This is a genomic window from Arthrobacter sp. RAF14 (assembly GCF_052114185.1).
Taxonomy (GTDB): Bacteria; Actinomycetota; Actinomycetes; order Actinomycetales; family Micrococcaceae; genus Arthrobacter_E.
In genome coordinates this window covers 225571-340913 of record NZ_JBFREG010000002.1, presented here as the reverse complement: position 1 = coordinate 340913, position 115343 = coordinate 225571, and the positions used below count along the sequence as shown (strand labels likewise).

Sequence of the window (115343 nt, the reverse complement as noted above, 5' to 3'; positions counted from 1 at the left end):
CATCAACCGGATCGAGCGTCAGCTCGGCAAGCTGGCGCAGCAGGAGGAGAAGCTGCACGCCCAGATGGCCACGGCTTCCGAGAAGGGCGACTTCGACGCCCTCGGCGGGTTGAACTCTCAGCTCAACGAGGTGCTGGAGGAGAAGGAGACCCTGGAGATGGAGTGGCTCGAAGCCGCCGAGGTGCTGGGGGAGTAACGCTCTTTCATCCCATCCACGATCGATTGCTCCGTAGGTGTCGTTTTGGAGCTCCAAAACGACACCTACGGAGCAATCGATGGTCAAGGGGTGGGCCGGGGTTGGACCTGAGGGAACGGATCGGGGCCGGGGTTGACCGGGCGCGAGAGAGGTCCCGGGGAGCGGCGGTGAAGACCCGGGACGCTGCCTAGGCTGAGGGACACGTCCGGCCGGAAGCGGGCCGGATCCGAGTTCCGGGGAGGGCCGTGCCGTTCCATGATCTGCTGCACATGGCCGCGGTGGTGCTCACCGCCGTCGCGGTCGGGGTGCATTCGGGCTGGCGTGACCGGCCGCGGCTTCCCCGACTGACCGGCTGTGTCCTCATGCTCGTCGCAATGGTGGACGTGGCCTATCTGGGGCTGTTGAGCGTCGTGGTCTGGGTGCCGGTGCTCGTGCTGTCGGCCATCGCGCTGTCGGCGCAGAGCCGGCGGGAGCCGTCAAGCTGCGTCGCACGCCTGCACGACAGCCTCGGGCTCATCGTCATGGCCGTGCTGCTTCCTTTCATGCATCCGGCGACGGGGCACGGCATTCCCGCCACGACGGCGCACACGGGCCACGCGTCCTCGGGAGGGCTGCTGGGCGTCCTGACCGGAGTGCTGGTGCTGTGCCATGTCGCGGGTTCCGTGTGGGGTGTCGCGCGGAACGCCGAGCCCGCGGTGCGCGGTCAGTATTTCCTCATGGGCGGCGCCACGGCCCTCATGTCCGCCGCGGTCCTCGGCTGAGCCGGGCGGCTCAGCCTCAGCGTTCCTGCTCCGCCAGATCGGGCGTCCCGGACACCGGGTCCTCCAGCGTCCGACCGCCACCGCGCTGAGCCGCCGCACCGGCGAACACCACGAGTGCGATCCCGAGCATCTGCATCACCGTGGGCATCTGGCTGAGGATGAGCAGACCGATCAGGATGCCGAACGCCGGCTCGATCGCGAGGAGCGTGCCGAACGCCGTGTGGTTCATGCGGCGCAGGGCGAGCATCTCCAGGCCGAACGAGATGACCGGCGTGATGAGCGCGATCCCCGCGATGACCAGGAGCAGCACCCAGTCGATGTCGCCGGAGAGCACCTGCGGCAGCCCGACGGCGGTGGTCGCGACGGCGGCGACCGGGATGGTGAGCGCCAGGCCGCTGATGCCGGAGAACCGGTCGCCGACCAGCTGAGTGAGCACGTTGTACAGTCCCCAGCAGGCCCCCGCCAGCAGGGCGAACCCGACGCCCAGCAGGTCCACGCCCCCGTGCCAGGGCTCGGTGAGCAGGACGACGCCGAGCAGCGCGATCACGGGCCAGATGAGCGCCTTGCGCTGTTTGCCGGCCAGCCCGGCAACCGTGAGCGGGCCGAGGAACTCGATCGCCACCGCGGTTCCCAGGGGGATCCGTTCCACGGCCGCGAGGAAGAACGTCGTCATGAAGCCGGTGACGACGCCCAGTGCCACGAGTTTCGGGACATCCTGCCGGGTGATCGAGCGGAAGGAGGGGCGCGCGATGAGCAGCAGGAAGACGGCCCCGAAACACATGCGCAGCCAGGCGGTGCCGCCCGGTCCGATGTGCTCGATGACCCCGACCGACAGCGCGTTCGAGACCTGGATCATGAGCATGGCGGCGATCGCCATGGACCAGGCGGGGATCCGCACGGTGCCGTTCCGGGTGGTCATGATGCTCCGTTCGTGGGGGTGGTGTTCGCAGGGGAGATGTTCGTGGTGGTGCCGGGGGAATGGTGGAGTGCGGTCGACAGGGAAGGGCGGGCGGTCATTCAGCCCTCCTCCGCTTCCCTGATCCGGGCGGTGCCGACTCCGGGTTCGTGGACCGTGAGGAGGAACCGGGCCGGGACCGGGTGGGAGTTCCGGTAGGAGTGGTCCGAATCCCCGAAGAAGGTCAGGGCGTCACCCGGGCCGAGGTCGTAAGTCTGTCCGTCCACGGCCACGGTGATCCCGCCTTCCTGCACCTGCAGGAGCTCACGGGTGCCTTCCGTATGGGCTTCGCTCACGTGATGCTCGCCCGGCGCGAGGGTCCAGTCCCAGAGCTCCACCACGTCAGGAGGCTGCGTCCCGGCGACCAGGACACCCCGGCCTCCGGCCTCACCGGTCCAGAGCACCGCGCCGTCGCCGTGCCGGGTCACCTTCGCCGCGCGGGTCGCGGGTGGTTCCACGAGTGCGGGGAGCCCGACGCCGAGCGCGTCACTGAGCCGCAGCAGGGTGCCGACGCTGGGGTTCACGGAGCCGTGCTCGACGTTGACCACCATCCGCCGGCTCACCCCCGCGGCGTCGGCGAGCTGGTCGAGCGTCCAGGAGAGTGCTTTGCGTTCCTGTCGCACCCGGGCGCCGATCGCCTGGGCCAGTGATTCCGCCGCTTCATCCATGAGTGCAGCATAGTGCACCAAACGTGCACTATGGAAGACGCCCTTGTTTTCGCATACCCCCTAGGGGTATGTTGAACAGGAGATACCCCCAGGGGGTATGATCACTGTGAAAGGGGAACCACATGAGCAGCACCGCCACCGAGGTCGAACTCGACATCACCGGCATGACCTGCGCCTCCTGCGCCAACCGGATCGAGCGCAAGCTCAACAAGGTGGACGGCGTCCAGGCCACGGTCAACTACGCCACGGAGAAGGCGCGCGTCACCGCGCCCGGGGGCTTCGACGTCGCGCTGCTCATCGGCACCGTGGAACAAGCCGGTTACGGCGCCACCGTCCACGAGGAGGAAGCGCCCCGGGACGACGCCGAGCTGAACTCCCTGCGCCGCCGCCTGTGGGTGTCCATGGCCCTCGCCGTTCCGGTGATCGTGCTCTCCATGGTCCCGGCGTTCCAGTTCACCGGCTGGCAGTGGGTCTCGCTGGTGCTGGCCACCCCGGTGATCCTCTGGGGCGCCTGGTCGTTCCACCGGGCTGCCTGGACCAATCTCCGGCACGGCGCCGCCACCATGGACACCCTGGTTTCAGTCGGCACGCTGGCGGCCTACCTCTGGTCCCTCTACGCCCTCTTCTTCGGCCACGCCGGCATGCTCGGCATGCGGCACGAGTTCTCGTTCGCCATCCAGCGCAGCGACGGGGCCGGCAACATCTACCTCGAAGTCGCCGCAGGGGTCACCCTGTTCATCCTGGCCGGGCGCTACTTCGAGAAGCGCTCCAAGCGCCAGGCCGGCGCCGCTCTGCGGGCCCTGCTGGAGCTCGGGGCCAAGGAGGTGACCGTCCTGCGCGACGGCGGCGAGCACCGCATCCCCGTGGCGGACCTCCGGGTGGGGGATGAGTTCGTCGTGCGGCCGGGCGAGAAGATCGCCACGGACGGCGCCGTGGTGGACGGGCTCTCCGCCGTGGACGCCTCGATGATCACCGGTGAATCCGTCCCGGTGGACGTCGGGCCGGGCGACGCCGTCGTGGGTGCTACCGTGAACACCTCCGGACGTCTGGTGGTCCGTGCCTCCCGGGTCGGCGGCGACACCCAGCTCGCGCAGATGGCCCGGCTCGTGGAGGACGCCCAGTCGGGGAAGGCCGAGGTCCAGCGCCTGGCGGACCGGATCTCCGGCGTCTTCGTCCCGATCGTCATCGGCATCGCCCTGCTCACCCTGGCCGCCTGGCTCCTGCTGGGACAGCCCGCCGCCGCAGCATTCACCGCCACCGTGGCCGTGCTCATCATCGCCTGCCCCTGTGCCCTCGGTCTGGCGACCCCGACGGCACTCCTGGTCGGCACCGGGCGCGGCGCGCAGCTCGGCATCCTCATCAAGGGCCCGGAGGTCCTCGAGAGCACGCGCCGCGTCGACACCGTGGTGCTGGACAAGACCGGCACCGTCACGAGCGGGAAGATGGAGCTGGACCAGGTGCTGACCGCCGGGGGCGGCTCGGCCGGGCCCGCGGAGGCGCTGCGTCTGGCCGGAGCTCTGGAGCACGCGAGCGAACACCCCATCGCCCGGGCGATCGCCCGCGGAGCCGAGGCCGAGGGTGCGCTGCCCCCCGTGACGGGATTCCGCAATGAGCAAGGACTCGGCGTCCGCGGGACGGTCGAGGGCGTGGACGTCCTGGTGGGCCGCGAAGCGTTCCTGACCGCCGAGGGCCTGACTCTGCCGGAGGACCTCCGCCGCGCCAAGGCCGAGGCGGAGGCGCAGGGGCGGACCGCCGTCGTCGTCGGCTGGGACGGCGCGGTGCGTGCGGTCCTGACCGTCGCCGACCGGCTCAAGCCGAGCAGCGCCGAGGCCATCCATCGACTCAAGGAGCTGGGTCTGGAACCCGTCCTGCTGACCGGTGACAACGATGCGGTGGCGCGCCGGATCGCCGCCGAGGTGAGGATCGAGCGCGTGGTCGCCGAGGTGCTCCCGCAGGACAAGGTGGATGTGGTCCGCGGATTGCAGGCCGAAGGGCGCGTGGTCGCGATGGTCGGCGACGGGGTGAACGACGCCGCGGCGCTCGCGGCCGCCGATCTGGGCCTGGCCATGGGCACGGGGGCGGATGCGGCCATCGAGGCGTCCGACCTCACCCTGGTGCGCGGCGACCTGCTCGGAGCGGTCGACGCGATCCGGCTCTCCCGGGCGACCCTGCGGACCATCAAGGCCAATCTGTTCTGGGCCTTCGCCTACAACGTGGCGGCGATCCCGCTGGCGGCGCTCGGCCTGTTGAATCCGATGATCGCGGGGGCGGCCATGGCCTTCTCCAGTGTCTTCGTGGTGGGGAACAGCCTGCGCCTGCGGCGGTTCCGGGGCTCCGTGGCCTGAGCCTGAGCGCTGTGGCACGAACGACCTGTGCCGTGGAAGACCCGTCCGGTGTCCGGGCGGGTCTTCCGTCGTTCCGGGGGAACGGCCGGCCCTATCGGTGTGACATGGAACACGCTATAGTACCGAATGTTCGGTAAGTAATACTGCGCGCCCCTGAGCTGAAGGAGTGAAGCATGCAGGACCTGACTCCGCGTCCCGAGGAACTGGACCCCATCGAGACCGCCTCCGTCGACGAGCTGCGGGTGCTGCAGCTGGACCGTCTGAAATGGACACTCCGGCACGCCTACGAGAACGTGCCGCACTACCGGAAGGCGTTCGACGAAGCCGGGGTCCACCCGGAGGACCTGACTTCCCTGGAAGACCTGTCCCGCTTCCCGTTCACCGCCAAAGCCGATCTCCGGGAGAACTACCCGTTCGGGATGCTGGCCGTGCCCCGCGAGCAGGTGGCCCGTGTGCACGCCTCTTCGGGGACCACCGGACGTCCCACCGTGGTGGGCTACACGAAGGACGATCTGGCCATGTGGGCCACCGTCATGGCGCGCAGCATCCGGGCGGCGGGCGGCCGCCCCGGGGACATGCTGCACAACGCCTACGGCTACGGCCTGTTCACCGGCGGATTGGGCGCACACGCGGGCGCCGAGCACCTGGGCTGCACCGTCGTGCCCGTCTCGGGCGGGATGACCGAGCGCCAGGTGCAGCTCATCCAGGATTTCCAGCCGGACATCATCATGGTCACACCGTCCTACATGCTCGCGATCATCGAGGAGATGGAGCGTCAGGGCATCGACCCACGCTCCACGTCCCTCAAGGTGGGCATCTTCGGGGCGGAGCCGTGGACCAATGACATGCGCCACGAGATGGAGCAACGCCTGGACATGCACGCCGTGGACATCTACGGCCTGTCCGAGGTGATCGGTCCGGGCGTGGCGAGTGAGTGCGTCGAGACCAAGGACGGGCTGACCGTCTGGGAGGACCACTTCTATCCCGAGATCGTGGACCCGATCACCCTGGAGCCGGTGCCGGAAGGCCAGGAGGGCGAGCTCGTGTTCACGTCCCTGACCAAGCAGGCCATGCCGATCATCAGGTACCGCACCCGCGACCTGACCCGTCTCCTGCCGGGGACCGCGCGGACCATGCGCCGCATCGAGAAGATCACCGGCCGCACGGACGACATGATCATCCTGCGCGGCGTGAACCTCTTCCCCACGCAGATCGAGGAGCTGATCCTCCATACTCCGGAGCTCTCGCCGCACTTCCAGTGCCACCTCTCGCGGCAGGGCATGCTGGACGAGCTGACGGTCCGGGTCGAACAGCGCGACGGCGTCACCCCCGCGGCCGCGCACGCTGCGGCGATGACATTGAAGCGGCTGGTCAAGAGCAAGATCGGCGTCACGGTGGCCGTGGATGTCGTGATTCCGGGGAGCATGGAGCGTTCCAACGGCAAGATGCGCCGGATCGTGGACAGCCGCCCGAAGAGGTAGCGTGCGCGGCTGGTAGTTTCAGGGCATGGAGATCATCACTCGTGTCGGCCTGGGGGACGGGTCGCTTGCTTTTCCTCATCCGCCGACGGTCTGCCTTCGCGCGGACGGGTCCGCGCTGGGGATCGTCACCATGCAGAACGATGGTGTCTTCGGGATGGCGCTCGTCCAGGTGACGACGGCCGGTGAGGTGACAAGCATTCCGTTTCCGGAGGGCGCTTTCGGCGCCCAGCCGGTGATCGTCGACCGCGGTGCGGACGGCGTCGTCGTGCTCGTGGATGACGTGACGGCGGTGCTGACCGGCGGCGGTCTCAATTCGGCTGAGACGGTGGGGATCGCGGGCCGGGAGGACACGCTGAGGCCGAGCATGGCCGTCAGTTCACTGTGGGAGGCATTGCGCGCCCGGCGGCGGACGGCTCCTGGAACGTGATCCTGGCCGATCCTGTGGCGTTCCAGAATGCCCGGACCATCGCCACGCTCCGCATCGTGGACGGCGTTCCGGCGTGGGATGAGGCGGTGATGCTGCACGGCAAGGAGTTCCCGATGGCGGGCGGACGGACTTCGACCGCGCTGGGAGGGGCGAAGGCGCCGATCGTCGGTGACGTGATCGAGGTCGCCGGAACCCGCTACGCCGCGGCCCAGGGGAGCGACACCATGAGCCTGCTCAAGTACGGCTCCGACTTCTTCACGCTGGCCGAGCTCGACGGTGATGGCCACGTCGTGCGGCGGCTGTACGAGGAGAGCGGGTGGAAGAAGATGCCGGGCAAACACGGCATCCGCGCCCGCTTCACTTCGGACGGCACGGCCGCCATCCTCACGCCCGTCTTCCGCACCGGCGACTGGAAAGGGCGGCAGCGGCTCGTGGACCTCCGCGACGGATCATCGGCAGTGGTTCCTGCGGTCCGCGGTGCGGCGGGGTTCGCGTTGGTGGACCTGCGGGGTGCCGTCGCCCTGCTGGCCTCGGGGAGCGAAGTGCTCCTGGTCCGGGGGCTCGTGGAGCCGGCACACCGCGGTTGAGATCGCAGTTTCTCGGGCCTGGAAGCCGGGAAGGCCGAGAAAGTGCAAGGTCAACGCCAGCCGGCGTCCCGGGAGCGCTAGGGGGTGTGATGTCCGGCCGCGCTCCGGCGGCGGGAGGTCCTCCTCCACAGCACGACGACGGCGAATCCCACGCAGGCGAGCAGGAAGCCGCTGACGAAACCGAGTGGCCCCCAGGACACGGCGAACAGCCCCATGCTCACGACGTAGGCGAGCCAATTGAACTTCCGCGATGCGGTCATACTCGTCATGCTACGACCGAGTCGCTGATCGCGGCACCCCTTGCGGAACAGGAATCCCGGGTTGAGATGGCACTTTCTCGGGGTTGAACGCCCGGAAACCCGAGAAAGTGCAAGGTCGACGGCGACGCGTAGCCAGAGCCACCGCCGCCGGCCGCCATCCGGCCGGTCGGCAGGTGCCTACCGCGCCCGGATCCCGTCCAGGAGCAGCGACAGCACCTGGTCCGCCAGCCGGCCTGCGCCGTCGCTCAGGGCGGCGCCGTCGTTCTGCCCCGCGCCGTCGCTCAGTGCTGCGTCGTCGTTCTGCCCCGCGCCGTCGTCCACTGCTCCACTGCCGTCGCGCTCGGGGCGGTACCACTCGCGCACCGAGTTGATCATGCCGAACACCAGGCGGGCTGTGGTCTTCGCGTCCACATCGGCCCGCAGGCTGCCCTCGTCCACGGCTTCCTGGACCACCTCGGCCACGGCCCGGTTGTAAGCCCGTCGCTGCTCCAGGGCCCAGCGTTCCGTGGCGGTGTTGCCGTGCACGTTCAGCAGCAGGGTCACATAGGGGAGCCGGTCCGTCAGGATCTCGATGTTGCGCTGGATCAGGAAACGCAGGCGGTCGATCGCCGGACCACCGCGGGCTTCCGCCTCGCCGATCGTGGCCATGAGCGGTTCGAGCGCCCTTTCCAAGCCGAGCCGGAGGAGCTGTTCCTTGCTCTCGATGTGATGGTAGATCGAGGATTTGGAGAGCCCGGACGCCTGGGAGAGGTGCTGGAAGCTGGTGCCGTCGTAGCCGCGCTCGGTGAAGACCTGCACCGCCACGTCGAGCAGCCGGTCCAGGGTGTAGGGCTCGCGAGCGGTCGGTTTCCGGTCTGGTTTCCGGACCTCCAGTGTCTCCTGAGCGTGCATCGGATCATCTTCCCACGGCCCCGCCTCAGCGTCCGGCGGGGGTGAGTTCCTTCGCCACGAGGGTCAGGACGTCGTATGTCGCCACGACCTCGCCGTCCTGATTCCGCACCACGGCATCCCAGCGGACCTCCCCGTAGTCGGCGGAGTTCCGTGGCGTGATCTGCTTGACCGTGAGGTCCACAGCGATCGAGTCCCCGGCCTTCACCGGGGTCAGGAACCGCAGGTGGTCCACGCCGAAGTTGGCCAGCACCGGCCCCGGGTTCGGCTCCACGAACAGGCCGGCCGCCAGCGAAACCACCAGATAGCCATGCGCCACGATCCCGCCGAACAGCGGGTTGGCCGCCGCGGCGTCCGGATCCGTGTGGGCGTAGAACCTGTCGCCCGTGAACTCCGCGAAGTGGTCGATGTCCTCCAGCGTCACCGTGCGGGAGGCGGAGCTGATGCCGTCCCCGATCTTCAGTTCCGCCAGGCTCTTCCGGAACGGGTGCACCTCGCCCACCTCACGCCGGGAACCGGTGGTCCATCGTCCGGTGATGGCCGTGATCATGTCCGGTGAACCCTGGATGGCGGTGCGCTGCATGTGGTGCAGGACGCCGCGGATGCCGCCGAGCTCCTCGCCGCCGCCCGCGCGCCCCGGACCGCCGTGGACCAGCACCGGCAGGGGGCTGCCGTGCCCGGTGGACTCGCCGGCGTCGTCGCGGTCGAGCACCAGCACGCGGCCGTGCCAGGGCGCGAGGCCCAGCGTGACCTCGCGGGCGATCGCCGGGTCGTGCGTCACGAGCGACGCCGCCAGGCTGCCCTTGCCGCGCGCCGCCAGGGCGATCGCCTCCTCCGTGGTCCGGTACGTGAGCACCGTGCTCACGGGACCGAAGGGCTCGACCTCGTGGGGTTCGCTCGCGCCGTCGTGCGCCTTCAGGAGCACGGGGGAGAGGAACGCGCCGGCTTCGGCGTCGGCGCCGACGGTCTCCACCCGGTCCGGATCGCCGAAGACGACGTCGGCCCCGCGGCGCAGCTCGTTGATCGCCTTCCGGACCTCGTCGCGCTGCTCCAGGCTGGCCAGGGCGCCCATGCGCACCGACTCGTCAGCCGGATCGCCGACCACGGTCTTCGCCAGCCGGTCACTGATCGCCCGGATCACCGCGTCCGCCTGGGATTCGGGCACGATCGCCCGGCGGATCGCCGTGCACTTCTGGCCTGCCTTGACGGTCATCTCGGCCACGACGCCCTTGACGAAGAGGTCGAACTCCGGGTCCTCGGGTGTGACGTCCAGGCCCAGGATGGAGCAGTTCAGCGAGTCGGCCTCCACGCCGAGCCGCACGCCGCGTTCCAGCACGGCGGGGTGGCGGCGCAGGAGGTCGGCGGTGGACGCGGAGCCCGTGAAATCAATCGAGTCCTGTTCGCCGAGCTGATCCAGCAGATCACCCGCGGAGCCGCTGACCAATTGCAGCGACCCTTCCGGCAGGATGCCGGACTCGATGATGCGGCGGACCACGGCCTCGGTGAGGTAGGCGGTCTGGCTGGCGGGCTTCACGATGCTCGGCAGGCCGGCCAGGAACGCCGGGGCGAGCTTTTCGAGCATGCCCCAGACGGGGAAGTTGAAGGCGTTGATCTGCACGGCGACGCCGGTGCGGGAGGTGTAGAGGTGCTGGCCCACGAAGGTGCCGTTGCGGCTGAGCGGTTCCAGGCCGCCGTCGAGCATCACGGTGTCATTGGGCAGTTCGCGGCGGCCCTTGCTCGCGTAGGAGAAGAGGGTGCCGATCCCGCCGTCGATGTCCACGTAGGAGTCGCGCTTGGTGGCGCCGGTGCGGAAGGAAAGGGCGTAGAACTCGTCCTTGAGCCCGCCGAGGTGCAGAGCCAGTTCCTTGAGCAGCAGAGCCCGTTCGTGGAAGGTGAGCCTCCGCACGGCCGGTCCTCCGACGTCGCGGGCGTGGCGCACCATGGCGGCGTAGTCGAGTCCCGTGGTGGACACCCGGGCCACTTCCTGGCCGGTGACCGCGTCCAGCAGGGGTTTCCCGGCGTCTTCGGCCCGGAACCAGTGTCCGGCGGCGTAGCTCTCCAGCAATGGGCTCATGGGAGGTCCTCTCGTGATCCGGCGATGCTTTCGACGTGCCCTGTTGCGGCCCTTCCGGGACCATTGCGCAGGCGGTGTGTCGTGTGCCACAGTAGTACAGAATGTTCGGTCAGTAAATAGAGCGAACCCTCCAGGAGGTGCCATGTCATCCGCAGTCGCCGAGCCGCAGCTTGAGGCGGAATTCGAAGCCATCGTGGGCCACAAGGACCGGATCGAACCCCGGGACTGGATGCCCGAGGCCTACCGGAAGACCCTGATCCGTCAGGTCGCCCAGCATGCCCATTCGGAGATCATCGGCATGCAGCCGGAGGGGAACTGGATCGGCCGGGCGCCGTCCCTGCGCCGCAAGGCGATCCTGCTGGCCAAGGTCCAGGACGAGGCCGGGCACGGACTCTACCTCTACTCCGCGGCCGAGACCCTCGGCATCTCCCGGAACGAGCTGACCGAGCTCCTGATCTCCGGGAAGCAGAAGTACTCGTCCATCTTCAACTACCCGACCCTCTCCTACACCGATGTGGGGACGATCGGCTGGCTCGTGGACGGGGCGGCGATCTGCAATCAGGTGCCGCTCTGCCGGACCTCGTTCGGTCCGTACGGCCGCGCGATGATCCGCATCTGCAAGGAGGAGTCGTTCCACCAGCGCCAGGGCTTCGAACTCCTCATGACCATGATGCGCGGCACCGAGGAACAGCGGGCCATGGTGCAGGAATCCGTGAACCGCTTCTGGTGGCCGGCGCTGATGATGTTCGGTCCGCCGGACGACTCTTCGCCCAACACGGCGCAGTCCATGGCCTGGGGCATCAAGACCCACACCAATGACGAGCTCCGCCAGAAGTTCGTTGACATGTCCGTCCCGCAGGCCGAAGCCCTGGGTGTGACGTTCCCGGACCCGGAGCTGCGCTGGAACGAGGAGCGGGGGCACTACGACTTCGGCCAGCCCGACTGGGACGAGTTCTGGTCCGTGGTCAAGGGCGACGGCCCCTGCAACGCTCAGCGGCTGGCGCACCGCAAGCGGGCCTGGGACGACGGCGCGTGGGTGCGCGAGGCCGCCCTGGCCTTCGCGGAGAAGGAGACCCAGGCAGGCAAGGAAGCCCAGGCAGCCGAGGAGGCTCAGCGATGAACGAGGAGATCCGCGCCGAATGGCCGCTGTACGAGGTGTTCATCCGCGGCAAGCGCGGCCTGAACCACGTTCACGTCGGCTCCGTGCACGCCCCGGACGGCCGGATGGCCCTGCGCCATGCGCGGGACGTCTACACCCGGCGTAATGAAGGGGTGAGCATCTGGGTGGTCCCGTCCGCGGACATCATCGCCTCCAGCCCGGAGGAGAAGGACCCGCTCTTCGCCCCCAGCGGCGACAAGGCCTACCGCCACCCGACCTTTTACGAGATCCCGGACAACGTCCCTCACATGTGAGGGGAGGAGGACAGCTCATGAGCGAAGTGCACATCCAGCCCGAAGGCGAGCATGACAACGCCTACGCCGGACTCCTGGTCAACGATGCCCACTGGGCTTTCGGGACCGACTTCGAGGACCCCCTCGCCGGCGTCGACACCACCGTTCCGGACGGCGTGGACCCCGCGGAGCTCGCGGCGTACTGCCTGATGCTCGGCGACGACGCCCTCGTCTTCTCCCAGCGTCTCTCCGAGTGGTGCAGCAACGCCCCGGACCTGGAGGAGGACATCGCGCTGGCGAACATCGCCCTGGACCTCCTCGGCCAGGCCCGCCTGCTGCTGGCACGCGCCGCCGCCGCGGACCCGTCGATCGTGCCGGTGCTGCCGGAAGGCTCCCCGGTGCCCGACGAGGACCGGCTCGCCTACTTCCGGGACGATCAGCACTTCCGCAACGTCCGGCTCGCCGAGGTCCCCACCGGGGACTTCGCCGAGATCATCGCCCGGGTGCTGCTCTTCGCCACCTGGCGCCTGGCCCTCTTCGAGCGTCTGAGCCGCAGCCGGGACGCCGTGCTCGCCGCCGTGGCCGCCAAGGGCGTCAAGGAACTCAGCTACCACCGGGACTACGTGGGCCGTTGGTTCCTGGTCCTGGCGCAGGGGACGGACGAATCCCGGAGCCGCCTGCTCGCGGCGCTGAACGGTCTCTGGCCCTTCACGGGCGAACTGTTCACCGCGCACGCCGCGGAGCGGTCCCTCGCGGAGGCCGGCGCCGGCGTCGATCCCGCCGAGGTGCGGGACGAGGTGCTGAACGTCCTGGAGCGGGTGTTCGAGGCGAGCGAGGTCTCCCCGCCGCCGAGTGGATCCCTGGCCGGGGTCCAGGGCCGCCTGGGCCGGGACGGCGTGCACACCGAGGCGCTGAGCAGGATGCTCGCCGAGATGCAGGTGGTGGCCCGCGCCCACCCGGAGGGACGCTGGTGACCGGCATGGACACGCTCGACCGGGCCTGGGCCGCGGCCGCCCGCGTGGTGGACCCCGAACTGCCCATGCTCACGCTGATCGACCTGGGTGTCCTGCGGGACATCGCGGTGGACGACGACGGCGCCGTGGTCGCCGCGATCACCCCCACCTACTCGGGGTGCCCGGCCATGGCCGCGATGCGTGACGATCTGCTGCGCGAGTTCCAGGACGCCGGCTTGCAGGAGGCCCGGGTGCGGGTGGCCCTGGAACCGGCATGGACCACGGACTGGATCACGCCCGAAGGCCGCGCCGCCCTCGCCACCGCCGGGATCTCACCCCCGGGGGCCGCGCCCCGCCGCAGTGGCCCCGTGGCCATCAGCCTCCTGCCGACCCGGCGCGCGGTCCACTGCCCGCAGTGCGGGAGCGCCGACGTCGAACTCAGCTCCGAGTTCGGCTCCACGGCCTGCAAAGCCATGTACCGCTGCCGGACCTGCCTGGAGCCCTTCGACCACGTGAAGGAGATCTGACATGACTCTCACCGCCGACCCGGACACCGGGAGCCGCACGGCCTTCCACACCCTCACGGTCTCCTCGGTCGAGGCCCTGACGGATGACTCGGCCGCCGTCACCTTCGCCGTGCCGGAGGACCTCCGCGAGCTGTTCGCCTTCGACGCCGGCCAGTCGCTGACCCTCCGCCGCATGATCGACGGCGTGGAGCACCGCCGGACCTACTCGATCTGCTCTGCGGCTGGCACGGCGCCGCGGATCGGCGTGCGGGAGATCCCGGACGGGCTGTTCTCCTCCTGGCTGGTGCGCCAGGTCAGGCCCGGCGACACCGTCGAGGTTCAGCCCCCGAGCGGGAGCTTCCGGGCGGATCCGCAGCAGTCCGGCAGGCACCTCTGCATCGCGGCCGGCTCCGGGATCACGCCCATGCTTTCGATCGCGGCCACGATTCTGACGCACCCGGACTCTGAAGTGACCCTGCTGTACGGCAACCGGACCACCAATTCCGTGATGTTCGCCGAGGAGCTCTCGGACCTCAAGGATGAGTACCACCGGCAGCTGGACCTCATCCACGTGCTCTCCCGTGAACCCCGCGACGTGGAACTGTTCTCCGGGCGGCTGGACGCGGAACGGCTCCGGCGTCTCCTGGGCGAGCTGGTGCCCGTGCGGGACATGGACCACGTGTGGCTCTGCGGGCCGTTCGCCATGCTCACGGAGGCCCGCCAGGTGCTCGCGGAACTGGGGGTCCCGAAGGAACGGATCCACTTCGAACTCTTCTACGTGGACGAGCCCCCGCCGCAGCTCCGTCACGCCGACCGCGTGGCCGAGGGTGTCACGAGCGAGGTGACCGTGGTCCTCGACGGCCGCACCACCACCACGGCGATGCAGCGCGACATGTCCGTGCTGGACTCGGCCCAGCTGGTCCGGACCGACCTGCCCTTCGCCTGCAAAGGCGGGGTCTGCGGCACGTGCCGGGCCAAGCTCTGCGGGGGAGAGGTGGACATGGTCCGCAACTACGCCCTGGAACCCGCGGAGATCGAGGCGGGCTTCGTCCTCACCTGCCAGAGCTATCCGGTGAGTGACGAACTCATGGTGGATTTCGACGCCTGAGCCGCTCGACCCCAGAGCCCGCCCCCCTGCAACCATCCGGAACACGACAGGAGCACGATGAACGAGGTCTTCCTTCTCGACGGGGTCCGCACCCCGATCGGCCGTTACGGCGGAGCCCTGGCCGGAGAGCGGCCGGACGATCTGGCCGCGCTGACGGTGCGCACCGCGGTCGAACGCAGCGGCGTGGACCCGGAGGCGATCGACGAGGTCATCCTCGGCGCGGCGAACCAGGCCGGGGAGGACAACCGGAACGTGGCCCGGATGGCGGTGCTGCTGGCCGGGCTGCCGGACAGCGTCCCCGGCTTCACGGTCAACCGGCTGTGTGCCTCCGGGATGACGGCGATCACCACGGCGCGGCAGATGGTCGCCGCGGGGGACGCCGACGTCGTCGTGGCCGGCGGGGTGGAGTCCATGACCCGTGCGCCGTGGGTGACGGGCAAGCCGTCCCGCGCGTGGGCGAAGCCGGGGGAGAGCTGGGACACCTCGATCGGCTGGCGCTTCACCAACCCGCGCTTCGACGCGGACACCACCCTCAGCATGCCGCAGACCGCCGAGCGGGTGGCCGAGCGCTGGGGCCTGAACCGGGAGGAGCTGGACGCGTTCGCCCTCCGCTCCCACGAACGGGCCCTCGCCGCTCAGCGGGATGGCCTCTTCGCCCGGGAGATCGTGCCGGTGGGGGATTTCGCGCAGGACGAGGGTCCCCGGGCCGACACGACCGCGGAGAAGCTCGCGGCGCTGCGGGCCATCCACGGCCCCGGCGGCGTGATCACGGCGGGCAACTCGAGCTCCCTGAATGACGGCGCGGCCGCGGTGGTCCTGGTCAGCGAGCGGTTCGCGCTCGCGCAGGGGCTGACACCGAGGGCCCGCGTGGTGGGCGGCGCCAACGCCGGCGTGGCCCCCGACATCATGGGCATCGGCCCCGTGCCCGCCAGCCGCAAGGCCCTGGACCGCTCCGGCTGGACCGTGGACGAACTGGACGCCGTGGAACTGAACGAGGCCTTCGCCTCCCAGTCCCTCGCCTGCATCCGCGAGCTGGGACTGGACGAGGAGAAGGTCAACGCCTGGGGCGGGGCCATCGCCCTCGGGCATCCGCTGGGCTGCTCCGGCGCGCGGATCGCCCTCACCCTGCTCAGCCGTCTGGAGCACGACGGCGGCCGGCGCGGCCTCGCGACCATGTGCGTCGGCGTCGGACAGGGTTCCGCGCTCCTGCTGGAGCGGGCATGAGCGCCCCGCGGACGGACGGTCCGCTGCTGATCGAGGAGCGCCCGGACCGCATCCTGATCCGTCTCAACCGGCCCGAGGTCCGCAACGCGATCGACCAGTCGATGGTCGACGCACTGCACGAGGCGTGCGCCCTGCTGGAACGCGAACCCCGGGTGGCGCTGCTGATCGGGTCCGGTGGCACGTTCGCCGCCGGCGCGGACATCGCCCAGCTGCGGGAGCGGCGTCTCACGGATGCCCTGGCCGGGATCAACTCCGGGATCTTCGACCGGATCCACCGCCTGCCGATGCCGACCATCGCGCTGCTCGACGGGTATGCGCTCGGAGGAGGCGCCGAACTGGCCTACGCCTGTGACTTCCGGATCGGCACGGCCGCCGTGAAGATCGGCAACCCCGAACCGGGCCTGGGGATTCTGGCCGCGGCGGGTGGGGCGTGGCGCCTGCGTGAGCTGGTGGGTGAGCCTCTGGCCAAGGAGGTCCTCCTGACCGGGCGCATTCTGACCGGCGAGGAGGCTCGTGCGGTCCACCTGCTCAACGAGCTGGCCGAGCCGGAGGACCTGGAGGCCGCCGGGCACCGCCTGGCGGACCGGATAGCCGCGCAGGCCCCGTTGGCGGTGCGGCTGAGCAAGGCGGCCTTCCACGCGCCCCGGGAAGCCCACCCCCTGATCGACAATGTGGCACAGGCGGTGCTCTTCGAGACCCAGGAGAAGCAGGACCGCATGACCGCGTTCCTGAACCGACGCAAGGAGAAGGAATGAACACCGTTCCTGACAAGACCGTGCCTGACACGGTGGGCGTTTACGGGGGCGGACGGATGGGTGGCGGCATCGCCCACGCCTTCGCGCTCGCAGGCGCCGCGGTGACCGTGGTGGAGAACGACGAGTCCTCGGCCGCCTCCGCCCGGGACCGGATCGCGGCGTCCCTCGCGAAGTCGGCGGAGCGAGGCACGGAAGCCTCCGGGAGCGTCACGGTCGTGACCGATCCCGCGGCCCTGGCCGGCTGCCGCCTGGTGGTGGAGGCCGTGCCGGAGGTGGCGGACCTCAAGGAGGCGGTGCTCGCCCGGATCGAGAGCGCGGCCCCCGGGGCGGTCATCGGCAGCAACACCAGTTCCCTGTCCATCACGGCCCTGGCGTCCTCGTTGGAGGACCCGTCCCGGCTGATCGGGCTGCACTTCTTCAACCCGGTGCCGGTGAGCGAACTGGTGGAGGTCGTGGTGGGGGAGGAGACGCCGCCCGCCCTGGTGGAGGAGGCCCGAGGCTGGGTGGCCGGGCTCGGGAAGACCGCCATCACCGTCCGGGACGCCCCCGGTTTCGCGAGCAGCCGCCTCGGGGTGGCCCTCGCTCTGGAGGCCATGCGCATGCTGGAGGAGGGCGTCGCGAGTGCCGAGGACATCGACACCGCCATGACCCTCGGCTACCGGCATCCGGTGGGGCCGCTCAAGACTACGGACATCGTGGGCCTGGACGTGCGGCTGAACATCGCCGAGCACCTGGAACGGGAACTCGGACCGCGCTTCGCCCCGCCGCAGCTGCTCCGGGACAAGGTAGCGGCCGGGGAGCTGGGCCGCAAGAGCGGGAAGGGGTTCTACTCATGGTGACCGTCACGGACAGCCGGGAGCTGGCTCGCGCCTGCGCGGACGCCATGTGGAGCACCGACCAGGCCAGCAAGGGCCTCGGAATGGCCCTGGAGTCGGTGGAGCCCGGCCGGGCCGTGCTGAGCATGACGGTCCGCGACGTCATGGTCAACGGCCACGGGATCTGCCACGGCGGGTTCATCGCGACCCTGGCGGACAGCACCTTCGCGTTCTCCTGCAACACCCACAACGTGGTCACCGTGGCATCCGGCTTCGAAATCGATTTCCTCGAATCCGCCCATCTGGGGGACGAGCTGCGCGCCGAGGGCCGGGAAGTGGTCCTGCGGGGCCGCTCCGGGATCTACGACGTCACCGTGCGCCGTGGGGAGACCGTCATCGCCGTGTTCCGTGGCCGGAGCCGTTCGCTCGGCCGTCCCATCCTCGAGGAGACCTCATGACCACCGGATCCGTGCTCGTCGAGCGGCAGGGCGGCGTCGCCGTCGTGACCCTGAATCTGCCCGGGCGGCGCAACGCCCTCACGCTGGCGCTCAAGACGGAGCTGCGGGACGCCCTGGCCGAGGTGGCCGACGACGGCGGGGTGCGCGCCGTCGTGCTCGCGGCGGAGGGGCCGGCGTTCTCCGTCGGCCAGGACCTGGCCGAGCACGCCGAAGGCCTCCGTGGGGGAGGCGACGCGGCGTTCAGCACGGTCCGCGAGCATTATTCGCCGATCGTGCGGTCGCTGTTGACCATGCCCAAACCGGTCGTCGCGGCCGTGGCGGGGACGTGTGTGGGCGCGGGGCTCGGGCTCGCACTGGCCTGCGACTTCCGGGTGTTCGCCGCCGGGGTGAAGCTGGCGACGGCGTTCAGCGGGATCGGGCTGACGTTCGATTCCGGGCTGTCCTTCACGCTGCCACGCGCCATCGGGGATGCGCGGACCCGTGAGCTCATGCTGTTCCCCCGGGTCTTCACGGCCGAGGAGGCCATCGGCTGGGGCATCGCGGGCGAGACGGTGGACGCGGGATCGGTCCTCGATCACGCCCGGAGCATCGCTGAAGGCCTCGCGGCCGGGCCCACCCTGGCGTTCGCCGAGACGAAGCGGCTCCTGCTCGCCTCCTCCGGAGTGGACCTCGACGCCGCACTGGAGGCCGAGGCCGTAGGCCAGGTCCGGTGCGGCTCGACGCGGGACCACGCCGGTGCCGTGACGGCCTTCCTCGCCCGGGAGCGTCCGGTCTTCACCGGGGAGTGACGTGCAGGGAAGTGATACGCGGCGGAATGATGTGGGGCGGTGCGGATCAGCGGGGGCGCAGACCGTCCAGGGCGATGGCGATGACTTCGCGGCCCAGCTGCTCCGGCTCGATGCTGCCCCCGGGCCGGTACCACTCCGCGACCGAGTTGACCATGCCGAAGATCAGCCGGGTGGCGATCCCGGCGTCGAGGTCCGCGCGAAGCTGCCCGTCGGCCTGTGCCTCCCGCACCAGCGCGGTGACGCGGGCGTCGAAGGCCCGGCGCCGTTCGAGCGCCGCCAGTTCCACCGGGCTGTTGCCGCGCAGCCGCAGCAGCAGCGTCACCTGCGGCTGCTGCCGGGTGAGCGTCAGCACGGCGGCCCGGATGAGCAGATTGAGGGATTCGGCCGCGGATCCGCCCTGGCGCAGCGCCTCCTCCAGATCGGTTTCGAGCCCGTGCAGCGCCTCCTCCAGCGCGAGGCTCAGGAGCTGCTCCTTGGAGTCGAAGTGGTGGTAGAGCGCGGACTTCGACAGTCCCAGGCGCTGGGCCAGATCGGCCACAGACGTGGCGTCGTAGCCTTGTTCGTTGAAGAGCTCGACGGCGATGCGCAGCACCGCGGCCCGGTCATACCCCGGGCGTCCGCGGCGGGGAGCGGCCTCGGCTGTCATAGTGTCTCCTCGAAGGGTGCGTGGCCGTTGCGGGTGCGGCGTGAACGACCGGTCGGTTTGTCCTTGAAATCTAGCAGCCCGGGGGCCGGGCGCCGGGAAGGTGGAGCAGCGTGAGTGCGGACGAGAGGCGTGAGCCGTGGACCATCCACCTGGGCGAACTGGATGAGAAGCTCGGGATCCGGGTGCTGGAGCAGTCCGCGGACCGTGTGGTGACCACCATGCCCGTGGCGGGGAACACCCAGTCCCTGGGTCGTCTGCATGGGGGAGCGAGCGCCGCGCTCGCGGAGGCCACCGGCTCCTGGGCCGGGATGATCCATGCCAGCCTGCGGGGCAAGGTTTGCGTGGGCGTGGATCTGAACATCACCCATCACCGGGGCACACGTGCCGGGGAGATCATCGCCACCGCGACCCCGCTGCACGCCGGCTCACGGATCGCGACGTACCAGGTGCTCATCACGGATGGTGAGGGGCGGCTCCTCGCCACGGCCCGCATCACCAACATGCTGATGGACCCGAAGGACCACTGAGCGGTGTGCCGAGTTCAATTCAGCTTGTGGTGGCACTGCCTCGGTCTTTGGTGAATGAGAAGCGATGAATATTGTCAGTCCTCGCTGGTTGGCTTAGCCCCATGGGAATCTGAGGGAAGGGCGGGCCGTGATGGATCTGGATCCGATGCCGTGGTCGGTGAACGCGCTCGGCCGGCTCGGCACATGCTTGCGTGATGGAGTCGAACCTCCACCAGCCCTGCCGGACTATGGCGACGTGATGCTCTGGTACAACGACTTCGCAACCGCGATCCAGAGCCGGTTGATGGATCTCGATTTCTCCAACGTGCTCGGGAGCCGGGTCCCCCTGATCGTTTCCAGATCTAAAACTGTCGACACTTTGGCAGAGAAGCTCAGGCGTGACCGCACTCTCAAGCTGCCGAAAGTTCAGGACATTGCAGGTGTCCGCCTGGAGTGCACCATGAATCTGCGACAGCAGGACGACGTAGTGCAACTGCTCACCGAGAACCTGACCGGTGATCTGCAAGTCAAGGTGAAGGACCTCCGAGACGGATCCCACAGCGGTTATAGGGCGGTCCATCTGTGGATTCGCTCGGAACAGTACAGGGCTCGGGCCGAGGTCCAGATCCGAACCGCGGTTCAAGCGCATTGGGCGAACGCTTACGAAACCCTCGCCGACATGTTCGGGCGAGAAATCCGGTACGGATCCCTGCCGGATGACCCATCGGTGGCCGACGTCGTGGTGAAGCTTCAAAAGATGTCGACGTCAACGTTGTCTGGGTGGGAACACGCTCGGACGGCGGCGGAGGAGAGGATCGAGAGACACAGCGGGGCTGGTGTGGCCGAACCCGCAGCAGTCGGATCTGACATAGTCGGCATACGACGTGAGCTGTACGATCAGGAATACAAGATCCTTACGGGATTGTTGACCACGACGCTGTTTCTCGATCAGCTCAAGTCGAGAGTGGATCCATCGGAAGGGAGTATCTGATGTCTGGTTTCGTAATCCAGTACAACCGCAGGAGCGGTGAGCTGGAGGACCTCGAAACGTTTGAAGGGCGAGATGGCTCCCGCAATGCCTTGAAGCGGAGGCTGGAGCTTGAAGTCCGGCGGACCGACTCCGACATTGAAATCGTGTCGCTCAATGCCCGCTCTTTGGACGAGATCAAGGTGACGCACTCGCGTTACTTCAACGGGGGCCATCTTCGGGTCGGCTCACCAGCAGGCCGGGCTCCGCGGACAGCCGGGTGAGGCCGTTCCAGGCGAGGTTCACGATGTGAGCCGCCACCTCCTCCTTGCCGGGGGCCGCCGTCGTCCCAGGGCCGGCGTCGGCCGTACGGGCGTCCAGCCACCACTGACCCGTGGAGGCGACCATGCCCACCAGCATCTGTGCGTAGAGCGCGGCGTCCCGTTCGGCGTAGCCGCGCTGGGCGAACTCGGCCGCCAGGATGTGGGTGACCCGGCGTGTGATGGCACCGAGAATGGTGGAGTAGCTGCCGGTCGAGTCCGATGGCGGGGCGTCCCGCACCAGGATGCGGAACCCTTGGGTGTGCTCCTCGATGTAGCCGAGGAGGGCCAGCGCGGCACGCTCCAGGAGGATCCGCGCGGGAGCGGGAGACGCCAGCGCCCCGGTGATGTCCCGCAGCAGCGCCGCGGATTCCTGCTCCACGACGGCGGTGTACAGCTTCTCCTTGGAACCGAAGTGCTCGTAGATCACCGGCTTGGAGACACCGGCCGCCGCCGCGATCTCCTCGATGCTGGTGCCACCCAGACCCTTCTCGGAGAACAGGCCGCGGGCCACCGTGGTCAGCTGGGCGCGCCGCTCGACTGCGGCCATCCGGGTGCGCCGGACACCGGTCCGCCCACTGCTGGTCACCGGCACCCGTTTCTCCCCGAAGTCACCGCTCCATCATGCCTTACCCGTCCGGCCCGGGCGCCTTCGGCCGTGTCCCGCAGAGGCGCGGGGGCCATGCCGCCCGGGCCCCGGGAGGGCCCCGGCTCAGCTCGCACCTCGGCTTTCAGCGTGGCAGAATGGACTTTTGTGTCCGGCCTTGGCCCAGGCCTTTCCGGCACGGTCCGCTCTGGTGTAACGGCAGCACCCAGGCCTTTGGAGCCTTGGAGTATAGGTTCGAATCCTATGGGCGGAACGGCATCCCACGGCGTGAGCCAGGCGGATGACTGACCAGCTCGGGCGCCAGTCCGGGCGCATCCTGACACCGCGAGTCAGATTCGCAGATGAGGAGTTCCATCCGTGAGCAATGCCGAGAACCGCGCCGCTGCAGTCATCGTCCTGGCGGCTGGCGCCGGCACCCGGATGAAGTCCCGCACCCCCAAGATCCTGCACCGCATCGGCGGCAAGTCCATGGTGGGCCACGCCCTCGACGCCGCCTGGGGGATCGACCCCGAACGTTTGGCCGTCCTGGTCCGCCACCAGCGCGACCTCGTGGCCGGTCACATCGCCGAGATCGCTTCGGACGCCCTGATCGTGGACCAGGATGAGGTCCCCGGCACCGGCCGCGCCGTCGAGCAGGGCCTGGCGGCCCTGGACGCCACGGGCGTGGTCGAGGGGACCGTGATCGTCACCTACGGCGACGTCCCTCTGCTCACCTCCGCCATGCTCGGTGAACTCCTCGCCGCCCACCAGGAACAGGACAACGCCGTCACGGTGCTGACCACCGTGCTGGACGACGCCGCCGGGTACGGCCGCATCCTGCGCGCCGAGGACGGCTCCGTGCTGGGCATCCGCGAACACAAGGACGCCACGGAGGAGGAGCGGGCCATCCGGGAGATCAACTCCGGGATCTACGCCTTCGACGCCGCCGTCCTGCGTGACGCCCTCGGCGAGGTGACCACCGACAACGCCCAGGGCGAGAAGTACCTCACGGACGTGCTGGCCATCGCCCGGTCCCGCGGGGGCCGCGTGGCCGCCGTCGTCACCGAGGACCGCTGGCAGGTGGAGGGCGCCAACGATCGCGTCCAGCTCGCCGCGCTCGGCGCCGAACTGAACCGCCGCACCGTGGAGGAATGGATGCGTGCCGGTGTGACCGTCGTGGATCCCAGCACCACCTGGATCGACGGCACGGTCGAGCTCGAGGAGGACGTGACCCTCCTGCCCAACACCCAGCTGCACGGCAGCACGCGGGTGGCGCGCGACGCCGTCGTCGGCCCGGATTCCACTCTCACCGATGTGGTCATCGGCGAAGGCGCCAAGGTGACGCGCACGCACGGCTCCGGCTCCGAGATCAAGGCCGGCGCCTCGGTGGGCCCCTTCACCTACCTCCGCCCGGGCACCGTCCTGGGGGAGCAGGGCAAGATCGGCGCCTTCTACGAGACCAAGAACGTCACCATCGGCGCCCGCTCCAAGCTCTCCCACCTCGGCTACGCCGGGGACTCGGAGATCGGCGAGGACACCAACATCGGCTGCGGCAACATCACGGCGAACTACGACGGCGAGAAGAAGCACCGCACGGTGATCGGCTCGGGCGTCCGGACCGGATCCAACACTGTCTTCGTCGCCCCCGTCACCGTCGGTGACGGAGCCTACTCCGGCGCCGGAGCGGTCATCCGCAAGGACGTCCCGGCCGGTGCCCTCGCCATCAACGTCTCACCTCAGCGCAATGCCCAGGAATGGGTGATCGCCAACCGGCCCGGTAGCATTTCCGCGCAACTTGCGCAGGCGGCCGTGGACGCACAGACTTCCACCCAGAGCGACCCCACAACAGAAGGCGAATAATCATGTCCGCAATCACCGCGCACGGCGAGAAGAAACTGGTCCTGGCGAGCGGACGGGCCCACCCGGAGCTGGCTCAGGAGATCGCCAGCGAACTCGGCACCTCCCTTCTTCCCGTGGACGCCTACGACTTCGCCAACGGGGAGCTGTACGTCCGTCCGGCCGAGAGCGTGCGTGGCACGGACGCCTTCGTGATCCAGTCCCACCCGGCTCCCATGAACAACTGGCTCATGGAGCAGCTGATCCTGATCGATTCGCTCAAGCGCGCCTCCGCCAAGCGCATCACCGTGGTGTCCCCGTTCTACCCGTACGCCCGCCAGGACAAGAAGGGCCGCGGCCGCGAGCCCATCTCCGCCCGTCTGGTCGCCGACCTCTACAAGACCGCCGGCGCCGACCGCATCATGAGCGTGGACCTGCACACCAGCCAGATCCAGGGCTTCTTCGACGGCCCCGTGGATCACCTGATGGCGATCCCGCTCCTGGCCGACTACATCCGCACCAAGGTCGAGGCGGACAACATCACCGTGGTCTCCCCGGACACCGGCCGCGTCCGCGTGGCCGAGCAGTGGGCCGAGCGTCTGGGCGGCGCCCCGCTGGCCTTCGTGCACAAGAGCCGCGACCTCACCGTCCCCAACCAGGCCGTCTCCAAGACCGTGGTGGGCCAGGTGGAGGGCCGCACCTGCGTCCTGATCGACGACATGATCGACACCGGCGGAACCATCTCCGGCGCCGTCCAGGTGCTGAAGAACGCCGGGGCCAAGGACGTCATCATCGCCTGCACCCACGCGGTGCTGTCCGAGCCCGCCTCCCAGCGTCTCGCCGAGTCCGGCGCCCGCGAAGTGGTGGTCACGAACACCCTGCCGATCCCGGCCGAGAAGCGCTTCCCGAACCTCACGGTGCTGTCCATCGCTCCGCTGATCGCCCGCGCCATCCGCGAAGTGTTCGACGACGGCTCGGTCACCAGCCTCTTCGACGGCAAGGCCTGATCCTCACCTCCTCGGCGCCCGGACCCACGGAATCGTTGCGGACCCACGGAAAAATCCGTGGGTGGCCGACGATTCCGTGGGTCCGGGCGTTTTCCGGCTTCATCCGGAGTCCTGCTAAACTGGACCGTCACCTTGGCGAGGGAACCGTTCGTGCGGTTCCGTTATCGACTGGGTCCTGGGCTCCCAGGCCGGCCTCACGGCCGCCGGGTGGCCGGACTTGTCCCGCCGCCCACCAGGCCAGGCCGTCCTTCCCGCGGGAAGGCACGACGCCGGCCGCCGACTGAGAGGAGCCTCAGATGTCTGAGACCAAGCTCGACACCGAACTGCGCACCGAATTCGGCAAGGGTTACGCCCGCCGCGCCCGCGCCGCAGGCAAGATCCCTGCCGTCATCTACGGCCACGGCGCAGAGCCCGTGCACGTCAACCTGCCGGGCCGCGAGACCACCCTGGCCGTCCGCACCCCGAACGCCCTGCTGAACCTCGTGATCGACGGTGCCGAGCACCTGACCATCGTCAAGGACATCCAGCGCGACCCGATCAAGCAGATCATCGAGCACATGGATCTCCTGACGGTCAAGAAGGGTGAGAAGGTGGCCGTGGACGTCCACGTTCACGTCACCGGTGAAGCCGCTCCCGGCGTCGTCGCCAACCAGGAAGCCAGCACCGTCTCCCTCGAGGCCGAGGCCACCCACGTGCCGAACGCCATCGAGTTCGACATCGAGGGCCGCGAGGCCGGCGCACACGTGCACGCCTCCGACCTCGTGCTGCCGAAGGGCTCCGTTCTGCTGAGCGACCCGGAGACCCTGGTGGTCAACCTCTCCGAGGCCACCGTCTCCGAGACCGAGGACGAGGCTGCCGCTGAGGAAGCCGCTCCCGCAGCTGAGTGATCCTTCCGGCTCTGATGCCGGATGATCTTCGCAGCGAAAGGCCGGACCCCCTGGGGTCCGGCCTTTCGTGCGTCCAGGGTGCCGTCGGCACGTAAAATATTCCGGTGAGCGAAACATGGCTGGTGGTCGGGCTGGGCAATCCGGGGACGCAGTATGCGGGCAACCGGCACAATGTGGGCCAGATGGTCCTGGATGAGCTGGCCCAGCGGATGGGGGCGCGGTTCAGCGTCCACAAGAGCCGGGCGCAGCTGGCCGAGGGACGCCTGGGCATCGGCGGCCCGAAGCTTCTGCTGGCCAAGCCGATGAGCTACATGAACCTCTCCGGCGGCGCCACGTCGGCCCTGAGCCGGTTCTTCGGCATCGAGCCGGACCATGTGATCGCCGTGCACGACGAGATCGACATCCCCTTCAACACCGTCAAACTCAAGCTCGGCGGGGGAGAAGGCGGCCATAACGGCCTCCGCGACATCAGCAAGGCCCTCGCCACCAAGGACTATCTGAGGGTCCGGGTGGGGGTGGGCCGGCCGCCGGGTCGCATGGACACCGCGGACTACGTCCTCAAGGATTTCACCCCCACCGAGCGCAAGGATCTTCCCTTCCTTCTGGACGCCGCCGCGGACGCCGTGGAGGAGCTGGTGGGCTCCGGACTGGTGGCCGCGCAGCAGCGGTTCCACGCGCCGTCGTAGACACCAGGAATACGGCTCGCATTCCCTTCTCCTGCCGCGGACACGCTGGTATGGTTCAAAGTAACGAGCAGGGGGCATCGTGGTCAGTCGCAGGTCTTCAGGGGGCGACTGTTCATGAGAGGTGTCAAAGGTGAGTACATTCGGTACTGCCCACACGCCGACTTTGGCGTTGTCCGCAGCTCCCTCCACCTGGAGGAAGGTTCTCGGCGCGGTCGAGCGCAGGAAGTGGTCCGGTGTGGCTCACCGGCGCCTCATCCCCGCCGTGGAGGCCATGCTCCAGGATCCCGATCTGAGGGGCATGCTCCTGGAAGGTCCCGAGGGAAGCGGCAAATCCTCGCTCGGTTACGAGATCGCCCGCTCCCGTCCTGACCTCCATGTGGTGATCCTCTCCGGAACCCACGCGTTGCGCGGCAAACCGCTGGGGATCTTCCTCAAATACCTGGACCGCATCCCGGACAGCGCCGATCCGGTGCCGGCGGAGGTCATCCCGCCGCTGAGCCAGGCCATCGCCGAGGAGGCCCGGGGGCGCACCACGCTGCTGTTCGTGGATGACATCCACCGCATCGACACCGCGTCGCTGTCCGTGATCGTGCACCTGGTGCTGTCCGGCAGAAGCAAGCTCCTGGCCACGGCGCCGCGGACGCGGGACGTGCACTCCAGCCTGGGATGGCTCGTGCGCGATGGCCTGATCGTCCAGCACCGCATGGCGCCTCTGAACCGGAGCGAGTCACGCCAGCTGATTCTTCAGTCGACCGGGCACCCCATCTCCGAGGCCGCCCTGAGCGCGCTCCTCCAGCATCGTGGCCGCTCCGCGCTGACCATGCAGGCTCTCTTCGGCGAGCAGGTGGAGCAGCGCAGGATCGAGTTGCAGTCCGGGCACTGGATCTCCACTCACCCCCTGGCCATCGAGCCGAGGGGTCCCGTCGCCCGGCTCATGGCGGCACGGCTGCAGCGCGAACCGGAAGAACTCCAGAAGGCGCTGGTCAAGATCGCGCTGCTGCACCGGGCGCCCTGGCGTCTGGCCGCGGCCGTGGTGGGTGTCACGACGCTCGTGGAACTCGAGGAGCGCGGGCATCTGATGGTCGAGACCTCGCGCGACCGGCATGTGAGCCTGAAGGACTTCTTCCTGGCCGAGTCCATCCGGGTGGGAAGCCATGAGAAGGCCAGTGGTGAGCTCCTCGCCGAGATCAATCTGGCCGCCGGCGGCTCCCTCATGGAACTCGAGCCCTCCGAGCTCCTGGTCCTCGGCCAGTGGCTCCTGGACTCCGGACAGGAGCTCGACGCCGGCCTCCGCCTCGGCATCGCGGATCACGCGCTCGCGAACTCACGGCCGCTCCTCGCCATCCGGGTGCTGCGGGACTTCCCGGAGGACCATGGCCGGGCGGTGGAGGCGCGGGTCCTCACGGCCACCGCGTACTTCGCCCTGGCCGAGCCGGAGAAGGCCTGGGCGGTGATCGCGCCGGTGGACGTGGAGGCGTTCGCTGCGGCCGCCACGGGACCCGCGGCGCTCGCCGTCGCCGCCATGGTCCAGCAGACGCGGGTCCGCTGCCATCTGGAACTGTTCGGCGATCATCAGGCTGCCAGGGATGAAGTGACCACGCTGGAAGGGCTGATCCGCCGCTTCGAAGAGAAGGACCGCAGCGGCTGGAAGCGGACGGCGGGAGACGGCAAGCACTTGAGCGTCGCCGAACGTCTCCTGCTCGCCGGACTGGAGATCCGTTTCCACCAGGGGGATTTCCGCACGGTGGGCCCCGAACTGGAATCCCTGTGGGCGTCGCCCGACGCCAGCGAGGAGATGCGCCTGGTCTGCGGTGGCTTCCTGGTCATGTGCCACGCGGCGATGGGCCGGGAGGACGACGCGATCCGGTTGTCGGGTGAGGTGGCGGAGCGCCTGCGTCTCGCTCCGCAGGACTACAAGGTCCGGGAGATCCACCTCGAAGGCCGGGTCCTCGCGCTGATCTGGAGTGGCCGTTGGCTCGAGTGCATCGACGAGCTCCAGGAGCTGCTGGAGGCCAGCGGCCAGGATGCCATGTTCCGGGGCGGCGTCATGGAGCTGGGAGTCGGCCTGGCGCACTGCTTCGCCGGCAAGTCCGACCAGTCCATCGAGATCCTGGCGTCCTCGATCGCCCAGTTGGAGGCCGAGCGGGCCAGCGGCTACCTGTGCGTCGCTCTCTCGGCGCTCGCGTTCTCCCATGCCTCGGCGGGCAACGAGGAAGCGGCCCGGGAGATCCTGGCCCGGCTGGGCCGTCTGGAGACCGCCATGAACTGGGCCAACCGGTTCATGACGGAGTTCTTCGTCCGGATGGCCCGGTTGTCCATGAACGACCTGGAAGCCGCCCGGCTGCTGGTGAGTTCGGGTCTGGAAGACCTGGAGGAGGGCCGCGTCACGGCCGCCTCGCTCAGCCTTTTCGGCGCCAAGTACTACAACAACAACCGCGAGATCGAGGCCGTCCGGACGGCGGGCCTGCTCCGGCAGGGGGCCATGGGCCGCATCACGGCCGGCTGGGCGTCCGCGGTTCTGCAGCGCGATCCGCAGCGGGCCCTGGACGCGGCCACCGCAGCCGAGAAGCTGCAATTGCAGGCGGTGGAGTACCGGTGTGCCGCCGTGGCACTCGAACTGGCCAAGGAGAACGCCAGCAGCGTGTCCCTCGCCTCGGCCCGGGCCCATCTGCAATCGGCTGAGAGCGCCGGGCTGGTCAACCGCACGCTGGTGTCCGTCAGCCACGGCGGGCATCTCACCCACCGCGAACTGCAGGTGGCGCGCCTGGCGGAGCAGGGCCTGGGGAACCGGGACATCGCCCGCCGGATCGGCATCTCGGTCCGCACCGTGGAGGGGCACCTCTACCAGGCGTTCGCGAAACTGGGCGTCACCTCACGACAACAACTCGACTCGCTGTCCGCCGCCTTGTCGGACGCCGCCCCTTCAGGACAGCCAGCGCCTGAACATGAGTGACGTGGCGCGGCCCTTCGGCCGGGAACCGGAACTGGCGGAGGTGCTCAGGCTCCTGAACTCCGACGAGGTACCCGCCGTCTTCGTGGCCGCCGCACCGGGCATGGGGGTCACCACTTTGCTGCGCCGGCTTTTCGGCACCCTGTCCGCCACCCGGCCGGTCCTCTCCCTGCACGGCACCCCGGCCCTCACCCTGGTGAACTACGGTGTGCTGGCGGTGCTGCGGGGCATGGACTCGATGGGCGCACTCTCACTCAACCCGACCCCTGCGCTGAAGGTGCTCCGGGCTCATTTCCGGGCCCAGCGGCAGGCCCTCGGCGGGGACGCCGAGGGCCTGCCTCCCGTGGTGATGGTGGACGAGGCGGACTCCCTCGACCCGGCCAGCAGTGACCTGTTCGCCTCCCTGGTCATGGACGGGGACATCACGCTGGTGGCCTCCTACGACGCCCGGCGGCCCCTGGCCGGCCCGCTGAGCGAACTCTGGGGCATGGGGCTGGCTGAAGAGGTGGCGCTGGAACCGCTGGACCGCGAGCGCACCCGCGCCTATGCTCAGGAGGCACTGGGGGCACCGCTGCTTCCGGGCCTCGAATGGAAGCTCTGGCAGGACTCCGGCGGCAGCCCCATGCTCCTGCACCTGCTCCTGTCCGAAGCGCGCAGGAACGGCGGGATCGCGCTGCGCCGTGACGTCTGGGTGGCGACCTCCAAGGAACCGTGGTCCGGGGAAGGACTTCACGCGATCGTCGAGGAGCGGCTGGCCAGTCTGAGCCTGCAATCGCACCACGCACTCAACGCCGTGGCCCTGGGGGGCACGCTCGGCCGGGGAGTCCTGGAGGCGCGGTTCGGGCACGAGGCCGTGCAGACGCTGCTGGACGAGGGTTTCATCCGTTTCGAGGACGGCGGCCGGGAGCGGCTCCGGATGACGAATCCCGTGTACGGCGAAGTGGTCCGGTCGCTGATCCCGCGCAGCCTGAGCCGTGCCATTCTGGAGGATCTGGAGAGCCTTGAAGGTGAGGCGGACGCTCCTCTGGTGCTGCTGCAGCGGACCCGCTGGCTCCTCGATTCAGGACTGCCCGTGTCCCCGGAGCACCTGCTGAAGGCTGCCACGCTGGCCTGCAAGCATTTCGACGCGGGCCTCGCCGAACGGTTCCTCAACGCCGTGCCGGACGCCGGACACCGGGCATGGAAGGAAGCCGTGCACACCCGGCTGGACTTCAACGAGGGGGAGTACGGCCGAGTCCGGGAGCGGCTCGCGGCGCCCTGGGTCCTGGCGGATCCGGAGGCCCAGCTCAGGATGTCCCTGATCGAGGCCGCCACCTTGATCGCGGCCGGGCTGCCGCCGTCGGACATCAGAGGGCAGGCGCGGAGGATCCGTGCGCTCGCCGCCTCAGTCGACGCCGACGACGCCGAGGCCTGCCGCACGGCACTGCTCCGGCGCGCTGAGGTGCTGCAGGCGCTGGCCGCCAACCAGGAGGGACGGCTGGCCGAGCTTGAGGGACTGATCGGATCCCTCCTTGAGGCCACCGGGGATGACGACTCGCCCCACGCCTTGATCGACCGGACCCTGGCGCTGTCCCTCGACGCGGAACGCCTCACGGTGCTGGGGGATTCGGAGGCGGCGCTGCGCCGTGCCGGAGAGGCGTTCGCCATGCGGCACGACGAGAGCTTCGACGTCTACTTCCTTCCGGAGACCGTGATCGTGACGGCGCTCATGGTCGCCCTCGCCGCCGGGAGCCCGCAGGCCGCGCTGGAACTCGTGGCCCTGACCCGGATCGACGCCACGGGTGCGGCGATGGCGTTCGGCGGAGGCACGAGCCTGATCACGGGCGCCATTCGGGGGCTGCAAGGCGAGTATGCGGCCAGCCTGGAACCCCTGCTGGCCGGTCTGGAGAATCTGAAGCTCAACGATCCTCAGCGGCTCCGTGGTTTCTTCGTGGCGCAGGCGTACATGGCGGCGGCCAAGACCGGGAGGTCCGAGCTGGCCCGGGAACTGCGCGAGAGCTATGAGCCCGGCTGCACCTTCTTCTACGGCAAGGTCATGGCGACCCTGCTCATGGCCTGCGGCGACGCCGAACTGGAGCCCGAAGGTCCCGGCAAGGCCGCCATGGTGGAGACGGCGGAGTCCATGGAGCGTGCGGGTTTCCTCGGCCTGGCGGCTCCGGCCTGGTCCATGCTTCTGGGCCTGGGGCATCCCGGGGCCCGGGACCGTCTGGACAGCATGCTGGCCCGGCTCACCGGGCCGTGGGCGGAGGCCATGGTCCGCTTCCTGGAGGCCGCTCAGGTGCCCGACGCCCAGCAGATCCTCGAAGCGGGCCGTTCACTCGACGTGCGTGGGCACAAGGCGCTGGCCCGCTCGCTGTACCGCACCGCGGCGGACACCGCCCGGAAGAACGGCGACGGCGTCACCGCTCACCACGCCCGGCAGGCCCTCAGCACGGCCGGTGACTCCGTCGGCGACCGGGGCATCCCGGAGGAGGAGAACGGCCCGAAACTCACGGGCCGTGAGAAGGAGATCGCGCGGCTGGCGCGGGACGGCCATTCGGATGAGACGATCGCCTCGCTGCTCCACCTGTCCGTCCGGACGGTGGGCGGACACCTGAGCCGTGCTTACCGGAAGCTCGGCGTCTCGTCACGGCGCCAGCTCGCCGACGTCTTCAAGGACTGAGCACCCTTGTCCAGCCGCTCCGGCGGAGCAAGCCGCGTACTCGGGTAGTCCGGCGGGCGGCCTGAGGAAATCAGGTAGGGACACGGGGATGAGCAATACCACCTGAGGGCCGGGCGAGGACTACTCAGGTAGTCGCGGCGGACATCCGGGTCCGGGGCCTCTGTGCCGGTCGGAGATGCAGGTAGCCGCTCCGCGGGCCTGGAACAGGCGGTGGGACTTGACTGAAAGGGCAGTTCAAGAACCACAAAGAGGTCTCAATGTCCCGGTCTTCATCCCCGGTGGCGCATCGTGGCGAGAACCCATCCCGGGTCCGCCCTGTGCGGTCCATCGACAGTAACGGTGGTGCCATCACACTGCCCGGCGCTCCGGCCCGGGCTCCACATGCGGGGTCGGCGGTGGAACAGCCTTCCGAGACCGAGGCTACCCCCCTGCCACCGTCGGCCCCCTCACTCTCACGAGGGCGCACCACCGACCGGGCGAACGCCCACTGGACCACCGACGTCGCCGGCCCGCGCCAAGCGGTCAGCCTGAGTGAAGCGGCCGGCCTGAGTGAAGCGGCCGGGCTCAACGGGGCCCGGGCGAAAGGTCTGGCTCGTCGAGCCGGCCGGGCGACGGCCCATCCCGGCGCCGTCGCCTGGGAGGCCGGTCTCCGGCGGAGGCTGCGGATCAGTGACTGGGCGTGCATCGTGGCCGCCGTCTTCCTCGCCCACTCGCTCCGCTGGGGTCTCGGCGCCTGGGAGCTGGGGGACACCTACTTCTGGGTCAGCCTGGGGATCATCGTGCTCTGGTGCCTGGACCTGGAGTGCGGGCACAGCCGTGACCCCCGGATCCTGGGACTCGGGGCCTCCGAATACAAGGCGCTGGCCCACTCGGCCACCCGGGTCTTCGTGGTCGCCGCCGCGGTGCTGATCGTGGTGCAGGGCGGGGTGCTCCGTGGTTTCTTCCTGACGGCCTTCCCCTGCGGACTGTTCCTTCTTCTCGCTTCCCGCTGGCTGTGGCGCCGCGATCTCAACCGGCACCGGCGCCGCGGGGAGTACCTGCAGGACGTGGTGGTGATCGGGCGGACCAAGGACGTCGAATCCGTGATCCTTCAGCTGCAGGACAACCCCGCGGTCGGGTACCGGGTGGCCGGAGTGGCCCTCAACTCGCTGCCGAGGAAGACCACCTTCAACCGGCCCTGGTACCGCATCCCGGTGATGTCCACGCTGGACGACATCGAACAGCTGGTCCGGCTCTCCGGTGCGAGCATCGTGATCGTGGCGGGCACGCTCCCGGGCGGCTCGCATCGCCTCCGGGAACTCGGCTGGCGGCTCGAAGACCTGTCCACCGAACTCGTCCTGGCCTCACGGCTGACGGACATCGCCGGTCCCCGGGTGCATTACCGCCCCGTGGAGGGCATGCCCCTCATGCACGTGGAACTCCCGCAGTTCACCGGGACGCGCCATCTTCTCAAGCGCCTGGTGGACGTCAGCTTCGGCGTCCTGGCGCTGCTGATCCTCACCCCGGTGTTCCTGATCCTGGCGCTCGTGGTGAAATCCGACTCCCGCGGTCCGGTGTTCTACTCCCAGGAGCGGATCGGCCGCAACGGGACCACATTCCGGATGCACAAGTTCCGGTCCATGGTCGCCGACGCCGAACTCCGCCTGCCCGAGCTGAGCGGCGGAAATCAAGGGGCCGGCCCGCTCTTCAAACTCCACGACGACCCGCGGATCACCCGCAGCGGGCGGTGGATGCGGCGGTACTCGCTGGACGAGCTGCCCCAGCTGTTCAACGTCCTGACCGGCGAGATGAGCCTGGTGGGCCCCCGCCCGCCGCTCCGCCGGGAGGTCGAAGCGTATGAGCAGCCCGCCCACCGCAGGCTCCTCATCAAGCCCGGCATCACCGGGCTCTGGCAGATCAGCGGACGGTCCAATCTGTCCTGGCAGGAATCGGTCCGGCTCGACCTCTACTACGTGGAGAACTGGTCCCTCATGGGCGATCTCATGATCATGTGGCGGACCGCGAAAGCCATGGTCTCAGCGGAAGGTGCGTACTGACATGCCCGTCATCCATCGAATCGGCTACGTCCCCGGGGTCTACGACCTCTTCCACGTGGGACACCTGAACCTGCTCCGGCAGGCACGCCAGCACTGCGAAGTCCTCGTGGCGGGGGTGGTCAGCGACGAACTCGTCCGGGAGCGCAAGGGATTCACCCCCGTGGTCCCCGAGCACGAACGCCTCGACATCGTGGCGTCCCTGGACCTGGTCGATCAGGCGGTCCTCGAAGCGGTCCCGAGCAAGGCCGAACTGTGGGAGAGCATCCGCTTCGACGCCATCTTCAAAGGCGACGACTGGCAGGGCACGCCCGCCGGGAACGCGCTGGAGGCGCTGTTCGCCCCGCTCGGCGTCGAGATCGTCTACCTCCCGTACACCGTGCACACCTCGAGCACCGCGCTCCGCAGAGCCCTCGACCTTCTGGACCGCTCCGCGGCCCCGTCCACCACTCAGCAGCCGATCGCCCAGGTGACGCCATGAGCGCCACCGAGCCACGCGGCGTCGAACACTCCGAACGGAAGGCCTCCGCGATGACCACAGCCCAGCACCAGCCGCCGGCCACACCGGGGACGGTGATCCGCACCCATTCGCGCGTGGACATCATGGGCGTCCACGTCAGCTGCGTCAACATGGGGCGGGCCGTGTCCCTGGTGGAGGAGAGCGTGGACGGCTCGCAGCACGGCTACGTCTGCGTCAGTGACGCCAACGCCCTGCTCCACGCCCGCGACGACGGCTCCCTGCGGACCGTGCTCAACGATTCACTGCTGACGGTCCCGGACGGCATGCCCCTGGTATGGTCCGGACGCTGGGCCGGGTCCCAGGTGATCGACCGGGTTCCCGGGCCCGAACTCATGCCGGCCGTCCTCCGGCTCGCCGCGGCGCGGGGCTGGTCCAACTACTTCCTCGGCGGTGACGAGGAGACCATGCAGGCACTCATCGCTCGCCTGGAGGCGAGCATCCCCGGGCTGCAGGTGGCCGGCTGGCACTGCCCGCCGTTCCGCGCTCTGAGCGAAGACGAGGACGAGGAGATCGTCCGCCGCATCAACGCCTCCGGCGCCACGTTCCTGTGGGTCGGACTGGGCGCCCCCAAGCAGGAGGCCTGGCTGGGCAGCCACAATCACCGCCTCACCGTCCCCGTGGCGTTCGGCGTGGGCGGAGCCTTCGCCATGAACGCCGGGACCGTGGGCCGGGCGCCCCGCTGGATGCAGCGGAGCGGGCTCGAATGGAGTTACCGGCTGCTGCAGGAACCCAAGCGCCTCTGGCCCCGGTACAGCAAGGTGATCCCGCGATTCCTGGCGGGGATCGTGGGGGACCCACCCCACCTGCTGACCGGCTCGTCCAGGGACCCAGGAGCAAGGACACCCTGAGATGAACGCCAGGTCTCGACACAGCGCACCGCATCCGGGGGCAGGGGCCCCGGGAACCGTGAAACTCTGGCGCAGGGCAAGCTGGGGCATCGCCGATCAGGTGCTGAACAGTGCCAGCAACTTCGCCATGGGCATCGTGGTGGCGCGCGCCGTCCCCCTCGCCGACTTCGGCGCCTACGCCCTGGCTTTCGCCGGGTACTCCCTGGCACTGGGGGTCTCCCGCTCGCTCTCCACGGAGCCGTACGCGGTGCGGTATTCCGCCGTCGACGGCGGCCGGGCGCGCAGCGCTGCCGGCAGCAGCACCGGGACGGCGCTGCTGATCGGCGTGGCCCTGGGGGCGCTGGTGGCCGCGGCCACGCCCTTCCTGGACGCCGGCACCCGGCCGCTGGCACTCGCCCTGGCGGTGAGCCTGCCGGGCCTGATGCTCCAGGACGCCTGGCGGCAGGTGTTCTTCAGCGGGGCCCGTGGTTCCAGCGCCTTCCTCAACGATCTCCTCTGGCTGCTCTTCATGATCCCGGGATTCGCGTGGCTCATGATCTCCGCCTCCCACTCCGTCGCCGCTTATGTGCTCGCCTGGGGGCTGGCCGGGACCGCCGCCGCGGTCTGCGGTCTGCTGCAGGCACGGCTCTGGCCCAGGCCCGCGAAGATGCCTGCCTGGGCCAGGGAGCACCGCGGGCTGTGGACCCGGTACCTGGGCGAGAACCTCGCCGTGAACGGGGCCCAGCAGGTGCTCTTCGCAGCCATCGCGGCCGTGGCCGGCATGGCGGCCCTCGGCCAGCTGAAGCTCGCCATGGTGGCGCTGGGACCGGTGTTCGTGCTGGTCCAGGGCGTCGGCGTGGTGGCCGTGCCGGAAGCCGCCCGGGCGCTGCGTGCCGGGCAGCGCAGCGTGAACCGTGTCCGGCACGGCTCCTCCGGCCTGGTCGCCGGGGGCGCGGTCGCCTGGGGCCTGGTGCTCCTGCTCCTCCCGACGGCCTGGACGACGGCGCTGCTCGGCCCGCAATGGCCCGCGGCCGCCGTCCTGGTGCTGCCCCTGGTCCTGGTGCAGGTGGGCAACGGCCTGCGGACCGGTGACGCCGTGATGCTGCGGGCCATGGGACAGGCCCACCGGGGATTCGTGACCCGCGCTCTCACGTCCGGTCTCTCGGCCGTGGCGGGGCTGCTGGGAGCACTGTGGGCCGCCGCCGACGGCGCGGCCTGGGCGATGGCCGTGGCGGCGGCGCTGTCCGCGTGGCTGTGGGCCGTGCAGTACCGGAGAGGGCGCGCCGAAGCGGCGTCCACCGCGTTTCCCGGGGCTGTTCTGATGGGAAAGGGGGCGTGAGATGAACGGCGGATGGTCCGTGGTGTACGCGCTGAGGAAGCTGTTCACCACCCAATATCTTCTGATCCTGCTGATCACCGTGGCGGGAGTGCTCGGAGGGCTGGCCTTCGGCTACAAACAGCCGGTCACCTTCACGGCCCGCACGAGCGTGGTCACCGGGACCTACAGCCTGCCCAGCAACATCGGCATCCAGGGCGTGATCGACAAGACCGGGCCGCTGGCCCTGGAACTTCCGGCGGAGACCCAAGCGATCATCATCGCCAGCCCGGTCATCACCAACGCCGCTTCGGACGCGCTCGGCGTGGACGGGACCGCGGCACGCGACATGGCCGAATCGGTGAAGGCGAGCCCGGCCACGGACAACTCCTTCACCATCACCGCGCAGGGTCCGTCGGCGAAGGAGGCCGCGGACTACGCCAACGCCGTCGCGAGTTCCTATCTGGCCTACCGGGCCGAACTGGGCAAAGCGAGCATGAACAAGCTGGCCGGCCAGTACACCGAACAGGCCGCGGCCGCCGCGAGCGCCGCCAAGGCGCTGGACAAGAGCATCCAGGGAGCCGGAGGCGCCAACACGAGCACCGGGTCCTCCCTGGTGGCACGCCAGCAGGAATTGCTCAAGCAGGCCGAACAGGCGCGGGCCACGTCCGCGTCCCTGACGGCCATGGCCCTGGACTTCAAGGGCGGCGGATCGGTGCTCGAACGTGCCACGGCGGACAAGACCAGCCGTTCTCTGAGCCTGGTGGTCTACGGCCTGCTGGGCCTGGCCGGGGGCCTGGGCCTGGGGATCGTGGCCGCGGCCGTCCGCCGCCAGATCTCACCCCGCATCACCGACCGACTGGACATCGTCCGGACCATTGAAGGAGTCGCCGTGTTCGCCGAACGAAGCGCCGGGGATCCGGCCCTGGGACCACTGCTGTGGCGGACGCTGTCCCGCATCCTGCCGCTCGGCGAAAGCCAGACAGGCAGCGTGGTGGCCGTGCAGGCGCTCACCAGCCCGGCGTCGGGCCTCCGGGCCGCCACCGCGCTGGCCGAGGCCGCCACCCATGCCGGGCACTCACTGCTGCTGTACACCGAATCCGGGGAGGCCGCCGGGAAGCTCAGCGGGACGGAGGCGGTGTCCGCCGCCGGTCTCGAAGAGCTCGACGGCGCCGCGCGGCGCCGGCTCAACGGCCTCTCACTGAGCCAGGCGAGTTACCTGGCCGCCAGTTCGCGGACGCTGCAGGGTGACATGGTCACGATCGTGATCGGGGACCCGTTCGCCTCCTCCGCAGAGGGGCACGCCTCCTTGCCCGAGCATTTCGGCGGCCCGGTGCTTCTTTCGGTGGAGGAGGGCACCGACAGCGCGGACGGTCTCTTCGATGCCGTGGACCAGCTCCGGATGTCCGGCCTGGAGGTCGCGGCCGTGGTCCTGACCAAGGCGCCCCGGCGGTTCGGCTGGTTCCGCGCCCGCCGCAAGGACGGTGCGCCCCGGCGGGCGGCGCTGACCGCGGTGAAGTCCGTCACGGCGCCCTCCGCCGGAGAGGACGGGTCGCCGGAGTCCGCCCAGGAGTCCACCCCGTCCGCCAAGGTCCGGCTGGCCGGACGCGCACCGGCACGGTCACGGTCATGAGCGCCCCTTCCGTCCCGGGCCGCGGGGGTCAGGCCGGGACGCCGAGCGTGGGCCGCACGGCCGTGCGGCCCGGAGGCTCCGGCGCCTCCGGCGGAGTGTCCAGGGCGCCCCGGGACATGGGCCGTGACAGGACCGTGCTCGGCCCCGTCGCCGCCACGGCGGTGGTGGCGATGGTGTGGCTGCTGCTGGAGCTCAGCGTGCAGCCGTGGTCCCGGTCGGATTCTCTCGGCGGGACGGACAGCAGCAGCCTGCTCAAGGGTCTGGTCCTGCTGGCCTGCCTGCTCGGACTGGTGGTGTTCACCCCGCCGCGGACGCATCTGGTGATTCCGCCGGTCTTCAGGATCTACCTCCTGTTCACCGTGACGGTGATCCTGAGTTCCCTGCTGCTGCCGTCGAGCCTGACGATCATGATCCGCGCGGGCCGGTTCATGGCCGGGATCGCCGTGCTGGCGCTGCTGTTCCCCCTGATCAAGGACCGGGCCTACACCTTCGTGCGGATCATGTTCGGGGTCCACGTGGTGCTGGGGCTGAGCGTGGTCGCCGGACTGCTGTTCCTGCCGTCGCAGGCGTGGCTGGACGGGCGGAACTTCGCCCAGGGCGGCCGGCTGATGGGGGCTGTCATGCCGATGATGCCGCCCCGCGTGGGGGAGATCGGCGCGGTGGTCCTGGGACTGGGCATCCTGCTCTGGGCCCTGCGGCTGCTGCCCCTGCCGTTCGCGCTCACCGCCGTCGCGCTGGGGGCCGCCCTGATCATGCTCAGCCGCACCCGCACGGCCCCTCTGGCGGCTCTCACCGGCCTCCTGCTGGCGGCACTCGCCCTGCGCAGGCACCCGGGCACCCGGCGGATCCTGGGGGTCTTCCTGGCCGCGTGTGTGGCGGCGGCGCCCTTCCTGGGCACCATCTCGACCTGGGCCCTCCGCGGCCAGGACACCAGCCAGCTGGAGCGCCTGAGCGGGCGCACGCTGGTCTGGGATTTCATCCTCTCGCAGCCCATGACGGACCTCACCCGATGGTTCGGCCACGGCCTGGGGGAGAAGCGGATCCTCCTGCGCCGCGGCGAAGGGGACATCAATTACATGGCCATCGACAACAGCTGGCTGGACTCCTACTGGGAATCCGGTGTGGTGGGCCTGGTGCTCATCGTGGCGGCGGCACTCGCCGCCCTCCTCTACGCGCTCCGGACCCCGGAGCCTGGTGCCCGCGCCGTCGCCGCCTTTCTGTGCGGTTACGTCCTGGTGGCATCCATCAATGAGAGCGGACTGTGTGACCTGTCATCCATGACGCTCCTGCTCCTGGCCTCCGCGCAGCTCTCGCTGTGCGGGAGGTCCCACACCAAGGGCCTCCCGGCCGGTGACGTGTCCCGGGGTCCCAGGTTCAGCATCCTCTCGGGGAGAAAGTGATCCATCATGAAAAGCATCCTCAGGCGTCTGGCCGTGGGAATCGCTGCGGTGGCCGTGGTCCTGGGCATGACCGCCGCCCCCGCGTGGGCCAAGCAGACCACCCTGTCCGCTCTGTCGACACCGACCTGGCAGACCAATGCCACGGTCCGTGCCCTCGTCTACGCGGGCGGCAAGGTCTTCGTGGGTGGTGAGTTCACCACCGTCCGTCCGCCCGGCGCGGCCGCCGGGGTCTCCGAGACCTCGCGGACCTACCTGGCGGTCTTCGACGCCACCACCGGAAATCTGCTCAGCAGCGCGCCGCAGCCCAACGGCAAGGTGTGGTCCCTGACCGCCTCCGCGGACGGGTCCACCGTGTACGTGGGCGGTGACTTCACCCAGATCTACGGCGCCGCCCGTGGCCGCATCGCGGCCATCGACACCGCGAGCCTGACGCTGCGCTCCGCCTTCAAGCCTTATGTGGCGTATCGCGTCAGCACCATCGACGTCGCCGGCCCCACCATCTACCTCGGCGGCAGCTTCACCCAGGTGGCCGGCGTCGACCGTCCGCGGGCCGCGGCCGTCCAGGCCAGCGACGGCGCGCTCCTGCCCTGGAATCCCGCGCCCGATGCGGATGTGAACTCGGTGAAGGCCTCCCCGGACGGCAGCAAGGTCTACCTCGGCGGCAAATTCGCCTACGTGGGATCCGTGCACCGCGAGAGCGTCGCCCTGGTCGACGCCCAGCAGGGCGCGCTGCTGCCGTTCCCGGCCGCCTCGACCCTGCCCGATCGCACCGGCTCCTGCTGGACCAAGGTGGAGGACATCATCACCCACGGTGACAACGTCTACTTCGCCAACGCCGGCGACGGCGGCGGCTGCTTCGACGGCACCTGGTCGGCGTCCCTCAGCACGGGACAGCTGAACTGGAAGAACACGTGCCTCGGCGCCACGGAGGCCATCGTCTTCGTGGGCGAGTGGCTCTACAAGGGGTCCCACGCCCACGATTGCAGCTCCGTGGGCGGCTTCCCCCAGGGTCCGAACCGGTTCCTCCTGGCGGAGAAGCCGGACACCGGTGACGTTCAGGGCTGGTACCCGCAGACCAACGCCGGGCCCAGCACCTACGTCGGCCCCTGGGACATGGCCACGGACGGCCAGCACCTCTGGGTGGGCGGCGACTTCACCACCGTGAACGGTGTGGGCCAGCAGGGCCTGACGATGTTCGGCTCGGACAGCGACGCGCCGCCCAAGAAGCCCGCCACCCCGTCGGCGGCCAGCCTCCGTGCCGGCCAGGTGGACGTCCGCGTCACCGCGACATTGGACAACGACGACGAATACCTCAGCTACAAGGTCTTCCGCAACGGCTCCAGCACCCCGCTGGACGTCCGCACCGTCCGCTCCCGGTTCTGGGACATCCCCAGCTACCGGATCACGGACTCAGGCCTGACGCCCGGCAGCCAGGTGGCGTACCGGGTGGAGGTCACGGACGGGACGAATGTGGTCACGTCGTACTGGACCCCCTACATCACGGTGGCCAGCCAGAACGCAGGCTACTCGGAGAATGTGGTGGCCGACGGGGCCCAGTACTTCTGGCCCACGGATGAGAACAGCGGCACCTCCGCCCATGACGCGATCGCCGGCAACACCCTCACGGGCAACAACCGGACCCAGCTCGGCTCGACGGGCCCCAACGCCACGTCCAAGTCGGTCAACATCCAGAACTCCAATGCGAGCCTGAACAGCTCGGTGCAGCTCACCGGGCCGAACACCTTCTCCGTGGAGGCCTGGATCAACACCACGAGTCTCCTGGGCGGCAAGGTCGTCGGCTTCGGGAACACGTCGAGCGGGAGCAGCAGTCAGTACGACCGCCACCTCTACGTGGACAGCGGCGGGCGTCCGGTCTTCGGCGTCTACCCCGGCTACGTGGTGACCGTCCGCGGCGGCAGCGCCGTCAACGACGGCAAGTGGCACCACCTGGTCGGCACGCTCGGCGGCGGCAACGCGACGCTCTACGTCGACGGCGTCAGTAAGGGCTCGTCCCCGGCCTCCGGCGCGGAGGGCTACACCGGGTACTGGCGGATCGGCGCGAACAGCCTCGGCGCCTGGCCCAACCAGCCCGCGAACCAGGGCATCGTGGGACGCGTGTCCCAGGTGGCCGTGTACTCCTCGGCCCTGGACGCATCCCAGGTGGCCTGGCACAACTCGCTGGGCCGCGGCAATCAGGCGCCCGTGGCGGCCTTCACCCCGTCCTGCACGCTGATGGCCTGCTCGTTCAACGCCTCGGCGTCGAACGATCCGGACGGCACCATCACCTCCTACGCCTGGGACTTCGGAGACGGAGCCACCGGCGCCGGGGTGAACACCAGCCACAACTACGCCTCTGCGGGCACCTGGAACGTGCGGCTGACCGTGACGGACAATCTGGGGGCCACCACGGTGACCAGCCAGACGGTGACCACCACGGCGCCGAACCAGCCACCGGTGGCCGCCGCGGCGTCGTCGTGCACCTATCTGGTCTGCGACTTCGACGCCTCGGGTTCGAGTGACCCGGACGGCGTCATCGCCTCGTACGCCTGGACCTTCGGGGATGGGACCACGGGCACCGGCGCCAAGCCGCAGCACAGCTACGCGGCAGCCGGGACGTACACCGCCACGGTGACGGTCACGGACGACGACGGCGCTCAGAACAGTGCCGGGACCACCGTCACCGTGGCGCCGCAGCCGGCCAACCAGCCGCCGGTGGCCAGTGCCACCTCGTCCTGCACGCAGCTCGCCTGCACGTTCGACGCCTCGGGATCGACTGACCCGGACGGCACCATCGCCTCCTACGCCTGGACCTTCGGGGACGGGACCACGGGCACCGGGGCCACGCCGAGCCACAGCTACACGGCTCCCGGGGTCTACACCGCCACGGTCACCGTGACGGACAACCGTGGCGGCACCGCCAGTGCCGGCACGCAGGTGGACCTGAGCAATGCCGTCCCGGCCGGCACGGTCCTGGCGAAGGACACCTTCGCGCGGACCGTCACCAACGGCTGGGGCACGGCGGACAAGGGCGGCGCGTGGACGGTGAGTGGCACGGCCAGCCGGTACGCGGTGAGCAGCGGGCAGGGCACCCTGACCATGCTGACCGCGGGCAACCAGACCGCCGTGATCCTGAACTCCTTCTCCGCACAGGACACGGAGCTCAGCCTGGGCCTGTCTCTGGACAAGCCGGCCACCGGCGGCGGGGTCTACGTGAGCGTGGATTCCCGCACCGTCTCAGGTCAGGGCGCGTACCGGGCCAAGGTCCGGTACATCTCGGCAGGCAGGGTGTACCTCTCGCTGATCCGGGTGGACGGAGCCGGGGCTGAAACCGTCCTGGTCCCCGAGACCCAGGTCCTGGCGACCACCCCGGCCGCCGGCAACACCCTTCAGGTGAAATTCCTGGTCTCCGGATCCGGCACCACGGCACTCAAGGCGAAGGCCTGGGACAGCAGCGGCACCGAACCCGGCGCTTGGCAGTTGAGCACCACGGACAGCACGGCCGGTCTGCAGGCCGCGGGTTCGCCCGCACTGCGGACCACGCTGTCCGGCTCCTCCACCAATGCACCAGTCCAGGCGCGGGTGACGGACTACCTGGTCACCACCCCGCGCTGATCTCCGAATCGCGAAGGAGCACGATCATGAGTACACCAGCAGGGCAGGGGTTGCCACGCGTACTCATCAGCGCCTACGCCTGTGGCCCCGGGCTCGGTTCCGAGCCCGGGGCGGGCTGGGCGGCGGTCCAGGCCGCCGCCCGGCATGCCAGGGTCTGGGTGATGACGCGGGAACGGTTCGCGCCCGCGATCGCCCGGGCCCTGGCGGCCGACAGCTTCCTGGCCTCCCGGGTCAGGCCGGTCTACGTCGACCTCCCGGACCGTTACCTGAGGGCCAAGCGCCGGCACCGTGACGTCTACTGGTACTACCCCCTGTGGCAGCGGGAAGCGGCGCGGGTCGCCCGGCGGCTGCACCGGGAACACCACTTCACGCTGCTGCACCACGCCACCTTCGCGGTGGACTGGCTGCCCTGCGGCCTGGCCTCCCTGGCCCGTGAGGTCCCCTTGGTCTGGGGGCCGGTGGGCGGAGCGAGCTACGTGCCGCCGGGGCTGTGGCGCTGGCTCGGAGCCCGGGGCACGGTCCACGAACTCTTGCGGAGTGCCGCCACCCGCACCGTCCGGCGGCTCACCACGGGCCCGACGGCGGCCCGCGCCGCGGTCACGGTGGCGCTCAACGCGGACACGGCCAGGCGCTTCCGCCGGGCCGGGGAGGTGCTGATCGCGCCGAACGCGGTGCTGGAGGCCGCGGTCCCAGCTGGTCCGGCCGCCGGGGCCCCCGGACTGACTCCCGGACTCCGGACCCCTGCCCACAGGGCGGCGCCGGACGACGACGGCGCGGCGCCGGTCCGCGGCCGCGGCGGTTCCGCGGGCGGCGCTGAGCTGCACGCCCTCTTCGTCGGGCGCCTCGTCGCCTGGAAGGGGGTCCGTCTGGCCCTGGCCGCCGTCGCGGAGAATCCGCAGTGGTCCCTGACCTTCGTGGGTGACGGGCAGGAACGGGAGTGGCTCGGGGCCATGGCGCGCCGTCGCGGCGTGGAGGACCGGGTGCATTTCCTGGGCCAGGTGGAGCGTTCCGAGGTCCTGAGCCTCATGGACCGGGCGGACGCCCTCCTCTTCCCGTCCATGCACGATTCCTGTGGGTGGGTGGTGGGCGAGGCCCTGAGCCACGGGCTCCCCGTGGTGTGTCTGGACCTGGGCGGTCCGCCGGCGTTCCTGGCCGAGCGGTCGCAGGCGGTCCCGGTGAGCGGGGCCGTGGTCGCGGATCTCTGTCAGCGTCTGGACACCCTCCGGCGGGACATCCTGCGCCGGAGCGCCGGCTTCCGGGACACCGAGGGCGCCGTTACTGCCGCGTGGCGCATGCCGGATCCGGATTCCTGGACCCAGGAGGCCTTCACCGAGAGGGTCGGGGAGTGGTACCGCCGGGCGCTCGCCGAAGGACCGGCTCCCGCCCGTGTGGCACGCCCGGGGGCGGTGGCCGGCCATGTCACCCCGTGAGGACGCGGCGTTCGGACGCCGGCGCTTCCTGCAGCTCTCGGCGCTCGGCCTCACGGGCTTCCTGAGCGCATGCTCGGCGGGAGCCGTCGGGCCCACCCCGGTGGCCCCGACACCGACCCGGACCACCAGCACACTGGACGAACTCCTGGGGCAGGAGGTGTTCGCGATCGCGCACCGCGGTTCGGGGGACACCTGGCCGGAGCACACGCTGCGGGCCTACACCGAGGCGGTCGCCGCGGGAGCCATGGCGGTGGAGGTCTCCGTGCACATGACCCGGGATGGGGTGCTCGTGTGCCACCATGACACCAATCTGTCCCGCATGACCGGCGTGGACCGGGACATCAAGGACGTGACGTTCGAGGAGCTCGCGGCCATCCGCAACGACGCCCGGGCGTGGCTGGGTCCGGCGACGCCCCTGGAGCCCATCCCGGCGTTCCGCGACGTCCTGGACGCCCTGGCGCACCGGACGGTGCTCTTCATCGAGGACAAGTCCGGGGAGCACGCCAAGGAGGTCCTGGACCTCATGGACTTCTACCCGGGGTCCACCTCACACATGGTGTGGAAGCAGACGGCCGCCTCGGGGTCCTACAAGGAGGCCCGGCGGCGCGGCTACACGCTGTGGGGATACTTCATGGACAACGCGGACCGTCAGTTCGACCGCTATCAGGACCGTTTCGACCTCCTGGGCGTCTACCACGGCGCCTCCGACCAGGCCATGCGGGAGCTGGTGGCCTACGGCAAGCCGGTCATCTGCTGGGAGATCCACACGCGGGCCATGCGCACACGGGTCCTGGACCTCGGGGTGAGGGGCCTGATGTGCTCCAACTACCCCTATGTCACCGCGACCGGCGCGCTCGCCGTGAAGGACGACTTCGGCACGGGAAAGCGTGCCACGGGCGATCTGCCGTGGATCCTGACGCCCAAGTACCAGCCGCGTTTCGACCAGCCTTCTCGCGGCCTGGACTTCTCCTTCGCCTCCACCGCCACGTACGTTCTCGGCTCGCTGGGTCCGGTGACCAAGCCGTACTACGGCTGCGAGGTCAGCCTCTGCTGGCCGGAGAACCTCCCGGGTGCCGACGACGGCGCGGGGCTGGCGATCGGACTGGCACAGGACGATCCGGCTCTGGTCTCCGGGGCGGCGGCCGCGGCGTATCTGCTGTATCTGAGCCCGCAGGGAACGCTGTCCCTGCTCCAGCGGCAGGGCTCGGCGGGCACGGACCGCGTCCTCGCCTCGGTCCGGACGGCGGCCCTCAAGCCGGGGGAGTGGGCCACGGTCCGCCTCGACGTGACCGGGGCCGGAGCCACGCTCTCGCGCGACGGCGATCCGGGGTGGACGGCGAGCTCCCCGGACGGCCCGCCGAAGGGTGGGTACCTCGCCCTGGTCAAGGGCTATCCGGGTCCGCAGACGGTCCGCTTCCGCGACGTCACGGTGCTCGACGCCGGATGAGGTCCCGTGAGGTCCCTTGAGGGTCCCGCCCGGTATCCCCGTCCCGCCTCAGGCGGGCACCCCGGCGGCGATGGCCTCCGCGTAGACGGTTTCGAGCTGCCGCAGATTGTCGGCGGCCCCGTACCGGCTCGCGTGCCGGCGCAGCGCAGCCCGGCCCATGCGGTGTGCCACCCCGGGCTCCAGGACGCCGGACAGCACGCGGGCCAGTGACTCCGGATCGCCCGAGCGGAAGGTGACCGCGGCGCCGTCGTCGCCCGTCAGCTCCGGGAAGACCCCCTGATCGGGGACCACGGCGCCGAGCCCGTGGGCGAAACCCTCCACCACGCTCAGACCGAAGGTCTCGAAGACCCGGGAGGAGTTCACCAGGAGCCGGGCCTGGCCCAGCAGGGACATCGCCTCCGCCCGGGGCAGGGCGCCCAGGAACTCCACGGTGCGCAGGCCGCGCCGGGCCACCTGAGCCTCCAGCGCGGGGCGCTGCGAGCCGTCACCGATCATCAGGAGCGGGCCGAAAGAGTCCTGCCAGGCGTCCAGGAGCACATCGGGTCCCTTCTCCGGGGAGAGCCGCCCCAGATACACCACGGGCGCGTCATCCGGCGTAACACTCACGTCATCTGGGGCCGCCGCGGGCACGAAATGCGGTTTGACGGTGATCCGGTCCGGATCCAGACCCTGCGACACGAACAGATCGCGGGCGAAAGCGCTCATGACCACGAACTTCGTCACTCCGTGCGTCCAGGTTCCCAGTGCCCGGTGGACTCCGATGCTGAGGGTGAGCGGAAGTGTCGCTGCCACGGATCCCCGGTAGCAGCCGTGGCGCAGCCCGGGCAGGGGGCCTGCGCCGGAAAGACAGTCCGTGCACGGCTTCCCGTCCCGGAGAAAAGTCCCGTCGGCACAGAACATCCGGTAATTGTGCAAGGTCATGACGACCGGCACCCCGGCGTCGCGGGCAGCGAGCAGGATCGACGGGCTGAGCAGGGGGAACGTGTTGTGCACATGAAGGACGTCCGGCCGGTCGCGGGCCAGCAGCCGGGCGAGATCCCGCCGTGCGGAGGGGGAGTGCACCACCCCGAGAGGCACCAGGGCCTTCCGTGCCGGGGGCATCCCGGCGATGTCATCGGAGTGCCGCGCGAAGTGCCCCACCTGGTGTCCCGCAGCCTCCAGGAGACCCATTTCCTGACGCACCACGGAGTCCTCGCCGGACGGCTGAGCCGAGCGATAGTAATTGTGAGCTACCAGTATCTTCACTAGAATCGACCTTTGACTTGTCAGGGGCGAGTTCACAACCATGCAATTCCAGGGCGCCGGTCTCCGCCCGTCAACAAAGAGAGCCTATGGCGAACCCTTCTTCTAACCATGCCCTGAACACCTTCCCGGAACTCCGGAAACAGCGCGGCAAGCATCGTGCCTCCCGGCGCCGCATCCCCGCCGTCCTCGCCCTCGCAGGGCTTCTGGGCGGCGGTCTGCTGACCGTGTCCGCGCCGGGCGCCGCCGAAGCGGCCGTCCCGGCGTGCACCGTCACGGTCGCACCCGGCACCGAGATCGCGGACGCGGTCAACGCGCAGCCCCAAGGCGCCGTGATCTGCCTCGCGGCCGGCCGGCACATCCTCAACCGCACCGTAGCCCCCAAGGCCCAGCAGGAGCTGAGAGGTCTCCCTGGTTCGATCGTGGACGGAGCCAAGCCGCTCAAGTCCTGGACCGCGTACCAAGTGACCGGCCAGCCGGCCCGCTGGCAGTCGCGCGGCAACCTCCCCGCCGCGTACACGGGCCCCGGCCAGTGTGAAACCGCGGGCAGCACCACCTGCAACCTCGCCGAGGACCTGTTCTACGACGGCGCGCGGCTGCGTCGCGTGAACAGCCTCGCCGCCGTCGTGCCCGGGACCTTCTTCGCCGACTACGCGAGCAACACCCTGACGATCGCCAACACCCCGGTGTCCCACAGCATCCGCATGGCCAAGCTGCAGACCGCGATCTCGTCCACGCAGGCCGGAGTCAAGCTCACCGGTCTGACGGTCCAGCACTTCGCCAACCGGTCCCAGCGCGGCGCCGTCGTGGTGTCCGGCACGGACTGGAAGGTCACCGGGAACACGGTGAGCGACAACCACGGGGTGGGGGTCGTGGCCGATCAGGCCGTTCGCCCGCAGATCCTGAACAACACCCTGATCCGCAATGGTCAGCTGGGCCTGACCCTGTACCGCACCAGCAGCGCCACGGTCACGGGCAACACCGTCAACGGCAACAACACGGCGGGCTACTGGATCGCCGACTGGGAGTCCGGCGGCATCAAGACCACGTACTCGAGCGCCCTGATCCAGCGGAACACCGTCTCGGGGAACCTGGGCGTCGGTGTCTGGGCCGATGTGCAGTCGGACGGCATCACGGTCGACGCGAACACCATCACGGGCAATTACGCGGACGGCATCCGCTATGAGATCAGCCGTCGTGGCGTGATCAGCAACAACACCGTCACCGACAATGCGAAGCGTATGGGCCGGGGCGGCGGGACGGGCCTCTGGTCCGGTGCGGGTATCGATGTCAACACCTCGTCCGATGTGATGATCACGGGCAATGTGCTGCGGGCGAATCTCAATGGGATCAGTCTGCAGGCCCGGAATCGCGGGACCAGTTCCTGGGGCACCTACCTCCTCAACAAGGTGACCGTCACCGGCAATGCGGTGGACATGGGGACGGGATCCCCGGCCACCGCCACCACCGGTGTGGTGACCACCAAGGACCGCGTTCTCACGGCGTCCTCGGCGGGGATCTCGTTCAGCCGGAACTCCTACACGCTGACCACCGGCGCGCAGAAGGGCTTCAACAGCATCAACGCACTCGTCACATATCCTGGCTGGAAGAGCGCGGGGTTCGACTCCACCGCCAGTGTGGCGTACCTTCGCTGACATAGCCTTCGGGGTGACGGCTCCCGGGACCCTTCGGGGGACCGTGGGCAAGCGGGAGTGAGGGACGGCCCATGGATGTCCAGGACGCGCAGGCCGGCGGAGACGGGGACCGTGGAATCGCCACGTCCCTGCGGATCCTGAAAGGCAAGCAGAAGACCTCAAAGGGTGCCTCCGCCTACGTCCGGTTCTTCAACCGCCCCTTCGGACGGGTGCTGGCCGCGGTGGCCCACCGCCTGGGCCTGACGCCCAACGCGGTGACGGCCATCAGCGCGCTGGCCACGTTCGGAGGACTCGCCGTGCTGGCGTTCTCCCCGGTCACGCCCGGAACGGGGATCCTCGTGGCGGCGCTGCTGGTGCTGGGTTACGCGTTCGATTCCGCGGATGGACAGCTGGCCCGGCTGCGCGGCGGTGGAAGCTTCGCCGGCGAATGGCTGGACCACGTGGTGGACGCCGCCAAGATGTCGCTGTTCCACCTGGCGGTCCTGTTCGCCTGGGCGCGCACGGGCGCCGAGTCCGGACTGTGGCTGGTGCTCCCCGGAGCGTACGCCTTCCTGGCGGCGTTCTTCTTCTGCACCATCATGCTCACGGACCAACTGCGCCGGGCGCATCGCGGATCCAGCGGCATGCGCCTGGCCGGCGAGGGCAGCTCTTCGGTGCTGTACTCGCTGGCCGTGCTGCCCACCGAGTACGGCGTGCTGGCCTGCGTGTTCGTGCTGTGGGGCTGGCCGATGCTGTTCCACTGGGTCTACCTCGCACTCTTCGTGTGCAATGTGCTCTTCCTGTGCCTGGCGCTGCCGAAGTGGTACCGGGAGCTCTCCGGCTTCGGCCGGACCTGAGAGGCGTCTGGACCGGCCGTCCGGCCGGTGAATGCCCGACGACGGCGGCCGACGGGCCGCGGACGGCCTGAGACCGGAGGGTCTCAGGCCGTCCGTGCTTCCTCCAGATGCGATTCGAGCCACTGCACGGTGCGCTCCACGCCGTCCCGCAGACCCGTGCGCGCCCGCCAGCCGAGACCGGTCAGGCGCGAGACGTCCATCATCTTCCGGGGGGTCCCGTCGGGTTTCGTGGCGTCCCAGACGGTTTCCCCCTCGTAGCCGACGACGTCCGCGATCAGCTCCGCGAGGTCCTTGATGCTGATCTCCGTGCCGGTTCCGACGTTCAGGTGGCGGCCGCCGTCGTAGTTGTCCAGCAGGAAGAGGCAGGCGTCCGCGCAGTCGTCCGCGAAGAGGAACTCCCGCAGCGGCGTGCCGGTGCCCCAGTTCGTCACGGAGTCCGCGCCCTCGTCCCTGGCCTGCCGGTACCGCATGATCAACGCCGGCAGGACGTGGGAGACCCCCGGACGGAAGTTGTCGCCGGGGCCGTAGAGGTTGCTGGGCATCGCGCTGATCCAGGGCAGACCGTACTGACGCCGGACCGCCTTCACGTACTGGATCCCGGCGATCTTCGCCACCGCATAGGCGTCGTTGGTGACCTCCAGTTTGCCCGTGAGGAGGGCGTCCTCCGGGATGGGCTGCGGGGCGAAGCGGGGATAGATGCAGCTCGACCCGAGGAACAGCAGCTTGTGGACGCGGTGCCGGACCGCGCTGTCCATGACGTTCCCCTGGATCCTGAGGTTCTCGCTCAGGAAGTCCACGGGGAAGTCGTTGTTGGCCTGGATCCCGCCCACCTTGGCGGCCGCCAGGGCCACGTGACGTGGCTGGTGCTCGGCGAAGAAATCCTCCACCGCGGTCCGGTCCAGCAGGTCCAGCTCCGACGAGGGGACGCCGATCAGGTGCGTGAAGCCGGCCCGCTCCAGGCGGCGCCAGATCGCGGAGCCGATCAGCCCGCGGTGCCCGGCCACGTAGAACGGCGCGTGGCGGTCCAGGATCCCCGTGTCCTCCTGGACGGATTCCGCGGTTTCGGCAGTTTCCACGGTGCTCATGTCAGCTCCAGGCTGGCGTTCCAGGAGGCCAGACCGACCTTGTCCACCACATGCCCGTGAGGGCTGGCGAGCTCGGCGAGGTCATGGGCCACCATGAGGCGTGCCAGGTCCTCGGCGCCCACGGACGCCTTCCACCCGAGGTCCACCTGGGCGTTCGTGGGATCCCCGATGAGGGAGTCCACCTCGGTGGGGCGGAGGTAGCGTTCGTCGAATTCGACGTGATCGCGCCAGTTCAGCGAGACGCTCCCGAAGGCGTACTCCAGGAACTGCTGCACCGTGGTGGGCGTGCTCGTGGCCAGGACGTAATCCTGGGGGGTGTCCACCTGCAGCATGCGCCACATGCCTTCGACGTACTCCGCGGCGTAGCCCCAGTCGCGGATGGCGTCCAGATTGCCCAGGTACAGCCGCTGGGGCTGCCCGGAGGCGATGGCGGCGACGGCCCGGGTGATCTTCCGGGTGACGAACGTGGCGCCGCGTCGCGGGGATTCGTGGTTGAAGAGAATCCCGTTGACGGCGAACATGCCATAGGCCTCGCGGTAGTTGCGGGTCATCCAGTAGCTGTAGACCTTCGCGGCGCCGTACGGGGAGCGCGGATAAAACGGCGTCTCCTCGTTCTGCGGGGGCGGTGAGGCCCCGAACATCTCGGAGGTGGAGGCCTGGTAGAACCGGGTGTCCACCCCGGCGAGCCGCACGGCCTCGAGGAAGCGGGCGGTGCCCAGACCGGTCGTGTTGCCGGTGTGGATCGGCTCGTCGAACGAGACCCGCACATGTGACTGCGCGGCCAGGTTGTAGACCTCGTCCGGCCGGATCTGTGCCAGCAGCGTGACGAGCCGCGCGCCGTCGTCCATGTCCCCGTAGTGGAGGAACAGGCGCGCATCGCTCTCGTGGGGATCCACGTAGAGATGGTCGATGCGGGCCGTGTTGAACGCGGAGGTGCGCCGGATGAGACCGTGGACCTCGTAGCCCTTGAGAAGTAGTAGTTCGGCCAGGTAAGACCCGTCCTGGCCCGTGATTCCAGCGATGAACGCACGTCTCGCCATGTCCCTGCTCCTTAGCGATTCCTGCTGATGACTGCACGCTACGGGGCACCGCGCGGCCAGGCCCGAGTAGGGACTACGCAATTCGGGGGACCGGGTACTTAGGTAGTCCTGGGAAGCGCCGGAGGCCCGCGTGGTGCGAGAATAGACCAGGTAAATGTTTCCTAAATAAGGCGGAGGTGGGAGCGTGAACAGCGGCGTCCCTCTGACTGATGTGGAAGTCCTCCGGATCCGGAATGACTTCCCCCTCCTGGCACATCCGGTGAACGGGCGGGAGCTCGTCTACCTCGATTCGGGGGCCACCAGCCAGAACCCCCTCAGCGTGCTGGAAGCCGAGCAGGAGTTCTACGAGCAGCGGAACTCCGCCGTGCACCGCGGCGCGCACACTCTGGCGGCCCACGCCACGCTGGCTTTCGAGGACGCGCGCGCCACCGTGGCCCAGTTCGTCGGCGCCCGCGAGGAGGAGATCGTCTGGACCTCCAACGCCACGGCCGGCCTCAATCTGCTGGCCTACGCCTTCTCCAACGCCAGCGTGGGGGAGGTGGCGCCCGAGGCACGGCGCTTCGCACTCGGTCCCGGTGACGAGATCGTGGTCACCGAGATGGAGCACCACGCCAATCTGGTGCCGTGGCAGGAGCTCTGCCGCCGCACCGGCGCCACGCTCCGCCACATCCCCCTCACCGACGAGGGCACGCTGGACCTGGAGGAGGCGGCCCGGGTGATCGGGCCCCGCACCAAGGTGCTCGCCTTCACCCATGTCTCCAACGTGCTGGGCACCATCAACCCGGTGCCTGAGCTCGTGGGCCTGGCTCACGCAGCCGGCGCTCTGGTGGTCCTGGACGCCTGCCAGTCCGCCCCGCACCTTCCGCTGGACGTCAAAGCCCTGGACGTGGATTTCGCCGTGTTCTCCGGCCATAAGATGCTCGGCCCCACCGGCATCGGCGCACTCTACGGACGCCAGGAGCTGCTGGACGCGCTGCCGCCGGTCACCACCGGCGGCTCCATGATCACCACCGTGACCATGGACCACTCCGGCTACCTCCCGGCCCCGCAGCGATTCGAAGCGGGCACCCAGCCGGTGTCCCAGGCCATCGCCATGGCCGCAGCCGCCCGGTACCTCACGGAGACCGGGATGGACCGTATCCACGCCCGGGAGGGAGTCCTCGCGCAGCGGATGCTCGAAGGCCTGTCCGGCATCCCCGGCATCCGGACGCTCGGCCCCGCGGCCGGCATCGAACGCGCCGCGCTCGTGTCCTTCGACGTGGACGGCGTCCATGCCCACGACGTCGGCCAGTACCTGGACGCGCAGGGCATCGCCGTCCGCGTGGGTCACCACTGCGCGCAGCCCCTCCACCGGCGCTACGGCCTCTCGGCCTCGACCCGGGCGAGCGCCTATCTGTACACCACCGAGGGCGAGGTGGACGCCTTCCTGGAGGGCGTCGCCGGCGTCCGCGGCTTCTTCGGAGTGAAGTGATGAGTTCTCTCGAATCGCTGTACCAGCAGACCATCCTGGAACACGCCAAGGCCCGTCACGGCGGGAGCCTGAGCGAAGTGGCGGCCTGTGAGACGTCCTGGCCCGCCGGCACCGGGCAGTGCCACCAGCTGAACCCCGTCTGCGGTGACGAGATCACCCTGCGGCTGTCCGTCAGCGGGGCGGAGGGCGAACGCCGCATCGAGTCGCTGGAGTGGCTCGGCAACGGCTGCTCCATCTCGATGGCTTCGGCGTCCATGCTGAGCGACCTCGCGGGCGAGGTGGATGTGGATGAACTCGCCACGCTCATCGAGGAGTTCCGCACCGTGCTGCGTTCCCGCGGCACGGTGGAGGGCGACCCGGAGGAGCTGGGCGACGCCGCGGCCCTGTCCGGCGTCTCCAAGTTCCCGGCCCGGGTCAAGTGCGCCATGCTCGCCTGGGTGGCGGCGGAGGACGCGCTGCGTCAGGCCGTGGCCACCGCGGCCTGACGCAGACCCGCTCCGGCTCGTCCTGAGGCCCCGGTTCTTCCGGGGCCTCAGCTCTCCGCGAGCCTGCGGTGCCGGCGGTTCCGGAGCCGGAGCACGACGGCGCCGAGCACGGCCGCGAGCACCGATGCGGCCAGGATGGCCACCTTGGCGTGCTCGCCGTGAGCTGAGCCCTCGCCGCCGTGCCCTCCGCCGAAGGAGAGATCCGCGACGAGCAGCGACACTGTGAAGCCCACTCCGGTCAGCAGGGCCAGCCCCACCATGTCCAGCCACCGCACGGACTTGTCCAGGGTCACGCCGGGCAGACGTGTGAGGGCGAAGGACGTGCCGAGCACGCCGATGAACTTGCCCACCACCAGCGCCAGCACGATCCCCACGGCCACGGTGTCCGCGGCGGCCGAGCGGACGCCGTCGAGCCCTCCGAGGGAGACCCCCGCGGCGAAGAAGGCGAAGAGGGGCACGGCGAAGCCCGCGCTGAACGGGCGGAGGCCGTGTTCCAGGCGGTCGGCCAGGCCGTTCGCCGGCGCCTCGGAGGCCGAGCGGCCGAGCGGGACGGTGAAGGCCAGCAGCACGCCGGCCACCGTGGCGTGGATCCCGGAGGAGTGCACGAGCACCCACGTCAGCAGGGCGAGGGGGAGCAGGGTCCACCAGCGGGCCCACCGGCCGCCCGCCACCCGGCCGAGGGCCGCGAACGCCGCGAGCGGGAGCAGTGCCGCCAGCAGGTAGCCGATCTGCAGCGCCCCGCCGTAGAAGAGCGCGATGATGACGATCGCGATCAGATCGTCCACGACCGCCAGGGTCAGCAGGAAGGTCCGCAGCGCGGCGGGAAGGTGGGAACCGACCACGCCGAGCACGGCCAGCGCGAAGGCGATGTCCGTGGCCGTGGGGATCGCCCAGCCGGCCAGCCCTTCCGGATTGCCGGCATTCACCAGGACGTACAGCAGCGCGGGGACCACGACGCCGCCGACCGCGGCGGCCACCGGCACCAGGGCCTTGCGCGGATCGCTCAGCTCACCCTGGAGGAGTTCGCGCTTGAGTTCCAGCCCGGCCAGGAAGAAGAACACCGCGAGGAGCCCATCGGACGCCCAGGTGCCGAGGGAAAGATTCAGATGCAGACTTTCGGGCCCGACCTGGATGTCGCGGAGTTCGAAGTAGGAGGCGCCCCACGGGGAGTTGGCCCAGAGCAGGGCGATTACGGTGGCGGCGAGGAGCAGGAAACCGCCGGTGGTCTCGTTGCGGAGCAGGCGCGTCACGCGCAGCCGCTCCGGGATCAGGCGGCGGATGGTGGGTGTCTGGTTCATGAGTTCCTGAAGGGTCGTCGGTTCCTGACCACTGCCACGGCGTCCGGGAACCGTCCCGGGGAGGCAGTGGGCCGACCAGACTTCCCGGCACACCAGTCACCATTTTACCGCAGTCCGGAGGCCGGGGCGGCCCGCTCAGCCGTCCTGAGTGGCGACGGGGAAGGCTTCCGCACCGTCGCCGTCGAGCTCTCCGGGACTCACGGGACGCCCAGACACCGCCAGGAGGAGGGCCAGGGCGCTGCCCCGCACCACGGGAGCCGCGTTCACCGCGGGCTTCGACGGTTTCCAGCGGAACTCCGCGTCCGTGGCCTCGAGTGCGACGCCCGCGGCCCGTTCCCTGCCGCCGCCGAAATCGGTGGGAGTGGCCAGCTGGTGTTTCAGCGCGTCCACGAGGAACGGCGCCGGGTACTCCCGGTGGATGCCGAGCGGGCGCCGGATGTCCTCGCCGTGGACGAAAGCCTCCACCAGGCGCGTGTTCCGGGGCGCGGGTGCGCTGGTGCTGCGTCCGCTCACGGCGTTGAAGGCCCGCAGGGTGTCCCGGGGGTCGGCGCGCCGTTCCCGTTCCACGCCGAGCGCGTTCAGGGCGTCGAAGTCGAAACGGGCCCTGAACAGTTCCCGGGCGAAACCGGCCCAGGTGGTCCTGGCGTCGTTCACCAGATGGGCGAGCATATCGTGGACGCTCCAGCCCGGGCACAGTGACGGGGTGTCCCAGGCGCCGGGTTCCAGGTCCGCCAGATCGGCGCTGAGCGCGCGGCGCTCCCGATGGACCACGTGCCAGACCTCGTTCATGGAGTCCCCTCCGGACGGCTGCCGTTCGTGCCTGATGCGGCGGGAAACCGCCTCGGACGGAGGTTCCCCCTTGACGCCGACCCTAGCAGCGGAACGTTCCGTGCGGCAGGGGGTGCGGAAGGGGGACGGAAAGACTGATACTCTGGAGAGGTGAAGAACTGACGCAGCCTGCTGACGGCTGGCTCCCATTGCCCGTTGTCCCGCTGACATCCTGTGCCGATGATTCCCGCGCCTGCCGCCCTCCGGACGTTACCGGAGGATGCTCTCGGCTCCAGCGCGGTGGCTGCGTCTCACCACCCTCTCCAGGTTCTCCTGCATGCCCTTACTCCAGGGCCGCTGCCGTGGCGATCTCCGCCGCGGAGACTTCAAGGACGTCCGGAGACGTGATGGGTGGCATGGCCGGCGGGACTTTCGTTCTGACGGAAGGACTCTCATGCACGCCATGACTCTTCAACACCTGGCGCTGGACGGCATCTCCCAGCGCTACGCCGGACGCCGTGTCCTCAGCGACATCACCTTCGCCGTCTCTCCGGGACAGCGGGTGGGTCTGATCGGGGAGAACGGTTCCGGCAAATCCACCGTGCTGCGCATCGCCGCCGGTGCCCAGCGCCCGGATGCGGGCCTGGTGCTCCGGCCGGACCGTCTGGGCTACTTCGCCCAGGAACTTGAAGCGCCTCCCGGCGCCACCGCCGGAGGGGTCCTGGACCGTGCTCAGCGCCCGGCTCTCGACGCGCTCGCCGCGCTGGAGAGCCAGGACGTGGACGCCTATGCACAGGCTCTCGACGACGCCGAACGGCTGGGCGCCTGGAGCGCCCAGGCACGCCGCGGGGAAGTCCTCGCCGGGCTGGGGCTCTCCGGCCTGGACGAACGGACGCCCGTGGAACGGCTGTCCGGTGGGCAGCGTTCCCGGCTGGCGCTCGCGGCCCTCCTGCTGGAGGAACCGGACGCCCTGCTGCTGGACGAACCGAGCAATCATCTGGATGACGCCGCGGTGGCGTATCTGGAATCCGCCTTGCGCGACTGGAAGGGCCCCGTGCTCTTCGCCAGTCACGACCGCACCTTCCTGGACCGGGTGGCCACACGAATCGTGGACCTGGACCCCTTGCCGGTGCCGGCCGTGGTGCTGGCGGACGCGGCGTCCCCGGTCTCCTCCGCCGCTTCCGCCTCCGGGCGGGAGGCGGCGGTCGCGGAAATCCTTCCCGAGGACCGTGAGACCACCTCCGACAGCGGAAGCGGTCTCGGTGTGCGGCACTTCGGGGGCGATTACAGCGGCGCCCTGCGTGCGCGCCGGGACCTCATGCGGCAGTGGCGGGAACGCTATGCCGCCGAACAGGCCGAGCTGCTCGCACTGCGGCACGAGATCGAGGTGGGCGCCCGCAACGTCAACCGCAGAAACGAACCGCGGACCGAGGCCAGGGCCTCCCTGAAGTTCTACACGGACAAGGACGCGAAGGTCACCGCGCGCCGGGCCCGCAACGCCCGCGTGCGCCTGGACACGCTCGAACGGGGGCGCGTCAGGAGGCCGCCGGAGCCGTTGCGTTTCGCCGGATTCGACCACGGCTCAGGCGCTGCGCCGGAGACTGAGGTCACGACGACGGCGGCCGGCCCGGCGTCGTCGTGCGCGGATGCCGCGCGGGGCGCCGCGGACGGTGAAGCCGTGCTGCGCGCGCACCGGGTGTCGGTTCCCGGCCGCCTGGAGCCCGTCTCCTTCGCACTCGCCCCGCAGGGCCGTCTGCTGCTCACGGGGGCCAACGGCAGTGGCAAGTCGACGCTGCTGAAGGCCCTGGCCGGGCAGGTCCGGCACGAGGGCGCGCTGACGTGGGCCGAGGGCTCACGGGTGGGTCATCTGGCACAGGACACCGTGTTCCAGGAACCGGGACTGAGCGCCGCCGAGTGGTATGCCCGCGCCGTGGGCTTCGACCGGTCCGAGAGGATTCCGCTGGCGTCACTGGGACTGCTCACCGAGCAGGACACGGGGCGGAGCCTGGAGTGTCTGAGTGTCGGGCAGCAGCGGCGCGTGGCGCTCGCCGCGCTCGTGGCGGACCCGCCCGACGTGCTCCTGCTGGACGAACCCAGCAACCATCTGTCACTGGCCTTGGTGGAGGAGCTGGAGGAGGCGCTCGACGCCTTCGCCGGCGCCGTGGTGATCGCCACGCACGACCGCTGGCTGCGCACGCGCTGGCGGGAGCGTGACATCCCGGAGATCAGTCTGGGTTGAGACAGGCCGGCACGGCGCCGCTCTGGCTGAACACGGCGCCGCTCGTGCTGAAACAGTGAGTTCCCGTCGAAACAGTGTTTTAAACACACGGTTTCGACGGGAACTCACTGTTTCAGCGGGGTGGAGGCCGGCGTCGGCGGCTCGGACGGCTCAGACGGCTCGGACGGCTCGGATGCCTCAGACCTCCCAGCCCTCTCAGGCGGGGACCTGCGTCAGTGGCTTTCGAGCCAGGACTGGGCCTCCTGCGCCTGCAGGTTCAGGGCCTTGCCGACCAAGGGCTCGGCCGCACCGGCGATCTTGCCGCCCAGGAACGGGATGGAGGAGGTCACCTCGCCCTCGACGTCGATCCGGGTCTGACCGTCCAGGGGGACGAGCTTCTGCAGGGCGGAGGCGCTCACGGGCGCTCCGCTGATGGAGATCTGGATGTCGGCCTGACGGCTGCCGTCCTCCAGGGGAGCGGTCCAGGATTCACGCTGGGTGACGGTGAGGGCCTCGCCCACCACCTTGCGGGCGATCTCCGGAAGGCGCGTGGTCGGCACCGTGCGCACCACGGTGGCGGTGAAAGCGGCGGCGGTGTCACCCTCGATGGTGAACTGCTCCAGCGTGCCGCCGACGAGTTCGCTCACGTGGCGGACGAAGTCCTCGTTGACCAGGACGGCCGCCACCTCCGGCAGTCCGAAGGGCACGGTGGTCGAAGCGTTCAGGGCCATGGATCCTCCAGGGTCGGGTGCGCCCACGCGGTCTGCGGGGCCTTCACCATGGTAGGCGGCTTCCTGTGAATCGGGGCCTTCAGGGGATTCACAGGCGGCGTTTTTTGGCCTGAGGGGTCCGGATGCCCTACGCTCTTATAAAGGTTTGATAACGAACCCAGCCGCCGGAGACCAGATCCCGGCGGAGACAACGCCCTCGAGGACTTCCTGTCCGTGGGCTGAATATGCCGGGTCACTGCCGTCCACCGACCGCCACCGTCTGTGCCGTGACCACGTCCTGACCTCAAGACGTCAGGGGCCGGTGGCGTACGAGGATTTCCGGGGACGGAATGAGTACCGGTGGAGCCCCGAGCATTTGGAAATCATGAAGCAGAACGCAATCTCCCTGGCTACCCGTCGCTCTCTTGCAGTCGTCGCCGCCTCCGGCGCGCTCCTCGGAGGCGTCGCACTCGCGGCTCCGGCGGCGAACGCAGCCGGCGAGTCCACCTGGGACGCACTGGCTCAGTGCGAGTCCGGTGGCAACTGGTCCATCAACACGGGCAACGGCTACTACGGTGGCCTGCAGTTCGATCAGAGCACCTGGCAGGCCTACGGCGGCACCGGTTCCGCTGCCCAGGCCTCCAAGTCCCAGCAGATCGCCGTGGCCGAGAAGGTTCAGGCCAACCAGGGCTGGGGCGCCTGGCCGTCCTGCTCCTCCCAGCTGGGCCTCTCGGGCAACGGCGGTGGTTCCGCCGCCGCGGCTCCGGCCCCGGCTCAGAACACGCAGGTCCAGGTGCAGGGTCAGTACGACGCCCAGCAGGCCCCGCAGCAGGCTCCCGTGCAGCAGGCCCCCGTCCAGCAGGCTCCGGTGGAGCAGGCTCAGCCCGCGCCGCGCCACGCGGCCGAGGTGCCCGTGACCGGCAAGACCTACACGGTCGAGGCAGGGGACACCCTGGCCAAGATCGCGCAGAAGCTCGGTCTGAAGGGTGGCTGGGAGCTCCTGGCCGACGCCAACGCGAACACCATCACCGATGTGAACCTGATCTTCCCGGGTCAGGACCTGCAGATCCCCGCGGAGTAATCCGCAGGCCTGACACCGCGGAATCCCTCCCGGCCCGCCCCTCGCGAGAGATGGGGCCGGGAGGGATCCGGCGGTGCGGATTACACTGGAAACACCCGGTACTTTCCCAAGTCCCGGGTGTTTGTGTTGCCCGGTGATCCCTGGCGACCCCCTCCACCGAGCCCGCCAGGAAAGCAGCAGCCAGCATGAGTCCTCGCACCGCGTCCGCACCGTCGTCCCAGAATCCCGCCGTGTTCCGTGCACAGCTGGAGGGCATCCGCACCGTCCTGTCCGAGGACCCGGCCTTCGGGAATCTGCGGGTGTCCGCCGCGCAGGGCACCCGGCGCAGCGACGATTTCCACCTCGGTGCGCCCAGCGGCCTGAACCCGGTGGTCATCGCGGAGCTCGTGGACGGCCTGAAGGACCTGGATCGGGACACCCTGCCTCCCGCGAACGGTGAGACGGCGGCCGCGCCCGCCGTCGTGCTCGCCGTGACGGCCACGGGCCGCGAGGCCGAAGACCTCGCGGCCGCGCTGCGTGCCTATCTTCCCGAGGACGAGGTGGCCGAGTTCCCCAGCTGGGAGACGCTGCCCCACGAACGGCTCTCGCCCCGCTCCGACACGGTCGGCCGCCGGCTGACCGTCCTGCGCCGGCTGGCCCATCCGGAGGCGTTCGCCACGCCGCTGCGCGTGGTGGTGGCGCCGGTGCGCGCCGTCGTGCAGCCGGTGGTGGCCGGCCTCGGCGATCTGGAGCCCGTCACGGTGCGCGTCGGTGCGGAGGAACCGTTCGAGGACCTCGTGCGCCGCCTGTCCGCGGCGGCCTACGCCCGGGTGGACATGGTCACGCACCGCGGCGAGTTCGCGGTGCGCGGCGGCATCCTCGACGTCTTCCCGCCCACGGAGAGCCACCCCATCCGTATCGAGTTCTTCGGCGACGAGGTGGAGCAGATGCGCTACTTCGCCGTCGCCGATCAGCGTTCCCTCACTGTGGGTGACGGCGTCGTCCATCCGGACGTGCTCTGGGCCCCGCCGTGCCGTGAACTCCTCATCACGCCGTCCGTCATGTCCCGCGCCGCGAAGCTGCAGAAGAGCATGCCGGGCGCGGCGGACATGCTCGAGAAGATCGCGGGCGGGATCACGGTGGAGGGCATGGAGTCCCTGGCCCCCGTCCTGGTCGACTCCATGGTGCCGTTCGTCTCCTCGCTCCCCGAGGGCTCGATCGCGTTCATGATCGAGCCGGAGAAGGTCCGGCTGCGCGCCCATGACCTCATCGCCACCAACGAGGAGTTCCTCGCCGCGGCCTGGTCCACCGCCTCCGACGGCGGGGCCGCGCCGCTGGACCTCGGCCTGGACCCGGAGGCGCTTCTGCACGAGGCGAGCTTCCGCACCCTCGCGGACACGCGCACCGACGCGCAGTCGGCGGGCGTCTCCTGGTGGGACGTCTCCACCCTGGGCGTGGACGAGGAACTGGGGCACGACGTCGACGTGCTGGCCCTGCGCGCCAGGGAACCGCGCGGGTACCGCGGCGATGTGGGGGAGATGCTGGAGTTCATCTCGTCCCGCATCAAGGACTCGTGGCGGCTGGTCGTGGTCACGGACGGCCCCGGCCCCGCGCAGCGCCTGGCCGAGCTGTTCCACGACGCCGACGTGCCGTGCGCCCGGGTGGACCGTCTGGCCGACGCCCCCGCACCCGGCATCATCGAGATCACCACGGCCGAAGCCGGACACGGCTTCGTGCTGGACGGGCTGAAGTTCGGCGTCCTCACCGAAGCCGATCTGCTGGGACGCTCCAGCGAGCGCGGCGGCACCAAGGACATGCGGAAGATGCCGTCCCGGCGCCGCAACGCCGTCGACCCCCTGTCCCTGCACGCGGGGGACTTCGTGGTGCACGAACAGCACGGCATCGGCCGCTTCGTGGAGCTGGTGCAGCGCAAGACCGCCGGCTCGGACGGGGTGCGCGAGTACCTGGTCCTGGAATACGCGCCCTCCAAGCGCGGTGCGCCGGGCGACCGCCTGTTCGTCCCCACCGATCAGCTGGACCAGGTCACGCGCTACGTCGGCGGTGACACCCCGGCTCTGAGCAAGATGGGCGGCTCGGACTGGGCGTCCACCAAGTCCAAGGCCCGCCGCGCCGTCAAGGAGATCGCCGGGGAGCTCATCCGGCTCTACTCGGCCCGCATGGCGTCCAGGGGTCACTCCTTCGGCCCGGACACCCCCTGGCAGCGTGAACTGGAGCAGGCGTTCCCGTATGTGGAGACGCCGGACCAGCTGACCACCATCAACGAGGTCAAGGCGGACATGGAGAAGGAGATCCCCATGGACCGCCTGGTGTCCGGCGACGTCGGCTACGGCAAGACGGAGATCGCGGTCCGCGCCGCGTTCAAGGCCATCCAGGACGGCAAGCAGGTGGCGGTCCTGGTGCCCACCACCCTGCTCGCTCAGCAGCACCACGAGACCTTCAGCGAGCGGTTCTCCGGTTTCCCGATCCGGGTCCGGGCGCTGTCCCGGTTCCAGACCGCCAAGGAGTCCAAGGAGACGCTGGCCGGAGTCAAGGACGGCAGTGTCGACCTGGTGATCGGCACGCACCGTCTGCTTTCCAAGGAGATCGAGTTCAAGGACCTGGGCCTCGTCATCATCGACGAGGAACAGCGTTTCGGTGTGGAACACAAGGAGGCGCTCAAGAAGATGCGCACCAATGTGGACGTGCTGGCCATGTCCGCCACCCCGATCCCGCGCACCCTGGAGATGTCCCTGACCGGCATCCGGGAGACCTCCACGCTGGCCACGCCACCGGAGGAGCGCCACCCCGTCCTGACCTATGTGGGCCCCTACACGGACAAGCAGGTCTCCGCCGCGGTCCGCCGTGAGCTCATGCGCGAAGGCCAGGTCTTCTTCGTGCACAACCGGGTCTCCTCGATCGACCGCGTGGCGGCATCCATCCGTGAACTGGTCCCCGAGGCCCGGGTGGAGGTGGCGCACGGCCAGATGACCGAGGCGCGCCTGGAACAGATCATCGTGGACTTCTGGGAGAAGCGTTTCGACGTCCTGGTGTGCACCACCATCATCGAGACCGGCCTGGACATCTCCAACGCCAACACCCTGATCGTGGACGGCGCCAACAACTACGGCCTCTCCCAGCTGCACCAGCTGCGCGGCCGCGTGGGCCGTGGCCGCGAACGCGCCTACGCGTACTTCCTGTACCCGTCGGAGAAGCCCCTGGGCGAGGTGGCCCTGGAACGCCTCAAGGCCGTGGCCGCGCACAACGAACTCGGTGCGGGCATGCAGCTGGCCATGAAGGACCTGGAGATCCGCGGCGCGGGCAACCTCCTGGGCGGTGAGCAGTCGGGCCACATCCAGGGTGTGGGCTTCGACCTCTACATCCGCCTGGTCGGCGAGGCCGTGGCGGAGTACCGGGGCGAGAAGGAGGAAGCGGCGGCGGAGATGAAGATCGAGCTGCCGATCAACGCCCACCTTCCGCACGACTACGTGCCGGGGGAGCGGCTCCGCCTGGAGGCCTACCGCAAGCTCGCGGCGGCGCACACTGATGCGGCCATCGATGAGGTGCGCGACGAACTGGTGGACCGCTACGGCGAGCCGCCCGCCCCGGTGGTCAACCTCCTGGACGTGGCCCGCTTCCGGGTGGCCGCGCGCGCGGTCGGCCTGACCGACGTCGCGGTCCAGGGCAACTTCATCAAGTTCGCTCCCGCGGCGCTGCCGGAGTCCAAGACCATGCGGCTGAGCCGTATGTACCCGGGCTCCCAGATCAAGCCGGCGCTCAATGCGGTGCTGATCCCCAAGCCGAAGACGGCCCGTGTCGGCGGCCGGGACCTGGCGGACGCCCAGGTCCTGGAGTGGGCCCGCAACGTGCTCTCGGCGATCTTCGAGGACTAGGCGGCAGCCGGCTTCGCGCTCTGTTTCACTGCCGGCGGGTCAATATCCCCGCGAAAAGTGAAACAGGGCGCGCATCCCCGGAATCAGACGGGCCCTGGAAACACGAAGGCCCCGGAGGCGTACCTCCGGGGCCTTCGTGGTGAGAAGCTCGGTTACTTGCCGGCGTCCTGCTTGACGCGCTCCAGCTCGGCGAGCGTGTCGGAACGGCCGAGCACGTGCTGCGGGATGGCGAAGGCCAGCGCGAAGAGGATCAGTGTGACCGCGGCGGGCCACGGGTTGTCCAGGCTCAGGAAGGAGAGCGAGTAGACAGCCCCGGCGAACAGCGCGAAGCAGATGATGAACAGCACCACGGACTGGACGGTGTTGTTCTCTTTGCCGATCGGACGGGACATGTTCTCCCAACTTTCTTTGTCATGACGTCCGCAGGGACGTCTTCAGTCTTCCGCAGGGCGGCCCGGCAGGGGCTCGCTGTCGGGTCCCCGGAGGGGAACCGTGGGTTCTCAGTAGTCGGTCTGACCCTGTTCGCCCTTGACGATCGCGATGCCGGAGCTCGCGCCGATGCGGGTGGCACCAGCAGCAATCATAGCCTGTGCATCCTCGAGGCTCCGCACGCCGCCGGACGCCTTGACGCCCAGATCAGGCCCCACGGTGGCGCGCATGAGCTTCACGTCCTCCACCGTCGCCCCGCCGCCGTTGAAACCGGTGGAGGTCTTCACGAAGTCCGCGCCCGCCTCGACGGAGGCCTGGCAGGCCAGGACCTTCTGCTCGTCCGTGAGCAGTGCGGTCTCGATGATGACCTTGAGGATCGCCTCGCCGTCGTGCACCGCGGCGGCCACCGCCGCGATGTCCTCCACGAGGGCGTCCTTGTCGTCCGCCCGGGCGGAGGCGATGTTGATGACCATGTCGATCTCGGCCGCGCCGTCCTCCACGGCGCCGCGTGCCTCGAAGACCTTCACATCGGTGGGCGTGGCGCCCAGCGGGAAGCCCACCACGGCACAGCAAAGCACGGGGCTGCCCTTCAGAGCCTGGACGGCGGTCTTGACCCACACCGGGTTCACACAGACCGACTTGAAGCCGTACTCCACGGCCTCGGCGCAGACCCGCTGCACGTCCTCCCGGCTCGCGTCCGGCTTGAGGAGGGTGTGATCGATGTAAGAGGCGATGTTCGTGCTCATGGTGTTCCTTTGCCTGCCTGATGTCGGGGCGCTGTGCCGGGAGTGGTGGCGCGCGCGGTGAGTGCGGTGATTCCCCAGAATCTCATGTCGGGCGCTCAGACGCCCAGTGCTGACCTCATGCCGTTCAGCACGGCGTCCAGGCGGCGCCGGGCCTCCTGCTTGGCCTCGGGCAGCGCCTCGGGACCGGTGACGGGCACCACTACCTCGAGGTAGCACTTGAGCTTCGGCTCGGTGCCGCTCGGCCGGACGATCACCTGCGTGCCGTCCTCGCTGAGGTACTTGAGCCCGTTGGTGCCGGGAAGCTCGTCCGTGCCCTGCGAGAGATCCTGCGCGACGACGACGGCGGAGCCCGCCAGGGCGGCCGGGGGAGTCGCGCGCAGGGTCGCCATCATGGTGTCCAGCAGGCTGAGGTCGGCCACGCGGAGGCTCAGCTGGTCGCTCGCGTGCAGGCCGTGTTCCAGGGCCAGGGCGTCGAGAAGGTCGAAGACGGTCTTCCCCTCGGCCTTGGCGTGGGCCGCGAGTTCGGCGATCAGCAGGGCCGCGGAGATACCGTCCTTGTCGCGGGCCAGTTCCGGGGCCACGCAGTAACCGAGGGCCTCCTCGTAGCCGTAGACCAGGCCGGGCACACGGGAGATCCATTTGAAACCGGTGAGAGTCTCGCGGTGCTCGTAGCCCGCCGCCGCGGCGATGCGGGAGAGCAGCCGGGAGGACACGATCGAATTGGCGAAGACACCGGAAACCCGCCCGTCCATCCGCCGCACCATGTGGGCACCCAGCAGGGCCCCCACCTCGTCGCCGCGCAGCATCCGCCACGCGCCCCGGCCGCCGTCGGCGTCCGGGTCGAAAGCGGCCACGGCGGCGCGGTCCGCGTCGGGGTCGTTGGCCAGGACGAGGTCCGCACCTGATTCCGCCGCCAGGGCCAGGGCCAGGTCCAGGGCGCCGGGCTCTTCGGGGTTCGGGAAGCTCACGGTGGGGAAGTCCGGGTCGGGCTGAGCCTGCTCGGACACCTGGGTCACCGAGGAGAACCCGGCCTCACGCAGCACCGCTTCGGTGGTCCGGCCACCCACGCCGTGCATGGGGGTGAGGACGATGTCCAGGTCCCGCTCCGGGAACCGGTCCGGGAGGGCCAGCGCCACCACGGCCGTGCGGTAATCATCCTCGATCGACGCGGGGAGCACCTCCCAGCCGGACTCGGCCAGGGGGATCGACTCGGACGGCCCCACGGCGGCGATCGCCGCCGCGATCTGGGCGTCGTAGGGTTCCACGATCTGTGAGCCGCGCGCGCCCTCCGGCACGGCCCGGCCTCCCAGATAGACCTTGTAGCCGTTGTCCTGGGGCGGGTTGTGGCTGGCCGTGACCATCACGCCGCCGTCGGCGTCCAGGGCCCGCACCGCGTAGGCGAGCAGGGGGGTGGGCAGCGCGGACGGCATGAGGAAGACCTCCAGGCCCGCCGCCGTGAACACGGCGGCCGAGTCCTGCGCGAAGACGTCCGAATTGTGGCGGGCGTCGAAGCCGACCACGACGCGCGGTGCACGGGCATCGCCGTCTGCGCCCAGGGCCTCGTTGAGGAAGGCCGCGAAACCGGCCGCAGCACGGCGGACCACCACGCGGTTCATCCGCATCGGACCCGGGCCCAGGGCGGCCCGGAGGCCGGCGGTCCCGAATTGCAGGGTCCCGGAGAACGCGTCCTCCAGCTCGGCCCGGGCAGCGGCGGAGCCGCGCTCCGCGTCGTCCACGAGGGCGAGCAGCCGCGCCGCGGTGGCGCCGTCAGGATCAGTGGCCGCCCACTCCCGGGCCCGCTGCGCGAGGCCGGTGGGCAGGGGAGTGGGGGCGGCGTCGTCGTGCGCCGTGCTGTGCGGGGCCATGGCTCAGAGCTTGCCGATGATCTGGGCGAGCAGAGCGGAGATGCGCGGGCCGGCGGCCTGGCCGGCCTCCAGGACCTCGGCGTGGCTGAGGGGTTCCGGGCTGATGCCCGCGGCGAGGTTGGTCACCAGGGAGATGCCGAAGACCTCCATGCCGGACTGGCGGCCGGCGATGGCCTCCAGCGCGGTGGACATGCCGACCAGGCTGGCGCCCATGATCTTGGCCATCTGGACCTCGGACGGGGTTTCGTAGTGGGGACCGGTGAACTGGGCGTAGACGCCTTCGTCCAGGGTGGGGTCCACCTCGCGGGCCAGCCCGCGGATCCGGGACGAGTAGAGGTCCGTGAGGTCCACGAAGGTGGCGCCCTCCAGCGGGGAGGCGGCCGTCAGGTTGATGTGGTCGCTGATCAGCACGGGGGTGCCGGGCTTCCAGTTCTCGTTGAGGCCGCCGCAGCCGTTGGTCAGCACGAGGGTCTTGCAGCCGGCGGCCGCCGCGGTGCGGACACCGTGCGCGACGGCGCGGACGCCCTTGCGCTCGTAGAAGTGGGTGCGGGCTCCGAGGACCAGGGCGCGCTTGCCGTCGGTGGTGAGGACCGAGCGGATGGTGCCGGTGTGGCCGACCACCGCCGGGGCGTGGAAGCCGGGCACGGTCGCGGCGTCCAGCGTGTGGGTGGTCTCGCCGATCAGATCGGCGGCCCCACCCCAGCCGGAGCCCAGCACCAGGGCGACGTCGTGCTGCTCGACCCCTGTTTCGCGGGCGATGTGCTCAGCGGCGAGCTTCGCGGCCTCGAAGGGATCCATCGTGTTCAAGTCCAAGGTAGTCACGGGAAAACCGTACTCGCAGGGCCGCGTTCTTGCCCAGCACGGGCGGTGGATGTGGGGTGGCGTGGCCGGGACCGGGTGCCGCGCGGCTCCGATACTGAGGTGGTATCCGTCACTTTCGGCCCGGTGACCGCTTCGTGACGGCGCCTCGGCTGGCAGTGGGGCAGTGCATGGGACAGAATTGACCTTTGTGAGCACGCATCCTGATTTCGCCGCGCCCCGTATCACCGTCCTGGGCGGTGGTCCCGGTGGTTACGAGGCCGCCGCGGTGGCCGCATCCCTGGGTGCCAAGGTCACCGTCATCGAGCGCAACGGTCTGGGGGGCGCCGCGGTCCTGACCGACGTCGTCCCTTCCAAGACGCTGATCGCCACGGCGGACCTCATGGCGCGCGTCTCGGAGGCCCACTCACTGGGTGTCCGCTTCGAGGTCGACTCCGGTGCGCCGACCATGGTCGCGGATCTCGAGCACATCGACCGCCGTGTCATGGAGCTGGCGCAGGAGCAGTCGGATGACATCCGCCGCAGCCTCGAGGAGGCCGGCGTGAAGGTGCTGATCGGCGACGGCGTGCTGCAGGACGACCGCACCATCAAGGTCACCACCAAGTCGGGTTCGGTGCGCACGGTCGACGCCGACGCCATCATCCTGGCCGTCGGCGCCCACCCCCGCGAGCTGCCGAGCGCCAAGCCGGACGGCGAGCGGATCCTGAACTGGACCCAGCTCTACAACCTGACCACGCTGCCCGAGGAACTGATCGTGGTCGGTTCCGGCGTGACCGGCGCCGAGTTCGCCTCCGCGTACAACGGCCTGGGCTCCAAGGTCACCCTGATCTCCAGCCGCGACCAGGTCCTCCCGGGGGAGGACAGCGACGCCGCTGACGTGCTGGAAGAGGTCTTCGAACGCCGCGGGGTGCGCGTGCTGTCCCGTTCGCGTGCCGAGAAGGTGGAGCGCACCGACGACGGCGTGCTGGTCACCCTCGGCGACGGCAGCACCATCACCGGCACCCACTGCCTCATGTGCGTGGGCTCGATCCCGAACACCGAGGGCATCGGCCTGGAGAACGCCGGCGTGGCCCTGACCGACTCGGGCCACATCAAGGTCGACGGCGTCTCCCGCACCACCGCGCACAACGTCTACGCCGCGGGTGACTGCACGGGCGTGTTCGCCCTGGCCTCCGTCGCGGCCATGCAGGGCCGCATCGCGGTGGCCCACATCATGGGCGACGGCGTGCGTCCCCTCAAGCTCAACGAGGTGGCGTCCAACATCTTCACGTCTCCGGAGATCGCCTCCGTGGGTGTGTCCGAGAAGGACCTCTCCACGGGCCGGTACCAGGGCGATGTGGTCATGCTGCCCCTCAAGGCCAACCCGCGCGCCAAGATGCGCAACTCGAAGGACGGCTTCGTCAAGATCATCTCCCGCAAGGGCTCCGGAACGGTGATCGGCGGCGTGGTGGTGGGGCCGAACGCCTCGGAGCTCATCTTCCCGATCGCTCTCGCCGTGGCGAAGAAGCTGCACGTGGACGACGTGGCCAGCACCTTCACGGTCTTCCCGTCACTGACCGGCTCCATCGCGGAGGCGGCGCGCCGCCTCCACGTGCACCACTACGACGGCTAGTCGCCGCTAGGACGTCTAGGACGGACAGCCGTTCGTTGACCTGGGCCTCAGAGAGCACCTCCCCGTCGCGGACGCAGCGGGTGACGACTGCGTGCACGAGACCGTTCACGCTGCCCGGTGCCCGGCTCCGCGAGCCGCTCCTCGGCGTCGACGGTTTCCCGCGGCCCGACGGCCGACCAGGGGAGCGGACTTCGGCGACCGCAGGAGGCCGAGAAGGACCCGGACGGAACTCAGAGCGGACATGCCCGCCACTTCAGTGGGAGGCCGGGCGCTCTTCCAGGCTGGTCGAATCGCCTTTCCCTGGGATACTGGGTTCAGCCGACCGCCGAGGGAAATGGGGGATGGTCCACTTGCTCGTCAGCGTCATGAACCAACCATCTGAGCTGGATCCGAATTACTGGGACATGGGCCTCGCGTCGATTCCCTTTGTCGTCATGGCGGCAGGCATCCTGGCGGTTTCCCTCCTTGCGCTCACCGATCGTCACCTGTCCCTGCGTTCCCGTCTGGTGTGGGCCCTGTTGATCCTTGTGGTCCCGCTGATCGGAGCGGTGCTGTACGCCGTGCTGCGGGCGCGGGTGCGGGTGCGGTCGACGAACGGGACGCCGTCGAATTAGGCGCCGCGCACACTCCACCAGCAAAACGACCCCTCGAAAATCGTCGGAGGGCGAGCGTAGGCTGAGCCCATGGATCTGATTCTGGTACCCGGCCTCTGGCTGGACGCGTCCTCCTGGGATGCCGTGGTCCCGGGGCTCGTCGCCGCCGGACACCGCCCGCACCCCGTCACTCTGCCCGGCGTCGGCGCACCGGCCGCCGAGTCCGACTCCCTGACCATCGACGACTGGGTCGCGGCGACCGTCACGCAGATCGACGCGCTGGACGGGCCCGTGGTGCTCGTCGGCCATAGCGGCGGCGGAAACGTGGTCTGGGGCGCCGCGGACGCCCGTCCGGACAAGGTCTCGCGGGTGATCCTCGTGGATACTGCCGTGCCGCCGCCCGGCGCCATGATCTCCGAATTCGCGGTGGTGGACGGGGTGATCCCGTTCCCCGGCTGGGACTTCTTCGACGAGGAGGAAGTGCACGACCTCACCCCGGAGGTCCGGGAGCGGGCCGCGAAGGACACGTTCAGCGTCCCCGTCCAGGTGCCCACCGGTCCCATCTCCCTGACGGACGAGCGCAGGTATGACGTGCCGGTGACGGTCCTCTCGGGCGGCATGGACGAGGAACAGTTCCGAGCGGCCCTGGCTCAGTGGGGCGCGTTCGCTGATGAGGCGGCGGCCGTGAAGGCACTCGACGTGGTGACGATCGGCTCAGGACACTGGCCTCAGTTCTCCGTCCCCGAGCGGCTCACCGGCCTGATCGCGGAGGCGGCGGCCCGCTGACGGCGTCGCCCGATGGCACAGCCGGTTTCGCGGGTCGAACGTGAAAGGGATCGTGCGAGTCATTCCACATACTGGACGCGGTTGTCCAGTAGTTGGACCCTGGTGGTTAAGATGAACGCCGTCTCATAGCATGGCGGCCGCTTCAGGGGGCGGGCCGCCCGGAAGGAAAGCCGGACCCATGTCATCCACTCCAGCCACACCGGCTGCCCCGGGAACCCCGGGGGCACCCGCCCAGGCGCCTGCCGCCAACACCCGAGGCCGGGTGATCTTCGCCAGCCTCATCGGCACCACGATCGAGTTCTACGACTTCTACGCGTACGCCACGGCCTCCGTGCTCGTGTTCCCGAAGCTGTTCTTCCCGAACGCCACGGACATCAACGCGATCCTCAGCGCCTTCGCCATCTTCGGCGTCGCTTTCGTGGCCCGCCCCATCGGCTCGATCCTGTTCGGGCACTTCGGTGACAAGCTGGGCCGCAAGGGGACCCTGGTGGCCTCGCTGCTCACCATGGGTATCGCGACCTTCCTCATCGGCTTCCTGCCGCCCGCCGCGGGCGGCTGGGTGGTCCTGGCTCCACTGGCGCTCGTGGTCCTCCGCTTCGCCCAGGGCATCGCGCTGGGTGGCGAGTGGTCCGGTGCCGCTCTGCTGGCCACCGAGAACGCCCCCGCGGGCAAACGCGCCATCTGGGGCACCTTCCCGCAGCTCGGCGCCCCCATCGGCTTCATCCTCTCCAACCTCATCTTCGTGGCCCTGCAGACCTGGCTCACCCCGCAGCAGTTCCTGGACTGGGGCTGGCGCGTGCCCTTCATTCTCTCGGCCGTCATCGTGGTCGTGGGCCTCTATGTGCGTCTGAAGCTGGAGGAGTCGCTGTCCTTCCAGAAGGTCCTCGCGGAGGACAAGGTGGCCCGGGTCCCGCTGGCCGTCACCTTCACCTTCCACTGGCGTCAGGTCCTGGCAGGCACCTTCATCATGCTGGCCACCTATGTGCTCTTCTACCTCATGACGAGCTTCACCCTGACCTACGGCACCGCCGCTGACACCGCGGCCAAGGCGGAAGCCGCCGCCAAGAAGGCGGGCAAGGCTTTCGATCCTGCGGCGTTCGTCCCGGGTCTCGGCGTCGACAGGACCCTGTTCCAGTGGATGCTCATCCTCGGTGTGGTGTTCTTCGGCATCTTCACGGTGGTCTCCGGGCCGTTGGCCGAGAAGTTCGGCCGCCGGAAGTTCCTGATCTGGGTGACCTCGGGGATCTTCGTGTTCGGCTGCGCCTGGACGCTCATGTTCGGCCCGGGCACCGGAGCGGCCATGGTGGGTCTGATCATCGGATTCACCCTCATGGGCCTGACCTTCGGTCCGATGGCCGCCTACTTGCCGGAGCTGTTCCCCTCCAATGTCCGGTACACGGGATCGGCCGTGGCCTACAACCTCTCGAGCGTCATCGGAGCCGCCCCGGCGTCCTTCGTGGCGATCGCCCTCTGGCAGGCCGGACACGGCAGCACGTGGATGGTGGGTGTCTACCTGGCCCTGGCCGCGGTGCTGACCCTCGTGGCCCTGTTCCTGACCCGCGAGACGGCCGACGTGGACTTCGAGAACAACGTCGCCTGAGCCGTCCTGCTTCCTCTGGGCTCCGTGAGAGCGGCCCGGCATCCCTCGGGGCGCCGGGCCGTCGGCGTTCCTGGGAACGGCCCCGGGTTCGCGTCGGTACCATGGGACGGTCACTCGGGATCGGCCGGGCGGGACTCCGGGGGCGGGGAGACCGCCGTCATCAGGAAGGTTCCCCGTCATGCCGCCCGTGAGCGCTCTCGTCACCAGCTGGACCGTCGACATCCCCGCGCTGCTGCTGGCCGCCGTCGTCGCGGTCCTGTACGCCCGGGGTGTGCGGAAAGCGCAGCGCTGGCCCGTACGGAGGAACCTGAGCTTCCTGGTGGGTCTCCTCCTCTTCCTGTACCTCTCCTGTGGCTTCCCGGGCGTGTACGGCGCCTCCCTGCGCTGGGTGTTCACCCTCAAGGTGGCCGGTTACGTCTTCGTGGTGCCGCTGCTGCTGGCGGCGGGGCGCCCGCTGGCGCTCGCCCGGGAAACGCTCGGAGAGAAGGGACGACGGCGCGTGGACGCCTTCATGGCCGGCCGTCCGGTCCGGCTGCTGTCCCACCCGGTGGTCTCGCCCCTGCTGGGCCTGGCGCTCTTCGCGTCCTTCCTGACGCCGGTCCTGTACCTGCTCCGCACCGACCCGCTGGCGGGAGCGCTGACCGTGCTCCTGGCCCCGGCCCTCGGCCTCCTCATGGTTCTGCCCGCGGTCGAGGGGGAGGAGCGACCCGCGAGCAGTGCCGTGATGGTGGTGGGGTTCATCTACGTCTTCATCGAGCTGCTGGCCGACGCCGTGCCGGGGATCCTCCTCCGGCTGTCCGGCACCGTGCTGGACGGATTCGCGGGCCCCGTGCCCGGCGCGCTGGGCTGGTTCCCGGGCGCCCTGCGGGATCAGCAGCTCGCCGGAGACCTTCTGTGGTTCGTGGCCGAAGTGGTGGACCTGCCGTTGATCATCCTCATGATGATGCGGTTCCAGCGCAGCGACAAGGCCGACGCGCAAGCCATCGACGACCTCAGTGATGAAGAGCTGGCGGAGCTGAACCGGCGGCATCTGAACCGCTCCTGAGCTCCGGCAGTTCCCTGGACGCTCCCACGGCCCTGGAAACGCCGAAGGCGCGGAACCCTCTGGGGGTGCCGCGCCTTCGGCGTCGAAACGGGTGTCAGTCGGCGATCGTGGCCAGCACGGCGCCGGCGGTCACGGTCTCGCCCGGCTGTGCGGTCAGACCGGTCACGGTGCCCGCCTTGTGGGCCGTCAGCGGCTGCTCCATCTTCATGGCCTCCAGGACCACGATCAGATCCCCCTCGGCCACGACGTCGCCGTCGGCCACGGCCACCTTCACGATGGTGCCCTGCATGGGCGAGGTCAGGTCGTCACCGCTTGCGGCGGCTCCGGCTGCGCCGCCGCGGCCGGACTTCTTCGCCTTGCGCGGCTTGACCGCCTTGGCCGGGCCGGCTGCCACGGAGGCGAACGACGCCGGGAGGCTGACCTCGAGGCGCTTGCCGCCCACTTCCACCACCACGTTCTGGCGCGGTTCGGCGTCGTCGGCGGCGCCGGGGACACCGGCGAACGGCGGGATGGTGTTGTCGAAGGCGGTCTCGATCCAGCGCGTGTGCACCGTGAACGGGCCCTCCTCCGGCGCGAAGGCAGGGTCCGAGACCACGGCGCGGTGGAAGGGGGTGACGGTCGGCATGCCGGTGATCTCCAGCTCGGCCAGGGCGCGGCGCGAACGCTCCAGGGCCTGCTTGCGGCTGGAACCGGTGACGATCAGCTTGGCCAGCATGGAGTCGAAGTTCCCGCTGATGACCTCGCCGGCCTGGATGCCGGAGTCCACGCGCACACCCGGGCCGCTGGGGAAGCTGATGGTCTCCACGGTGCCGGGGGCCGGCATGAAGTTGCGTCCGGCGTCCTCGCCGTTGATGCGGAACTCGAAGGAGTGGCCGCGGACCTCGGGGTCGTCATAGCCCAGCTCCTCGCCACGGGCGAGGCGGAACTGCTCGCGGACCAGGTCGAGGCCGGAGACCTCTTCGGAGACGCAGTGCTCCACCTGGAGACGGGTGTTGACCTCGAGGAAGCTGATGGTGCCGTCCTGGCCCACCAGGAACTCGCAGGTGCCGGCGCCGAGGTAGCCGGCCTCCTTGAGGATGGCCTTCGAAGACTCGTAGAGGCGGCGGTTCTGCTCCTCGGTGAGGAACGGGGCGGGAGCCTCTTCGACCAGCTTCTGGTTGCGGCGCTGCAGGGAGCAGTCGCGGGTGGACACCACCACGACGTTGCCGTGGGCGTCCGCGAGGCACTGCGTCTCGACGTGGCGCGGGGAGTCCAGGAACTTCTCCACGAGGCACTCGCCGCGGCCGAACGCCGTCACGGCCTCACGGACGGCGGATTCGTACAGCTCGGGGATCTCCTCGAGGGTGCGGGCCACCTTCAAGCCGCGGCCGCCACCGCCGAAGACGGCCTTGATGGCCACCGGCAGCCCGTTCTCCTGGGCGAAGGAGATGATCTCGTCGGCGTCCTTGACCGGGTCCTTGAGGCCCGGGGCCAGGGGAGCGCCGGCGGCGAGGGCGATGTGCTTGGCCTTCGCCTTGTCGCCCAGGGCGTCGATCGCCTCGGGCGACGGGCCGATCCAGGTCAGACCCGCGTCGATCACGCGCTGTGCGAATTCGGCGTTCTCGGCGAGGAAGCCGTAGCCGGGGTGCACGGCGTCCGCGCCGGACTGGCGGGCCACGTCGAGGAGCTTGTCGATCACCAGGTACGACTCCGCTGCGGTGTTCCCACCCAGGGCGTAGGCCTCATCGGCGAGCTTGACGTGCAGGGCGTCGCGATCCGGATCGGCGTACACCGCCACGGACTGGATGCCTTCGTCACGGGCGGCTCGGATGACGCGCACTGCGATCTCGCCGCGATTGGCGATCAGCACCTTGCTCAACTGGGTCATGGCAGGGAACTCCTCGAAATTGTCAACTGACACCGACCTTAGTACCTCTTGGCGGGTTCCGCCGAGATTACTGACGATTTCCGCGCGTAGTGCCGTCACTCTTTGTAGGAGTTCTACAAAAGTCCGGGCGTCAGGCCCAGAAGGCGGTGATGCCCGTTCCCTGGTCGGCCAGCAGCCCGCGGAGCGTCGAAACGGACAGGCCCACCACGGCGTGCGGGTCACCGGTCACCGATTCGATGAAGGCCCCGCCAATCCCGTCGATCGTGAAGGAGCCCGCGCAGTGCAGGGGCTCCCCGGTGGCCACGTAGGCCCGTATCTCCGCGGGATCGATCTCGGCGAAGCGCACGGTGGCGCTGGACAGCCTGCCCAGCCCTGACGCTCCCGTCGCGTCGCCTTCCGCCGCGGACGACGACGGCGCGTGGCCGGCGTCGTCGTTCACTGCAGCGGTTGCCGGGGGGATGAGCCAGTGGCCGGTGTGCAGCACCCCTTCCCGGCCGCTCATCCGGGAGATGCGCTCGATGGCGACCTCAGGCTCGTACGGTTTGCCGTAGGCCGCGCCGTCGAATTCGAAGACCGAGTCGCAGCCGAGCACGTAAGCGTCCCGTGCCTCGGGCAGCGCCGCGACCGCTTCGGCCTTGGCCCGGGCCAGCAGCAGCGCGGTCTCGGCCGGCGAGGGGTCACCGGCGGCCGCCGCGACCGCGTCCTCATCGACCGCGGAGACGATCACGTCGAAGCGCAGGCCGGCCTCGGTGAGGAGCTTGGCCCGGGCGGGTGACTGCGACGCGAGGATGAGACGAGGCGCGCCGCTCACAGCTGGGTGTTGCCGGGCTGGTTGTTCGGATCCTGGCCCTGCTGCGTGAGGTAGACCGACTGGCCGGTGGCGCCCTCTTCGCCCTCCTTGAGCGGGATGATGAAGACGGCGGTGCCGTAGGCGCAGACCTCGGTCCAGTTGCCACCCATCTCGGAGGTGTCGAAGCGCATGGCGACGATCGCGTTGGCGCCGCGCTGCTGGGCCTCGTTGACCATGCGGCCCATGACCTCCTGGCGGCTCTCGTACAGGGCCTTGGTCATCTCCGGGAGCTCACCGCCGCCCAGCGAGCGGAAGCCCGCGAGCATCTGAGACCCGATGTCGCGGGAGCGGACGGTCAGGCCCATCACTTCGCCGAAGACGGCGTCGATGCGGTGCCCGGGGACTTCATTCGTGGTGACGATCAGCATGCCTAGAGCCTAATACGGGATCACCCTCCGAGAGAGAACACTTGACGCCCCTTCCCGGACGGGGAAGAGGCGCCAAGTGTCACTTCGCGAGCAGAGAGGCTACGCGGCGGGGGGGACCCTGGTGGGGTCAGCGATCCGCGCCCACCAGTTCCTTCTCGGAACCCTCTGCGGCATTCTCGGAGACCTCATCGGTGAACGCCACGCCCTGGCGGGGTGCGTTGTAGAGGTCCAGGTCCAGGATGCCCTGGCGCTTGGCCACCAGAGTGGGGACCAGGGCCTGACCGGCCACGTTGACCGCGGTGCGGCCCATGTCCAGGATCGGGTCGATGGCCAGCAGGAGGCCCACGCCGGCCAGCGGCAGGCCCAGGGTGGAGAGCGTCAGGGTCAGCATGACGACGGCGCCCGTGGTGCCGGCCGTCGCGGCGGAACCCAGGACCGAGACCAGGACGATCAGCAGGTACTGGCCGAAGTCCAGGTTGATGCCGAAGAACTGGGCCACGAAGATCGCGGCGACGGCCGGGTAGATCGCGGCGCAGCCGTCCATCTTGGTGGTGGAACCGAGCGGCACGGCGAAGGAGGCGTAGCCGCTGGGGACGCCGAGGTTACGCTCGGTCACGCGCTGCGTCAGCGGCATGGTCCCCACGGAGGAGCGGGACACGAAGGCCAGCTGGACTGCCGGCCAGACGCCGGAGAAGTACTGCTTGATGGACAGGCCGTGGCTGCGGACCAGGATCGGGTAGACCACGAACAGGACCAGGGCCAGGCCGATGTAGATGGCGACCGTGAACTTGCCGAGCGCGCCGATGGTGTCCCAGCCGTAGCTGGCCACGGCGTTGCCGATCAGGCCGATGGTGCCGATCGGGGCGATCCGGATGATCCACCAGAGGACCTTCTGGATGACGGCCAGCGCGGAGGCGTTGAAGTCCAGGAACTTGTCGGCCTTCTTGCCCGCCTTCAAGGCGGCGACGCCGACGGCGATCGCGAGGACGAGGATCTGCAGGACGTTGAAGTTCACGCTCGTGGAAGCCACGCCGTCGGTGATCTTGGTGCTGACCTCGAGGCCGAGGATGTTCTTGGGGATGAGGCCCTGAAGGAAGGCCCACCAGCTGCCGGAGGTGCCCGCGTACTTGGCGCCTTCCTCGCTGAGGCCGGTCCCGGCGCCCGGCTGAAGGAGCACGCCCAGGCCGATGCCGATCAGCACGGCGATCAGGGACGTGATGGCGAACCACAGGAGCGTGTTCCACGCCAGCTTGGCCGCGTTGGTCACGGCACGCAGATTGGCGATGGAGCTCACGACGGCGGTGAAGATGAGGGGGACGACGGCGGTCTTCAGCAGGGCGACGTAGCTGGAGCCGATGGTCTGAAGCGTGATGGTCAGGCCGTTGGGGGCATCATGGGTGCCGCCGAGGTTCCTGGCCACCAGGCCGAGGATGACGCCGAGCACCAGTGCGGCGATGATCTGGACGCCGAAGTTGCCGGCCCAGCGGGGCAGGCGGCTCGGTGCCTTGGGTGCGTTGGTCTCTGTACTCACCCACAGGACAATAGAAATCGGCGTAACAATATTCCACTTTGCGTTGAGCAGTGTTACTTTTCCGCCCCGAATCTGGATTTTTCCTCGGAACGGGAATAAAGGGGAGTCCCCGGATGGGACGGCGACGCCCCCGCCCGGAAACCGGGCGGCGGCGTCGCGGGGCCTTGTGGGGCGGGCGTCCAGGCCTGCCGGACTCGGCCGGGTTTCAGCCGAGAAGCGCGGTGCGCAGGACGTCCAGACCGACGGAACCGATGTTCAGGGCCTTGGAGTGGAACGCCTTGACGTCGAAGTCCTCGCCCTCGCGCTCCTGGAGCTCCTGGCGGATCTGCTCCCAGAGGCGCTGGCCGATCTTGTAGCTGGGCGCCTGCCCGGGCCAGCCGAGGTAGCGGGTGAACTCGAACTGGAGCTGGCCCTCGCTGATGGGCAGATTGGCGCGCAGGAACTCGTAACCCTTCTCCGCGGTCCAGGGGCCGCCGCCCCAGCGCTCGGGCATGTCCAGTTCCAGGTGCACGCCGATGTCGAACACCACACGGGCGGCCCGCATGCGCTGCATGTCCAGCATGCCCATGAGGTCCCCGGGGTCGGAGAGGAACCCGAGCTCCTGCATGAGCTTCTCCGCGTACAGGGCCCAGCCCTCGCCGTGGCCGGACACCCAGCAGATGTTGCGGCGCCAGTCGTTCAGGAGCTCCTTGCGGTACACGGCCGTGGCGACCTGGAGGTGATGCCCGGGGACGCCCTCGTGATAGACCGTGGTGGTCTCGGCCCAGGTGGTGAACTCATCCTCGCCCGGCGGGACGGACCACCACATGCGGCCGGGACGGGAGAAGTCGTCGCTGGGGCCGGTGTAGTAGATGCCGCCGTCCTGGGTGGGGGCGATCATGCACTCGAGGGTCTTCATCGGCCCGGGGATGTCGAAGTGGGTGCCGGCGAGTGCGGCCACCGCCTCATCGGAGAGCTTCTGCATCCAGGCGCGCAGGGCGTCCGTGCCCTGGAGCTGCCGGGAGGCGTCCGCGTTGAGGATCTCCTTGGCCTCCTCGATGGTGGCGCCGGGCTTGATCTCCTGCGCCACCTTCTCCTGCTCGGCGATGAGCCGGTCGAGTTCGGCGACGCCCCAGGCGTAACTCTCCTCCAGGTCGATCGTGGCTCCCAGGAAGGTGCGGCTGGCCAGGGCGTAGCGCTGGCGGCCCACGGCGTCCTTCTCCGGTGCGGACGGCAGCAGCTCCTCGCGGAGGAACTCGATCAGGGTGCCGTACGCGTCCCGGGCGCGCTGCACGCCGTCGTCGAGCGTGGCCTGCAGCTCCTGCGGCAGAGGGCCCGACGACGTCGCGGCCTCCCGGGCGAGCTTGGCGAAGAAGCCGTCTTCCGCGGCATAGCCGGCGGCCTGCTCGATCACGATCCGCACCTGGCGTGCCGCCGAGACGAGGTCCTGGGCCTGGGCGGTGCGCAGCGACTCGATGTACCCGTCGATGGCTGCGGGGACGTTGTGGGCGCGTCCGGCGATGTGCTGCCAGTGCTCCTCGGTCTCCGTGGGCATGAGGTCGAAGACCGCGCGGATGTCCTGCGCGGGGGAGGCGATGTTGTTCAGCTCGGCCAGGGTCCAGCCGCTGGCATGACGCTCCAGTGCCAGACCCAGGCGTTCACGCATGGCGTCCAGGGTGACGCGGTCCACGTCATCGACGGGATCCAGCCCGTCCAGCGCGTTCACGGTCTCCTGGTCCAGGCGGGCGAAGGCCTCCTGCCCGGCAGGGGAGAAATCGGGGTATTCGCTCTCGTGGCCCGGCAGTCCCAGACTCGTCGCCAGGGCGGGGTCGAGTTCCAGTAGACGTGCGGTGTAGCTGTCGGCGAGCTGGTCGATGGCCGTCTTGGGGCGGGTGTTCTCAGTCACAGTCCCTAGCGTAGGCATTTTTTGAAAGGAGTGCTTGAAAACTTTCGGCGCGTGGACGTGGCGGGCGGTTGCCGGGCGACTCGTTCGTTCGCGCCGTTCGCATCTGCGATCATTCGGTGTCAGAAAAACCGCAAAGGCGAAATTTTGGCTAAGCTCGCTCCATGAGTGGAATCCGGATCAAGGACGCCGCCGCCTTCCTGGGCGTCAGCGACGACACGGTGCGCCGGTGGCTCTCCAGCGGCCTGCTGAAGGTGGAACGCGGTGGGGGAGTGACCGAGGTGGATGCGCTGTCCCTGGCCGCGCTGGCCCGGGAGCAGGCGGCGCAGCCCGCCGATCCCACGAAGGTGGGACGCTCGGCCCGGAACCGCATGGTCGGGCTGGTCACGCGCGTGATCTCGGACAAGGTCATGTCCCAGGTGGAGATGCAGTGCGGCCCGCACCGGATCGTCTCGCTCATGAGCACGGAGGCCGTCGAAGAACTCGGCATCCGGGAAGGAAAGCTCGCCGTGGCAGTCGTCAAGGCGACCAACGTGATCGTGGAGGTCCCCGATGAAGCATGATGCCCGCCCCCGTCCGCGCGTCGGCAAGGCCGTCGTCGCCCTCGCGGCGGCGTCGCTCGCCCTCGCCGCCTGCTCGGCGCAGGCCGGACCCTCCGCTTCCGGCAGCGCGGCGTCTGACGCGCCCGCGGGGAAGAAGACCGTGGTGGTCTTCGCCGCCGCCTCCCTCAAGACGAGTTTCACCACGCTCGCGGAGAAGCTGCACGGCGAACACCCCGAACTCGATCTCAAGTTCAACTTCGCCGGGTCCCAGGACCTCGTGGCGCAGATCAAGGCCGGAGCCAAGGCCGATGTGGTGGCCACCGCGGATCACGCGACCATGGGCAAGCTGAAGGACGCCGGTTCGCTGGACGGCGCCGCACAGAACTTCGCCAGCAACACCCTGACCATCGCCGTCCCGCCGGCGAACCCCGCGGGCATCACCGCGCTGTCCGATCTGGCGAAGCCCGGCGTCAAGACCGTGCTCTGCGCGGTGCAGGTCCCCTGCGGCGCGGCCAGCCACAAGGTCGAAACCGCGGCCGGGATCGACATCAGACCGGTCAGCGAAGAGCTCGCCGTCACCGACGTGCTCGGCAAGGTCTCCTCCGGTGAGGCGGACGCCGGGCTGGTTTACCGCACCGATGTGCAGGGCTCCAAGGGCAAGGTGAAGGCCGTCGACTTCCCGCAGAGCAGCTCCGCCGTCAACACCTACGCGGCGGCACTCGTCAAGAACGGTCCGGACAGCGACGGCGGAAAGACCTTCCTCGCCGCCCTCACCGGCGAGCCGGGCCGGACCGTCCTGGCCGAGGCCGGCTTCGGCACACCGTGAGCGCTCCGGGTGGCGGGACCACCCGCGCCCGGGGAAGCGGCTCTGGACGCTCCGCTTCACCTCGTGAGGTAAGCGGGGCGAGCGGCTTCCGCCTGAACGGGGTGCCCGGCTGGATGCTGCTGGCCGCCGTCGTGGGTCTCGCCTTCATCCTGGTCCCGCCGCTGGCCATGGCGCTGAGGGTGGACTGGACCCATTTCATCCCCCTGGTCACGGGGCAGGCGGCGCTCGACGCCCTGTCCCTGAGCCTCCGCACCGCCTGCCTGAGCACTGCGCTCTGCATCGTGCTCGGCGTGCCTCTGGCGGCCGTGCTCTCGCGGGCGCAGTTCCCCGGCAAGCGGGTCCTCCGGGCACTGGTCCTCCTGCCCCTCGTGATCCCGCCCGTGGTGGGCGGCCTGGCCCTGCTCTATGCCTTCGGGCGCGCCGGGCTCCTGGGGCCACCGCTGCGGGCGCTGGGTGTGGAGCTGTCCTTCAGCACGGCCGCCGTGGTGCTGGCGCAGGCGTTCGTCTCCCTGCCGTATCTGGTGCTCAGCATGGAGGGGGCGCTGTCCAGTGGCGAGGCGCGCTACGAGACGGTCGCGGCCACTCTCGGTTCGAGCCCCGCGTCCACCTGGTGGCGGGTGACTCTCCCTCTCGCCCTGCCCGGTCTGCTCTCCGGCGCCGTTCTGGCCTTCGCCCGGTGCCTGGGCGAGTTCGGGGCCACCCTCACCTTCGCCGGCAATCTGCAGGGCGTGACCCGGACCCTTCCCCTGGAGATCTACCTGGCCCGGGAAAGCGATCCTGACGCGGCCGCCGCCCTGGCGCTGGTGCTGGTGGCGGTGGCCATCCTGGCGGTGGGGCTGGCTCACGGACCCTGGGCGCGGCGCTGGACGGGTGTCCGATGAGCGCCGGACCTCAGCGGATCTCCGCCTTCTTCGAAGCCGACGTCCGGGTGCCGTCGCGCGGCCTGGACCTTCAGCTGAGCCTGGGGGAGGGGAACACCCTCGCGATCATGGGCCCCAATGGGGCCGGCAAGTCCTCCTTCGCCGCGGCGGTCACCGGAACCCTGCCGGGCTCCCGGCGGCAGGCCGTGGGGCGGATCGAGCTGGGCGGTCGCACCGTGCTCGACAGCTCACGGGGCGTGAACGTCCCGACCCACCGACGCTCGGTGGCGCTCATGGCTCAGACCCCCCTGCTCTTCCCGCACCTGGACGCCCTGGACAATGTGGCGTTCGGGTTGCGCAGCCGGGGCGTGCCGAAGTCTCAGGCCCGCCAGGACGCACTCGTCTGGCTGGAGAAGGTGGGCGGGCGGGAGTTCGCCGGTGAGAAACCCTGGCAGATCTCCGGCGGGCAGGCGCAGACCGTGGCGCTGGCCCGCGCACTCGCCACCCGGCCCGGACTCCTCATGCTGGACGAGCCTCTCAACGCCCTGGACGTCACCGCGTCCACGCGGATGCGGGGGATCCTCAAAGAACTGCTGGCCCGGCAGAGCGCCGTCCTCATCACCCATGAGATCCTCGACGCCCTGACGCTGGCCACCCACACGGCCATCCTCCACGACGGGCGGGTGGTGGCCTCCGGGCCGACGCGCGAGCTGTTCACGCGCCCGCCCAACGTCTTCGCCGCCCGGCTGGCCGGGCTGAACCTGATCCGCACCGGAGGGGACGCGACCGCCTTCCGGGCGGCCGACGTCGTCGTGTCCGCGCGTGAGCCGGGACTCGGGGCGGAGGCGAGTGGCCTGCCTGCCGGCGCGCGGCATTTCCCGGTGCGGGCCCAGGCCCTCGAGCCCCGGGGTGAGACCGTGCTGCTGCGGGCCGAGGGCGAAGCGGGGGAGTCCGCCGGGCACGAAGTGCACGCCGAAGCGGATGTCAGCCTCGTGGCGGCCATGGACGCGAGCCCCGGCTCCCCGCTCTGGTTCAGCGTCCCCGAGGGTGCGCTGCGACGGTACCGTCCGGCAGGCTGATCCCGGACGCCGGGAAGCCCAGCCCGGGAGGGCTCAGCCCCGGGACCTGCGCCAGGAGCCGGGCCCGGCCTTCAGCGGCACATTGAACTGGGCGCGGCGGTGCCAGAACCGTTCGGAGTGCCGGGTCGGTGCGGCGGAGTCCTGCTGCGGAGCCGCTGCGAGAGCGCTCACGACGGCGGTCAGCGCGGCGAGCTCCTCGGGCGTCGGATCGCCCCGGATGACGGAGAGGAACGGCTGTTCGCTCTCCACGCCGCCCTGCGCGGCATCTGCGGTGTCGGTTGCCATGTTCGTCCTTAGAGCGGGATGTTGCCGTGCTTCTTGGCGGGCAGGCCGGCGCGCTTGTCCCGCAGGGCCCGCAGGCCACGGATGAGCTGGGTGCGGGTCTCGCTGGGGGCGATGACCGCGTCGATGTAGCCCAGCTCGGCGGCCTGGTAGGGGTTGAGCAGCTCGTCCTCGTACTGCCGGATCAGCTCCGCGCGCCGGGCCTCGACGTCGCCGCCCTCGGCCTGCACCGCGGCGAGATCGCGGCGGTAGAGGATGTTGACCGCGCCCTGAGCGCCCATGACGCCGATCTGCGCGGTGGGCCAGGCGAGGTTGAGGTCCGCGCCGAGCTTCTTGGACCCCATCACGATGTACGCGCCGCCGTAGGCCTTGCGGGTGATGACGGTCAGCTTCGGCACGGTGGCCTCGGCGTAGGCGTACAGCAGCTTGGCGCCGCGGCGGATGATGCCCTGGAACTCCTGGTCCTTGCCGGGCAGGAAGCCCGGCACGTCCACCAGGGTGACGATCGGGATGTTGAACGCGTCGCAGTGCCGCACGAAGCGGGCGGCCTTCTCCGAGGCGGCGATGTCCAGGGTCCCCGCGAACTGCATGGGCTGGTTGGCGACGATGCCGACCGTGTGGCCCTCGATCCGGGCGTAGCCGATCATGACGTTCGGCGCGTAGAGGGCCTGCATCTCCAGGAAGTTCCCGTCATCCACCACGTTCTCGATCACGCGGCGCATGTCATACGGGTGGTTGGCGGAGTCGGGGATGAGGGTGTCCAGGGTGAGGTCGTCCTCGTCCACCTCGAGTTCCTGGCCGTGCTCCAGGATGGGGGCCTCGGCGAGGTTGTTGCTCGGCAGGAAGTCGAGGAGTTCGCGGACGAACTCGATGGCGTCCGCCTCGTCGCTGGCCAGGTAGGTGGAGGTGCCGGTGGTGGCGTTGTGCTGGCGGGCGCCGCCGAGCGTCTCCATGTCCACGTCCTCGCCCGTGACGGTCTTGATGACGTCCGGGCCGGTGATGAACATGTGGCTGGTCTTGTCGACCATGACCACGTAGTCCGTCAGGGCGGGGGAGTAGGCGGCGCCACCGGCGCACGGGCCCATGATGAGCGAGATCTGGGGCACGACGCCGGACGCGTGGACGTTGTTGCGGAAGATGTCCGCGAACATCGCCAGGGAGGCCACGCCTTCCTGGATGCGGGCGCCGCCGCCGTCGTTGATGCCGATCACGGGGCACCCGTTGCGCAGGGCGAACTCCTGCACCTTGACGATCTTCTCGCCGTTCACCTGACTCAGGGAACCGCCGTAGACGCTGAAGTCCTGGCTGTAGAGCGCCACCAGGCGGCCGTCCACCGTCGCGTAGCCGGAGACCACGCCGTCGCCGAGAGGCTTCTTCTTCTCCATGCCGAAGGCGGTGGAGCGGTGGGTGGCGAGGGCGTCGAACTCCACGAAGGAGCCTTCATCCACCAGCAGGTCGATGCGCTCGCGGGCGGTGTTCTTCCCCCGTGCGTGCTGCTTCTCGACGGCCTCCTGGCCGGACGGGACCAGGGCCTGGGCCTGACGGTCCCGGAAGTCGGCGATCTTCCCCGCGGTGGTGGCAAGGTCGTGGCTCATGGTCCTCACTTCCGGTCCGGCACAGTGCTGTGCCGCTGGCGTATGTGTTGCTTGTGCACATTCGACAAGCCTGAGAGCCAGTCTAGCCAGGGGTGAGGCGCCCATCGCTGTAGGAACCCTACAAATTCCCGTGTCCAGGCATGGACCGCGGCCGGGGCGTCCCGGCCGAGGCGCCACATACTGGCGCCCAGTACGCTCCCCAACCTCGCTTCGCTCCCCACCGGCTCCCAACTCTCGCTTCGCTCGTGTCGGGGCCCTCGCCGGCGGGGCCCCCGCTCGGGACCCCTCTCGTACTGGCGCCCAGTACGCTCCCCAACCTCGCTTCGCTCGGTCGGGGACCCCTCGCGTACTAGGCTGGATGCCATGGATGCAGAGGAATCGCGGCAGGTGGAAGGGCGGGAGCCGTTCGACGCCGCCATGCTGCGCAACGGCCTGGTCCAGGCCCTCGGGCTGGCCCGCCTGGACCATCTCGACAGCACGGGTTCCACCAACGCGGACCTGCTCGCGGCGCTGGCCGCCGAGGACGGCCTGAGCCGCACGGAATTCCCCGATCTCAGTGTCCTGATCGCCGATCACCAGAGCAGCGGCCGGGGACGTCTCGACCGGCACTGGGACGCCCCGCCGCGGGCGGCGCTCGCGGTGTCGATCGTCCTCCGTCCCGTCAACGCCCAGGGCCGCCCACTGCCGACGGACAGTTACTCGTGGATCTCCCTCCTGGCCGCCGAGGCCTGGCGCCTGGCACTGGAGGATATCTGCGGCGTCCACGTCGGGGTCAAGTGGCCCAACGACCTTCTGCTCGGTGACCGGAAGCTCGCGGGCATCCTCGCACAGTTGCACTTCCCGTCGGATGGGCAGCCGCCCGTCGTCGTGCTCGGCACAGGTGTCAACGTCAGCCTGACGGCCGAGGAGCTTCCGGTGCCCACCGCCACGTCCCTCCTTCTGGCGGGGGCCCGCCCCCTGGACCGGACCGCGCTGGTGGCCGCCTACCTGCGCCGCTTCGTCCAGCTCTACCGCGACTACTGCAACTCCGACGGCGACCCCGACGCCGGTCTGGCCGGAGGGCCATCCCTGCACCACCGTCTGACGCACTCCACGGTGACGCTCGGCCGGATCGTGAAAGCCCACCTCCCGGGCGCCCGCGAAGTGGTGGGGCGTGCCGAACGGCTCGACCATCACGGCTCCCTGGTCCTGCTCACCGAGGACGGCCGGGAGCACACCGTGACCGCCGGGGACGTGGTCCATCTCCGCCTGCACGGCTCCGACGGTTCCGGTGGCCATGCGTAAGGCCCTGCTTCCCGGGGAACAGCTCATCTGCACCACCCGGCCCCAGGCTCGCACCCTGATCTGGCCGGTCACAGCCGGGATCCTGGCGCTGGCCGCGGCGTCGTTCGCCGCCACGTGGGTGGCCCGCGGCAATCTGCGCCGCCTGCTGGCATGGCTGCCGGAAGGGTCCACGCCGTACCTGGCGCTGGCCTGTGTGGTCCTCGGGGTGGCCGTGCTGCTCCTCTTCACCCTGCCACGGGTGATCGCGTGGAACAGCACCCGCTACGTGCTCACCAGCCAGCGGATCCTGATCCTGAACGGCGTCCTGGCCAAGGTCACCCGGCAGTACCTCCTGGCGAGTGTCCAGGGTGTCCAGGTCCGCCAGGAACTTCTCCAGCGTCCTCTGCGTTCGGGGACTATAACCTTGGAACTGCGGCATGGCGGATTCGGGGTGCTGAGCGACGTCCCGGAGGTGGAGACGTTCCGGACTTTCATCCAGGACGCGCTGGATGACCTCCCGGACGGTGTCATCTATCCGGACGACACGATTGATGATTTCCACGATTCCGCACTGCCCTGGGAACTGAGAGAAGGTGAAGAGTGAGCGAGGAGACCGCCGCACCGGCCGCCCCCGCCGTCGACCCGCAGGTGACGGATGCCGACGAACACACCCCCGTGGTGCCCGTTCCCACCACCTCGTTGCCCCAGGTCGGCTCGGTCCGCGAACTCCAGCGCCGGCTGCTGGGCGGTGACCGCACACTCAAACGCCGTGAGGTGGCTTCCGGAGTGGGGGTGTCCCTCCACTCCGCACGCAAGATCTGGCGTGCCCTCGGCTTCCCGAACTGGGGCGACCAGGATGTCGCGTTCACCGAATCGGACCAGCAGGCGCTCGAGACGATCGTCGGGCTGGTGCGTGAGGGCCTCCTCACCGAGGAGACCGCCATCTCGATCGCCCGCTCCATCGGTCAGATGACCGACCGCATGGTGGTCTGGCAGGTCGAGGCCCTGGTCGAGGACCTCATGGCCAATCAGGGCATCCCGGATGCGGAGGCCCGTCAGAACATCGTCGAGGTGCTGCCCGCCCTGATCGACCCACTCGAACAGGTGCTGCGGTATTCCTGGCGCCGTCAGCTCAACGCCGCCGTGCAGCGGCTCTCGGTTCGCGCCGCCTCCGGCCTGGAGGCGAGCGAGGAGGGGCGTGAGGGCGATGAGGACGACGCTCCGCTGCCGCTGGCACGCGCCGTGGGCTTCGCCGATCTGGTCTCCTACACGAGCCTGTCCCGCCGGATGAACGAGCGCACCCTGGCGCAGCTCGTCCAGCGCTTCGAGAACAAATGCGCGGAGATCATCTCCGTGGGCGGTGGCCGGCTGGTCAAGACGATCGGCGATGAGGTGCTGTACGTCGCGGAGACCCCGACGGCGGGTGCCGAGATCTCGCTGGCGCTCTCCCAGGCCTTCGAGGACGACGAGATCCTCCCGAAGACCCGGGTGGCGCTGGTCTGGGGACGGATCCTCTCCCGGATGGGCGACATCTACGGCCCCACCGTGAACCTGGCCGCGCGGCTGACCGCGCTCGCCGAGCCGGGGACAGTGCTGATCGACTCCCTGACGGCCAGCGTCCTGGCGGGGGACGAGCGGTACATCCTGACCCCGCAGGAGCCGGAGAACGTGCGTGGTTTCGGCGAGATCTCACCGGTGCTGCTGGAGCGCGGAGAAGGCCGCGGGCTCGTGGTGGACTGACCTTCCCGTAATTATTCATTCGATGTTACTTTTGAGTTGGATCACCGGCGTGAAAAACTCAGGGGACAGGAGCGTCCGGGCGGGGACCGCTCCGACACCGCATTCTCCTGCATGACATCGAAGGATTGACGTGAGCCCTGACGGAACGAAACCACAAGGATTCAATGCCGGGGGCAAGCGACGGTTCTTCAACCTCGGCCGGACCGGGCGGCGCGTGCTGGGGATCACCTCGGTGACGGTGGTGTCGCTGTCGCTGGCCGCGGCGGCGATCGCGTACCCCGGTTTCAAGACCGCTGATGTGGACCTCAACGACGGCGGCGTCTGGGTCACCTCGAACGCGCGCAACGCGGTGGGCCGCCTCAACTACGCCTCCCGGGTGCTGGACGGCGCGGTCACGCCCGCCAGCAACTCCTTTGACATCCTCCAGTCCCGCCAGAACGTCCTCGTGCAGGACAGTCAGGGCTCGGCCCTCGGCCAGGTCGACCCCGCCAAAGTTCGGCTGAGCGGCGAGCAGAAACTCGCGGCGTCCTCCACCTCCTCGATCGGCGGGGACGTCATCGCCGTGGCCGATCCGGCCAAGGGCCAGGTCTGGGCGATGAAGGCCGGAGCTCTGAGCGGCTACTCACCGGATTCCGCCGAACCCGCGGTGAAGGGCAGCGCCGGGATCCGAGCGGCGGTCAGTGCCGAAGGCCACGTCGCCGTGGTGGATCCGGCCAAGGGCACCGTCACGCAGTTCTCCCTGGACGACTCCGGGACTGTCACGGACCGCGCCAGCAGGGACTGGGCGGATCTCAAGGGCGCCGGCGAGGTGCAGATGGCGGTCCTGGGGCGGAAGACCGTGGTGCTCGACCCGGCCGGCGGCAAACTCTTCCTGCCGGACGGCCGCACCGTGCCGGTGCCGGACGCCCGGAATGCCCGCCTCCAGCAGAGCGGGCCGGATGCGGACCAGGTGGCCATCGCCACGCCCACAGCGCTGATCGTCCAGCCGCTCGACGGCGGCAAGGCCGCCTCGGTCGACGCCGGCGGGACCGGTGTGGCCGCCGCGCCGGTGCAGCAAGGCGGCTGCGTCTACAGCGCGTGGAGCGGCAGCAACCGCTACGTGCGCAAGTGCGTGAACCCGGCCGATGACCAGCAGCGCGACGTCCCGCAGGCCAGCGCCTCGCCGTCGTTCGTGTTCCGCGTCAACCGTGACCTGGTGGTGCTGAACGACATCAACGCCGGCAACGTCTGGCTGGTGAACCAGAACATGCTGCTGGTCAACAACTGGGACGACGTGATCCCGCCGAAGAACACCTCGCAGGACGCGGACAAGGACTCCGCCGACGAAGTGCAGCAGACCACGCTGCCGGACCGCAGCAAGCCCAACACCCGCCCGGTCGCGAAGCCGGACAGCTATGGCGTGCGCGCGGGCCGCACCACGATCCTCAGCGTGCTGGACAACGACTCGGACGCCGACGGCGACGTGCTGAGAGTACGGGCCGAAGGCCAGCCGTCCATCGGGCGGGTGGAGAGCATCTACGGCGGGACCGGATTCCAGGTCTCCGTGCCGGCGGACAAGCACGGCAGCGCCGAGTTCAAGTACATCGCGGACGACGGACGAGGAGGTCAGGACGCGGCGCAGGTCACGCTGGACGTCGTCCCGCCCGAGGTCAACCGCAAGCCTCAGCTCAAGCCGGGGCGCGTGCCCAGCCTCGTCCTGCAGCAGGGCAAGCAAGTGGTGCAGAACGTCCTGCCGGACTTCATGGACCCGGATGGGGATGACATGTTCCTCACCGGCGCCACCAGCAGCAATGCCGGCGACGTGGTGCGCACGCGGCCGGACGGCCAGCTGACGCTCCAGGACGCGGGGTCCTCGCCGGGCAAGCGCACCCTGACGCTCCGTGTCTCGGACGGCCGCGACACGGCCGAGATCCGCGTGACGGCCGACGTCAAGCCGCCGAGCGCCCTGCCGCCGCTGGCCAACGCGGACTCGGTGATCGTGCCCGCCGGCCAGAAGATCACCGTCGCTCCCTTGAAGAACGACGTCGACCCGCTCGGCGGATCCCTCCGGCTCGCCCGAGTGGCTCCCGACGCGCAGTCGACGGCCGTGATCGGCGCCGACCAGCAGACCTTCCAGTTCAGTTCCACCGTGGTCGGCACCCACTACGTGACCTACACCGTGACCAACGGCCCGGCGGCGGCGCAGCAGCTCGTGCGCGTGGACGTGGTCCCGTCGAACGCGGACGGCCCGCCGATCGCGGTGCGCGACGTCGCACAGCTGCCGAGCGGCGGCAGCACCCTGGTGGACGTCCTCGGCAACGACTTCGACCCCGCCGGCGGCGTGCTGGTGGTGCAGTCGGTGACGCTTGCGAACGGCGCGCCCGTGAGCGTGTCCGTGCTGGATCACAGCGTCGTCCGCGTGACGGATCTGCACGCCCAGGGCACCGTGACGCTCAAGTACTCCATCTCCAACGGCAAGGCGTCCGCCACGGGCGAGATCGCCGTCGTGGTGATCCCGTCGCCGTCGAAACTGCCGGCCCCGCAGGCCAAGGACGACGAAGCCACGGTCCGCGTGGGCGATGTGGTGACCATCCCGGTCCTGGCCAACGACGTGGACCCCAACGGCGGGAAACTGACGCTGGATTCGAAGCTGCCCGAGGTGCCGGACAGCGCCGACGGACGTATCTTCACCTCCGGCAACACCGTCCGTTTCCTCGCGGGCCCGACGCCCAAGACGGTCTACGCGACGTACAAGGTGATGAATGAGTCCGGTCAGGCCGACTCCGCGCAGCTCACCATCCGGATCAAGGCCCGCGACGACGAGCGCAACGCACGTCCCGAGCCGAAGAACGTCACGGCGCGGGTCCTGGCCGGGATGAAGATCAAGATCGCCATCCCGCTGGACGGCATCGACCCCGACGGCGACTCGGTGGAGCTCGTGGGAGTCGACAAGGCGCCGGCCCTGGGCACGGCCGTGCTGGGGGAGGGCGTCATCGAATACATCGCCGGCTCCGCCTCGGCCGGAACGGACACTTTCACCTACAGAGTGCGGGACCGCATCGGCGCCGAGAACACCGGCACCGTGATCGTCGGCGTGGCCCCGGCCGCGTCCGTCAATCAGAAGCCCCTGGCCGTGGACGACTACGCCGAGGTCAGGCCCGGCCGCCGGATCGCCGTCGATGCCCTGGCCAATGACTCGGATCCTGACGGGGACCCGATCGCGCTCGTGAAGGACCGCTTCGAGAGCGAGTCCGGCCTCAACGCGTCCGCCACCGAGAACGGGCGCGTGCTTCTGACCGCGCCGGGCGCGGAGGGCACCCACAACATCCGGTACACGATCGTCGATGACAAGGGCGCGCAGGCGAGCGCCGTCGTCGTCCTCAAGGTCAACCCGAAGGCCGTGCCCAAGGCGCCGATCGCCAACGATGACCACGTGACTCTCGCGGAGACACTCGGCAAGACGGCCGTGGACATCCCGGTGCTGAAGAACGACTCGGACCCGGACGGGGTGACCGAGGATCTGAAGATCACGTTCCCGGACGGCAACACGAATGCGAGCCTGGGACCGGACGGCAAGGTGCGCGTGAAGCTGGCGGAGAACGCCCAGCTCATTCCGTACACCGTCACAGACCTGGACGGACTGACCGCCACTGCCATCATGCACGTGCCGGGTCAGGGCAAGATGCCGCCCGCGCTCAAGAACAGCCAGGTGGTCGAGGTGACGGCGGGCCAGAGCGTCGACCTCAAGCTCTCGGATTACGTCGCGGTGCGTCCGGGACGGACGCCCCGCATCACCGTGGCCGAGAAGATCAAGGTCATGGGCGCCTCCGCGGACAAGGTGCTCGGCTCCGACGGGGCCACGCTGCACTACGCCGCCCTGAAGAACTTCGTGGGTCCTGGTTCGGTGACCTTCGAAGTGACGGATGGCAACGGCCCGGACGACGCCGACGGCCTCAAGTCCACCCTGACGATCCTCACCAAGGTGAACCCGGACCCCAATGCCAACCACGCGCCCACGTTCCTGGGGAGCCCTCTGGACGTTCCGGACGGCGAGACCGTCACCCTGGACCTCAGCCGTCTGGCGAAGGACGTCGACCAGGGCGATCAGGAGAAGCTGCGCTTCGCCCTGGACGGCACGCCGTCGGCCGAGAAGTTCGGGATCTCCCTCGAAGGGTCGCAGCTCAAGGCGACCGGCAAGGCAGGCACCGCTGCCGGCGCCCGCCAGGTGGTGGGTGTGACGGTGACCGATGGCCGCTCGGAACCGGTCCGCGCCGAGATCTCCCTTCAGGCGGTCGCGTCGACGCGTCCGCTCCCGGTCGCCAATGACGATGTGGTGGACAAGGCCGACGCCGGGAAGCCGGTGACCGTCAAGGTCACCGAGAACGACGTCAACCCCTTCCCGGGAAGCCCTCTGAAGGTCGTGGACGCTCAGGTCGAGACCGGCAGCACGAACGGGTCGCCCGTGATCAACGGGGACTCGCTCACCGTGACCCCTGCCGCGGACTACCGCGGTGTCCTCGTGGTCCGCTACTCGGTGGACGACAAGACGCAGGATTCGTCGCGGCGTGCGACGGGCCGGGTCAAGATCACGGTCCGGGCCGCTCCGGACGCCCCGTCCGCTCCCACCGCCACGGATGTCCGGAACAAGACGGCCGTGCTGCACTGGTCGCCGCCGTCGGACAACGGCGCACCGATCACCAAGTACACGGTGCGGTCCAACAGCGGATTCACCCAGGAGTGCACCACCACCACGTGCACCCTGACGGGGCTGAAGAACGATGTCCCGTACCGCTTCACCGTGGTCGCCACCAACGAGGTGGGCGACTCGAAGCCGTCGGCCGAATCCAACGAGGTCCGCCCGGACGTGAAGCCGAACCAGCCGGACGCCCCCACGGTGAAGGCAGGGAACCAGAACATGGCGATCACCTGGGCCCCTGCCAAGACGGAGGGCTCGCCGGTGACGAGCTACAACCTGGAGATCTCCCCGCCGCCGGCCAACGGTGTGGGGAGCAAGACCGGCGTCACCGGCCTCACGTACACCTGGTCCGGGCTGACGAACGGCACCGAATACCGCGTCCGTGTCCAGGCCGTGAACAAGGCGCCCACGCCGTCCGATTGGAGTTCCTACTCCGCGTCGGATCACCCGGCGGCCCCACCGGCACAGCCGGCCGCCCCCACCACCCGCGTGCTCTCCGCCGTGGGCACGACGAACCAGGTCGCCGTCGACTGGGTCGCTCCGGACCCGCACGGCGACCCCGTGAAGAACTACTACGTGACCCGCCACGGCGGTGGCCAGGCCGATCTGACCAAGACGGTGTCAGGGAGCGGGCTCAGCACGGAGTTCCAGGTCTCGAACCAGGAGACCGAGTACACCTTCACCGTGCAGGCGGAGAACAAGGCCGGCAAGAGCCCGGTCTCGGCGCCGAGCGCTCCCCGCCGGGCCACCGGCAAGCTGGCCACGCCGACGAATGTGACGGCGACGCCGGCCAACACGGGAGGGAACGGGCACCAGATCACGGTGAACTTCACACCGCTGAACTCCACACAGCGCAACGGTTCCAGCAGCTCCGAGGTCAGCTACCACTACAACGCGAGCCCCTCCGGTCAGTCCGGTCCGATCACGCCGGGGCAGACGATCGGCGGTTTCCCCAACGGCCAGAGTCAGGCGATCACCGTGGTGGCCGACTCGTCCGTGGCGCCGAGCTCGAACGCGAGCGATCCGGCGTCGACCGTTCCGTACGGCTCGCCTGGCAGCCCGGCGGTGAATGGTCAGAACGGCGGAGGCGGATCCACCTCGGTCTCCTTCAGCTGGACCAACAACACGGGTGCGAACGACGTGGTCTCCACGGAGTACAGGATCAACAGCGGGGCCTGGAAGGCCGCGGGCGTCAACGACTCCGTCACCTTCAACACCGGCGGATATCAGAAGCCTGCGACGATCGACGTCCGCAATGTGAACTCCAAGGGGACCCGCGGTGCAGCCCGCTCCGCGACCGCCACCAGTGGCCAGGGCTCGTGGAATGGCGCCTTCGTGGAGCCCTACCCGAACCGTTTCTGCTCCTACGAGAACAGCTCGAAGATCAGTTACGACCAGCGCACCTTCCGGTGCGACGGGGCGGCAGACCGTAATCCGCCATGGGTCTCTCAGGGGGACTCGTTCGTCGTCAAGTGCTACGTCGGATTCGACAATCGTTACTACGACCAGAACGGCAATGTGGTGAACTCCGGCTACAACAACTGGTACCGCATGGAGACGGGACGGAACGCCGGCCGGTACATCATCACGGGCCGGACCAGTCTGGGTGAACCGGAGACCAACGGCATCCCACGCTGCTGACCTCGGCCGATGTGGGCAAGCGCCAGGAATGGGGAGCCCTCCCCATTCCTGGCGCTTGCACCGGTTATTCCGCCGAAGTTACTTTTGAGTCTGGAGTCTGAGTGTCAGACTCGACACATGTGACTGACCTCATGGGGGAGGTCTGTCCCTCTCCTTGACCGACCACGACCCGTGAGGACCGCACCGTGAGCCCAGCCGGCAGCTTCCCCAGATTCGGACGGAGAGCCCGACGAGTCACAGCGGTGACCTCTGTGACAGCCATTTCACTCTCCCTCGCAGCCGCGGCGATCGCCTACCCGGGTTTCAAGACAGCGGATGTGGACCTGAACGACGGCGGCGTCTGGGTCACGTCCAACGCCCGCAACGCGGTGGGCCGGCTCAACTACGCTTCGCGGGTGCTTGACGGCGCTGTCACGCCCGCCAGCAATCGATTCGACATCCAGCAGAACGCGGGCCGCATCCTGGTGCAGGACGGCGCCGGGAGCAGCGTGAACGCGGTGGATCCCGCGTCCGTCCGTCTCGGGCCCGACTTCAAACTGCCGCCCACCACCTCCCTGTCCCTGGGTGGCCAGACGGTCGCCTTGACCGAGGTGTCCAGCGGCAAGGTCTGGGTGACGACCCCCGAAGAGCTCTCCGGCTTCAATCCCGAGAACACGCCCGTCGCCGTCCAGGGCGCCAACGGACAGAACACCGTGACCGGGCCGGATGGGACGGTGCACACCCTGAACCGCTCCAAGGGTGAGCTGACGGAACTGCGGCAGTCCACCCAGGGAACCGGTGTCGACCGCCAGACCAGGACCGTGGCCGCCCTCAAGGACACCGGGGATCTCCAGCTCACCACGGTCGGTGACACCGTGGTCGCCTTTGAAGCGACGAGCGGCCGGGTGATCCGGGAGGACGGCTCCAGCATCACCATCCCCGACTCGCGCGACGCGAAACTGCAGCAGCCCAGCTCCGGAGGCGACGCCGTCGTGCTCGCGACTCCGACCGCACTGTGGAAGGTGCCGCTGTCCGGCGGCGAGGCCGCCAAGACCGCGGTCGACGGCGCCGGCGCTCCGGCCGCCCCCGTGCAGTTGAACGGCTGCACCTACGCCGCCTGGGCCGGGATCAACAAGTACGTCCGCCAGTGCTCGAACCCCGCCGATGACAAGAAGCAGGACATCCCGCACGCCAGCAAGAGCCCGCAGTACGTCTTCCGCGTCAACCGGGACAACGTGGTGCTGAATGACGTGAATTCCGGCGTCGTCTGGCTGGTCAATCAGGACATGCTGCTGGTGGACAACTGGGACGAGGTCATTCCGCCGAAGAACCACAACTCGAACCAGGACGACAATTCCTCGGACACCACGGCCCGGAACGTCCTTCCGGACCGCACCAAGCCCAACCGGCCCCCGACAGCCAAACCGGACACTTTCGGCGTACGACCCGGCCAGACCACGGTCCTGCCCGTGCTGGAGAACGACTCGGACCCCGACGGCGATGTCCTGACCGCGGCGGTGGAGGGCAACGGGCCCAAGGCAGGCACGGTCGAGCCCATCTACGGCAAGACGGCCTTCCAGATCGCCGTGCCGGCCTCCACTGCGCCCGGCACCGAGACCTTCCGGTACACCGCCAACGACGGCCGCGGCGGCACGAACACCGCCCCGGTCACCTTGCGTGTGGTGGGTCCCCAGGACAACGCGGTTCCCCGGCTGAAGGCGGAACGCAGGACCACCCTGGTCGTGGAGAACGGCAAACAGGTCAGCCAGAACGTCCTCCTGGACTGGATGGACCCGGACGGCGATGAGCTGGTGCTCATGGACGCGAAGACCGAGAACCCGCAGGATCTGGTCAAGGTGCGCCGCGACGGCCTGCTCACGTTCCAGGACGCGGGCACTGGACCCGGTCGCAAGACCGTCACGATCACGGTCTGGGACGGCCGCGAATCCACCACGGGCCGTGTCACGGTGGACGTGCGGCCCAACGGCGCGCTGGTCCCACAGGTCAACGCAGACCACGTGAACGCGGTGGCCGGTCAGCCCACCACCATTTCCCCACTGAAGAACGACGTCGATCCCAACGGCGGCAATCTCCGCCTCGCGAGCGTCGACGCGCAGGGCAAGGCGCAGTTGGGTCCCGTCACCGACGCTGGGACGTTCACGTTCCTGGCGAAGTCCGAGGGCACCTACTACGTCAGCTACGTCGTCAGCAACGGCCCGCAGAGCAATGTGGGCCTCATCCGCGTGGACGTGGCGTCCGGACGCGAGGAGGGTGCGCCGTCGGCCGTGCACGACGTGGCGCTCCTGCCCACCGGAGGCCAGGCGCTCGTCGCACCGCTGGACAACGACGATGATCCCGCCGGCGGCGTCCTGGTGCTCCAGTCGATCACCGTCGACCCGGATTCCGGGATCTCCGCGACCATCCTGAACCATGAGGTCCTGCGGATCACCGATGTCCGGGGCGCCAACGCCCCGAGCACCATCCGCTACACCATCTCCAACGGCAGCAAGTCCGCCACGGGGACTATTTCCGTGATCCCGGTGCCGGCCCCGGCGGTCATCCAGGCGCCGGAGCCGAAACCGGACGAGGTCAACGTCCGGGTGAACGACGTCGTGACCATCCCCGTTCTGGCGAACGACACCCACCCGCAGGGCGAGGAGCTCAGCGTCGATCAGAAGCTGACGGAGATGCCCGACGCCGCGGAGGGCAAGGCGTGGGTCTCCGAGAAGACCGTGCGTTTCCTGGCGGGCCCCGCACCGAAGACCGTGCGCGTGGTCTACAACGCCGTGGACCCCCAGGGCCAGAAGAGCGCCGCGCCGGTGACCATCCACATCCTGCCCATCGAGGGCCGCGAGAACTCCCGGCCTCAGGCCAAGAGCGTGACCAGCAGGGTCATCGCGGGCGGCACGGTGCGCATCGCGATCCCCATGGACGCGGTGGATCCCGACGGCGACTCGGTCCAGCTCGTGGGTGTCGAAAGCGCCCCGAAGAAGGGCTCGGTGCAGCTCGGCAGCAACTACATCGACTACACGGCCGCCGCGGACGCCTTCGGCACGGACACCTTCCAGTACCGGATCCAGGACCGGCAGGGCGCCGTCGCGACGGCCCTCGTGACCGTCGGCGTGGCGCCGCTGCCCGAGGTCAACCAGAGTCCGGCCGCCGTGGACGATTCGGTCACGGTCCGGCCCGGGCGTGAGGTCGCCGTCGCGGCACTGGCCAACGACTCGGACCCGGACGGCGACACCATCGGCATCCTCAAGGACCGGCTGGACGCCAACGCCGCGCTGAAGGCGTCGGTGAGCGACACGAGCCATCGGATCCTCGCCACCGCTCCGCAGCAGGAGGGGACCGCGAGCCTGCGCTACACGATCGCCGACTCCCGCGGCGCGACGGCCGACGCCTCCGTGCGGATCATCGCGCGTAAGGACGTGCCGCTCAAGGCGCCCATCGCGCGGGATGACCGTGTGACCCAGGCGCAGACGCTCGGCAAGACGAGCGTCGACGTGCCGGTCCTGGACAACGACGAGGATCCCGACGGCGTGGGGGAGAAGCTCAAGATCTCCAGCGAGAATCCCAATGCCCGTCCGAACGGCAAGGGTGGCCTGGCGGTCAACCTTGCCAAGGACGCACAGCTCGTCCCATACACCGTCGAGGACGTGGACGGACTTAAGGCCACCGCGATCGTGTGGGTTCCGGGCGTGGGGGAGCAGATCCCCGTCCTGGCGAAGGACGACGTGCTCGAGGTCAAGGCCGGCAGCAGCCTGGACTACCAGCTCAAGGAATGGGTGAAGGTCCGTGACGGGCGCACCCCGCGGATCACTCAGGTGGACCGCGTCACCATGATCGGCGCCAACGCCCAGGACGCCGTCCGGGACAACGGCGGCTCCCTGCGCTACACCGCGAACCGGGAGTACGTCGGCCCGGGCTCGCTGAGCTTCGAGGTCACCGACGGCGATGCGCCGGACGATCCCAAGGGTCTCAAAGCCACTCTCACCATCCGCACCAAGGTGATCGCCGATCCGGACCGCAACCACCCGCCGCGGTTCCTCGGCAGCACCGTTGAGGTGGCGGAGGACGGCGGCGCCACGGTGGACCTGTCCAAGCTCGCCAGCGACCCCGACTCCCGCGATCAGCTGCGCTTCTCCGTGGAGGGCGACGCGCCCGCGGGCTTCGAGGCCGGCGTCGACGGCGCGACGCTCAAGTCCTCGCTCAAGGGCGAACCGAAGCCCGGCACGCGCGGCGCGCTGCGGATCAAGGCCGACGACGGGCGAGGCGGCACCGCCGTCGCGACCTTCACGCTCGTGGCCAAGGCGTCCGTCCGGCCGCTGCCGGTGGCGAACGACGACACGGTCGCGGATGCCGATGCGGGCAAGCCCCGTTCGGTGCCCGTGCTGGCCAATGACGTCAACCCGTACCCCGAGACGCCGCTGAAGATCAAGACGGCCTCGGTGGAGACCGGCAACGGCACGGCCGTCATCGACGGCGACCAGGTGGTGGTGACGCCGAACAACGGATTCAGCGGCACCATGGTGGTGGCCTACGCGGTCCGGGACAAGAAGGACGACCCGAGCCGGACCGCCACCGCGCGGATCAGGCTGACCGTGCGGGACAAGCCGGACGTTCCGGGCACTCCGAGTGCCAGCAATGTGGGTGACCGCACCGCGCTGCTGACCTGGCGTCCGCCCGCGGACCGCGGTGCGGCCATCGAGCACTACACGGTCAAGGGTGAGGGCGGCTTCACGCAGCAGTGCCCCGCGAACAGCTGCACACTGACGGGCCTCACCAACAACGTGAAGTACCACTTCACGGTGACGGCGACCAACGCCGTCGGCGAGTCCCAGCCGTCGGCGTCGTCGGCGGAGGTCCGCCCGGACACCCGTCCGGAGCAGCCCAGCCCGCCGACCACCAAGTTCGGTGACCAGCAGATCTCCGTGGCCTGGCAGCCACCGGTGACCAAGGGCTCGCCGGTCACTTCCTACGAACTGGAGATCTCCCCGCCCGCCCCGAACGGGGTGTCCAGCAAGCCGGGTCTGAAGGGCACGAGCACGGTGTGGACCGGTCTGAAGAATGGCGTGGCGTACAAGTTCCGGGTCAGGGCTTCCAACCAGGCCCCGGAGCCCAGTGAGTTCAGCGCCTACTCCACGGCCGAGACCCCGGCCGGTGTCCCGGCTCAGCCGCAGGCGCCGCGTGCGAGTTCCACCGATTCGGTCGGCAGCCAGAGTCAGCTGACCGTCGAGTGGACCGCCCCGGACCCGAATGGCGCCGCCATCTCCGCGTACACCCTCACCACCTATCAGGGCGGGGCCGTGGTCAAGACCCTCAGCGTGCCCGGCGGTCAGACGAGCACGAATGTCTCCATGCCGAACTCCGAGGCGGATTACAGCTTCACGGTGAGCGCCACCAACAAGGCGGGCAAGGGCACTACGAGCCCGCAGTCGAATGCCGTGCGAGCAGCCGGGCAACCGGGGCAGGTGACGAACGGTTCCGTCGCGCCCACCGGGCAGTCGGGAGAACTCAAGGTCGCCTTCACCCCCTTGAGCGGACCCGCGCGCAACGGCTCCACGAGCGATGAAATCAGCTACACCTGGCGCTCGAGCAACGGCGTGGGCGGGCCGATCCCCGCAGGGGGCGGCAACGTCAATGTCGGCGTGAACGGCAGCAACATCGCCATCACCATCATGGCGCACTCCACGCGGAGCAGCCGGGCCGGCAACGACACCAACGTGGGCTCCGGCAATCCCTACGGCCAGCCGGACGCCCCGGTGGTCTCGGGCAGAACGTCCAGTCAGGGCGACAAGTCGGTGAGCTGGACGTGGAACACTCCGGCGGACAATGGCCGCGCCATCCAGTACTACGAGGTCAGTTACGACGGTGGAGGCTGGCAGAATGTCGGCAATGTGCACAGCTATTCACACGGCACTGGGGGCTACAACGTGTCAAAGAGGCTGAACGTCCGTGCAGTCACGGTGGTCGCTGGTCCCGCCGGAAGCGATGTCTCCCGGTCCGGTGCCGACCCCACGCCGCCGCCCAGCCATCAGATCCAGGTCAAGGCCGCTGACAACCGGACCTGCCCCGGTAAGCCCGGTCTGCCGGACACCTATAGCCCGAACGGTCCGAGCTGCGGCGCCGGCTGGGTGGAACGCACCTGGGGCAAGCTGAACGTGGACTGCTCCAACCCCATCTACAACAACGGGATCATGTGGTACCGGCTGACGGAGTCACCTAAGGCCGGTTGGTACGTCAAGTCCACTACCGTGGACGTGTACGGCGGAGCGCCGCCACGCTGCTGACATCCCTCCCGGGGTCCGACACGACCCCGGGCACTCCCCAACAGATTCACTCGACACAAAGGAACACAGCATCATGACGATGACCACCGAGCAGGCCACGTGGTTCGCAGGGACTTTCGAGAAACTCGTGGCCAATGTCGGCCAGGCGGTGCTGGGCAAGCAGCACGTCATCCGGCTGACCGTCATGAGCATGCTCGCCGAGGGACACGTGCTCTTCGAGGACGCCCCGGGCACGGGTAAGACCTCCCTGGCGCGTGCCCTGGCCGCGAGTGTGCAGGGGACGCACAACCGCATCCAGTTCACCCCGGACCTGCTGCCGTCCGATGTGACGGGCGTGAACATCTACGACCAGAAGACGCAGCAGTTCAACTTCCACGAAGGCCCGGTGTTCGCCAACATCGTGCTGGCGGACGAGATCAACCGTGCCTCGCCGAAGACCCAGTCGGCGCTCCTGGAGGTCATGGAGGAGTCCCGGGTGACCGTGGATGGCGTGACCTACGAGGCCAAGCGCCCGTTCATGGTGCTCGCCACCCAGAACCCGATCGAGCAGGCGGGCACCTACCGTCTCCCTGAAGCCCAGCTGGACCGCTTCCTGATCAAGACCAGCATCGGCTACCCGGACCACAACTCCACGGTGGAACTGCTGAGCGGTGCAAGCCTCAAGGACCGCTCCAAGGCCCTCACCCCGATCATCACCACCAAGGCGATCGCGGACATGGCGGACCTGGCGTCCACCAACCACGTGGATCCCGCCGTGCTCGGTTACATCTCGCGCCTGACCGAGGAGACCCGCAACGCGCCGCAGACCCGTCTGGGCGTGTCCGTGCGTGGCGCCCTCGCCATGGTCCGGGCCGCCAAGGTCTGGGCCGCGGCTCAGGGCCGGAACTTCGTGCTTCCGGACGACGTCAAGGAGCTGGCCCCCGTGGTGTGGACGCACCGTCTGGTCATGGACCCGGAGGCCGAGTTCTCCGGAGCCACTCAGGAACAGGTGATCTCCCGCGTGCTGACCGAGATCGCGGCGCCTCAGCAGAGGGCCTGACCCTCCGCCGTCCACACGGCCACGAATTGACCGCCCCTACGGAGTTGAAGGCACAGCAGAGATGAGCGAGAACGCCCCCACATCGCGGCGCGCAGCGCGGGAGGCCCGGCGCGCCCAGGACCAGGGCGTCCCACCGGCCCCCGGGGAGGACCGGACCATCCGGAGGCCCGCCCCGGCGGCGGCTCCGGCACCCGTACCGCCGCAGCCTTCCGGCCCACCGGCGCAGTCCGGCGGCTCCGGGTCCTCGCCGTCGCAGCCGCCACGGCGCCGCCAGTCCAGGAAACAGCGTCCGGGGAAGACGCCCCGCCCGGCCAAGGCCCCTCGGCAAGGCCGGCCGTCGACCGGCGCCGACGGGAAGCAGGCTCCGCTTGCGGGCCTGAGGACCGCCACGGCCCGCCCGGTCTCCGTGCTCCGGCAGGCCTGGCGTGTGATCGTGGACGTCTGCGGTCCCGTGGTGGGCACGGTCCGTGATGTCCTGGTCCGCAGGGCCGGTCCCGTGGTCTCCATCGTCACCCCGCTCGGCTGGGTCTGCCTGGCCCTGGTCCTCTGCATGGCGTGGTTCGCCGTGTCGTTCGGCTGGCAGGAGGCCGCCGCGCTCGGCATCCTCCTGGGCGTCCTGCTGGTGGCGAGCTGCGCGTTCATCGTGGGCCGCTCCTCCTACAAAGTCACGCTGGACCTGACCCGGACCCGCGTCGCGGTGGGCGACAACGCCGTGGGCGGGATCTCTGTGGTCAACACGGCTCCCCGTCCCGTCATGCACTCCACCCTGGAACTTCCCGTGGGCCGTGCCGTGGCCAGCTTCCCGATCCCGCGGCTCCGTCCCCAGGAACTGCACGAGGACCTCTTCAGCATCCCCACGAACCGCCGTCAGGTCATCACGGTGGGCCCCGCCGTCTCGGTCCGTGCCGATCCGTTCCACCTCCTGAAGCGGCAGATCCGCTGGACCGAGCCCGTGGAGCTCTTCGTACACCCACGCACCGTGGCCCTGGGCAGTCCGGCCGCCGGCTTCATCCGTGACCTGGAAGGCATGACCACCAAGGAGCTGTCCAACACGGACGTGTCCTTCCACGCCCTGCGGGAGTACGCCCCGGGGGACGACCGCCGTCACATCCACTGGAAGACCGTGGCCCGCCTGGGCACGCTCATGGTCCGCCAGTTCGAGGAGACCCGGCGTGCGCACCTGGCGATCGCGCTTTCGGCCAATCTGGACGAGTACGCCAGCGAGCTCGAGTTCGAGCTGGCCATCTCCGTGGCCTGCTCCGTGGGACGCCAGGCCCTCGTGGAACAGCGCGAACTGGACATCCTGACCCAGCGGGGACCGTTCCGCTGCGCCACCGGACGCACCATGCTGGACGACGCCACCCGTCTCCAGAGCATGACCGGACGGCGCGACGCGGTGGACCTCGCCCGGCGCCTCGCCGACCGGGTTCCCAACGCCTCGGTGGTCTTCTTCGTGGTCGGCAGCCACGTCACCCCTGCCCAGCTGCGCTCCTGCGCAGCCTCCGTGCTTCCCGGCGTCCGCGCCATGGCCATCCGCATCCAGCCCGGGGCCGCGCCGTCCCGTGCCACCATCGCCGATCTGACGGTCCTCACCCTGGGCGGTCTCGACGATCTGGCTCTCGTCCTGCGAAAGGCGGTCGCATGACCACCGCGTCCACCACCCGCGTCACCGCAGGCAGAAGCCTCCCGGCCTGGCCGGACCTGGTCGACGCCGGGGCACTGTTCGTGCTGTTGGGGCTCGGTGTCCTCGGCCTGCACCTGAGCTATGGGGGAGACCCCCGCTACCTTCTGGCCGGTCTCGGCGGTGTGGCGCTGGGCCTCGGCGTCGCGGCTCTCAGCCACCGTCTCCAGATGGGCCTGCTGGCCACCGCGGGCTCCGGGGTCCTGGTGTACTTCCTCTTCGGCAGTGCTCTCGCCACCCCCACCCAGGCCCTGTTCGGGGTTCTGCCGAGCCTGGATTCCCTGCGGACGCTCCTGCTCGGAATCGTCTTCTCGTGGAAGGACATGCTGACCGTCGGCGTCCCGGTGGGCGTGGCGGACGGCATGCTGATCGTGCCATTCCTTGCCGGGCTGATCTGCGCCGTGGCGGCTGGTCTGCTGACCTGGCGGCTGCGCAGCGCGCTCTGGCCGCTCCTGCCCGTGCTCGCCCTGTTCGTGGTCGGAGTCGCCTTCAGCACCAACGCGAGTTTCCTGACGGTGCCGCGCGGCGCCGCGCTCGGCGTGGGAGCCCTCGTCTGGGCGTCCTGGCGCCGTTCCCGCCTGCGGGGCGCGGAGGCCAGGATCGTCGCCAAGGGCGCGGAGCACGACGCCGGCGCCGTCCGCCGGGCCCGGTTCAACCGCCTGGCGCTCGGCGCCGGGGTGCTGGCCGGGGCGGTGGTCGTCACGGCTCTGGCGTCCCCGGCGGTAACGGCGACCAGCGAGCGGCAGGTGCTGCGCGACGTCGTCGTGCCGCCGTTCGACCCGCGCAACTACATCACCCCGCTCGCGAGCTTCCGCACCATGGTCAAGGACCAGAAGGACAAGACGCTCTTCGAGGTCAAGGGCCTGCCCAAGGACGGCCGGGTGCGCCTGGCCGCCCTGGACAGCTACAACGGCACGGTCTACAACGTGGACCCGAACGGCACCGGTAACTTCAGCAAGGTGGGCGACGCCCGGGCGCTGAATCCGCAGGCGGCCACGGGCGACGGCACCTCCGACTACACGATCGACGTGACCGTGGGGGAGTACCAGGGGTACTTCGTGCCCGGCGGCACCCGGACAGTCGGATTCGACTTCCCGGTCTCGAGCGCGGCAGGCGGCGGTCTCTACTTCAACTCCGGTTCGGACACCGCCATCACCACGCTCGGGCTCGGCAAGGGCGATCACTACACCGTCCAGGTGCAGGTCCCGCCCACGCTCAGCCATGGCCAGCTGACCCAGTACCGTGTGGCGGCGGACTCGCTGCCGAAGCCGGACGGCGTTCCTCAGGCGCTGTCCCAGAAGGCGGACCAGATCGCCGGTGACGCGCCCACGGACATCGACCGCGTGCGCCAGATCGAGGCCTACTTCCGGACCAAGGGCGCGTTCAGCAACGGCCTGGTCTCGGAGGGCCAGGTGCCCAGCCTCTCCGGCCATGGCGCCGCGCGTCTGACCACCCTGTTCACCGCCAAGCAGATGCTCGGCGACGACGAACAGTACGCTTCGGCGATGGCGTTGATCTGCCGCCAGCTGGGCATGCCGGCCCGCGTGGTCATGGGCTTCTACCCGGATCCCAAGAGCCCGCAGAACGGCGGCGGCGACATCCAGATCAAGGGCAAGGACGTGCACGCCTGGGTGGAGGTCAATTTCGACCGCGTCGGCTGGGTCCCGTTCGATCCGACCCCGCCGAAGGACAACGTGCCGATCCCGCCGGATCCGGAGAAGAACTCCAAGCCCAAGCCGCAGGTGCTGCAGCCGCCGCCCCCGCCGCAGGAGCCGGCCGAGCTGCCGCCGGACTCCCAGCCGGAGGCGGCGGATGCAGACCAGAAGAAGAACGACTTCTGGTCCATCCTGGGTCCGATCCTGGCCACGATCGGCCTGGCGGCCATCCCGGTGCTGGTCCTGGCGCTGCCGCTGGTGCTGATCGCCATCCTCAAGGGACGGCGCCGGAAGAAGAGGGCGCTGGAAGGCCCTCCCGCTCAGCGTTTCTCGGGCGGCTGGAGCGAAGTGGTCAGCCTGGCCACGGACCTCGGGGCGCCCGTCGATCCGAAGGCCACCCGCCGCGAGACCTCGTCCCTGGTGGGCGAGGCCTTCCCGACGGCGGCGCCTGGAACGGTGCAGCTGGCCCAGCGGGCGGATGCCGCCGTGTTCGGTGCGGGGGAGCCTGCTGAGGAGGAAGTCCGGGCTTACTGGGAGAATGTGGACCAGTCCCTGTCGAGCATGACGGAAGGGATGGGCTTCTGGCGCCGCCAGCGGGCGAGGTTCTCGCCTCGTTCGCTGCTGGTGGAAGCACGCACGGTCCTGGAATCGGGTCCTCGGGGCCTCCTGGAGAAGGTACGACGCAGTAAAGGAGAAGGGCAATGAGCATCAACGTTGAACGCTGCCCCCAGTGTCAGCAACAGCTCACCCCCGGAGCGGGGTTCTGCCTCGCCTGCGGCACGTCCCTGAGCAACCGGGCGGCGCTGAGGAACGGCGTCCAGCATCCTCAGCAGCCCGGGTCGGCCCCCCAGGGCGGACCGTGGCAGTCCTCCAGCCCGGGGATCGTGGCGCAGCATCCCGACCAGGTGCCGGCCACCCGGCCGGTGGTCCGCGCCGGCGCCGCCAAACGGCTCTTCTCCAAGATGATCGACCTGGCGGTGCCCGGCATCATCGCGGGCGTCCTGCTCTCGGTGGGCACCGCCGCCCTGCTCAAGAACGGCCTGGCGGGCTCCGCCAATCTCGGCCCGAGCCAGGAGGACGTGGTCTTCGCGATCATCATGTCCGGCCTGGCCCTGCTGGTCTGGCTGGCCTATGTGGTGACCATGTGGATCATGGAGGCCCGGAGCGGGAATTCGCTCGGCAACGCGATCTTCGGGATCCGCACCACCGAGATGGAGGGCTACGCGCCGGGCGCCGGTGCGGTGTTCCTGCGCTGGCTGGTGCTGCTGGCCCCCAACATCCTCTTCGCCCTGGTCGGCGGCATCCTCGCCTTCTTCACCCCGGCCGGCGTGGTCCAGACCATCGGCAGCATCGGTTCGTTCCTCTCCTTCGCCTGGTTCGTGGTGGCGGGTCTCTCCAACGGCTGGGACCCGAACGAGCGCAAGCAGGGGTGGCATGACAAGATGGCCCGCACCCTGGTGTTCGACGTCCGTGCGGGCCGCAACCCCGTGACCACCGAGGGGATCGCGGGCATCCACAGCTACCCGACGCTGGACCTGCCGGCCGTCCGCCCGGTGGCGTCCCCGCTCGCGGCCCACGGCCAGAGCCAGCAAGCCCAGCCGGTGACGCCCGTCGTCGTGCCGCAGGCCGCTCCCTCGGCCCCGCAGCCGCAGGGCCGCGCGGTGCCGCCTGTGCCGCAGGCCCCGTTCCCCGTGCAGGTGGGGCAGCCGCATCAGGGTGGACAGCAGCAGTACGACCAGCAGCAGTACAACCAGCAGCAGTTCGGCCAGCCTCAGCAGTTCGCTCAGCCGCAGCCCTTCGGCGCGCCCCCGCAGCAGCAGTTCGCCCCGCCGGCGGCCCCCGCGGACCACGGCGAGACGATGCTCCGCGCCCACCTGCCCTCCGGCTCCGCAGGACAGCAGGACTCCCTGGTCCTCAGCTTCGACGACGGCGCGCGGATCCCGCTCGACGCCGGCGTCCTGATCGGCCGCAACCCGGCAGCCCGCGCCGGTGAGGATCAGCTGCGTCTGCTCTCGCTGGACGATCCCGGCCGGTCCATCTCGAAGACCCATCTGCTCGTGGTCCCGGCTTCCGGAGGCGCCTGGGTGACGGACCGCCAGTCGACCAACGGCAGCGGGGAGATGCTGGCCGATGGCACCCTGGTCCGCCTGGTGGCGGGCGAGGCGCGTTTCGTCCGTCCCGGGTCAACTGTGAAATTCGGGGACCGGACTTTTAAGCTGAGCACACCATGATCTCTGAAGTCCCCTCTGATTTCGCCTCGGCCCACGATGCCGGGCCCCTGACCCTGACCGCCGGTTTCGGCACGGACCGGGGCCTCCGCCGTGAGCTGAATGAGGATTCGCTCATTGCGCAGGACCCGGTGTTCGCGGTGGCCGACGGCATGGGCGGCCACGAGGCGGGGGAGATCGCCAGTGGCATCTGCGTCCGCACGCTCGCCCTGCGCCTGGCCACGCCGGAAGGCAACCGGGACGTGGACGTGACCCGTCTGCAGCAGGCTTTGCAGGAGGCCGATCTGGCCATCCGGCAGCAGGGATCCGGCCGCGCCGGGACCACCCTGAGCGGCGTCGCCGTGGTGGAGCAGAACCAGAAGCCGTACTGGCTGGTGTTCAACGTCGGGGATGCCCGCACGTACCGTCTCAGCCGTGGCGTGTTCGAACGGGTGACGGTGGACCACTCGGAAGTCCAGGAGCTGATCGACAACGGCTCAATCTCCGCCACTCAGGCTCTCCGGCATCCGCGCCGGCACGTGGTCACGCGGGCCCTCGGCAGCGGCGACGGCGGTGCACCGGACTACTGGCTGCTGCCCATCGAGGACGGCGACCGGGTCATGGTCTGTTCGGACGGCCTGACCGGTGAGGTGTCGGACGGGTTCATCCGCCAGATCCTGCAGAACACCTTCGACCCGCAGGAAGCCGCGGACGCCTTGATCCAGGCGGCGCTGCGCAACGGCGGACGCGACAATGTCAGCGTGGTGGTGGTGGACGCCTTCGCCCACGACGGCGAGCTGACCACCTCACCCCGCATCGAAGCGGAGACTGAGGACACACTGCCGCGGGAGCTCCTGGCGCTCCGCGAGGAGAACGCCGCGGAGCCCGCGGCGTCAGGGGAGGAAGAATGAACGCCAATCATTACCGGCAGGGCTCGTGGCTGTACGTCCTGCGTAACGGGATCGCGGTGGTGGTGTCCCCGGACGCCGGCACCGAGCGGATCCAGCAGCTGTGGGAGCTGCTGGGCCGGAACCCCTCGGTGGATCAGCTCCTCAACGAGGTCACCCGGTCGTTCGGCACCTCGGTCACCGGGCTGCCCGATTTCGCCGTGGTGGACCACCGGGACTCGCTGCGGGTCTTCCTGCGCGGCGATCTTCAGGTCCGCACCCTGGACGGCAGCGACCAGGAGGTTCACGGCCGGGGTGTGACCACGTGGAATGAGCGCACGCTCGCCTCGAGCGAGAGCTTCGAGATCCGCGCCGGTCAGCCGGACGAGGAGGACGAGGACCCGTGGATGCCCCTGGATGCCGGGGTCGTGACGGCCTCCGTGCTGGTGGTCGGCGACCTTCCCGCGGAGATCACGGACGAACTGGAGCTTTCCGCGCCGGCCCCCGAGGACACCGTGGAAGCGCCGCTTTTCGCCGCTCCCTCCGCGTCCTGGAACGCGCCGGAGGCCGCTGCGCCGTCCGTGCCGCTGGGCGGAGCCGCCTGGGATCCCTCCCAGGAGGCGGACGACGAGGAGGACGACGACGACGAGTCCGCCTCCTTCAGCCTGGACGGCCAGACGGACAGCCTGGCCACTGAGCTTCTGGGCGCCCGGGCGCCTCGCGAGGACTCGCAGGGGGACGCCGCTGCGGACGCCTCGGAGGCCGGCGGCCCCGAGGGCGCATCCGGTGAATCCGACGCATCCGGTGAGGATGACGATTCCGGCGCGAGCCGGTCCGGGCAGGACGGCGCCGCGCAGGACAACGGCGCTGGCGAGGACGCTGCGCAGGACGGAGCTGCACAGGACGACGACGCGCAGGACGAGGACGCTGACGGCGCCTCGGCCGCGCTGACTCCGTCGTCGGGCGACGCCGGGCAGCATTCCGGCGACGTCCCCGCGCACCACCACGATTCCGAGGCCCCCAACGATCTCACCACCACCTACGACCACCTCTGGGACCAGGCCGTTGAACCTGCCGCGGAGGAGCCGGTCGAGGAGACTCCCCGGGACGCGCCCGCCACGTCTCCGGCCACGACCTCTGCCGCGGCCCCGGCGGCGACTCCCGAAAGCACCTCCGGGACGTCCGGGGATGACGCGCCGGAATCGGCCCGGCACGACGAATCGCAGAACACCCTGCTGCCGTCCGCGGAATCCGACGATTCGCTGATCGATGAAGTGCCGTGGGCGCGAGCCGGGGGACCGGCTCCCGTGGCCCAGCCGCTCGCCGGGTCCGCGCGGATCCCGGCCCCGGCTCAGGCTCCCGGAGCCTCGGGGTCGGCGCCTCCGTTGCCGCCCGCGCCGCCGTCGTTCCCTCCGGCCGGGCCGCAGGGTGACGACCTGGACCATGACGGCCACACCGTGTTCCGCAGCGAGCTGCCCGGCGCCGCAGGACCGGGCGCACCGCAGGCCGCCCCGGCGGTCCCGCCGGCCAACGGCCCGAGGGTCCTGGCCCGGATGTGCCCGCGTGGTCACGCGAATCCGCCCACCCGCACCCACTGCATGAGCTGCGAGGAGGCGATCTCCGGTGACGCCGCGAGCGTGCCGCGCCCGGCGCTGGGCCGTCTGAGGCTGCCGAGCGGGGAGACCGTGCTCCTGGACCGCAATGTGATCCTGGGCCGGCAGCCGTCCGTCTCGCGGGTCTCCGGTGGGGACATGCCGCACCTGGTGCAGCTGGACAGCCCCAAGCGGGACATCTCCCGGTCGCATGCGGAGGTCCGGCTGGAAGGCTGGAACGTGGTGCTGTGCGATCTGAACTCGAGCAACGGCACGGTGCTCCTGCGTGAAGGCCAGTCCCCGCGCCGCCTCGGCCAGTCGGAGACGGCGCTCGTGCTGAGCGGCGACGTCGCCGAACTCGGTGATCAGGTCTACGTCGTCTTCGAGGATCTCCCGTGAGCCGTAAACGCCCCGCCGCCCCGCCGCCCCGGATCGACGGGTTCAACTACGTCCGCGTCCTCGGATCCGGTGGCTTCGCCGACGTCTACCTGTACCAGCAGGACAGGCCTCGCCGTCAGGTGGCCGTCAAGGTTCTGCACGCCGGCCTGAAGACCGAAGGCGCCCGCCGCGCCTTCGAGTCCGAGGCCAACCTGATGGCGCAGCTGTCCACGCACCCGTACATCGTCACGATCTACGAAGCGGACATCACGCCGGACGGGCACTCGTACCTGGCCATGGAGTACTGCTCCCGGCCCAGCCTCGACCTCCGCTACCGGAAGGAACGATTCCGGCTGCAGGAGGCCCTGGCCATCGGCATCCAGGTGGCCTCGGCCGTGGAGACGGCCCACCGGGCCGGCATCGCGCACCGGGACATCAAGCCGGCCAACATCCTGGTCACGGACTACAACCGGCCCGCGCTCACCGACTTCGGCATCTCCGGCATCATCGGCGGGGATCCGGAGGAGGACGGCAACGACGGCGCCATGTCCGTCCCGTGGTCCCCGCCGGAGAGCTTCGCCTCCAGCTCCACGGACGGTGTGCTGGTGGATGTCTGGGCACTCGGCGCGACCGTCTACACCCTGCTGGCAGGGCATTCGCCGTTCGCCGTCCCGGGCGCGGACAACTCCAATGCGGAGATGATCAACCGGATCAGCAACACGCCCCTGCCCCGGCTGGGGCGCGCCGATGTGCCGGAGGCCCTGCAGCTGGCACTGGCCACCGCCATGGCCAAGAATCCAGCGGCCCGGTACCCCTCGGCGTACGCCTTCGGCCTCGCGCTGCAGCGTATCCAGGCGGAACTGAGCCTGTCCGTCACCGCGTTCGAGGTGATGGGTGACCCCATCCAGGACGAGTCGCACTCGGACGAGGAAGTGGAGGCCACCCGGCTCCGCGGGATCTCGGTCATCGACCCGGACCTCTCCGGCGGCCGGACCGGCAACACGGGCACCTCGGGTGACGGGACGGCTCCGAACCGGACCACACCCAATTACACGGCGCCGAACCAGACGCTGCCCGAGGACCCCACCATGATGCGGTCCAGCGGAACGGCGTCCGGCATGTCCGGGCAGGGCACCGCCCCGTACGGCTACCACGGGGGCTCTCCCGCGGCGCCGTCGGGCGCCACCGCCGGCCCGGCGGCCTGGGAACGCACCCGGGAGGACGACGCCACGAGTGCCACGCTGCTCCGGGGCCGGCAGGAATCCGGCGCCACCGGTCAGCAGAACACCGGGCAGCAGCACCCGGGCCAGCAGCGCACCGGGCAGCAGCACCCGGGCCAGCAGCACACCGGGCAGCAATGGACCGGCTCGCCGTACCCGCAGGGCGAAGGCCAGACCGGCACCGGACCTGGTCAGGGCTCGGGAGGGAGCCGGACCAAGCTGTGGATCAGCGTGGTGGCCGGTGCCCTCCTGCTCGGAATCGCCGTCGTGCTGGTGGTGGTGCTGAACCAGGGCGGTAACCAGCCCCGGGTCCGTTCCACGGAGGGGACGAGCCCGTCCAACAGCTCCGGCACGGCCGGTGGGTCGACGGCGAAGCCGGTCGATCCGCTGGGCGACGGCACGGTGGCCGATGTGAAGAACCTCAGCGGCAGTCCGGACGGCGCTGGGAAGCTCTTCTTCTCGTGGACGAACCCGGATCCTCGTGACGGCGACACCTACAAGTGGCGCACCATCTCCGCCACCAAACAGGGCGAGTGGGTGAAGGCCGAACAGAACAATGTCCGGGTGAAGCCGACCGCGGGGCAACCGACGTGCATTCAGGTGATCGTGGTCCGGACGGATGGATCGAGTTCCACCGGCGATGCCGACTCGGCGAAGGTCTGCGTCCCCTGAGCGGGGCGGAGTGAACGTGCAGCGGGGGACTGAAAGCGTGAGGAGTGCAGGGATGAGTGAGCCGGAGCAGGAGCCCGTGAGGGAACTCTCCATCGACTATTGCGGGGAATGGTTCGAACCGATTCCCGACGAGGTGTTCGTGATCGGGCGCGAGGGCGACCTCGCCATCGATGACAACCCGTATCTGCACCGGCGTTTCCTGGAGGTGGCCCGGTACGACGGGATCTGGTGGCTGAGCAATGTGGGCACCATGATCTCGGCGACCATCGCGGACGGGTCCGGGGGCATGCAGGCCTGGCTCGCTCCGGGGGCCCGGATCCCGCTGGTGTTCGGGCTGACCACGGTGGTGTTCACCGCAGGGCCCACCACCTACGAGTTCTCGGTGCACCAGAACAGCCCGGCGTTCCGGCACCAGGCCAAGGACCCGGAGGCCGAAGGCGAGACGACCATCGGTCCGGTGGTCTTCACGGACTCCCAGAAGGCCATCATCGTGGCGCTCGCGGAGCCGATGCTGCGCCGCGAAGGCACGGGGTTCAGTGCCATCCCCAGTTCGGCCGAGGCGGCCCGCCGCCTCGGGTGGGCCCTCACGCGCTTCAACCGCAAGCTCGACAACGTGTGCGACAAGCTGGACCGCGTGGGCGTCGCCGGACTGCGGGGCGGCGGCGGCAAGCTCGCCATGAACCGCCGCGCGCGCCTCGTGGAACACGCCGTCACGTCACATCTGGTGACCGCCGCGGACCTGCCCCTGCTGGAACAGATGAAAGGTGAGGCCGGCGAGTGAAACTCCGCCTGACACTCCGACGCGGAGACCTCGAAAGCAAGGACCTGGCCGTCACCGTGGACGGCAGCGCCACCGTCTCCGACATCGCCCGGGAACTCTGGCTCGCCGACCCTGACCGGCCCAACCCGGCGGATCCCGGCCGGATGAGCCTCCTGGTGGAGGAGTCCTACGTGGGTGGCGCCATGCGGGGGCAGGTGCTCGACCCGGACGCGAAACTCCTCGAATCCGGTCTGAGGCCGGGTTCGGCCGTGTCCATCGCCCCGGTCAGCCAGGCCTTCGCGACGCATCAGCAGACGGGCGGCCCCGCCGTCGCGACCCTGCGCGTCCTGTCCGGGCCGGACGCCGGGCGGGAGTTCCCGCTGCCCTCCGGGACCAGCTACATCGGCCGCGGCCGGGACAGCGACATCCGGCTGAGCGACCCGCTCACCTCGAAGCGGCATGCCCGCATCCTGGTGGGGGAGACCGTCGAGGTGGTGGACACCAACTCGGCGAACGGGCTCCTGATGGACGGCCTGCCCGTCACGCGCGCGGTCCTGGGATCGTCGGACACCATCACCCTGGGCGACACGACCATCTCGGTCATCACAGTCCAGCGGAACCAGGCCGCCGTCGCCACGCAGCCGATGGTGGACTTCAACCGGTCGCCGCGCGTGGTGGCACGCTTCCCCGTGCGGAAGAAGGTGCCGCCCAAGGGCCCTCAGCCCCGGGAGAAGGAACCCTTCCCCATCCTCATGATGCTGCTGCCGCTGTTCATGGGTGCGGCGCTGTTCGCCATCACTCAGAACATCACCAGCGTGGTCTTCATGGCGCTCATGCCCCTGTTCGCCATCGGCCACTGGTGGGAGCAGAAGCGGCACTCCGGCAAGCGCTTCAAGGAGCAGCTGCGCCAGTTCCGCGAGGGCATGGACCAGTTCCGCTCGGAGATGACGGAGCTGCAGAAGGTCGAGCGTTCGGTCCGGCTCCAGGAGACCCCGTCCGTGGCGGACACGGTGGATGCGATCTACCGTCTGGGCCCCCTGCTCTGGACCCACCGCACCGAGCACCGCGGCTTCCTCTCCCTGCGCCTCGGGCTGGGCACGGCGCCGTCGCGCGTCGAGATCGAGGAGCCGCAGGACCGCGACACCGAGGCCGTTTACGCCCGGGAGATCCAGGAGGCGATCGCGTACTACTCCACGATCGACGGCGTCCCGCTCGTCTCCCAGCTCCGCCATTCCGGCTCGTTCGGGGTGGCCGGTGAGCGGAACGTGATGGACGACGTCGCGCGCGGCCTGGTCGTTCAGCTGGTGGGCCTGCACTCGCCCGCCGAAGTCGTGATCGCGGCCATGACCTCCACCCGATCCAAGGACCGCTGGGCCTGGCTCAAGTGGCTGCCGCACGTCGGCTCGGGCCACAGCCCCCTCTCCGGCGACCATCTGGCCGCCGGTCAGGCCGCCGGCACCGCCCTCCTGGAGCGCCTCGAAGCGCTCGTGGACGACCGTGCCGCCGGACGCAAGGAGCCGGTGCCGTCCCCGCGGGGCGAGCTCAAGGACGACCTGGTCGATCCGCCGGCCCCGGTCGTCCCCGAAGTGCTGGTCGTCGTGGAGGACGACGCGCCCGTGGACCGCGGCCGTCTGACCCGGTTGGTGGAGCGCGGCGCGGACACCGGCGTGCACATCATGTGGCTGGCCGCGGACGTCCAGTCGCTGCCCGCCGCCTGCCGTGACTTCATGGTGGTCGACGGCGGTCAGGGCGCCACCACCGGCCAGGTCCGGCTGGGACGGCACAGCTACCCCGTGAGCTGCGAGAGCGTCGATGAGGAGCTGGCGACTCAGCTGGCCCGCATGCTGACCTCCGTCGTCGACGTCGGACGTCCGCTGGAGGACGACTCGAACCTCCCGCGCAGCGTGAGTTTCGTGAACCTCCTGGGCCGCGATCTGCTGGACTCCGCCAACGCGGTGGGGGAGCGCTGGAAGGAGAACAACTCCATTCACGCCACGGCGATCCCCAACCGGAAGGACAACGGCACCCTGCGCGCCCTGGTGGGCTCCACGGGCTCCGAGCCGATGTTCCTGGACCTCAAGAACGAGGGGCCGCACGCCCTGGTGGGCGGCACCACCGGCGCCGGAAAGTCCGAGTTCCTCCAGTCCTGGATCATGGGCATGGCGTCCGCCTACAGCCCCGACCGGCTCAGCTTCCTGCTGGTGGACTACAAGGGCGGCAGCGCCTTCGCCGATTGTGTCCAGCTGCCGCACACCGTGGGCCTGGTCACCGACCTGTCGCCGCACCTGGTGCGGCGTGCCCTGACGTCGCTCCGGGCCGAGCTGCATTACCGCGAGCATCTCCTGAACCGGAAGAAGGCCAAGGACCTGCTGGCCATGCAGCGTGAGGCCGATCCGGACGCCCCGCCGTACCTGGTGATCATCGTCGACGAGTTCGCGGCCCTCGCCAACGAGATGCCGGAGTTCGTGGACGGCGTCGTGGACGTCGCAGCGCGTGGCCGTTCCCTCGGCGTGCACCTGATCCTGGCCACCCAGCAGCCGTCCGGCGTGATCCGGGGCAGCCTGCGGGCCAACACGAACCTCCGCGTCGCGCTGCGCATGGCGGACGAGGACGACGCCACGGACGTGATCGGCACGCCCCTGGCGGCCTACTTCGACCCGGCCATCCCGGGCCGTGCCGCGGCCAAGACCGGCCCCGGCCGGCTGCAGAGCTTCCAGACGGGCTACGCCGGCGGCTGGACCACGGAACGGCCGCCACGGCCCCAGATCGACATCGTGGAGATGAACTTCGGCGCCGGAGGGGTGTGGGAGGTGGACGC

At 69.6% G+C, this 115343-nt stretch carries 87 protein-coding genes and 1 tRNA gene (2 of these 88 only partly in view); 64 read left to right on the top strand and 24 right to left on the bottom strand.

Annotated features, from left to right (window positions below):
* Positions 1-196, top strand: the 3' end of a protein-coding gene (locus tag AB4Y75_RS09100; RefSeq protein ID WP_441435544.1) for an ABC-F family ATP-binding cassette domain-containing protein. 1664 nt of this gene lie to the left of the window's left edge; 196 of the gene's 1860 nt are visible here — the last part of the coding sequence; its start codon lies beyond the left edge, outside the window; its stop codon occupies positions 194-196.
* Positions 197-441: 245 nt separating this feature from the next.
* Positions 442-957, top strand: coding sequence for a hypothetical protein (locus tag AB4Y75_RS09095; protein WP_441435543.1), 516 nt, complete (start codon positions 442-444; stop codon positions 955-957).
* 16 nt (positions 958-973) lie between these two features.
* On the opposite strand, the gene AB4Y75_RS09090 is transcribed toward AB4Y75_RS09095, so the two are convergent.
* Together AB4Y75_RS09090 and AB4Y75_RS09085 are read right to left on the bottom strand one after the other, a co-directional pair.
* Positions 974-1876, bottom strand: a complete 903-nt coding sequence (locus AB4Y75_RS09090; protein ID WP_441435542.1) for an EamA family transporter — start codon at positions 1874-1876, stop codon at positions 974-976.
* Between the two features lie 98 nt (positions 1877-1974).
* Positions 1975-2580 carry a helix-turn-helix domain-containing protein gene (locus tag AB4Y75_RS09085; protein ID WP_441435541.1) on the bottom strand — a complete coding sequence of 202 codons (606 nt, stop codon included), beginning with the start codon at positions 2578-2580 and terminating at the stop codon, positions 1975-1977.
* Positions 2581-2702: 122 nt separating this feature from the next.
* Here AB4Y75_RS09085 and AB4Y75_RS09080 point away from each other — a divergent pair, with 122 nt between their 5' ends.
* From AB4Y75_RS09080 to AB4Y75_RS09065, 4 genes are all read left to right on the top strand, one after another.
* Positions 2703-4925 (top strand): heavy metal translocating P-type ATPase, encoded by a 2223-nt coding sequence (locus AB4Y75_RS09080; protein ID WP_441435540.1) that lies wholly within the window; start codon positions 2703-2705, stop codon positions 4923-4925.
* A gap of 173 nt (positions 4926-5098) precedes the next feature.
* Positions 5099-6406 (top strand): phenylacetate--CoA ligase PaaK, encoded by a 1308-nt coding sequence (paaK, locus tag AB4Y75_RS09075; RefSeq protein ID WP_441435539.1) that lies wholly within the window; start codon positions 5099-5101, stop codon positions 6404-6406.
* Between the two features lie 25 nt (positions 6407-6431).
* Positions 6432-6833, top strand: coding sequence for a hypothetical protein (locus tag AB4Y75_RS09070; protein ID WP_441435538.1), 402 nt, complete (start codon positions 6432-6434; stop codon positions 6831-6833).
* Complete coding sequence (locus tag AB4Y75_RS09065; RefSeq protein ID WP_441435537.1) at positions 6788-7420, top strand: hypothetical protein; 633 nt, start codon at positions 6788-6790, stop codon at positions 7418-7420. The genes AB4Y75_RS09070 and AB4Y75_RS09065 overlap by 46 nt, the downstream gene beginning before the upstream one ends.
* A gap of 77 nt (positions 7421-7497) precedes the next feature.
* Here the strand turns inward: AB4Y75_RS09065 and AB4Y75_RS09060 are convergent, their stop codons facing one another.
* The 3 genes from AB4Y75_RS09060 to paaZ all read right to left on the bottom strand — a co-directional run bounded on the left by AB4Y75_RS09060 (position 7498) and on the right by paaZ (position 10642).
* Positions 7498-7680: a hypothetical protein gene (locus tag AB4Y75_RS09060; RefSeq protein WP_441435536.1), complete on the bottom strand. Its 183-nt coding sequence runs from the start codon at positions 7678-7680 to the stop codon at positions 7498-7500.
* Positions 7681-7857: 177 nt separating this feature from the next.
* Positions 7858-8571 (bottom strand): TetR/AcrR family transcriptional regulator, encoded by a 714-nt coding sequence (locus tag AB4Y75_RS09055; RefSeq protein ID WP_441435535.1) that lies wholly within the window; start codon positions 8569-8571, stop codon positions 7858-7860.
* A 25-nt stretch (positions 8572-8596) separates the two neighbouring features.
* Positions 8597-10642 carry a phenylacetic acid degradation bifunctional protein PaaZ gene (gene paaZ, locus AB4Y75_RS09050; protein ID WP_441435534.1) on the bottom strand — a complete coding sequence of 682 codons (2046 nt, stop codon included), beginning with the start codon at positions 10640-10642 and terminating at the stop codon, positions 8597-8599.
* A gap of 142 nt (positions 10643-10784) precedes the next feature.
* On the opposite strand from paaZ, the gene paaA reads away from it, so the two are divergent.
* The 10 genes from paaA to AB4Y75_RS09000 are packed head-to-tail and all read left to right on the top strand — an operon-like array spanning position 10785 to position 18641.
* Positions 10785-11762 carry a 1,2-phenylacetyl-CoA epoxidase subunit PaaA gene (gene paaA / locus AB4Y75_RS09045; RefSeq protein WP_441435533.1) on the top strand — a complete coding sequence of 326 codons (978 nt, stop codon included), beginning with the start codon at positions 10785-10787 and terminating at the stop codon, positions 11760-11762.
* Complete coding sequence (gene paaB, locus AB4Y75_RS09040) at positions 11759-12055, top strand: 1,2-phenylacetyl-CoA epoxidase subunit PaaB (RefSeq protein ID WP_441435532.1); 297 nt, start codon at positions 11759-11761, stop codon at positions 12053-12055. Before paaA ends, paaB begins: the two co-directional genes overlap by 4 nt.
* A gap of 17 nt (positions 12056-12072) precedes the next feature.
* Entirely contained in the window at positions 12073-13008 is a 936-nt protein-coding gene (paaC, locus tag AB4Y75_RS09035) for a 1,2-phenylacetyl-CoA epoxidase subunit PaaC (RefSeq protein WP_441435531.1), read from the top strand.
* A gap of 5 nt (positions 13009-13013) precedes the next feature.
* Positions 13014-13514, top strand: coding sequence for a 1,2-phenylacetyl-CoA epoxidase subunit PaaD (gene paaD / locus AB4Y75_RS09030; protein WP_441435530.1), 501 nt, complete (start codon positions 13014-13016; stop codon positions 13512-13514).
* Between the two features lies 1 nt (position 13515).
* Positions 13516-14601, top strand: a complete 1086-nt coding sequence (gene paaE, locus AB4Y75_RS09025; protein ID WP_441435529.1) for a 1,2-phenylacetyl-CoA epoxidase subunit PaaE — start codon at positions 13516-13518, stop codon at positions 14599-14601.
* A gap of 57 nt (positions 14602-14658) precedes the next feature.
* On the top strand, positions 14659-15825 hold the full coding sequence (locus AB4Y75_RS09020) for a thiolase family protein (protein WP_441435528.1): 1167 nt from the start codon (positions 14659-14661) through the stop codon (positions 15823-15825).
* Complete coding sequence (locus tag AB4Y75_RS09015) at positions 15822-16580, top strand: enoyl-CoA hydratase/isomerase family protein (RefSeq protein WP_441435527.1); 759 nt, start codon at positions 15822-15824, stop codon at positions 16578-16580. The genes AB4Y75_RS09020 and AB4Y75_RS09015 overlap by 4 nt, the downstream gene beginning before the upstream one ends.
* Positions 16577-17419 (top strand): 3-hydroxyacyl-CoA dehydrogenase family protein, encoded by an 843-nt coding sequence (locus AB4Y75_RS09010; protein WP_441435526.1) that lies wholly within the window; start codon positions 16577-16579, stop codon positions 17417-17419. Before AB4Y75_RS09015 ends, AB4Y75_RS09010 begins: the two co-directional genes overlap by 4 nt.
* Entirely contained in the window at positions 17413-17853 is a 441-nt protein-coding gene (paaI, locus tag AB4Y75_RS09005) for a hydroxyphenylacetyl-CoA thioesterase PaaI (RefSeq protein WP_441435525.1), read from the top strand. Before AB4Y75_RS09010 ends, paaI begins: the two co-directional genes overlap by 7 nt.
* Entirely contained in the window at positions 17850-18641 is a 792-nt protein-coding gene (locus AB4Y75_RS09000; protein ID WP_441435524.1) for an enoyl-CoA hydratase/isomerase family protein, read from the top strand. Before paaI ends, AB4Y75_RS09000 begins: the two co-directional genes overlap by 4 nt.
* A 46-nt stretch (positions 18642-18687) precedes the next feature.
* On the opposite strand, the gene AB4Y75_RS08995 is transcribed toward AB4Y75_RS09000, so the two are convergent.
* Positions 18688-19287, bottom strand: a complete 600-nt coding sequence (locus AB4Y75_RS08995) for a TetR/AcrR family transcriptional regulator (protein WP_441435523.1) — start codon at positions 19285-19287, stop codon at positions 18688-18690.
* A 110-nt stretch (positions 19288-19397) separates the two neighbouring features.
* On the opposite strand from AB4Y75_RS08995, the gene AB4Y75_RS08990 reads away from it, so the two are divergent.
* Positions 19398-19814, top strand: coding sequence for a PaaI family thioesterase (locus AB4Y75_RS08990; protein ID WP_441435522.1), 417 nt, complete (start codon positions 19398-19400; stop codon positions 19812-19814).
* Between the two features lie 130 nt (positions 19815-19944).
* The gene (locus AB4Y75_RS08985; protein WP_441435775.1) at positions 19945-20784 is read left to right on the top strand and encodes a hypothetical protein; all 840 of its coding nucleotides are present in this window, start codon (positions 19945-19947) and stop codon (positions 20782-20784) included.
* A gap of 198 nt (positions 20785-20982) precedes the next feature.
* Here AB4Y75_RS08985 and AB4Y75_RS08980 read toward each other — a convergent pair whose 3' ends face one another.
* Positions 20983-21630 (bottom strand): TetR/AcrR family transcriptional regulator, encoded by a 648-nt coding sequence (locus AB4Y75_RS08980; RefSeq protein WP_441435774.1) that lies wholly within the window; start codon positions 21628-21630, stop codon positions 20983-20985.
* 238 nt (positions 21631-21868) lie between these two features.
* Between AB4Y75_RS08980 and AB4Y75_RS08975 the strand changes: the two genes are divergently transcribed.
* The 16 genes from AB4Y75_RS08975 (at position 21869) to AB4Y75_RS08900 (ending at position 45911) form a co-directional block, all read left to right on the top strand.
* Positions 21869-21940 (top strand) — tRNA-Gln (locus tag AB4Y75_RS08975).
* Positions 21941-22044: 104 nt separating this feature from the next.
* Positions 22045-23526 carry a bifunctional UDP-N-acetylglucosamine diphosphorylase/glucosamine-1-phosphate N-acetyltransferase GlmU gene (glmU, locus tag AB4Y75_RS08970; protein ID WP_441435521.1) on the top strand — a complete coding sequence of 494 codons (1482 nt, stop codon included), beginning with the start codon at positions 22045-22047 and terminating at the stop codon, positions 23524-23526.
* 2 nt (positions 23527-23528) lie between these two features.
* The gene (locus tag AB4Y75_RS08965; RefSeq protein ID WP_066216800.1) at positions 23529-24509 is read left to right on the top strand and encodes a ribose-phosphate diphosphokinase; all 981 of its coding nucleotides are present in this window, start codon (positions 23529-23531) and stop codon (positions 24507-24509) included.
* 296 nt (positions 24510-24805) lie between these two features.
* The gene (locus AB4Y75_RS08960; RefSeq protein WP_441435520.1) at positions 24806-25396 is read left to right on the top strand and encodes a 50S ribosomal protein L25/general stress protein Ctc; all 591 of its coding nucleotides are present in this window, start codon (positions 24806-24808) and stop codon (positions 25394-25396) included.
* Positions 25397-25500: 104 nt separating this feature from the next.
* Positions 25501-26082 (top strand): aminoacyl-tRNA hydrolase, encoded by a 582-nt coding sequence (gene pth, locus AB4Y75_RS08955; RefSeq protein WP_441435519.1) that lies wholly within the window; start codon positions 25501-25503, stop codon positions 26080-26082.
* A gap of 169 nt (positions 26083-26251) precedes the next feature.
* The gene (locus AB4Y75_RS08950; RefSeq protein ID WP_441435518.1) at positions 26252-29035 is read left to right on the top strand and encodes a LuxR C-terminal-related transcriptional regulator; all 2784 of its coding nucleotides are present in this window, start codon (positions 26252-26254) and stop codon (positions 29033-29035) included.
* Complete coding sequence (locus tag AB4Y75_RS08945) at positions 29028-31694, top strand: LuxR C-terminal-related transcriptional regulator (RefSeq protein WP_441435517.1); 2667 nt, start codon at positions 29028-29030, stop codon at positions 31692-31694. The genes AB4Y75_RS08950 and AB4Y75_RS08945 overlap by 8 nt, the downstream gene beginning before the upstream one ends.
* A gap of 395 nt (positions 31695-32089) precedes the next feature.
* Positions 32090-33730 carry a sugar transferase gene (locus tag AB4Y75_RS08940; RefSeq protein WP_441435516.1) on the top strand — a complete coding sequence of 547 codons (1641 nt, stop codon included), beginning with the start codon at positions 32090-32092 and terminating at the stop codon, positions 33728-33730.
* 1 nt (position 33731) lies between these two features.
* Positions 33732-34208, top strand: coding sequence for an adenylyltransferase/cytidyltransferase family protein (locus tag AB4Y75_RS08935; protein WP_441435515.1), 477 nt, complete (start codon positions 33732-33734; stop codon positions 34206-34208).
* Entirely contained in the window at positions 34205-35095 is an 891-nt protein-coding gene (locus tag AB4Y75_RS08930; protein ID WP_441435514.1) for a WecB/TagA/CpsF family glycosyltransferase, read from the top strand. Before AB4Y75_RS08935 ends, AB4Y75_RS08930 begins: the two co-directional genes overlap by 4 nt.
* Before the next feature lie 58 nt (positions 35096-35153).
* Positions 35154-36413 (top strand): hypothetical protein, encoded by a 1260-nt coding sequence (locus AB4Y75_RS08925; RefSeq protein ID WP_441435513.1) that lies wholly within the window; start codon positions 35154-35156, stop codon positions 36411-36413.
* A 1-nt stretch (position 36414) separates the two neighbouring features.
* Positions 36415-38022 (top strand): hypothetical protein, encoded by a 1608-nt coding sequence (locus AB4Y75_RS08920; protein WP_441435512.1) that lies wholly within the window; start codon positions 36415-36417, stop codon positions 38020-38022.
* A complete protein-coding gene (locus tag AB4Y75_RS08915; RefSeq protein WP_441435511.1) occupies positions 38019-39422 on the top strand; it encodes an O-antigen ligase family protein in 1404 nt (467 codons plus the stop codon). The genes AB4Y75_RS08920 and AB4Y75_RS08915 overlap by 4 nt, the downstream gene beginning before the upstream one ends.
* Before the next feature lie 6 nt (positions 39423-39428).
* On the top strand, positions 39429-43034 hold the full coding sequence (locus tag AB4Y75_RS08910; RefSeq protein ID WP_441435510.1) for a PKD domain-containing protein: 3606 nt from the start codon (positions 39429-39431) through the stop codon (positions 43032-43034).
* A gap of 26 nt (positions 43035-43060) precedes the next feature.
* Positions 43061-44464 (top strand): glycosyltransferase, encoded by a 1404-nt coding sequence (locus tag AB4Y75_RS08905; RefSeq protein WP_441435509.1) that lies wholly within the window; start codon positions 43061-43063, stop codon positions 44462-44464.
* Positions 44451-45911, top strand: coding sequence for a glycerophosphodiester phosphodiesterase family protein (locus AB4Y75_RS08900; RefSeq protein ID WP_441435508.1), 1461 nt, complete (start codon positions 44451-44453; stop codon positions 45909-45911). Before AB4Y75_RS08905 ends, AB4Y75_RS08900 begins: the two co-directional genes overlap by 14 nt.
* 48 nt (positions 45912-45959) lie before the next feature.
* On the opposite strand, the gene AB4Y75_RS08895 is transcribed toward AB4Y75_RS08900, so the two are convergent.
* Complete coding sequence (locus AB4Y75_RS08895) at positions 45960-47156, bottom strand: glycosyltransferase (RefSeq protein WP_441435507.1); 1197 nt, start codon at positions 47154-47156, stop codon at positions 45960-45962.
* Between the two features lie 86 nt (positions 47157-47242).
* On the opposite strand from AB4Y75_RS08895, the gene AB4Y75_RS08890 reads away from it, so the two are divergent.
* Positions 47243-48808, top strand: coding sequence for a right-handed parallel beta-helix repeat-containing protein (locus tag AB4Y75_RS08890; RefSeq protein WP_441435506.1), 1566 nt, complete (start codon positions 47243-47245; stop codon positions 48806-48808).
* A 71-nt stretch (positions 48809-48879) separates the two neighbouring features.
* Positions 48880-49644, top strand: coding sequence for a CDP-alcohol phosphatidyltransferase family protein (locus AB4Y75_RS08885; RefSeq protein WP_441435505.1), 765 nt, complete (start codon positions 48880-48882; stop codon positions 49642-49644).
* An 83-nt stretch (positions 49645-49727) separates the two neighbouring features.
* Here AB4Y75_RS08885 and AB4Y75_RS08880 read toward each other — a convergent pair whose 3' ends face one another.
* Both AB4Y75_RS08880 and gmd read right to left on the bottom strand, forming a co-directional pair.
* Complete coding sequence (locus AB4Y75_RS08880; RefSeq protein ID WP_441435504.1) at positions 49728-50729, bottom strand: GDP-L-fucose synthase family protein; 1002 nt, start codon at positions 50727-50729, stop codon at positions 49728-49730.
* Positions 50726-51769, bottom strand: a complete 1044-nt coding sequence (gene gmd, locus AB4Y75_RS08875) for a GDP-mannose 4,6-dehydratase (RefSeq protein WP_441435503.1) — start codon at positions 51767-51769, stop codon at positions 50726-50728. The genes AB4Y75_RS08880 and gmd overlap by 4 nt, the downstream gene beginning before the upstream one ends.
* Positions 51770-51953: 184 nt before the next feature.
* Here gmd and AB4Y75_RS08870 point away from each other — a divergent pair, with 184 nt between their 5' ends.
* Positions 51954-53240, top strand: a complete 1287-nt coding sequence (locus tag AB4Y75_RS08870) for a SufS family cysteine desulfurase (RefSeq protein ID WP_441435502.1) — start codon at positions 51954-51956, stop codon at positions 53238-53240.
* Positions 53240-53725: a Fe-S cluster assembly sulfur transfer protein SufU gene (gene sufU, locus AB4Y75_RS08865; RefSeq protein WP_441435501.1), complete on the top strand. Its 486-nt coding sequence runs from the start codon at positions 53240-53242 to the stop codon at positions 53723-53725. Before AB4Y75_RS08870 ends, sufU begins: the two co-directional genes overlap by 1 nt.
* Before the next feature lie 47 nt (positions 53726-53772).
* Here the strand turns inward: sufU and nhaA are convergent, their stop codons facing one another.
* Positions 53773-55023, bottom strand: coding sequence for a Na+/H+ antiporter NhaA (nhaA, locus tag AB4Y75_RS08860; RefSeq protein WP_441435500.1), 1251 nt, complete (start codon positions 55021-55023; stop codon positions 53773-53775).
* 135 nt (positions 55024-55158) lie between these two features.
* Positions 55159-55812, bottom strand: a complete 654-nt coding sequence (locus AB4Y75_RS08855; protein WP_441435499.1) for a maleylpyruvate isomerase family mycothiol-dependent enzyme — start codon at positions 55810-55812, stop codon at positions 55159-55161.
* Between the two features lie 442 nt (positions 55813-56254).
* On the opposite strand from AB4Y75_RS08855, the gene AB4Y75_RS08850 reads away from it, so the two are divergent.
* Positions 56255-58030: an ABC-F family ATP-binding cassette domain-containing protein gene (locus tag AB4Y75_RS08850; RefSeq protein ID WP_441435498.1), complete on the top strand. Its 1776-nt coding sequence runs from the start codon at positions 56255-56257 to the stop codon at positions 58028-58030.
* Between the two features lie 212 nt (positions 58031-58242).
* Here the strand turns inward: AB4Y75_RS08850 and AB4Y75_RS08845 are convergent, their stop codons facing one another.
* The gene (locus tag AB4Y75_RS08845; protein WP_441435497.1) at positions 58243-58740 is read right to left on the bottom strand and encodes a DUF2505 domain-containing protein; all 498 of its coding nucleotides are present in this window, start codon (positions 58738-58740) and stop codon (positions 58243-58245) included.
* Positions 58741-59104: 364 nt separating this feature from the next.
* On the opposite strand from AB4Y75_RS08845, the gene AB4Y75_RS08840 reads away from it, so the two are divergent.
* Together AB4Y75_RS08840 and mfd are read left to right on the top strand one after the other, a co-directional pair.
* Positions 59105-59800 (top strand): transglycosylase family protein, encoded by a 696-nt coding sequence (locus AB4Y75_RS08840; RefSeq protein WP_441435496.1) that lies wholly within the window; start codon positions 59105-59107, stop codon positions 59798-59800.
* A 185-nt stretch (positions 59801-59985) separates the two neighbouring features.
* Positions 59986-63669, top strand: a complete 3684-nt coding sequence (gene mfd / locus AB4Y75_RS08835) for a transcription-repair coupling factor (RefSeq protein WP_441435495.1) — start codon at positions 59986-59988, stop codon at positions 63667-63669.
* Between the two features lie 152 nt (positions 63670-63821).
* On the opposite strand, the gene AB4Y75_RS08830 is transcribed toward mfd, so the two are convergent.
* From AB4Y75_RS08830 to AB4Y75_RS08815, 4 genes are all read right to left on the bottom strand, one after another.
* Entirely contained in the window at positions 63822-64061 is a 240-nt protein-coding gene (locus tag AB4Y75_RS08830) for a hypothetical protein (protein WP_441435494.1), read from the bottom strand.
* A 108-nt stretch (positions 64062-64169) separates the two neighbouring features.
* Positions 64170-64844 carry a deoxyribose-phosphate aldolase gene (deoC, locus tag AB4Y75_RS08825; protein WP_441435493.1) on the bottom strand — a complete coding sequence of 225 codons (675 nt, stop codon included), beginning with the start codon at positions 64842-64844 and terminating at the stop codon, positions 64170-64172.
* 95 nt (positions 64845-64939) lie between these two features.
* Positions 64940-66709 carry a phospho-sugar mutase gene (locus AB4Y75_RS08820; protein ID WP_441435492.1) on the bottom strand — a complete coding sequence of 590 codons (1770 nt, stop codon included), beginning with the start codon at positions 66707-66709 and terminating at the stop codon, positions 64940-64942.
* 3 nt (positions 66710-66712) lie between these two features.
* Positions 66713-67507: a purine-nucleoside phosphorylase gene (locus AB4Y75_RS08815; RefSeq protein ID WP_441435773.1), complete on the bottom strand. Its 795-nt coding sequence runs from the start codon at positions 67505-67507 to the stop codon at positions 66713-66715.
* 187 nt (positions 67508-67694) lie between these two features.
* Between AB4Y75_RS08815 and AB4Y75_RS08810 the strand changes: the two genes are divergently transcribed.
* From AB4Y75_RS08810 to AB4Y75_RS08790, 5 genes are all read left to right on the top strand, one after another.
* Positions 67695-69140: an NAD(P)H-quinone dehydrogenase gene (locus tag AB4Y75_RS08810; protein WP_441435491.1), complete on the top strand. Its 1446-nt coding sequence runs from the start codon at positions 67695-67697 to the stop codon at positions 69138-69140.
* Positions 69141-69481: 341 nt separating this feature from the next.
* The gene (locus tag AB4Y75_RS08805; protein ID WP_441435490.1) at positions 69482-69754 is read left to right on the top strand and encodes a PLDc N-terminal domain-containing protein; all 273 of its coding nucleotides are present in this window, start codon (positions 69482-69484) and stop codon (positions 69752-69754) included.
* A 69-nt stretch (positions 69755-69823) separates the two neighbouring features.
* The gene (locus AB4Y75_RS08800; RefSeq protein WP_441435489.1) at positions 69824-70519 is read left to right on the top strand and encodes an alpha/beta fold hydrolase; all 696 of its coding nucleotides are present in this window, start codon (positions 69824-69826) and stop codon (positions 70517-70519) included.
* Positions 70520-70697: 178 nt separating this feature from the next.
* Positions 70698-72119, top strand: a complete 1422-nt coding sequence (locus tag AB4Y75_RS08795; protein WP_441435488.1) for an MFS transporter — start codon at positions 70698-70700, stop codon at positions 72117-72119.
* Between the two features lie 178 nt (positions 72120-72297).
* Positions 72298-73164 carry a cytochrome c oxidase assembly protein gene (locus AB4Y75_RS08790; protein WP_441435487.1) on the top strand — a complete coding sequence of 289 codons (867 nt, stop codon included), beginning with the start codon at positions 72298-72300 and terminating at the stop codon, positions 73162-73164.
* Positions 73165-73258: 94 nt separating this feature from the next.
* Here the strand turns inward: AB4Y75_RS08790 and AB4Y75_RS08785 are convergent, their stop codons facing one another.
* The 5 genes from AB4Y75_RS08785 to AB4Y75_RS08765 form a co-directional block, all read right to left on the bottom strand.
* The gene (locus AB4Y75_RS08785; RefSeq protein WP_441435486.1) at positions 73259-75031 is read right to left on the bottom strand and encodes an acetyl/propionyl/methylcrotonyl-CoA carboxylase subunit alpha; all 1773 of its coding nucleotides are present in this window, start codon (positions 75029-75031) and stop codon (positions 73259-73261) included.
* Between the two features lie 130 nt (positions 75032-75161).
* Entirely contained in the window at positions 75162-75842 is a 681-nt protein-coding gene (locus AB4Y75_RS08780; protein ID WP_441435485.1) for a Maf family protein, read from the bottom strand.
* The gene (locus tag AB4Y75_RS08775) at positions 75839-76249 is read right to left on the bottom strand and encodes a YbjQ family protein (RefSeq protein WP_441435484.1); all 411 of its coding nucleotides are present in this window, start codon (positions 76247-76249) and stop codon (positions 75839-75841) included. The genes AB4Y75_RS08780 and AB4Y75_RS08775 overlap by 4 nt, the downstream gene beginning before the upstream one ends.
* Before the next feature lie 127 nt (positions 76250-76376).
* Entirely contained in the window at positions 76377-77780 is a 1404-nt protein-coding gene (locus AB4Y75_RS08770) for a dicarboxylate/amino acid:cation symporter (protein ID WP_441435483.1), read from the bottom strand.
* 205 nt (positions 77781-77985) lie between these two features.
* Positions 77986-79665, bottom strand: coding sequence for a DUF885 domain-containing protein (locus AB4Y75_RS08765; RefSeq protein WP_441435482.1), 1680 nt, complete (start codon positions 79663-79665; stop codon positions 77986-77988).
* A 161-nt stretch (positions 79666-79826) separates the two neighbouring features.
* On the opposite strand from AB4Y75_RS08765, the gene AB4Y75_RS08760 reads away from it, so the two are divergent.
* The 4 genes from AB4Y75_RS08760 to AB4Y75_RS08745 all read left to right on the top strand — a co-directional run bounded on the left by AB4Y75_RS08760 (position 79827) and on the right by AB4Y75_RS08745 (position 82969).
* Complete coding sequence (locus AB4Y75_RS08760; protein WP_441435481.1) at positions 79827-80225, top strand: TOBE domain-containing protein; 399 nt, start codon at positions 79827-79829, stop codon at positions 80223-80225.
* A complete protein-coding gene (gene modA / locus AB4Y75_RS08755; protein WP_441435480.1) occupies positions 80215-81030 on the top strand; it encodes a molybdate ABC transporter substrate-binding protein in 816 nt (271 codons plus the stop codon). The genes AB4Y75_RS08760 and modA overlap by 11 nt, the downstream gene beginning before the upstream one ends.
* Positions 81031-81143: 113 nt before the next feature.
* Positions 81144-81911, top strand: a complete 768-nt coding sequence (locus AB4Y75_RS08750) for an ABC transporter permease (protein WP_441435772.1) — start codon at positions 81144-81146, stop codon at positions 81909-81911.
* On the top strand, positions 81908-82969 hold the full coding sequence (locus AB4Y75_RS08745) for a sulfate/molybdate ABC transporter ATP-binding protein (RefSeq protein WP_441435479.1): 1062 nt from the start codon (positions 81908-81910) through the stop codon (positions 82967-82969). Before AB4Y75_RS08750 ends, AB4Y75_RS08745 begins: the two co-directional genes overlap by 4 nt.
* A gap of 33 nt (positions 82970-83002) precedes the next feature.
* On the opposite strand, the gene AB4Y75_RS08740 is transcribed toward AB4Y75_RS08745, so the two are convergent.
* Complete coding sequence (locus AB4Y75_RS08740) at positions 83003-83254, bottom strand: acyl-CoA carboxylase subunit epsilon (RefSeq protein WP_441435478.1); 252 nt, start codon at positions 83252-83254, stop codon at positions 83003-83005.
* A gap of 8 nt (positions 83255-83262) precedes the next feature.
* Positions 83263-84846, bottom strand: coding sequence for an acyl-CoA carboxylase subunit beta (locus tag AB4Y75_RS08735; RefSeq protein WP_370959825.1), 1584 nt, complete (start codon positions 84844-84846; stop codon positions 83263-83265).
* Between the two features lie 363 nt (positions 84847-85209).
* Between AB4Y75_RS08735 and AB4Y75_RS08730 the strand changes: the two genes are divergently transcribed.
* The 14 genes from AB4Y75_RS08730 to AB4Y75_RS08665 form a co-directional block, all read left to right on the top strand.
* Positions 85210-86130, top strand: a complete 921-nt coding sequence (locus tag AB4Y75_RS08730; protein WP_441435477.1) for a biotin--[acetyl-CoA-carboxylase] ligase — start codon at positions 85210-85212, stop codon at positions 86128-86130.
* Positions 86123-86713, top strand: a complete 591-nt coding sequence (locus tag AB4Y75_RS08725) for a PH domain-containing protein (RefSeq protein ID WP_441435476.1) — start codon at positions 86123-86125, stop codon at positions 86711-86713. Before AB4Y75_RS08730 ends, AB4Y75_RS08725 begins: the two co-directional genes overlap by 8 nt.
* A gap of 71 nt (positions 86714-86784) precedes the next feature.
* Positions 86785-87849 carry an adenylate/guanylate cyclase domain-containing protein gene (locus AB4Y75_RS08720; protein ID WP_441435771.1) on the top strand — a complete coding sequence of 355 codons (1065 nt, stop codon included), beginning with the start codon at positions 86785-86787 and terminating at the stop codon, positions 87847-87849.
* 130 nt (positions 87850-87979) lie between these two features.
* The gene (locus AB4Y75_RS08715) at positions 87980-94165 is read left to right on the top strand and encodes an Ig-like domain-containing protein (protein ID WP_441435475.1); all 6186 of its coding nucleotides are present in this window, start codon (positions 87980-87982) and stop codon (positions 94163-94165) included.
* 251 nt (positions 94166-94416) lie between these two features.
* Positions 94417-100434, top strand: a complete 6018-nt coding sequence (locus AB4Y75_RS08710) for an Ig-like domain-containing protein (RefSeq protein WP_441435474.1) — start codon at positions 94417-94419, stop codon at positions 100432-100434.
* 73 nt (positions 100435-100507) lie between these two features.
* The gene (locus AB4Y75_RS08705; protein WP_066216929.1) at positions 100508-101473 is read left to right on the top strand and encodes an AAA family ATPase; all 966 of its coding nucleotides are present in this window, start codon (positions 100508-100510) and stop codon (positions 101471-101473) included.
* Positions 101474-101534: 61 nt separating this feature from the next.
* The gene (locus AB4Y75_RS08700) at positions 101535-103118 is read left to right on the top strand and encodes a DUF58 domain-containing protein (protein WP_441435473.1); all 1584 of its coding nucleotides are present in this window, start codon (positions 101535-101537) and stop codon (positions 103116-103118) included.
* Positions 103115-105514, top strand: a complete 2400-nt coding sequence (locus AB4Y75_RS08695) for a transglutaminase family protein (protein ID WP_441435472.1) — start codon at positions 103115-103117, stop codon at positions 105512-105514. The genes AB4Y75_RS08700 and AB4Y75_RS08695 overlap by 4 nt, the downstream gene beginning before the upstream one ends.
* Positions 105511-107040 (top strand): RDD family protein, encoded by a 1530-nt coding sequence (locus tag AB4Y75_RS08690; RefSeq protein ID WP_441435471.1) that lies wholly within the window; start codon positions 105511-105513, stop codon positions 107038-107040. The genes AB4Y75_RS08695 and AB4Y75_RS08690 overlap by 4 nt, the downstream gene beginning before the upstream one ends.
* Positions 107037-107927, top strand: a complete 891-nt coding sequence (locus AB4Y75_RS08685; RefSeq protein ID WP_441435470.1) for a PP2C family protein-serine/threonine phosphatase — start codon at positions 107037-107039, stop codon at positions 107925-107927. The genes AB4Y75_RS08690 and AB4Y75_RS08685 overlap by 4 nt, the downstream gene beginning before the upstream one ends.
* Positions 107924-109894 carry an FHA domain-containing protein gene (locus AB4Y75_RS08680; protein WP_441435469.1) on the top strand — a complete coding sequence of 657 codons (1971 nt, stop codon included), beginning with the start codon at positions 107924-107926 and terminating at the stop codon, positions 109892-109894. Before AB4Y75_RS08685 ends, AB4Y75_RS08680 begins: the two co-directional genes overlap by 4 nt.
* Entirely contained in the window at positions 109891-111765 is a 1875-nt protein-coding gene (locus AB4Y75_RS08675) for a serine/threonine-protein kinase (protein ID WP_441435468.1), read from the top strand. Before AB4Y75_RS08680 ends, AB4Y75_RS08675 begins: the two co-directional genes overlap by 4 nt.
* Positions 111766-111841: 76 nt before the next feature.
* Positions 111842-112546: a hypothetical protein gene (locus tag AB4Y75_RS08670; RefSeq protein WP_441435770.1), complete on the top strand. Its 705-nt coding sequence runs from the start codon at positions 111842-111844 to the stop codon at positions 112544-112546.
* Positions 112543-115343, top strand: the 5' portion of a protein-coding gene (locus AB4Y75_RS08665) for an FtsK/SpoIIIE domain-containing protein (protein ID WP_441435467.1). 1639 nt of this gene lie beyond the right edge of the window; only the first 2801 of its 4440 coding nucleotides appear in the window; the start codon lies at positions 112543-112545; its stop codon lies beyond the right edge, outside the window. Before AB4Y75_RS08670 ends, AB4Y75_RS08665 begins: the two co-directional genes overlap by 4 nt.

Excerpts from the sequence above, each read along its gene's own strand:
- AB4Y75_RS09090 (WP_441435542.1), bottom strand. The coding sequence starts at position 1,876 with ATGACCACCCGGAACGGCACCGTGCGGATCCCCGCCTGGTCCATGGCG.
- AB4Y75_RS09085 (WP_441435541.1), bottom strand. The coding sequence starts at position 2,580 with ATGGATGAAGCGGCGGAATCACTGGCCCAGGCGATCGGCGCCCGGGTG.
- AB4Y75_RS09080 (WP_441435540.1), top strand. The coding sequence starts at position 2,703 with ATGAGCAGCACCGCCACCGAGGTCGAACTCGACATCACCGGCATGACC.
- paaK (WP_441435539.1), top strand. The coding sequence starts at position 5,099 with ATGCAGGACCTGACTCCGCGTCCCGAGGAACTGGACCCCATCGAGACC.
- AB4Y75_RS09070 (WP_441435538.1), top strand. The coding sequence starts at position 6,432 with ATGGAGATCATCACTCGTGTCGGCCTGGGGGACGGGTCGCTTGCTTTT.
- AB4Y75_RS09060 (WP_441435536.1), bottom strand. The coding sequence starts at position 7,680 with ATGACCGCATCGCGGAAGTTCAATTGGCTCGCCTACGTCGTGAGCATG.
- AB4Y75_RS09055 (WP_441435535.1), bottom strand. The coding sequence starts at position 8,571 with ATGCACGCTCAGGAGACACTGGAGGTCCGGAAACCAGACCGGAAACCG.
- paaZ (WP_441435534.1), bottom strand. The coding sequence starts at position 10,642 with ATGAGCCCATTGCTGGAGAGCTACGCCGCCGGACACTGGTTCCGGGCC.
- paaA (WP_441435533.1), top strand. The coding sequence starts at position 10,785 with ATGTCATCCGCAGTCGCCGAGCCGCAGCTTGAGGCGGAATTCGAAGCC.
- paaB (WP_441435532.1), top strand. The coding sequence starts at position 11,759 with ATGAACGAGGAGATCCGCGCCGAATGGCCGCTGTACGAGGTGTTCATC.
- paaC (WP_441435531.1), top strand. The coding sequence starts at position 12,073 with ATGAGCGAAGTGCACATCCAGCCCGAAGGCGAGCATGACAACGCCTAC.
- paaD (WP_441435530.1), top strand. The coding sequence starts at position 13,014 with ATGGACACGCTCGACCGGGCCTGGGCCGCGGCCGCCCGCGTGGTGGAC.
- paaE (WP_441435529.1), top strand. The coding sequence starts at position 13,516 with ATGACTCTCACCGCCGACCCGGACACCGGGAGCCGCACGGCCTTCCAC.
- AB4Y75_RS09020 (WP_441435528.1), top strand. The coding sequence starts at position 14,659 with ATGAACGAGGTCTTCCTTCTCGACGGGGTCCGCACCCCGATCGGCCGT.
- AB4Y75_RS09015 (WP_441435527.1), top strand. The coding sequence starts at position 15,822 with ATGAGCGCCCCGCGGACGGACGGTCCGCTGCTGATCGAGGAGCGCCCG.
- AB4Y75_RS09010 (WP_441435526.1), top strand. The coding sequence starts at position 16,577 with ATGAACACCGTTCCTGACAAGACCGTGCCTGACACGGTGGGCGTTTAC.
- paaI (WP_441435525.1), top strand. The coding sequence starts at position 17,413 with ATGGTGACCGTCACGGACAGCCGGGAGCTGGCTCGCGCCTGCGCGGAC.
- AB4Y75_RS09000 (WP_441435524.1), top strand. The coding sequence starts at position 17,850 with ATGACCACCGGATCCGTGCTCGTCGAGCGGCAGGGCGGCGTCGCCGTC.
- AB4Y75_RS08995 (WP_441435523.1), bottom strand. The coding sequence starts at position 19,287 with ATGACAGCCGAGGCCGCTCCCCGCCGCGGACGCCCGGGGTATGACCGG.
- AB4Y75_RS08985 (WP_441435775.1), top strand. The coding sequence starts at position 19,945 with ATGGATCTGGATCCGATGCCGTGGTCGGTGAACGCGCTCGGCCGGCTC.
- AB4Y75_RS08980 (WP_441435774.1), bottom strand. The coding sequence starts at position 21,630 with ATGGCCGCAGTCGAGCGGCGCGCCCAGCTGACCACGGTGGCCCGCGGC.
- AB4Y75_RS08965 (WP_066216800.1), top strand. The coding sequence starts at position 23,529 with ATGTCCGCAATCACCGCGCACGGCGAGAAGAAACTGGTCCTGGCGAGC.
- AB4Y75_RS08960 (WP_441435520.1), top strand. The coding sequence starts at position 24,806 with ATGTCTGAGACCAAGCTCGACACCGAACTGCGCACCGAATTCGGCAAG.
- AB4Y75_RS08945 (WP_441435517.1), top strand. The coding sequence starts at position 29,028 with ATGAGTGACGTGGCGCGGCCCTTCGGCCGGGAACCGGAACTGGCGGAG.
- AB4Y75_RS08935 (WP_441435515.1), top strand. The coding sequence starts at position 33,732 with ATGCCCGTCATCCATCGAATCGGCTACGTCCCCGGGGTCTACGACCTC.
- AB4Y75_RS08930 (WP_441435514.1), top strand. The coding sequence starts at position 34,205 with ATGAGCGCCACCGAGCCACGCGGCGTCGAACACTCCGAACGGAAGGCC.
- AB4Y75_RS08920 (WP_441435512.1), top strand. The coding sequence starts at position 36,415 with ATGAACGGCGGATGGTCCGTGGTGTACGCGCTGAGGAAGCTGTTCACC.
- AB4Y75_RS08915 (WP_441435511.1), top strand. The coding sequence starts at position 38,019 with ATGAGCGCCCCTTCCGTCCCGGGCCGCGGGGGTCAGGCCGGGACGCCG.
- AB4Y75_RS08910 (WP_441435510.1), top strand. The coding sequence starts at position 39,429 with ATGAAAAGCATCCTCAGGCGTCTGGCCGTGGGAATCGCTGCGGTGGCC.
- AB4Y75_RS08905 (WP_441435509.1), top strand. The coding sequence starts at position 43,061 with ATGAGTACACCAGCAGGGCAGGGGTTGCCACGCGTACTCATCAGCGCC.
- AB4Y75_RS08900 (WP_441435508.1), top strand. The coding sequence starts at position 44,451 with ATGTCACCCCGTGAGGACGCGGCGTTCGGACGCCGGCGCTTCCTGCAG.
- AB4Y75_RS08890 (WP_441435506.1), top strand. The coding sequence starts at position 47,243 with ATGGCGAACCCTTCTTCTAACCATGCCCTGAACACCTTCCCGGAACTC.
- AB4Y75_RS08885 (WP_441435505.1), top strand. The coding sequence starts at position 48,880 with ATGGATGTCCAGGACGCGCAGGCCGGCGGAGACGGGGACCGTGGAATC.
- AB4Y75_RS08880 (WP_441435504.1), bottom strand. The coding sequence starts at position 50,729 with ATGAGCACCGTGGAAACTGCCGAAACCGCGGAATCCGTCCAGGAGGAC.
- gmd (WP_441435503.1), bottom strand. The coding sequence starts at position 51,769 with ATGGCGAGACGTGCGTTCATCGCTGGAATCACGGGCCAGGACGGGTCT.
- sufU (WP_441435501.1), top strand. The coding sequence starts at position 53,240 with ATGAGTTCTCTCGAATCGCTGTACCAGCAGACCATCCTGGAACACGCC.
- nhaA (WP_441435500.1), bottom strand. The coding sequence starts at position 55,023 with ATGAACCAGACACCCACCATCCGCCGCCTGATCCCGGAGCGGCTGCGC.
- AB4Y75_RS08855 (WP_441435499.1), bottom strand. The coding sequence starts at position 55,812 with ATGAACGAGGTCTGGCACGTGGTCCATCGGGAGCGCCGCGCGCTCAGC.
- AB4Y75_RS08850 (WP_441435498.1), top strand. The coding sequence starts at position 56,255 with ATGACTCTTCAACACCTGGCGCTGGACGGCATCTCCCAGCGCTACGCC.
- AB4Y75_RS08845 (WP_441435497.1), bottom strand. The coding sequence starts at position 58,740 with ATGGCCCTGAACGCTTCGACCACCGTGCCCTTCGGACTGCCGGAGGTG.
- AB4Y75_RS08840 (WP_441435496.1), top strand. The coding sequence starts at position 59,105 with ATGAAGCAGAACGCAATCTCCCTGGCTACCCGTCGCTCTCTTGCAGTC.
- mfd (WP_441435495.1), top strand. The coding sequence starts at position 59,986 with ATGAGTCCTCGCACCGCGTCCGCACCGTCGTCCCAGAATCCCGCCGTG.
- AB4Y75_RS08830 (WP_441435494.1), bottom strand. The coding sequence starts at position 64,061 with ATGTCCCGTCCGATCGGCAAAGAGAACAACACCGTCCAGTCCGTGGTG.
- deoC (WP_441435493.1), bottom strand. The coding sequence starts at position 64,844 with ATGAGCACGAACATCGCCTCTTACATCGATCACACCCTCCTCAAGCCG.
- AB4Y75_RS08820 (WP_441435492.1), bottom strand. The coding sequence starts at position 66,709 with ATGGCCCCGCACAGCACGGCGCACGACGACGCCGCCCCCACTCCCCTG.
- AB4Y75_RS08815 (WP_441435773.1), bottom strand. The coding sequence starts at position 67,507 with ATGGATCCCTTCGAGGCCGCGAAGCTCGCCGCTGAGCACATCGCCCGC.
- AB4Y75_RS08805 (WP_441435490.1), top strand. The coding sequence starts at position 69,482 with ATGGTCCACTTGCTCGTCAGCGTCATGAACCAACCATCTGAGCTGGAT.
- AB4Y75_RS08800 (WP_441435489.1), top strand. The coding sequence starts at position 69,824 with ATGGATCTGATTCTGGTACCCGGCCTCTGGCTGGACGCGTCCTCCTGG.
- AB4Y75_RS08795 (WP_441435488.1), top strand. The coding sequence starts at position 70,698 with ATGTCATCCACTCCAGCCACACCGGCTGCCCCGGGAACCCCGGGGGCA.
- AB4Y75_RS08790 (WP_441435487.1), top strand. The coding sequence starts at position 72,298 with ATGCCGCCCGTGAGCGCTCTCGTCACCAGCTGGACCGTCGACATCCCC.
- AB4Y75_RS08785 (WP_441435486.1), bottom strand. The coding sequence starts at position 75,031 with ATGACCCAGTTGAGCAAGGTGCTGATCGCCAATCGCGGCGAGATCGCA.
- AB4Y75_RS08775 (WP_441435484.1), bottom strand. The coding sequence starts at position 76,249 with ATGCTGATCGTCACCACGAATGAAGTCCCCGGGCACCGCATCGACGCC.
- AB4Y75_RS08760 (WP_441435481.1), top strand. The coding sequence starts at position 79,827 with ATGAGTGGAATCCGGATCAAGGACGCCGCCGCCTTCCTGGGCGTCAGC.
- modA (WP_441435480.1), top strand. The coding sequence starts at position 80,215 with ATGAAGCATGATGCCCGCCCCCGTCCGCGCGTCGGCAAGGCCGTCGTC.
- AB4Y75_RS08750 (WP_441435772.1), top strand. The coding sequence starts at position 81,144 with ATGCTGCTGGCCGCCGTCGTGGGTCTCGCCTTCATCCTGGTCCCGCCG.
- AB4Y75_RS08745 (WP_441435479.1), top strand. The coding sequence starts at position 81,908 with ATGAGCGCCGGACCTCAGCGGATCTCCGCCTTCTTCGAAGCCGACGTC.
- AB4Y75_RS08740 (WP_441435478.1), bottom strand. The coding sequence starts at position 83,254 with ATGGCAACCGACACCGCAGATGCCGCGCAGGGCGGCGTGGAGAGCGAA.
- AB4Y75_RS08735 (WP_370959825.1), bottom strand. The coding sequence starts at position 84,846 with ATGAGCCACGACCTTGCCACCACCGCGGGGAAGATCGCCGACTTCCGG.
- AB4Y75_RS08730 (WP_441435477.1), top strand. The coding sequence starts at position 85,210 with ATGGATGCAGAGGAATCGCGGCAGGTGGAAGGGCGGGAGCCGTTCGAC.
- AB4Y75_RS08725 (WP_441435476.1), top strand. The coding sequence starts at position 86,123 with ATGCGTAAGGCCCTGCTTCCCGGGGAACAGCTCATCTGCACCACCCGG.
- AB4Y75_RS08705 (WP_066216929.1), top strand. The coding sequence starts at position 100,508 with ATGACGATGACCACCGAGCAGGCCACGTGGTTCGCAGGGACTTTCGAG.
- AB4Y75_RS08700 (WP_441435473.1), top strand. The coding sequence starts at position 101,535 with ATGAGCGAGAACGCCCCCACATCGCGGCGCGCAGCGCGGGAGGCCCGG.
- AB4Y75_RS08695 (WP_441435472.1), top strand. The coding sequence starts at position 103,115 with ATGACCACCGCGTCCACCACCCGCGTCACCGCAGGCAGAAGCCTCCCG.
- AB4Y75_RS08690 (WP_441435471.1), top strand. The coding sequence starts at position 105,511 with ATGAGCATCAACGTTGAACGCTGCCCCCAGTGTCAGCAACAGCTCACC.
- AB4Y75_RS08685 (WP_441435470.1), top strand. The coding sequence starts at position 107,037 with ATGATCTCTGAAGTCCCCTCTGATTTCGCCTCGGCCCACGATGCCGGG.
- AB4Y75_RS08680 (WP_441435469.1), top strand. The coding sequence starts at position 107,924 with ATGAACGCCAATCATTACCGGCAGGGCTCGTGGCTGTACGTCCTGCGT.